This is a genomic window from Oceanospirillum multiglobuliferum (assembly GCF_900167095.1).
In the GTDB taxonomy this organism is placed as follows: Bacteria; Pseudomonadota; Gammaproteobacteria; order Pseudomonadales; family Halomonadaceae; genus Oceanospirillum; species Oceanospirillum multiglobuliferum.
Genome location: NZ_FUXG01000001.1, coordinates 115,343 through 230,685 on the forward strand (window position 1 = coordinate 115,343; position 115,343 = coordinate 230,685).

The following is a 115,343-nucleotide window of genomic DNA, read 5'->3' on the forward strand; positions in this document are numbered from 1 at the left end:
CAATTAATAAAATTTATGGGCGAAATGTTTCTCAGGTCGTCAATGAATACCGTATTGAGCGTGCCAAGACACTACTGGTTAACAGCAACAAAACAATCACTCAAATCTATCTGGAGTCTGGCTTTCAAACCAAATCTAACTTCAACAGAGAGTTTTCTCGTGTAACAGAGCAAACACCAAGTGCCTTTCGGCGCGCTCATTTAAAAAGCACTTAAAAGAGTGCTGGAAAGATCACTTGCTGAAGCGTTTGACGGGAAGTTCCCAGCAGTTGGGCACAGGCAAAGTAGAATGAGTAAAGGGTGTCGCGGGGATTAAGATCCCACTCCATAAAAACAGCAGAGGTTGCTGTGGGATTTTTAGGGGTGTCTGGAGCGAAGGACAAGAGCCTTCAAAAAACTTCGAATACATTAGGGTAAAACTACCTCGTTGTTGAAAGTACTTACAACAACGAGGGGAACCAAACACTGGCTTACGGCTAGCTTCAGGTCAATACTATCGACGAGCAGCCTGCTGCAAAGCTTCGATACGCTCTTCCAGTGGTGGATGAGAGGCAAACAAAGCCGCCAATCCTGACTTGCGCCCTGTTTTAATACCAAAAGCAGTCAACGTATCAGGCATCTGGCTCGGCATCTCCTGCTCTGCTTTTAGACGCTGTAAAGCACTGATCATCGCAGCAGAACTGGCTAAGCTAGCACCTGCCGCATCAGCACGGAATTCACGCCAGCGTGAAAATCTCATCACGATGATGGAAGCCAGAATGCCCAGTAAAATTTCCGCCACAATGCTCACCACATAATAGGCAATCCCTGGGCCTGAAGACTCCTCTTCATCATTCTTCAGGAACTGATCAACAGTATGACCAATGATACGTGCGAAGAACATCACAAAGGTATTCACCACACCCTGAATCAGGGACATGGTGACCATATCACCGTTGGCAACATGGCCTATTTCATGCGCTAAAACGGCACGCACTTCATCTGGGCTCATGCGCTGTAATAAGCCCGCACTCACCGCCACTAAAGCGTCATTCCGATTCCAGCCTGTTGCAAAAGCGTTGGACTCCATTGCAGGAAAAATACCCACAGTCGGCATTTTAATCCCCGCCTTCTGCGATAACTCTGCAACTGTTTCCATTAACCACGCTTCCGTTTGGTTACGCGGCTGTTCAATAATCTGAGTTCCCGTGCTCATCTTTGCCATTGTTTTAGACAATAACAACGACACAATCGAACCGGCCATACCAAAGACCGCACAGAAAATCAGTAAACTAGTTAGGTTGAGTGACGAGCCTTGTATAAAGCTGCCCACACCTAGCAGGCTTAAGGTAACACTGGCTACCAAAACCACCGCAAGGTTGGTTAAAAGAAAAAGGGCTATACGCATCATAATAGCGTTATCTCCATTGAAGATGTTGCTGGTTGATTTGCTACATTAGATTGGGGCAAGTACAACTGGTTCAAGTTTTACCGCCCCATATTTTCAAGATCAAAAACCAATCACGCTATTGCTTATACTTGCTTAAGAAGCGTGCGATACGGTTGATCGCCTCTTCTAACTGATCCATATAAGGTAAAGACACGATACGGAAATGATCCGGCTCAGGCCAATTGAAGGCCGTACCTTGTACGACTAAGAGTTTTTCCTGTTTAAGCAGGTCGTAGGCAAATTTCTCATCATCGTGGATATTAAACCGTTTCACATCCAGCTTAGGGAACAGATACAGCGCGCCCTTAGGTTTAACACAGCTGACTCCCGGAATATTATCCAGCATCTCCCAAGCCAGATCCCGCTGCTCTTTTAAACGACCGCCGGGCAGTATCAAATCGTTAATACTTTGATACCCTCCCAATGCGGTTTGCACCGCATGTTGTGCGGGCACGTTGGCACACAAGCGCATGGAGGAGAGCATGTTTAGCCCTTCAATGAAATCTGTCGCATAATGTTTATTACCACTGACAATCATCCAGCCAGAGCGGAAGCCTGCCACGCGATAAGATTTTGACAAGCCATTAAATGTCAAAAACAGCACATCATCCGCCAAGCTGGCAATTGAGGTGTGTTGAGCGTCGTCATATAAAATTTTGTCGTAAATCTCATCAGATAACAGCACCAAATTGTGCTCTCGAGCGATCTCAATCAACTCCAACAAGATGGACTCAGGATATAAAGCCCCTGTTGGGTTGTTTGGATTGATAATCACAAGACCTTTGGTTTTAGGTGTGATTTTGCTGCGAATATCCGCTAAGTCTGGATACCAATCAGACTGTTCATCACAGATATAATGCACCGCTTTACCACCCGCTAAACGAGAGGCTGCCGTCCAAAGAGGGTAGTCAGGTGCCGGAATAAGGATCTCATCACCATCGTTAAGCAGCCCTTGAACAGCCATCGCAATCAGCTCACTGACACCATTGCCTAAGTAAATATCTTCAATACCAACATTGGCAATTTTCTTGCGTTGACACTCTTGCATCACCGCTTTACGCGCCGAATACAAACCTTTCGATTCACAATAACCTTGGGCATTGGGCAGGTTATAAAGTACATCCTGTAGAATCTCTTCAGGTGCCTCAAAACCGAAAGGGGCTGGATTACCGATATTCAGCTTTAGGATACGGTGACCTTCCTCTTCCATGCGTTTGGCTTCTTCAAGCACAGGTCCACGGATGTCATAACACACGTTGTTTAGCTTTGTGGACTTCTTAATGGTTTGCATACAAATTCCGTTGATGGGCATAGTCTCTAGTTAATTTCAACTTTATACTAGAGAGCGTCAATAGGGCTGGAAAGATCTCTATCTTAATGAATTTCAAACAACTTGGTAAGGCGTCTAAATAAGCCAAACTTAATGACTCATTGGTTTTTTAGCGGTTCATGATATGCTCACGAAGACTGAAGCGCTCATTAAAATAAAAACCATAAAGGAGATCAAGCATGACAGGTGAAGCTCTAGTATTACGTCAAGATAGCGAAGGTATCGCACACTTAACTTTGAATCGTGCAAAAGCTTATAACGCATTGTCTTTAGACTGTATGCAAGCATTGATACAGCAGCTGCAAATACTGTCTGAAGACAAAACGATTAAAGTTGTGATTTTATCTGGCGCGGGCAATGGGTTTTGCGCAGGCCATGATCTGCGTGAAATGAATGCCAACCCTTCTGAAGATTTTTATCAAACCACATTCAGCACCTGCGCCGAATTGATGAGTCTGATTCAGCAGATTCCTCAACCTGTTATCGCTCAAGTGCACGGTATCGCCACCGCAGCAGGTTGCCAACTGGTTGCCACCTGTGACTTAGCTTATGCTGCTGATAATGCTCGGTTTTCAACACCTGGGGTCAATATCGGCCTATTTTGCTCAACACCGATGGTAGCATTAACACGAGCAGTACACCGTAAGCAGGCGATGGAAATGCTACTCACAGGAGAGATGATCAATGCCGAGCGCGCAGTCAACATTGGGCTAGTCAATGCTACAGTACCAGAGGAGCAGTTAGCGGATGAAGTACTACGCGTAGCACAGATTATTGCGGCAAAATCCTCTTATACCTTAAAGGTTGGCAAAGAGGCCTTTTATCAACAAGCCGAGATGAATCAACAGCAAGCCTACGCACATTGCAGCCGAGTAATGACAGAGAATATGCTGGCACAAGATGCCCAAGAGGGAATTGATGCATTTTTAACCAAACGCAGCCCCTGTTGGCAAGGTCGTTAGACGAGAGATGATTCAGGCACTTAACAAGCCTGAATCACTTTATTACGCCCCGTTTTTTTCGCTTCATACAGCGAGTTATCCACTCGCTGCAAAACCTCAGAAACATCCTCTCCCACTTTCAATTCACCAGCACCGATGCTGGTGGTAAAACGAACAGGTTCATTGTCTTTTGACGTGACCCAAGCTTGCTCACAACGCGCCCGAATACGTTCAGCAGCCTTCATCGCATTATCAATTGTTGTACCGGGTAAAATTGCAGCAAACTCTTCACCACCATAACGAGTCAAGATATCGCTGTTTCTCAACTCCTCCTTCATGATTTGACTGAAAGATTGCAGTACCTTGTCACCCGTTAAATGACCATGAGTGTCATTGATACGTTTAAAGCGATCTAAATCAAGCATTAACACACTGACGGGCGGTCTAGTGGAGTTACTCTCCCAATGCTCTGTCAACTCGCTTAATCGCTCCATCATCACACGACGATTTAGTAGTCCCGTCAAAGGATCACGAGTGGCTTGACGGTATAAGCGTAGCAACATATGCAACTGAGCCTGATTTGCCCACAGTGCAATAATTAGCAATGTACTGATCAACCAAAGGTCTTTAAAGCCTTCGAGCGAAAACAAAGTGCCTGCAAAAAAATCGTTATATAACAACGTAAGAATCAAACAGGCACCCAGTACCACACTCTCCAGAATGGTCAAAGGGAAAACACTTAAAATAGCAACCAACAAAAACGGTATAAAGCTGTAGCCGATTAATGATGTGTTGCTATGCACTAACTGAAATAAGCTTGCGGTGTAAAATATGGCAGGAAACGCAATCAATAACGTTAGGCAGAATAAACTGTGCTGCAAGTTACGCTTACGCACATTGTTGATAAACAGTAGCGTGATCATAGCGGCAAACAGAGAAAAGCGATAAAACGCAATCACACCTATATCTTCTGATTCCAGTAACAGATAGTCCATAGGAATCCAAAGCGGTGCAAATATCGCAAACACAACACTTAAGATGTTTACCCTAGTACGAATATACTCACTACGCGCCGCATTAAAGTCATCGGAGTGATAACGATTCGTTAAAGTGTCAAAGATGTTTAGCTCTGTTAGCTTACGATACAGGCTTCCAGCGGCCTCTTCCTGCATTAGAGTGGCAAACTGACGGCGCTCGGTGTTCTTTCCACCTTGTTTGGCAGAAGCACTATCAGAGGAGGTATTTGGTTGACTTATAGTTGTGGTATCTGACATTAAGGCCCCAGAGGAGAATGCCTAAAGAAAAACCGCGTTAGGGTAGCAAAATTCACAGCCAGATTATTGACTTAAGTCACAAAAGAAAGAGGAACATACTTTGTTATAAGGGCTGGAGCTTAAATATCGCTGAGCCAGCCGCTTATCAACTATTGGTTTTCACCATGATTTAGAGAGGGTAGACCTACTTCATTCAAGACTGACGAATCTGCCTGCACAGGCTGTACTGCTTGCTCAGTATTTTCATCTTCTAACACTGGCTCAGGAATATCATCAGGCTTTTCTAAGCTAATACGCCCCATGTGACCTGCCCGTAAGTCATTAAGAAGTACTTCCGCTGCTTTATGCCAGTCTACTTCACCACCAGACCTAATACCGCCACGCTTACTGGCAATCAATTGTAAAATGTCCTCTGCCGTTTCTGGCAGACTATTCATCTTATAGCGCTGTATCAAAGCTTTTGGATAGCGAATCGCTAACTCTGCTGCTGCAAACATCGCAATATCTAGGTAGTCAACAGCAGTATTACGAATAGCACCAGAGGTCGCCAAACGATACGCGCTGTTCTGATCCTCAATACGCGGCCACAGAACGCCTGGGGTATCAATAATTGCAATCCCCGTGTCTAAAATAATTTTCTGCTGGCGCTTAGTCACGGCTGGCTCATTGCCCACTTTAGCAACCTTCTTACCTGCCAGACTATTAATCAATGTTGACTTACCAACATTAGGAATACCCATAACCATAACTCGTACAGCACGGTCTTTGCGTACTTGTCCTGCCATCTCTTTACAAATTTTAGGAATTTGGCGCAGGGTTTTTGAGTCGGTAGTAGTAACAGGAATTGCCCGTGTATTTACCTCAGACTCAAAATGCCGCAGCCACAGCTTGGTGATAACAGGATCGGCCAAATCATCTCGACTTAGAATTTTCAAACAGGGCTTATTACCACGAATTTCAGCTAACATAGGGTTTTCGCTGGAATAAGGTAAACGGGCATCAAGCACTTCAATGATGACATCAATTTCAGGCAGCGCGTCTTTTATTTGACGGCGCGCTTTATTCATGTGACCGGGGTACCAGCCTAACATGGGCAACTCCAGAGCATTATCGAGGCAAAATAACAGCGCCCAAGCACAGGGCAGATAAACGACAGATTATAGCAGCCGTTCTTACTTAAACTATAACGATAATCTCATGGCATGCTCAGATGGACGATTACGCGTTGTCGACAGCGGCAGTGAAATCTAGAGATGCAGAGTTCACACAGTAGCGTAAACCTGTTGGGGCAGGGCCGTCTGAAAAAACGTGACCTAAATGAGACTCACAATTCTGACAACGAATTTCAATACGTACCATGCCATGACTGTAGTCATTGAGTTCCTGAATCACATCAGGGGTAATGGGCTGATAATAGCTCGGCCAACCACTACCTGAATCATATTTATGAGCGGAGCTGAATAGCGGTGTTTTACAGCAAGCACACAGATACTGGCCTACGTCATGATGATTGTAATATTTTCCAGTAAAGGCTGGTTCAGTTCCACCACAACGACAGATCGCATACTGTTCAGGTGTAAGATCCTGCTGCCATTGTTGATCGCTTTTTTGATCTTTAGACATATAGATTCCCCTCACTGAAACTGACTAGAATATAGCGATACATTTAACAATGTGCACACAAGCTTAGTCGTAAACTTGTTTTTTCTTCCATTCGTCTTCTTTTTCAACCATTTTTTCTAGTTCTTTACTCAACTGATCTGTCTTGCTGCCTTCTAAACGAGCTTTCTGCTCTTGACGAGTAGCCTCCTCCTCTAGCGCATCAATGCGTTTCTTGGTAGCTAAAATCTGGTCCGTAAAGCTACCATCTTGGTTATGCTTACCCATTTCGCTAATCACACGGCGATAATGAATAGCCGCAATTTTAGGCTTCATCTCTCGCTCAGATTTCTTACCCGCAGAGATATAAACTTCAATAATAGTTTGAGTAAAAGCTTTACGAAGTTGCTTAAGGAAGCTTTGCGCTATGCCGTGAGATATCTTCTTCTCTTGATACTGTATCGTGATATGTTTATGAAGCAGTTTCAAATTCCGACGTACATTATTGGCAGTTTGGATATCAGTTACTGGCACAACAGAGACATTTTTATTTTGAGTGGCAAACTCAACCATCTGTTTTGCATTTTCAAGGTGCTTGGCAACTTTATCATCAGGGTCTGCATCAAACTGTTGCTGCAACAACTCAGCAACATTACGCGCCAAATGCACTCGCATATTCTGATCAAGGTAATGCGCAGGGATCTCTTCCATCAAAAACATCAAATTTCTCGCGCGATCACCCAGCGAACGTAGATGTCTAATCTGTTCGATACGTTTTTTTTCAGCATTTTGCTTTGAATACACCACGACAATAACGCCAATGGCCAATAACAAAACAACGCCTACGAGTATCATCGATGTCATTCCCAGGTTCCCTTTTTCCTGTTTATCTCTAAAAGAGGCTCAACACTATGGCACAGTTAGCAACAAAGACAACATAGCCTGAACTTCAGTATATCGGCCAGAACTATAGAAATATTAAGGTTAACTGCACTAACAGATCATTCACAATGATGAATAATAAGAGAAAATGCGCTTAGGTGCGAATTTTACGCCAAAGTACCTCCCCATGATAATACCTATACGCTTGCTTAAATAGTGCGGAAAGCTTTTGATAAGAAAAGAAAAAAAAGTGTTGACAGGTTTTTAAAACGTCAATAAAATGCGCGCCATCCTTCGATGAGGGATTGATTGAAAGCCACGTCCCATTCGTCTAGTGGCCTAGGACACCGCCCTTTCACGGCGGTAACAGGGGTTCGAACCCCCTATGGGACGCCACTTATCAATTAGAGAGCATAATCGATCTAATTGAATAGAAACTAGATTTTATAGTTGATAAGCGGGAATAGCTCAGTGGTAGAGCACAACCTTGCCAAGGTTGGGGTCGCGAGTTCGAGCCTCGTTTCCCGCTCCATTACATTAAATTTAGTATACAGATTATATAGTCCCATTCGTCTAGTGGCCTAGGACACCGCCCTTTCACGGCGGTAACAGGGGTTCGAACCCCCTATGGGACGCCACCTTTAAGCTTTGATCTATCCGATCTACAGCTAAGAATATAAAGCGGGAATAGCTCAGTGGTAGAGCACAACCTTGCCAAGGTTGGGGTCGCGAGTTCGAGCCTCGTTTCCCGCTCCATTTTGATTAAAACCTCGTTTTAACTTCTTGAATTAAATCAACTAGCATCACCGCTATTAGATGAATCTATTTTGACTTGTAATCAGGGCTCCCTGACCTTATATCCTTCAATCAGCTTTGTACTTTCTCCTGCATTTTATCTACTGCAATTAATCAGGTAATTCAATATGACCCAAGCACTCTCGATTCGAGGTCTGAAAAAGGTCTATCACAATGGCTTTGAAGCACTTAAAGGCATTGACTTAGATGTAGAACAGGGTGATTTCTTCGCACTTCTTGGCCCTAACGGAGCAGGCAAGTCCACCACACTGGGTATTGTCAGTTCACTCGTCAACAAAAGCGCAGGTAGCGTAAAAATCTTAGGGGTCGATATTGATCAAGACTTCTCAAAAGCCAAGCGTGCATTAGGTGTAGTACCGCAAGAGTTTAACTTTAATCAGTTTGAAAAAGTGTATGACATTGTTGTTTGTCAAGCAGGTTACTACGGCATCCCTAGAGTTGAAGCCAAACAACGAGCAGAGCACTACCTAAAAGAACTAGGTCTATGGGATAAACGCCATAGTGCCGCCCGTATGCTATCAGGCGGTATGAAACGGCGACTGATGATTGCACGAGCATTGGTGCATGATCCAAAAATTCTTATTTTGGATGAGCCTACAGCAGGCGTTGATATTGAATTACGTCGTTCAATGTGGGAGTTCATGAAAAAAATTAATGCTCAAGGCACTACAATCATTCTAACGACGCACTATTTAGAAGAAGCTGAGAACCTCTGTCGCAATATTGCCATTATCGACAAAGGCGAGATTGTGCAGAACACCAATATGAAGTCTTTACTGCAACAGCTCAACACCGAAACGTTTATCTTAGATATACAGACTCCGTTGTCAAAAGCGCCTGAGCTAAATGGCTTTCAAACGCAGTGGCTAGACAGCAATAGCTTTGAACTACAAATGCAGCGGGGCCAACACCTCAACGACGCTTTTGCTTTACTAACTCACCAAGGCATTCAGATCAGTTCTATGCGAACTAAATCTAACCGCCTTGAAGAACTGTTTGTTGAGCTTGTTGAAAAAGATCGCCAGCAGGATAAAAATAAGGTAGCTGTGTAATGACCATGCAAGAATATTTCATTGCGTTTTCAACGATTATTCACAAAGAGATTAATCGCTTTACACGTATTTGGGCACAAACGCTACTGCCTCCCGCTATCACGATGACATTGTACTTTGTGATTTTTGGTAATCTGATCGGTAGTCGTATCGGTGAGATGGGTGGCTTTACCTATATGCAGTTTATTGTACCCGGCTTGATTATGATGTCAGTGATTACTAACTCATACTCAAATGTAGTGTCTTCCTTTTATGGTGCTAAATTTCAACGCAGCATAGAAGAGTTGCTGGTGTCGCCAACACCAAACTGGGTGATATTAAGCGGCTTTGTACTAGGTGGCGTTGCCCGTGGCTTAACTGTTGGCGCTATAGTGACCTGCTTATCACTATTTTTTACCGACCTGCACCTACATAATGTTTGGATCACCGTGCTTGTCGTCTTAATGACCTCAATTTTATTTGCGCTAGGTGGCTTTATTAACGCCATGTTTGCACGTAGTTTTGATGATATTTCAATAGTACCTACCTTTATTTTGACACCACTGACTTATCTAGGGGGCGTATTTTATTCAATATCACTACTACCAGAATTTTGGCAAAACGTATCTATGCTGAATCCCATTTTGTATATGGTGAATACCTTTCGATATGGTATTTTGGGTGTATCAGATATTGATGTAGTCTACGCCCTACTCACTGTGATGGGCTTTATTGTCGCAATGTTCAGTTTGGCACTGTGGTTATTAAATAATGGCAAAGGTATTCGGAGTTAGCATGACAGAACAGTCTAAACAAGCACAGGTAGAAGACTCTCTTCTGGGCAAGCAAACTGAGTACGTTGATCAATATGACCCGAGTTTGCTCTTCCCTATTCCTCGCCAGCCAAAGCGTGATGACATTCAACTTTCAGCGATTAGCCAAAGTGAAAAGTTGCCTTTTTTTGGGCAGGATATTTGGAATGCTTTTGAACTGTCATGGCTTAACCCTAAGGGGAAGCCAGAGGTTGCCGTTGCAACTTTCCGAGTACCTGCAAGCTCGCCTAATATTATTGAATCTAAGTCTTTCAAACTTTACTTAAACTCTTTTAATCAGACCCGTTTAACATCAACAAGTGAGTTACAAACACGCTTAGAGCAAGACCTATCGGCAGCAGCTGGTGATGCGGTTTTAGTTGAGCTTTACAGTATGAAAGAGGCTAAATATCTTCAAGTAGCACCTGCCTCAGGTCGTTGTATTGATGACTTAGACATTGAAGTTCAGCACTATCACCCAGAGCCTAAGCTACTGAAAACCCAGAGCGACCTAATTGTTGAGGAGCAACTACACAGCCATTTATTGCGCTCAAACTGTCCCGTTACAGGCCAACCTGACTGGGCCACCGTTTTAGTACGCTACAAAGGCAAAAAGATTGATAAGGCAGGCTTACTGGCCTACATCATCTCTTTTCGTTTACACAATGACTTTCATGAGCAATGTGTAGAGCGTATGTATGTGGATATTATGCAGCACTGTGAACCAGAAGAGCTAACAGTAGAGGCACGCTACACCCGACGTGGTGGATTAGATATTAACCCTTGGCGTTCATCTAACCTTCCTGATTTAGCCAACAATCGTTTATTACGCCAGTAAAATAGGCATCACTAGCGATGGTTCAAACAAATCTAAGCGGAAAAAACGACTATAAAAAAGATGCACTAGACTCTAAGTCTAGTGCTCTTGGGAGGACTCTGAGCTATTAGAAGCTGCTTTTTGGCTGAGCAGCTTTTTAGCTTTAATCAACTGCTCTTTATACTGCTTAATTTTATCCTCAACCGCTGCTGCTTCTCGACGGCTTAATTTGATGTATTCCTCTAAGTGCTTCAATGTACTTTTTTGCTGATCAGATACCGATGCCACCGAATCAGGATCATCGTCTAACGCTTCAATTAGCTTACGCATATTAGCGGTGAGCAATAGCTTTTCATCCAGCATTTTGCGTAGCTCAACAATATCGCCTGTGACATGAGTGTCCTGCAGCGCTTCCATTTGCGAAGTTAAAGCATCAGACAGCGCCATTGCACTTTTGCTGACCTTTGTTGGAGGCGCCTCCCCTTCCATATCAAAACTTGGCTCGGGTTCAGAAGTTAAATCTGATGGCCCTTGAGTAGCTACATCAAGCGAATCAGATGCATCACCACGAAGAACTCTAATTTGCTTCTTCAAAAAACGAGTATGTAAAAATAGAAAAAAAACACCACCTATCAACAAAACGATCAGCTGAATAAGGGCGATAACTGCCAATGTAGACAGAACCATGTCACAATTCCTACGTAAATAATGAACGGGGCAATAGTACCCTATTAGACTTACTATCGACTATGCATTGAGCGAGATTCCCTTCTATGAACGCCGAAACACTATTACTACAGCGTAACTCACACCCCCGTTTAGTAGCCCCAGCACCTACTGAAGAACAAATGACATTTATTTACAATTCAGCACTACGGGCGCCTGATCACGGTAACTTACGCCCTTGGCAAATCATTGAGTTCACTGGCGAAGGCCTCAACCGTCTAGGCACGCTTTATCAACAAGGCTTAATGACACGCCAACCTGATGCAGATGACGCCTTACTGAACAAAGTAAAATCAATGCCTCTGCGCGCACCTATGGTTTTAGCAGTGATAGCCAAGGTAACACCAGAGCATAAAGTCCCTGTGATTGAACAAATTATTTCTGCCGGAGCTTGCGCACAAAATATTATTCTAGCAGCACACGCCCAAGGTTTAGGTGCGATGTGGCGCACTGGTGATGTCGCTTTTGATCCAGTGGTCGCAAAGGGCTTAGGTCTAGAACCACAAGACCAAATCGTTGGCTTTATCTACCTTGGACAAATAGAAGGGCGCACGAAGCCAATTCCTGAGCACAATCTAAACGATTTTGTACAACGTTGGTCATAAATATAAGGAGATAATTGTGCAGCAAGCGCGTGTCGATCAATTTTTAGACCATATCAAAGCCAATATTCCATTGGTCAACCATATGGGTCTAAATAGCATTACTTTTAATGGAAATAGCGTTGCATTTCACATAAGCCTAACACCAAACCTGAACGACAAAGGTACTGGGTTTGGTGGATCCATTAGTGCATTTTGCACACTGGCAGGCTGGGCATTAACCACCTTAGCTCTAATAGATAAAGACTTAGAGCGCAGCGCTGTAGTCAAAACGGGTAACATCGAATTTTTCGCCCCTATCACAGAGGACTTCATCGTCAACTGCTATAGCTCAGAAGCCACTGGAATTGAACAGCTTATTGAGCAAGTAAAGTCAAAAGGCCGAGGACGCCTCCCTATTATTGCTGAAATTATTCAAAATGAGAAAATAGCAGTTCGCTATGAAGGTATTTATGTTGCATTTGAAGGCTAACTTATTGAGATTATTCGTAATTTATTGAATGTCCAGATATTTCTCTTGCTCTTGTCAAGCTAGCTCATTATAATTTGCGCCATCTGTTTTACGGCAAGTGGTAACACTGACTTAAAACAGTCCGGAGAGGTGGCCGAGTGGTCGAAGGCGCACGCCTGGAAAGTGTGTATATCGAAAGGTATCGAGGGTTCGAACCCCTCCTTCTCCGCCAAATTCTAAAAACCCGCTAGCGATAGCGGGTTTTTTTATGCCTATATAAAACCCAAATTACTTTGTATCCGTGATTTTGCTTTCACAAAGCGCTGTGATTGAATAATCTTCAACTCTAATGCTTGCATCGTCCCTTGTCTCCGCTGCTTTGGTAACACAATGAACTACTGGCCGCTACGCAACAAAATACTACTGATCACTTTGCTACCTGCAATGGTGACAGCTTTGGTTCTCAGTACTCATCTCTTTTTAAATTACTACACACTGCTAGAAAATAAGCTGACAGAGCAAGGGGAATCTTTAGCTCGTCAACTGAGCATCCCGCTATCTTATGCATTAGAGCGGCAGGATATGGAACAGATGCGTAAGATCGTTGATAAACTTTTGCAAGAGGGCAGTATTCGCGCGATTTCAATTCATAATCAGAATCGTAAGAATATCTTACATGGCGGCCCTAGTATGTATGCGGTAAGCAATGCCGAGCACCGTTTACAAATACAGCCTCTGATTCGTTACTCTGATAGTACATTACGTATTATTCAGCCTTTGCTATTACAGAGTAGTCCTACATTAAATTTTTCAAATAGCGATATCGACAATATTACAAATAACAAAATCCAGCCTCAATTTGTGCCTGTTGAAGTGAAAAGCAATATGCTCGTTGGTTGGTTAGAGATAGAAGTTCATCTCAGCGAAACACGCTTAGAGACCATTTACGATGTAATTTTAAATTGGATGGTCGTAATTACACTGCTGATCATCTCACTAATTGCGGGGCTACGTGTAAGCCGACAGTTTTTAGAACCGATTCAAGAACTTTCTAAGACCATTAAAAAAATCTCAGCGGGACAGTACCAAGCACAGGCTAAACCCCTAGGCTGCCAGGAGTTTCAAGACCTTACGACTGATCTCAATATAATGACTCGTAAAATTATTGAGAGCAGAAAAGAGCTTGAAGAAAGTATTTCCCAAACGACCTCTGAGCTAGAAGAAACAATGGAAGCGATGGAGATGCAAAGTATTGAACTTGATCTCTCTCGCAAAAAAGCAGAAGAAGCGAATCGAATTAAATCAGAATTTCTGGCAAATATGAGTCATGAAATTCGTACTCCACTCAATGGTATTGCAGGCTTCTGTAATTTACTGCGGCGTACGCCCCTTACACCAAGACAAAATGAGTTCTTAACCAATATTCGCAACGCCTCTGAAAGCTTATTAGCGATTATCACCGATATTTTAGACTTTTCTAAAATTGAGGCACAAAAACTAGAAATAGAGCAGATTCCTTTCAATCTGCGTGATGTAGTAGATGAGTCAATCACATTATTGGCACCAGAAGTACATCGTAAACAGCTAGAATTAGTTTCCATGGTATATGACGATGTACCATTACACCTTATCAGCGACCCGCTTCGGTTAAAGCAGGTGCTCACGAATCTAATCAGTAATGCGGTAAAGTTCACTGAGCACGGTGAAGTCGTAGTACGCGTGATGCTTGAAGAGGAATCCAGCCAAGACAAGCTGACAGTACGTTTTAGTGTCACTGATACAGGAATAGGCATTGATGAAGCGAAACAACTTCATCTGTTTACAGCCTTCACCCAAGCAGATCCGAGTCAAACTAGGCAGTTTGGCGGTACAGGTTTAGGATTGGTTATTTGCAAACGATTGGTTGAACTGATGGGTGGGGAAATTGGATTAAGTAGCGAAAAAGGTAAAGGCTCCACCTTTTGGTTTAGTATTCGTACACCTATCAGCTATGACAGCCAAGAAAGCGCCTATCACCCTAAATTAAAAGGGCTACAAACCTTACTTATTGAAAGCCACCCTCTAAGCCAAAGTGCTTTCAGCCATCAGCTTTCAAATTTAGGTCTACAAGTGACAAGCCATAACAGTTTATCAGGTGTTAATGTTCAACATCCTACGGCTCAGCTGGCCGTTATTGCCTTGAGCGCTAGTGAGGCCTCTGACAGAGCAACTCATGCATTAACTCATAAGCTTGCCCAAAATATTCCGGTATTACTTTTACTGGGTAGTAACGACAGTGATCTTATTGCCCGTTACCAAAGTGCTAATGTTCGTCAGGTATCCACTAAACCTATTAGTAGCGATAAGCTTTTGAATGCTCTAGAGCAAACATTAAGAATTATTGATCCACTTGAACCCCAGTATACTCATCGGCAACCTGCACCAGCTTCATACTTAGCTGATAAAGTAAAAAACACAGCCAACGTGTATCAACCTGCATTAAGCCGCTATGAGGACAATTACTTTAGTGACTACAATGAACATCTTGCAAAACCTCCTACCATCTTAGTTGTTGATGATAATTCGGCTAATCTACTACTCGCCAGTAGCTTACTGAACGAATATGGTTTGAGTGTGCTTCAAGCTAATAGTGGCAAAAAAGCTATTGAGTTGACCTTGAGCCATCGCCCAGATTTAATCTTAATGGACATTCAAATGCCTGAAATGGACGGCATGGAAACAACTCGCCGTATTCGTCGACTTAGCCCTTGGTGTGAAACTTTACCTATTATTGCGCTCACTGCACATGCACTACCTGAAGAGGGTAATAAATTTATTTCGGCTGGTTTAAATGATCTACTCACTAAGCCTTTTGATGAGCAGAAGCTTGCTAAGATTATTCGACACTGGACAGGATTTACTCCAAGTATTGTCAATACCCTAACCGAAACACCTAGCCAGAAGGTGCAAGTAACGCCACCAAAACATGATGATATTGATGATGTTGTGGATATGGAGCTTGGTATTCGTTTGGCTGGCGGGAAACCAGCAATGGCTAAAGAGATGTTAAAAATGCTGGTAGAGAGCATACCAGAAACACGTCGAGCTTTAGAAAAAGCCTTCAATAGTGGTGACCTAGAAGAGATGGTACACGCTGTACATCACCTACATGGCGCAACCCGTTACTGCGGCGTGCCACGATTAGCATTGACAACCGAAACCTTAGAAACACAGTTGAAAATGAACAAGCTCTTAGTCGCAGAGGATACCCTTGCGACTCTCTATCAAGAGCTGGATCGGCTAGAGGCATGGCAGATAGAGCAGGACAATCGACCAAAATCAGAACAGGTGTAGGCCTATTGACGAGCCTCTAGAACAACAAAGGCCTGCGCGAGTCCGCCTTCATCAGTAATCGACAGATGGCAAACAAGATCTCTGTATTGTTGGTAGCGAGCAGCCGCTCGCCCTAACAATACCAGCTGCGGGGCTCCGCTTTCAGCGCGTCGCACCTCAAGATCATGCCAGCCAATCGCACCAATACCTGTGCCTATTGCTTTAGCAGCGGCTTCTTTGGCGGCAAATCGTTTTGCCAAAAAAGCAGCAGGCTGTGGGTGCTGCGAAAATGCGGCCAGTTCAGCATCGGTTAAAATACGTTTTGCAAAGCGTTCACCGTGGCGGCTTAACGCAGTTTCAATACGCTCAATCACGGCTAAATCTGTACCAATACCTAAAATCACAGCCCCCCCTTCATCTGCCTGATTCAATGGATCTGTTGAACAAGTTAATTATTTGGGCTGTGCAGCCATCATAATGCGCTTCATCTCGGCAACAGCCTCTTTCAATCCCACAAATAATGCTCTAGCAATGATGGCATGGCCGATATTCAGCTCTGTCATACCTGGGATTGCCGCTATAGGTTCAACATTGTGATAGTGCAAACCATGACCAGCATTCACAATAAGCCCGTTGCGTAAACCCAATTTAGTGCCTAGTTTTATCTCTTCTAAATGGCGCGCGATCTCTTCTGGATTTGTGGCATCGGCATAATGCCCTGTGTGTAACTCAACCACAGGGGCAAGAGAGGCTGCGGCTTCAATCTGGGCTAGATCTGGGGCAATAAAAAGCGAGACTTCACAGCCTAGTGCAGACAGTTTGTCACAAGCTTTAGCCACACGATCATACTGGCCTAAGACATCTAAGCCCCCTTCAGTGGTCAGCTCCTCACGCTTTTCAGGTACTAAACATACATGCTCTGGACGCACTTTTTCAGCAAAAGCGATCATCTCATCCGTTACGGCCATCTCAAAGTTCATACGCGTTTGTAGCACTTCTTTAATCAGCAGAACGTCACGCTCTTGGATATGGCGGCGATCTTCACGCAGGTGTAAAGTGATACCATCAGCACCTGCTTCTTCAGCCAAAATTGCGGCTTGCACAGGATCTGGGTAGCGAGTGCCACGCGCTTGGCGCAAAGTGGCGATATGGTCGATGTTGACACCTAACAGTAGACGTTGAACGGACATATTGTTTCCTTATTTGCACCTAAGATTGATCAGTTGAAATCTATAAATCAGTTAACGCGTAGAACAGCTCAAATCTTCACAGGGCTGTTTATGCTGCGTAAATTCAGGTTGTGTGGAGTTTTGTTTTGAAGCTCGATGGACTTGAAATAGTTGACGGGCTAACAGCGGTTTATCTCCTAAAAGTGGCTTAAAGGCGATGCGTGAGAGCTGCTTGGCTATTTTCAAACACTCAGCATCTTGCCATTCTTTCTCTTGCAAACGCAAAAGGTGCTCTCCTAAGAAACCTTGCTTCGATAGAACAAAACCAGATTGCCAATCATACTGATAATATTGCTCGGCTTGTAGGTTGTGACCCTGGGCTGAGACAAAGTTAATGGGGTAGCCCAATGAAGTTAGGAGCTGCCATTCGAACTGGCGTAACAAAGGCTCTAGTTGATTGGGTTGGGTGATCTGTTCAAGCTGTAGAAGTAGTAAAGCGTACTCTCGAAACAATGATGGGCAAGGCGCTTGCGGGAGCAGCAATCGACTCAGTAGCTCATTGGCATAAAGGACACAGTTAAGATAGCGACCATTGAGCCGTGCAGGCACGCCACAAGACTCTATATCGGAAAGTGTTTTTAAACTGTTGTCGCCACGCCATGAAACATGCAGAGGTTGCATCGGCTGAAGCAATGCACGGCTACGGCTTTTGGCTTTTCGAACGCCAGCTACTACGCCATCAATGCGCCCATAGTCCAGTGTAATCAATGAAGCAATCACACTGGTTTCTTTATAAGGGCGAGTGTGCAGTACATAAGCGGGCTGACACTCAATACGTGAAGCCAAACCTGTCATCGGCTTAGGCCTAGATATCGCTATAACCCAAACTTTTCAGGGCACGCTCATCATCAGACCAGCCGTTTTTCACTTTTACCCATAAGTTCAGCATCACTTTCTCACCAAAGGCGCGCTCCATATCAATACGGGCTTCTTGTCCGATTTGTTTGATCCGAGAGCCTTGTTCTCCAATGATGATTTTCTTCTGGCCAATACGCTCAACCAAGATTAACGCACTGATATGCAAGACATTGCCTGCATCAGAGAATTCTTCAATCTCAACAGTCACCTGATAAGGAATCTCATCCCCTAACTGACGCATGATTTTTTCACGTACCAACTCAGAGGCCAGAAAGCGCTCACTGCGATCTGTAATTTGGTCTTCTGGGTAAAAGTGAAACGACTCAGGCATATGAGAGCGAACCAAAGTATCTAGCTGCTCAAGGTTGTGACCATGATGTGCAGAAATCGGCAAAATCGCATCAAAATGACGTTTCTTAGCTACTTGCTCTAAATAAGGTAACAGCTCCTGCTTATCTTCCAAGCGGTCAATTTTGTTGATCGCCAAAATTACAGGACAGCGTATGCCTTCAAGCTTACTCAGTACAACATCATCCTCTTCAGTCCAACGCATGCGGTCGACAATAAAGATCACCAAGTTGACATCTTTTAACGCACTACTGGCCGCTTGGTTCATATAACGGTTGATCGCTTTGTTGCGATCTTTTTCCATTTTATGCATGCCGGGAGTATCAACATATACTACCTGCACGTTGTCATCCGTTTTAATCCCTACAACCTGATGGCGTGTAGTTTGTGGACGACGAGAGGTAATACTCAACTTCTGCCCCAAGATATGGTTCATCAGCGTTGACTTACCCACATTTGGACGGCCAACAATGGCAACAAAACCACAATAAGTGGTGTGATCATTCATCTGGTTAATGCTCATTTTTTTACATTTAAGGCTTGCAAAGCTTTTTTAGCAGCTTGCTGTTCTGCGTTACGACGGCTACTACCAATACCAAGAGGGCGGCTGGTGAGCGATTCAATTTCACACTCAACAGTGAAGGTCTGATCATGGGCGTCACCTTCAACCGATATGACTTCATATTTGGGCAGTGCCTGCTGACGTGATTGCAAATACTCTTGCAATAAAGTCTTGGGATCTTTTTGCGTATCGCTTAAGTCTAGATTGCGTAAACGCTCGGCATACCAAATTAAAATGCGCTCACGGCAAATATCCATACCGCCATCAATATAAATGGCACCAATCACGGCTTCCATTGCGTCCGCAAGAATAGAGTCTCTACGAAAGCCTCCGCTTTTCAACTCACCAGAGCCTAACTGTAGGTAATCCCCTAATTCGAACTCTCGCGCCAGTTCAGCCAGTGTCACCCCTTTTACCAGGCGTGCGCGTAGACGACTCAGCTGTCCCTCTCGAGCCTCAGTGAACTGGTGATAGAGTGCCTCAGCAATAACAAAGTTAACAATAGAATCCCCTAAAAACTCTAGGCGCTCATTGTTGCTGCCACCAAAACTACGGTGGGTTAAAGCTAAATTAAGATGCTCAATATCGTTGAAACTGTAACCCAATTGGTTACATAGTTTTTGTAAATTTGTTTTCACTCGAAGCGTTCTTTTATTTCTGTCTGCAGAAAAGGCAAACCGGCCCAGAGGGCCGGCTAATGATTCGTTACTTAATCAGTCGGGTATCTGAGAATTGGGGCAAACTTGACCAGCCCTCCCAATGCATCCATACCGCAAAGGCTTTACCTACAATAAGATCTTCAGAAACAAAGCCCCAATAACGGCTATCATTACTGTGATCACGGTTATCGCCCATCATAAAATACTGACCTTCTGGCACCACAACTTCTCGCATATTTTGCCCAGTAGTCAGGCTATTATAAATCTGGTGCTCAACATCACCCAGTGACTCAAGCAGTAGTTTGTGTTCTGGATTACCCGCAGGTAATGCAGCGACAAACTGTTGAGGCGCAGGCTCACCATTAATATAAAGCACTTTATTCTCATAGCTTAGGCGATCGCCAGGTAAACCGACAACACGCTTAATGAAGTTTAGACGGGTATCCACTGGATAGCGAAAAACCATAACGTCGCCGCGTTGAGGCTCATCAATTTCAATAAAGCGTGTATTAATTACAGGTAAACGTAAACCATAGGCAAATTTATTCACCAGAATAAAATCGCCTATTTTCAGAGTTGGTAACATAGAACCACTTGGTATTTGAAATGGCTCAACCAAAAAAGAACGCAGCACCAAAACTAAAGTTAAGACTGGAAAAAAAGAGCGTGAGTATTCTGCCCACCATGGTTCTTTTTCCAACTTTTCTATCACGTCTGCATCTAAGGCTGAGCGCGGGCCTTTGCTTGTGTACTGGTTTACGGCCTTTTGGCGCTGTTTTTGAAAAAACAGTAGATCAGCAGCATAACCCAATCCACTCAAACCAACAGCAATGACCAGCAATAAAGCAAAATCCATTTCCATACCATTAATCCACTTTAAGTACAGCTAGGAAGGCATCTTGTGGAATTTCCACTCGACCTACCTGCTTCATACGTTTTTTACCCTCTTTCTGTTTCTGCAAGAGCTTTTTCTTACGGCTTACATCACCGCCGTAGCATTTTGCAGTCACATTTTTACGTAGGGCTTTTACGGTTTGGCGCGCCACCACTTGATTACCAATTGCCGCTTGAATGGCAACGTCAAACATCTGACGAGGAATAATTTCCTTCATCTTTTCAGTTAGCGCATTACCTTTAGTACGGATTTGATCTTTATGGATAATACAGGCCAAAGCGTCAACTCTATCGCCATTGATCAAGATATCCAAACGCGCCAAGTCCGCTGCTTGGAAACGGTCAAAGCTATAATCAAGAGAGGCAAAGCCACGGCTGACTGACTTCAAACGATCAAAGAAGTCCAACACCACTTCATTCATCGGAATATCGTAGCTTAGCTGTACTTGACGCCCCACAAACTGCATATCAATTTGCACACCACGTTTTTCAACGCAAAGCGTAATCACGTTACCCAGCATTTCGTGCGGTACTAGAATGTTAACCCGAGCAATTGGCTCGCGCATCTCTTCAATACTAGATGGGTCTGGCAGTTTAGCAGGGCTATCAACTTGAATAACGTCCTTATTTTTGAGTAATACTTCAAAAATAACGGTTGGTGCGGTGGTGATTAGATCAAGATCATACTCGCGCTCTAAGCGCTCTTGAATAATCTCCATGTGCAGCATGCCTAAGAAGCCACAACGGAAACCAAAACCTAGTGCATCACTGCTTTCTGGCTCATAAAATAAAGACGCATCATTCAACGTTAATTTGGCCAACGCATCACGGAAGTCTTCATAATCGTCAGAACTGACTGGGAACAAACCTGCATAAACCTGAGGCTTAACCCGCTTAAAACCTGACAGCATTGGTACTTCTGGAGTTTTAGACAAGGTGATAGTATCGCCGACTGGCGCACCTTGAATCTCTTTAATACCCGCAACAATAAAGCCTACTTCACCAGCTCTTAGTATGCCTGTTTCGGTACGTTTCGGTGTAAAAATACCGACACCATCAACACCCCAAGCTTTTCCGGTAGACTTGATTAGGATCTTGTCGCCTTTTTTAACAGTGCCTTCCATTACGCGCACTAAGGAAACAACACCTAAGTAGTTATCAAACCAAGAGTCGATAATTAGTGCTTGTAACGAGCCATCAGGATCACCGGTCGGTGCTGGAATTTTGGCAATAATTTCTTCCAACACTTCATCAATACCTAAGCCACTTTTGGCGCTACAGCGCACAGCGTCATGGGCATCAATACCAATAATTTCTTCAATTTCCTCTGCAACACGCTCTGGCTCTGCTTGCGGCAGATCCATTTTATTGAGAACAGGCACCACTTCAAGATTCTGCTCAATTGCGGTGTAGCAGTTTGCGACAGACTGCGCTTCAACCCCTTGAGCCGCATCCACAACCAGTAAAGCCCCCTCACAGGCAGCCAAAGATCGGGAAACTTCATAAGAAAAGTCAACGTGACCTGGGGTGTCAATGAAGTTCAGCTGATAGGTATTACCATCTTTGGCAGTGTAATTCAGAGTTACGCTCTGAGCCTTAATGGTAATGCCACGCTCACGTTCGATATCCATAGAGTCAAGCACTTGCGCAGCCATTTCACGCTCACTCAACCCCTCACAGGTTTGAATAAAGCGATCAGCCAACGTGGACTTGCCATGATCGATATGGGCGATAATTGAGAAATTACGGATATGACTTAAACGACTCACAGTAAATATTCACCAAAAATAGGTAATAGCCGCGAAAATGGCTCCAAAAAGCAGGTGCAAAGTCTACATGATTCCCTTGATCTACGCTATTACAGTATCACAGGTAATCAAGCATACAAAAAAGCCGATCTATCGCAGAATATCTTCCGGATAGATCAGCCTCCACTTAAAGTCTATTCAACTTTTAAAGGGATAAAGCTTGCACTACCTTGGCGGACAACTCGAATTGGCACGGAGTCTCCAGATTTTAGAGCCGCAACAACTTCTAAGTAACGCTTCACGCTATCAATTTGAACGCCATTTAACATAGTTAAAAGGTCTCCCGAGCGTAAGCCTGCACGCTCACCACTACCAGCCACAACATCTTGAATCAGAATGCCGTGATCTGCTTGTAAGCGCTGCTTCTGTTCAGAAGATAAATCCACCACACGCAAACCTAAACGGTCTGCTGGGGCAACTTTCGGTTCCTCTGGTGCTTTGGCCGCTGCAATTGATTGCTCTGGCAGCTCTTCAATCACAATGGTTAAGAAAATACGTTTACCACCACGGAGCACTTTAACTTTAGCACTGTCGCCTGGATGAATTTGCCCAACTACAGGTGGCAGTTCACCAGAGCGGTGAATTTCAACACCATTAAACTCAAGAATAATATCACCCTCTTGAATACCACCCTTACCTGCTGGATCATCTGAGGCGACCTGTACAACTAGAGCCCCCATTGGCTTTTTAAGACCAAAAGACTCTGCTAAATCACGGTTTACCTCTTGAATGATAACACCCAGCCACCCCCTTGCAACGCGCCCTTCTGTTTTTAGCTGTTCAGCAACATTCATGGCAACATCAATTGGGATAGCAAATGATAGCCCCATAAAACCACCCGATCGGGTATAAATTTGAGAATTAATACCCACTACCTCACCCTCTAAGTTAAATAAAGGGCCGCCAGAATTACCGGGATTGATGGCAACATCTGTTTGAATAAAAGGCACATAGTTTTCATTAGGTAATGAACGCCCTACTGCACTGACAATACCAGCGGTTACGGAGTGGTCGAAACCAAAAGGTGAACCAATAGCCAGCACCCACTCACCTGCTTTAAGCTTCGATGAATCACCCAACTCAACAACGGGCAGGTTTTGCGCGTCTATTTTCAGTAACGCAAGATCTGTGCGCTTATCTAGCCCTATAACCTTTGCTTCTAATTCTCGACGATCGGAAAGGCGAACAATGATCTGCTCAGCACCCTCAACAACGTGATTGTTCGTTAACAGATAACCATCTTCTGAGATAATAAAACCTGAACCCAATGACTGCTGAGGAGGCGTTTGTCCTCTCGGTGCATTAGGCGTAGGTATTTTACCACCAAAGAAATGCCTAAAGATTTCCGGCAAATCCTCTTCTTTTAAGCCAGATAATGGGTGCGCGCGCTTTGGATCTGGCGCTTTAGTCGTACTAATATTAACCACTGCAGGGGCAGCCTCTTCAACCAGTTCGGTAAAATCTGGCAGAGATGCTGCTTGTGTAAGCGTTGAAAAAAGTAATAGCGCAAACGCTAAACCCAAAAAAGCAAAACCTTGCTGAATTATTCTCATAACATGCTCCAATGACAGAGACTCGAAAAGAAGCCTTTTGAGCTTATAGTGTGGAAAGCGGTATTTTTTGCACAGATGCATTTGGCACTACTAACTTACGTAATACCACAGGTTGGTAATTAGGATCGAGCTGATGCTGTTTGCTATAGCTACGCACAAACAAAAAACCAATCAGTAAGCCTGAAGCAGCCAAGGCTAAACTTTGCCAAGAATCTGCTCCAAATAGTTGCTCACCTACAATAGCCATAATAATCATCGCAATTAAGGGTAATAAATATACCAGCGCAGAGCCTTTTAAAAATGCGCTTTCGCTTAGCCCTAGCATGACCTGATCACCCACCTCAAGATCAAGATGAGTTTTGACTAACATTCTTTGCGTTTGCCCTCGACTCATTTTGCCAAGCAGCGAGTGCCCACAACTACTTTTAGAAGCACAGCTTTGGCAGGCCGACTGACGACAGGTTTCCACCCAAACGCCTTGACTATCTTTATCGACCACAAGTGCTTGCTCTTCTAACATAGCATTCTCCTAACAGGGCACTGACCAGCAACTTAAATTAAAAAGCCGCTGCGACTTTTTGGGCTGTATGTAAGGGGATCTCTCCCACTACAGTGACAACACGACCTGCATTATCGGCATTGATAACACGCACTACAACTACAGTCGCACCATGCTGGTGAGTACCCTCTTTCAACGAGTCTTCACGTAGCGGCTCAACGAATATTGAGAAGGTACTCACACCATCTGATAAATTATACATATCCGCCCGATGGGTTTCTGATACTGGTAATGCTGTTTTTACCGCAGACAACTTAAAACCGTCTGGTAACCAAGGGAGTTTTACATCAGGCAATGCTTCATGCTGAGTATCGGGTTGCGCCAAGGGCACATCACGCTTACTAAACTTGAAAGAAGCAAACTGAAAGGTTTCCAGTTCTCTAGCCAAAGGGTCTAACGTCACTGATTTTAGCAGCAGCGCAGACTCTTCATCTAACCATAGGCGATAGCCTAAACGCTGATTATCTCTTGGTGTAACTTCAATAATCTGTACTTGCCGCCCTACAATACGCCCTGTGCCCTTTACCTGTAGCTGATAGTACTGCTTAATTTTTGGCAAACCACCCGAAAAACGTCCTAACAGATTTCCACCATGAATTTGATCACTGGCCACCTCTTGTCCAGAAATTTTTCGCGTAATTTGGTCATCCTGATGTAAGAACTCACGAGGTAAACCATCGAGATAGCTTAAGCGTGATTTCTCTCCTTTTTCACTCACATCATGGCTCAGTTCAACTGTATTGAGTTGCCCTTCTCTTGAGTAAACCAAAACACCGTGATAGTCATAACGATGCATGGCATCTGAGAAACGCTCCAGCCATTGATCGGCGGTTGCACCATAGCTCAAGGGTGATATTAACAAAGTAAAACCAGCACAGATGCTTAAAAAACAACGACCAAGGCTACCATGATGCCGTTTAACCTGTGCCAGCTCCCGTTTATCGTTAAGAGTATGTACTGCCGTAAATATATTACGCATAGTGAAAAACCATCACCCGTTTATCCAAATAATCAAAACTGATCTATTGCCCTACAGCTTGATACCCAGCAACGCGTACCATCGGCATCATTCCGTGCGTACCTGTTGCAGAGACATATTCAGAGTGCTGCATTAAATAGGCTCGAATCAGCTGTTCTTGGCGCTGTTTCTGGCTATCCACCAGATGGTAAGCATTAGCCTGCTCAGCACCAGCACTTACAAGTTGAACGCCAGAAGAAGGTGCTACTCGACTTTGGCGCGGCAACTCATTTTGGTAGACTGGCGCAGCAGATTGCTTCGCTAGCATTGGCTGATCAATACTGGGTTGCGGCATCAGCAGTACTACAGCAGCGGCAACAGATGCTGCTATTGCAGTTTTACCCAACCAACCATTGCCGGCCTCACGCCAAAAACTAAGTGTTTTTGTTTTATCACTGACAGTAGGTTGAACTACAGGTTGCTCTGGTGCTAAGACAATCTCATCTTCTAGGTCTATTGCAGCCGATATTCTATCCGATATATCAAATAGTTGCGGTTGCTCTAACTCTTTGTGTAGCACACTACGTATTAAATGATAGCGGTGCCAAGTTTGGGCAACTTCAGCTTGCTCTTGACTCGCTTTTAAGACACGGCGTAGTTCTAACTCGTCTGCCTCACTGTCCATCAAATTTGATAGAGATTGGTGAATGTCATCACTCATGGCTGACCTCGGTCACTTTTGTGCTTTGAAAAACTCAAAGCAGAGTTTATTGAGCAGACAGCTCAGGTTCAAATAGCCGCTTGATCTCTTTATCAACGGCTTCCCTCGCCCGAAAAATACGTGAACGCACAGTCCCTACAGGGCACTGCATCACCTGAGCAATATCTTCGTAACTCATGCCATCAATTTCCCGTAGGGTGATGGCAGTACGTAATTCATCAGGTAACGCATTGATAGCACTAAAGACAGTCTTCTCCAACTCATCACGCTCTAAAGCACGCTCTGGAGATTCATTGTCATTTAAGCGCCCATCATTGTTCAGTATTTCAGCGTCATCGTAATCAATATCAGTTCCTGGCGGCCTTCGCCCCCTTGAAACGATATAGTTTTTTGCTGTGTTGATCGCAATCCGATATAACCAAGTATAAAAAGCACTTTCTGATCGAAAATTTCCGATGGCACGGTAAGCTTTAATAAAGGCTTCCTGTGTCACATCCAGCACTTCGTGGGAGTCTTGGATATAACGGCTGACCAGCGCAGCAATTTTGTGCTGATATTTACGCACCAACAGGTCAAAGGCTCGCTTATCGCCAGCCTGAACCCGCGCTACTAACTGCTGATCCGTATCCGTTGTCATCTCTCAACCTCAAATGCACCTCAGATGAAGTACAAAGCAACCATTAGATAATGTTGCAACTTTAAAATAATTATTTCGTTTCAAGCATCTACTTTCTACCGCTATAAAAATAGCAAATTTACAGTAAGTTTGTCTGATGACTGATTTTTATCTACCATCTGCGCCTGACACGATTGCTTTTATGACTCAGCTTGAGCATAAAGGTTCATCATAATCTACGCACCGAACACTTTTTTTCTTTACTGCACTGTTTTTGGAAGCATGCCTGATGAGTCAAGTTTTTCAACATGATGTCTTAGTTATCGGCAGCGGCGCTGCGGGCCTATCATTGGCTTTAAAACTAGCCGATCACTGCTCGATTGCAGTATTGAGCAAAAGCACGATAGCAGATGGATCAACACGTTGGGCTCAAGGGGGAATTGCTGCCGTTTTAGACAATGAAGATAGCGTAGAGTCTCATGTACAAGACACATTAATTGCAGGCGGTGAGCTTTGCCATGAAGAGGCCGTGCGTTTCACAGTTGAAAATAGCAAAAGCAGCATCGACTGGCTTATCCAACAAGGTGTGCCCTTTACCCCTAGTGAAGAGGACAGCGAGCTACCCTACCACCTGACCCGAGAAGGAGGCCACAGCCATCGCCGAATTATTCATGCAGCAGATGCTACAGGTCTAGCCGTATCCTCGACGCTAACTGAGCAAGCACTGAACCATCCTAATATAGACATATTCACCTATAAGATGGCCATCGACCTGATTACAAGGCGAAAAATTGACAGCACAGGTCACGGCTGCATAGGTGCTTATGTTTTGGATTGTAAAACAGAACATGTTGATGTGTTTAAAGCTAAATTTGTTGTATTGGCAACAGGCGGGGCTAGCAAAGTTTATCTATACACCAGCAACCCTGACGGCTCATCGGGCGATGGCATTGCAATGGCTTGGCGCGCAGGCTGTCGCGTGGCCAACATGGAGTTCAACCAATTCCATCCCACTTGTTTATACCACCCTCAAGCTAAATCATTTTTAATTACCGAGGCTCTGCGTGGCGAAGGGGCAATTTTGCGCCTACCGGATGGCTCACGCTTTATGCCAAGGTTTGATGAGCGAGCAGAGCTAGCACCACGAGATGTCGTCGCACGCGCCATTGATCATGAAATGAAGCGCTTAGGTAGTGACTGCGTTTACTTAGATATCAGCCATAAACCTGCCGACTTTATTATTAGCCACTTTCCAACGGTCTATGAGCGCTGTTTAGAGTTTGGCATTGATATCACCAAAGACTCTATTCCTGTTGTACCTGCCGCACATTATACCTGTGGCGGTATTATCGTTAATACAAAAGGCCAAACAGACTTACCAAAACTTTATGCCATTGGTGAAGCAAGTTTTACAGGGTTGCACGGTGCCAATCGAATGGCCAGTAACTCACTGCTGGAATGTTTGGTATATGCGGATTCTGCAGCAGCAGATATTCTGGCTCAACTAAACAGCACACCAGTACCCCCCGACGCTCCAGAATGGGATGAAAGCCAAGTAACAGATTCAGATGAAGATGTAGTGATCTCTCATAACTGGGACGAGTTAAGACGCTTCATGTGGGACTACGTGGGTATTGTAAGAACAAACAAGCGCTTACAGCGTGCCAAACATCGCATAGATCTACTCAATAATGAAATTGGCGAGTACTACTCTAACTACAAGGTATCAGGTGACTTAATCGAGTTGCGTAATTTGTCATTAGTCGCTGATCTCATTATTCGTTCAGCTCTGATGCGTAAAGAAAGTCGCGGCTTGCACTATACCTTAGACTATCCTGAGATGAGCACAGATCCTAGAGATACCATCCTGACCCCTGATCAATGGTAGTTTTAGCTAGCTAAGCGCAGTAATACCCTCAATTGTCGGCGTGCCTCAGCAGAGGCACTGTCGGGCCAAATATGCAGTCGATAACTTTGTCCGCGAGCATCAATAAACCAGCACCAAATAAATAAATCGGCAAATAATACTTTGCGAAACAACAGCACCTGCCGTGTCGCACCTGATTTATCTTTTAGGTGCCACTGTCCGTCATTGTAAGCACAGTGTTGAATTGTCGCATCATCACGAACAAAGTAGCTAATAGCCAATAAACTTAATAAACCATAGCAGACTGCAAAGAACAGTAGCAAAGAAGCAGAAAGTGGTAGATACAATAACAAGAAAATGAAAGGTATCAGATGGCTGAGCAAACGCCAGCCATCTAAAATTTTAGAGGGATTTAAAGTGATCCAGATCGCTGTTTTCTGCATATTCAATGATTTTTTCAACGATAATACGATGCTCAGGATGCTCAGGAAGCTCTCGACGCATCAACCAAACAAACAGATCTTGATCTTCACAAGCCAATAGATCTTCGTAACGTTTGCGATCATCCTGATCTAACTCTGCATAGTGATTTTTGATAAACGGCACCAAAAGCAGATCAAGTTCCCACATTCCACGACGGCTCTGCCAGTGCAGGCGATTGATCTCTGTTTCTAAACTCATTTCTAACCACAACCTTAAAGTTAAAGCACGATTGTGCCAGTATAACGCGCTCCAGTTTGATTCCCCAACAGGGTTAGACTAATGATCAGAAACAAAAAAGTATTTTTTTCCATTGATTTTTCACTAACCTTTTGTTTAATACAGGAATATGCTTAATTTAGTAAAACAACTAAGCTGGAAAAAGAACAATAAATGCTGATTAGCAGTAGGTAGGAGCGAAACCATGACTAAGTCTGAGTTAATTGAACAAATAAGCTTAAAGCAACCCGATCTCTCAGCAAAGGAGGTTGAGGCAGCGGTTCGTATTATTCTTGAGCAAATTGCAGAAGCATTAGCAAATGGTGGACGAGTTGAAATTCGCGGATTTGGTAGTTTCTCCCTACATTACCGCGAACCTCGCTCAGGTCGTAATCCTAAAACGGGTGAGTCTGTCGATCTTACTGGCAAATACGTACCTCACTTCAAGCCAGGTAAAGAGCTACGTGAACAAGTTGACGAAGCAAGAGAACAGCGCGACTAATCAATGTGATATGATGGGGAGACTGTTACTTCCCCTTATCTAGCAACAGGACAGATGAGATTCCTGCTAATTACTGGCATAATTCTGGCCACTTCAACATGATGCAGGAGTAAGTATGCGCTTGATTAAAAATGGGTTAGTGCTCATTGTAGCCTTGGCTTTATTGGTCACGGGAATACTCTTCGCGTCAAAAAATACTGCAAACTACCCAATAGATCTTATTTTTGTGCAGCTGCCTGAAATCAGTATCGCTTTTTTGGTGCTCACAAGCCTACTCATTGGCTTAATCACTGGCTGGCTACTGTCTCTTAGTACTTTTATGCGTATAAAAACGGCTCAAATAAAAGCTGAACGTGCACTAAAACTAGCTAGAAAAGAGTTAGATGCCTTACGTATTTCGGGTCTAAAGGACTCAAAAGATGAATGAATGGATGTTACTGCTAGTACTCATAGCAGCAATTGCCATTGGCTGGGGATTAGGAAGGTTTAGCTTAAAAAAAAGACATCGTAGCTCAACAGTTAACAGCGATAGCAGTGCACTAAACAAAGATTATTTTGCAGGTTTAACTTTTCTTCTCAATGATGAGCAGGATAAAGCTGTCGAAACCTTTATGCGATTGCTGGAGATTAACCCTGAGACTGTCGACACCCATATTGCGATGGGCAATCTTTTTCGCAGCAAGGGGGAAACAGAAAAAGCGATTCGCTTGCATCAAAATCTATTTGCTCGTCCCACTCTCAGTAGAGCGCTGACACATAAAATTCAACTTGAATTAGCACGGGATTTTTTTGCCGCTGGTTTATTTGATCGAGCAGAACGCTTATTGATAGAGCTCAATCAAATTGCACAAGACGATCTTCGCCTACAAAGCCAACGCCTGCTCATTCGAATCTATGAACAAGAGAAAGAGTGGCACAAAGCAATAGAGGTCAGTGCGCATAAACTACTAAAAGAAATACCTGAACAAAAAGCCGCTCTCGCACACTACTATTGTGAACTAGCTGAACAACAACTGACTCAAAATGATTTTAGCCAAGCCAAAAAAACATTGAAGCAAGCGCTGTACAATGACAGTAAGTGTATGCGAGCTAACTGGATTTGCGCCGAACTAGAGCTAAAAAACCATGCCTATAAAAAGGCCATTCACCTATTGCAACGTATTCCAGAGCAAGATCCTCGCTTTTATTCTGTCGTACTTCCCAAAATAGCAGAACATTTATCAACTAAAGAGTTGCATAACTATTTAGATCTTATTCTTAGAACCGCACCAAGCCATACTGCCATCAGCTTAAAAGCAAGCCTAATTGAGCAAGAGAGAGGCGCAGATGAGGCTTTTGAGTTTATTGCACAGCAAACAGCAGAGTTGAAAGCCGTTCCAATTAAGTTAGCCGCAAACATGCTACAGCTAGTGACAGCACCAAGCTCAGAGGTTCAAAATAAATTACAAAGAGTAGTTCAACAGCTAATAACCAGCAGTAATAAAGCGCACTACTATTTACGCTGTCAAAAGTGTGGCTATAAAAGTCAGCAAGTTGTGCTGTGGCAATGCCCCAAGTGTCGTCACTGGGGCACATTAAGACCAGATGATTTACTGACAACCGTCAGCACACCCATAAAAAACATACTGTAGCGGTTTAACTTTGAGTTAGTTTAGCTACGAGCAGCTCTAATTTCGGCCTCAATTAAGGCCAGCGCCTGCATAGGATCTTCAGCTTTTGTGATTGGACGACCGATCACTAAATAATCACTCCCATCTTTTAAGGCTTGCGCAGGCGTTACAATGCGCATTTGATCGCCTTTTTCGGCAAAGCTTGGTCGAATACCGGGCGTAACCAGCTTGAAGTCTAAGGGTAATACCTCACGTAACATGAGAGCTTCTTGAGCAGAACAAACAACACCATCTAAACCTGATTGCTCAGTTAAGGACGCCAAATGTAGCACCTGTTCTCTCAATGAGTAGTTTACTCCTGTTTCTTTCAACTGCTGCTCATTCATACTGGTCAGCACAGTCACTGCAATCAACAACGTGTTATGACCATTATCTCGCAAACGTTTAACAGACTCCTCCATCATCGGGCGCCCACCAGAAGCATGTACGTTTACCATCCATGCACCACAATCCGCTGCAGCTAATACCGCCTGAGCCGTTGTGTTTGGAATGTCGTGGAATTTCAGATCTAAAAAAACGTTAAAACCTTTTTTCGTTAGAGTTTCAACAATGGCAGGCCCAGAGCGAGTGAACAGCTCTTTACCCACTTTTAGCTGACAGCGCCCTGGTTCTAATTGGTCGACAAATGCCAGTGCTTGCGCAGCGTCAGCATAATCAAGGGCAACAATAACAGGATTCTCTGGGTGCAACGACATATCAAGGTTCCTCTAGAAAGTTACGAGATATTATAAGCTGCTTTCCCCTGACAAACACCCGTCTAAAGCCTAGAGGTTTCTCTCACAAGCCCAACTCACAATCACCTACATCAAGCATGGTTAAAGTATTACGGCAGAAATTTAGCTTATAGCCTACTTTCAAAAAGCAATCACTGAGGATTGTAGAAACTAAAAAGGATTTACTTATGAAAAAACTGGTCATCGCCCTGCTTTCACTGGCTCTATCTTTCGCACTCCCCCCTATCAGTTTCGCTGAAACAAGTACCGATACCACAAATAACGCCACTGTCTCTGAAAACTCAACTCAGATTAATATCAACCAAGCAGATATTAATACCCTTCAGCAGCTCAAAGGTATTGGCAAGAAGAAGGCTCAACTGATTGTGGATTATCGAACTCAAAATGGTGCTTTTAAAAGCATTGAAGAGCTTACACAAATAAAAGGTATCAGCCTGAAAACACTTGAGATGAACAAAGGACGTTTGTCTATTTAACTTTCAGAGGCTGAAAAAAAGGGAAGGCATCATAACCTTCCCTTTTACGCTCAACGTTTCCAATAAAATTAGATACGTAGACCACCATCACACTCAATCACACGACCAGTGAAGTAATCATTTTCAATGATGTACTCAACTGAATGAGCAATTTCATCAGGCTTGCCTAAACGATTCATAGGAATTACTGAACATACTTTTTCCAACGCTTCTGGCTTCATACCAGCAGTCATGTCAGTTTCGATGAAACCAGGCGCAATCGCACCAACGCGAATACCATAACGAGACAATTCTTTAGCCCAAGTAACGGCCATATTTGCCACACCAGCTTTAGCCGCAGTGTAGTTTGTTTGTCCCATGTTGCCTGAACGAGAAATACTAGAGATGTTGATGATTACACCTGCAATATTCTTCTCAATCATCTTGCATGCAGCTTCACGTGCACACAGGAAAACACCTGTTAGGTTAACGTCGATCACTTGCTGCCAATGCTCTAGAGACATTTTCTGCAAAACTTCGCCGTTCTTAGCCTTGATAAACAAGCCGTCACGAGTGATACCAGCGTTGTTAACCAGCACATCTAAACGGTCAAAATCAGATGCGATTTGAGTAAATACAGTTTCAACGCTTTCTTCGTTGGCAACGTTAGCGACATAAGTTTTCGCTTCGCTACCCGCTTCTTTAACCAAGGCTGCTGTTTCATCTAGTTTTTCTTGGTTAAGATCAATCAGAGCCAATTTAGCGCCTTTAGCCGCTAAACGTAGTGCCATTGAACGGCCTAGTCCCTGACCACCACCTGTGATTACGACTACTTTATCTTGAAGATCCATGGTAAAACCCCCTCAGTTCGCTTATGCGTGTATAGTTGTTTTCGATTGAATTCACCTGCGTTGTGCATTGCAATATAACTTATTTTTTTGCACTTGCGAAGCCTGTTTAAAACAAAGCCTGCATATTGAAAAAAACAATCTGCACCCCATATCAATTGTCACATTCAAAAATTAGCCTTCTGAGACAAATAAGGTTCTAGATGAACAAACTATTACTGCTATTCATTGCAGTACCATTGGTCGAAATGGTGGTGCTGATTAAGGTTGGTGAGCAAATTGGCGCTCTTAGCACCATCGCACTGGTTATATTGACGGCAGCTATCGGCATACATCTGTTAAAAAAGCAGGGTGTCGCAATGCTAAATCAAGCCAATTGGAAAATTAATCAAGGCCAGATTCCAGCAAAAGAGATGGCGGAAGGTATTGTGTTAGCGATTGGTGGCGCATTATTGCTTACACCGGGCTTTGTGACTGATGCCATTGGATTTGCCTGTTTAATACCTATTAGTCGACATTTTCTTTTAGGTGCTGTCTTGAAAAATATTAATGTCTCCCCAATTTATACACACAACAGCAAAACATCGTTTCATCAACCACCTGAGCAATCAAAGAATATTGACCCTCAGGTGCTTGAAGGTGAATTTGAACGAAAAAAATAGAATCAAGCTCTTGAAATTTCAGACTAAGGCCGCATATAGCGACTTATAGTTTGAACCCGAAAGGGTTAATACAAGAACGGGTTAAAACCCATATAAAGATTGAGAAATAACGATCTTTTAGGAGTATTTTGAGAATGAAAATCCAACCTTTGCATGACCGCGTAGTAATTCGTCGCAAAGAAGAAGAAACCACCACTGCATCAGGTATTGTTCTGCCAGGTTCAGCAGCTGAAAAGCCTAATCAAGGTGAAGTTGTTGCCGTAGGTCAGGGCCGCTTGTTGAACAACGGCGATATTCACCCGATGTCTGTAAAAGTGGGTGATAAAGTTCTATTCGGCCAATATGCCAGCAATGTTGTTAAGCTGGATGGCGAAGAGCTGTTAATCATGAGCGAAAGCGAAATTTTTGCAGTACTGGAAGCTTAATTCACAACCTCTTCATCTCGGTTGTTCCAGTCGATTAACTAAAAGATTTTCATATTAGGATTTTTCAAAATGGCAAAAGAAGTATTGTTTGGTGTTGATGCACGTCAGCGCATGCTAGTGGGTGTTAATATTTTAGCCGATGCGGTTAAAGCGACTTTAGGCCCAAAAGGTCGTAACGTAATTTTAGAAAAATCTTTTGGCGCACCAACCGTCACTAAAGATGGTGTATCTGTAGCGAAAGAGATCGAGCTAAAAGACAAGTTCGAGAACATGGGCGCTCAGATGGTGAAAGAAGTTGCTTCTAAAGCCAACGATGTGGCAGGTGACGGTACTACAACCGCTACAGTTCTTGCTCAAGCGATTGTGACTGAAGGTCTAAAATCAGTTGCTGCTGGCATGAATCCAATGGATCTGAAGCGCGGCATTGACAAGGCTACAGCAGCAGTTGTTGCTGAGCTGCAAAAAATGGCAGTGCCATGTACTGATACCAAAGCGATTGCTCAAGTAGGTACTATTTCTGCTAACTCTGATAGCACTGTTGGTAACATCATCGCAGAAGCGATGGAAAAAGTGGGCAAAGAAGGCGTTATCACAGTTGATGAAGGTCGTGGCTTTGAAGACGAGCTTGAAGTTGTAGAAGGTATGCAGTTTGACCGTGGCTACCTGTCTCCATACTTCATCAACAACCAAGACAAAATGTCAGTAGAACTAGATGATCCTCTACTGCTATTGGTTGATAAGAAAATCTCTAATATCCGCGAATTGCTACCAGTTCTAGAAGCAACTGCTAAATCTGGCAAGCCACTGGTTATTGTTGCAGAAGATATCGAAGGCGAAGCGTTAGCAACTCTAGTTGTGAACACTATGCGTGGTATCGTTAAAGTTGCAGCAACTAAAGCTCCTGGTTTCGGTGATCGTCGCAAAGCAATGCTACAAGATATCGCAATCTTGACTGGCGGTACTGTGATCTCTGAAGAAGTAGGTCTAAGCCTAGAAACGACTACTTTAGAGCATCTGGGCACTGCTAAGCGCGTGACCATGAGCAAAGAAAACACAACAATCATCGATGGCGCTGGTAATGCAGCAGATATCGAAGCACGTGTTGCTCAGATTCGCGCTCAAATGGAAGAAACTACTTCTGATTACGACCGTGAAAAACTGCAAGAGCGCGTAGCTAAACTTGCTGGTGGTGTTGCGGTAATCAAAGTGGGTGCGGCCACTGAGATGGAAATGAAAGAGAAGAAAGCTCGTGTTGAAGATGCTTTGCACTCAACTCGCGCAGCGGTAGAAGAAGGTGTTGTACCTGGCGGTGGTGTTGCTCTGATTCGTGCTTTATCAACAGTTAAAGACATGAAGGGCGACAACCATGATCAGAATGTTGGTATCGAACTAGCATTCCGTGCAATGGAAGCACCTCTACGTCAGATCGTTTCTAACGCAGGTGAAGAAGGTTCTGTTGTTGTAGCTAACGTACGTGCTGGCTCAGGTAACTACGGTTACAACGCCGCTAACGGTGAATATGGCGACATGATCGAGATGGGTATTCTTGATCCAGCTAAAGTCACTCGCTCTGCACTACAAGCTGCCTCTTCTATCGCTGGTCTAATGATCACAACTGAAGCAATGGTTGCTGATGTACCAGCAGAAAAAGGCGCAGGCATGCCGGATATGGGCGGTATGGGCGGTATGGGTGGCATGGGCGGTATGATGTAATTCATCCCCCTTACGTCTCCTCAGATAGGCTCAGTCCTCTCGATTGAGCCTTGTCTGCAAAGCCTCGCAACTCGCGGGGCTTTTTTATTGACAGCCCTGACCCAAAGGGCAATTAAATGAAGTGCTTTATGTTAAAACGTATCCGTATTGTGCTGGTTAACACCTTTCATCCGGGCAATATTGGCTCCGCCGCCCGAGCGATGAAAGTAATGGGCTTAACCCATCTTTATTTGGTCGCCCCACAAAGCTTTCCTGATGCAGAAGCTTCTGCAATGGCCGCAGGCGCAGAAGATATTCTGACCCAAGCCATTGTGGTTAGTACACTAGAAGAAGCAATCGGCGACTGTCAGCATGTGGTGGCCACCAGCGCCCGACCTCGGTCACACCAAGCTCCAGCAATGACTCCTGCCGAATGTGCAACATTTGTTTCTAAGCAGTCAGAACAGGACGAAATCGCTATTGTTTTTGGCCGTGAGCGTAGCGGGTTAACCTCCGATGAATATGCTCTTTGTAACCGCCATGTGTTCATTCCAGCAAACCCTGACTATTCCATTTTAAATATGGCTGCGGCGGTACAGATTATCTGTTATGAGCTTTATCAAAGAAGCCTGACAGAGTTTTACCCAGTAACTCAGAGTGAGGCTTTACCTGATGCAAAAGAAATGAGTTATTTCTTCGACAATATGTCTGTTCAACTAGAACAATCAGGGTATTTTAACGGCAAGCCTAAAGCTGCAACTCTAGGTAAGTTACGCGCTTATTTTCAGCGTAATCCACCTAATATTTCAGAGTTAGGCCTATTACACGGCATTATGAGACGCTTAACACCACAATCTAAAAAAGTTGATAAGGTTTAAGCTAAAACACAAAAGAGGCACTTTAGCCTCTTTTGTGTAATATCAGATTTTAGGCAAACCCATATCTAACTAATCTTAAACCGTTTGATCATACCAATCATTTTTTGTGCCACATTTTGCAGTTCATTACTGGCTTGGGCCATCTGAGTGGATTCAGCCGCAACATTGGTAGTGAGATCTCTTAAACTCACAACATTGTGATTAATATTGGCAACCGTTGTACTTTGTTCTTCAGAGGCCGCTGCAATTTCTTGGTTCATACGTTGAATAGCACTGACTTCATCAGCAATACTCTCCAAAGCTGTCCCTGCAGATGCTGAGGTGCTAGCTGCGGCAACTGCTTTTTCTGCACCTTTACTCATTACGCTCACAGCTTGTTCAGCTGCACCTTGTAATTTTTCAACAATAGTTTGAATTTCAGTAGTCGACTCTTGCGTCCGTTGCGATAACGTGCGGACCTCATCCGCTACAACAGCAAAGCCACGCCCTGCCTCGCCTGCTCGTGCTGCTTCAATAGCAGCATTCAAGGCTAATAGGTTAGTTTGCTCAGCAATACCGCGAATCACTTCTAATACGGTATCAACATTGCGACTATCCTCCGCAAGCTTAGCAATCACCTCTCCTGCTTGACCAATATCTTCTGACAACATCTGCGCTTCAGATATATTGCGCTGAATGATTTTCTGACTGGCCTGTGCTTCACTCGTTGCTTGTGCGGTAGATTCTGTTGCCTGTACTGTACGAGAGGTGACTTCGTCAACGCTAGCCATCATCTGTAACATTGCGCTAGCCAGTTGTTCTGCTTCATCTTTTTGGCGACCCACACTGTCATCAACAGAGCTTGTTGAGGCTGCCATCTGAGTAGCAGAAGAGGCCAAACGTTCAGCTGAGTGACTAACCTCTTGCATAATACCTTGTATAGAACTCACAAAATGATTGAAATATTTAGCTAGAGCAACAAGCTCTTTGCTGCCTTCTTCTTTTAAACGCTGAGTTAAGTCGCCATCACCCTGCGACAGGTCTTTCATCGCCTGCACAGTTTTATTCAAAGGCGTGGTGATGCTGCGGATGAAAAAGGCCAAAATTAGGGACAGAATGACCAAAATTATGCTGCCATTGAGAATAGACTTCAGCTCAGACGTGGTGATATCTGCTTGTAAGGCGTCCATATTTAAACCACTGCCCACAGTCCACTGCCAAGGAGCAAAATAAGTGGCATAGCTGGTTTTAGGGTCTAATTGCTCTTTATTTTTAGCATTTGGCCATTTGTAATCGACAAATCCACCTCCTGCACGCGCTTTATCGTAAAGTGCTTGTACAAACATATTACCTGTAGGGTCTTTTAAGCCTGTGATTTTCTTACCGATCAGTTTCTTAACACCATTGGCAATAGCAATACCCTCTTTGTCACCGACAAACACGTAGTTACCATTATCAAAGCGCATTGCAGATACAGCCGCTAGAGCCTGCCTTTTGGCTTCATCTTCAGATAAAGCACCCTGTTGGCTCAGCTCATGGTAATGGGTCATTACACCTACAGCACTTTCAACAAGTAAAGTAACCCCTTTTTCATAGCTGCTACGCAAATGCTCTCGCATTTTCGCTGCATCCATTAAAGTATTCGCCAACAATCCAATCGCAAATAGCCCCAAAATCATCCACGCTCGTGTTGCGATAGATATTGATGATTGCCCCATTGCAAATTACTCCATTTGATTAGCCCTGAGGCCCAGTTAAACATTGCTTTGCCAATAACTGTTGATGCGCCTCTTGAAGTTGATTCAATTGATCAACAAGTCGGTCATCATCTACATCTCTTTGACATGACGTTGAGATAACATCCCTGAAGTGATTAAGGAGCCGATCTGACTCGCTTATAGAAGCTACCTTCATGACGGCTTCTTGAGAGGTTTTTTCAGCTATTTGAACAGGATGCTGTTTAACTTTTAGCCTTATTTTTGAAGCCTTATTAAAAACACTCATTACCTTTTACTCCGGTTCAAACTGATATAAATTAATTCGATTTAATGCACAGTCAGGTAGATAAATTTTGCCATTTTTGACATGCATGAGATAAGGCATCCACATTTGACCTAAATTTTGATCTGCCCCGAAGCCACTAAAACTATTAATAAACTGCCCATCTATGTTGAAAACTTTAATAGCCCTATTAACTAGATCAGATACAAATATATAGCCTCTGTCGTGCTCTATACTGGTTGGAAGTAAAAAGTTATCGCCTGCGGAACCATAACCAGCTTGCCCCCAACTTCGCAGGAACTGGCCATTGCCATCAAAGACTTGAATCCTATTATTAAACTGATCGCTTACATAGCAATGGCCTTGCATATCTACTGTAATATCAGAAGGGGTATGAAACTCTCCTTCTTGATCACCAAGCCTACCGAAAACATCTACCAGACCTACTATGCCAGCAGCATTCAAGCGCCAGCGTGAGATACGATTATTGCCTGAATCTGCAATTAAAATATCATTTGTAGTAGGGTCTACCGCTATGCCCTGAGGCTTGCTCAACTGCCAAGGTTCAGAGCCCAATGCACCAAAAACGGTATAGGGAATTAGCTCATCCAAAGGGGGATAATATTGATAAATTGTGACAATTCCGCTTAAAAAATTGCTAACGACCAATAAAGGGGAGTCATAATGGTATTGATTAGGCAAAGGCGTTGAAGGCTTTAGTGCAACAATACCCAATGAACCTGGTAATAAAGGCAAACTTGCTTTTCTAGCGCTATCAACATCAGCTTTGTCTGAGGCTTGAAGCTGGTAGTTACCTGCATCAACCATCCAAAGTACATCAGATGTACCGAGTTCTTTTTTAGGTATAAAAAGATTGATCCAGCTTCGCTGCCAACGCTGTAACCACTCTGTTTGCCAGCTTAAACTCATGCTGAGCCAAGCAGGCATCGCTTCAGGCTGCAAAGCTTTCAAGACCTGCTCTTGCAAACTTTGCTGTTGTTCAATTAGGCGCTCCAAGGGGCTTTCTAGCGTAGGTGTTGAGCTTGGTCTTAATGTAGATAACTCACCTGCCGTTGAAGTGACAAAATGCAACTGCCCGAACTGATCACGTTCATCACCTATAGATTTAAGCACCAATGTTGAACGCTGGTTGTCTTTCTGTAGCGCCCGCAGATTAATTTCATGAAGTTGTACTGAGGCTAAAATAGGCTCAGTGATAAGTAACCTATTACTCTCTGGAAATGCAGTGATTTGAATCGGTGCAAAAAAGCCTTGTAAAAGGCCTTGGCGACGACCATTTAATCCGTATACAGCAATAGAATTCGCTTCTGCGCCTGGGATTAAAATTCGACCTTGAATCACTGATACATCACGAGCCAGCTCTAAACCATCTATATAGGGTTTATTGGTTGCAGAAAAAGGCATTGATTGCCCTTTCCAGTCACACCGAATAACGGTATTAAAACCAGTGTTAGCGATATAAAGAAGGCCCTTCTCATCAATGCTTAAACCTTGCGGCCATAGCAAGTGTAAAGGCTCATCAAGGGTTGGGCCTGTAATTGCCTTAATCTCGTAAAGATATTGACCTAGCTCATCAAAAATAACTAAACGGCTTTCGCCATTTTCCCCTTCGTAGAATTCATCGGCTACACAAAGTTTGCCCTCATGATAGACGATACCATTTGGCCCCTTGAGCTCAACTGTTGCGCTATTACCAAAATGATTGATAGGTTCAATGGCTGACAGGTCATCATAATTTAAGATATGTACCCGTTTGTTACCAATATCTGTGACATAAATCCAGTTTTTATTAGGATGCGCTAACAATCGGAAAGGCATATTGAACTGCTGAGCACCGCTACCAACAGTGCCATAAATTTGTAGCACCTGTTCTAGCGTTTTATCCAGAATCACCAAACGATTATGTGCGGTGTCTGCAACCCAAACACGTCCTAGGCGGTCAATACAACTGCCCACGGGGGTGTTAAAAGAGAGATTGCCATTAGCGGGGGTTGGTAAAGTATCAGAGAAGTGATTACTACTTTGACCAATATAAGACCGATACGAAATTCCCATCTGCCATTCCTTGTGACTGTATTTGGCGCTTAATAAAACAGTCTATTTATTACAACTATATGTATTTATGCAATTTAGCAACAAAACGGGGGAATTCAAGCCTTCTAAGCCAAAAAGCTGTAGTGCATCAAATTTTAAATAAAAAAAAGCCACCGCAAATGCGGTGGCTTTTTAGAACGATCTAATCAATAACGATTAGTTTTGTTCCATTTGCTGCTTGATCAAGTCACCAATTGTGGTTGGACCTGCAGCTTCAACTTCTTGCGAACGTACTTTCGCTAGAGCCGCTTTCTCGTCTGCTGCATCTTTCGCTTTTACAGACAAGTTGATGATGCGGTTTTTGCGATCGATGCTAACGATCTTCGCTTCAACTTCATCACCTTCGTTCAGTGCGTTACGTGCATCTTCAACTTTGTCACGGCTGATTTCTGAAGCTTTCAGAACAGCAGTTACGTCAGCTGCTAGCTCAACGATGGCTTCTTTTGCATCAACAGATACAACTTTACCAGTCACTAGGATGCCTTTGTCATGCTCAGATACGTACTCAGCAAATGGATCGCTTTCCAGCTGCTTGATACCTAGAGAGATGCGCTCACGCTCTGGATCGATAGACAGGATGATTGTCTCGATCTCGTCGCCTTTCTTGTACTTGCGAACAGCTTCTTCGCCAGTTTCGTTCCAAGAAATGTCTGACAGGTGAACCAGACCATCGATGCCGCCATCTAGACCGATGAAGATACCGAAGTCAGTGATTGACTTGATAGAGCCAGACACTTTGTCGTTCTTGTTGAACTTGCCAGAGAACTCTTCCCATGGGTTAGCAGTGCACTGCTTGATACCCAGAGAAATACGACGACGCTCTTCGTCGATATCCAGAACCATAACACCCACGTCGTCACCAACGTTAACCACTTTAGATGGGTGAATGTTTTTGTTAGTCCAATCCATTTCAGAAACGTGAACCAGACCTTCAACACCTTCTTCCAGCTCAGCGAAGCAGCCGTAATCTGTCAGATTAGTAACACGTGCAGTTACTTTAGTGCCTTCTGGGTAACGAGCAATGATATTCACCCATGGGTCTTCGCCCAACTGCTTCAGACCTAGAGAAACACGGTTACGATCACGGTCGAACTTCAGTACTTTAACGTTGATTTCGTCACCAACGTTTACGATTTCGCTAGGATGCTTGATACGCTTCCAAGCCATATCAGTGATGTGCAGCAGGCCGTCAACACCGCCTAGATCTACGAACGCACCGTAGTCAGTCAGGTTCTTAACGATACCTTTAACTTCTTGACCTTCTTGCAGGTTCGCTAGCAGCTGCTCGCGCTCTGCAGAGTTTTCTGCTTCCAGAACTGAACGACGAGAAACAACAACGTTGTTACGCTTAGGATCCAGTTTGATTACACGGAAGTCTAACTCTTTACCTTCAAGGTGAGTTGTGTCGCGAACAGGACGCACATCAACCAAAGAACCTGGTAGGAACGCACGGATGTTGCAAACGTCAACTGTGAAGCCGCCTTTAACTTTACCGTTGATCACACCTTTAACGATTTCGTTCTTCTCGAATGCTTCTTCTAGACCTTTCCAAGACTCAGCACGTTTCGCTTTTTCACGAGACAGACGAGTTTCACCGAAGCCATCTTCAACAGCTTCAAGTGCTACTTGTACTTCGTCGCCAATTGCTAAAGTGAACTCTTCACCTTCGTTAACAAACTGAGAGCGTGGGATAACGCCTTCAGATTTTAGACCCGCGTGTACCGTTACCCAGTCGCCATCGATATCGATAACAACGGCAGTAACAATGGCACCCGGCTCCATGTTAACTTCTTGAAGGCTCTGTTCAAACATTTCAGCAAAGCTTAATTCGCTCATTATTTTTCCTACGTGATCAACAAGTTAAGGGATAGACAATCAAAGCGTTAAGCACCTCTTATCGATTGAAGATTAAGCGCCAAACGTTTATGTAGATTGCTTCTCCACAGTCTCCGTATCACCAGCGAATACGGGCTTCATGCAAAATGTGTTTGATAGTGTTAACGCTGGTTCAGACAGTGGCTGTTTATCAGAAAAGGAACAGCCACTCCCTATGACACTGCAATCAAACACGCGCCAGAAATAATTCAATACAAAAACGATCAAACCAAAGCTTTCGCCTTTGCCTGATCCAAGATGTAGGTCACCACTTCCGGAATGGTCATTTCAGTTGTATCTAACATGATAGCATCATCGGCGGGCTTTAGAGGGGCAACAGCACGATTCATATCACGACCATCGCGAGATTGTATCTCGCTTAAAATGGCTTGGAATTTAGCATCAATACCTGCCGCTTGCAACTGCTTTACGCGTCTAGTCGCACGTTCTTCTGCACTTGCCGTCAGATAGATCTTCAAGGGCGCATCAGTAAACACAACTGTACCCATATCACGACCATCTGCGACAACACCAGGCGCTTGATTAAAATCACGCTGACGCTGCAATAAAGCATCGCGTACCGCAGTTAAAGCCGCCACTTTAGAGGCGTTATTACCACAGGCTTCTGTGCGAATCGCTTGGGAAACCTCTTCACCCTCTAGCATCACCCTTACAGGTTCATTTTCTGCACCGGGTAAAAAAGCAACGTCAAGTTGGCGGGCGATATTGGCCAACTCAGCTTCATCGTCAAAAGCCACTTGATGACGTTCAGCCGCCAATGCAGTTAAACGATACAAGGCGCCGCTGTCTAATAAATGCCAACCCAAAGTTGCTGCAATAATTTGGCTAATAGTGCCTTTACCTGCACCACCGGGGCCATCTAAAGTGATAACAGATGCCATAAGCCTAGCCCTCTACCTTTTCAACTTTAAGATTCATGCCCGCGCCATTAGCTAACTCAACAAAGCCAGGGAACGAGGTCGCAACATTGGCACAATCTTCGATGAAAATCTCACCCTGTGAGCGCAAAGAAGCTACTGCAAATGACATGGCGATACGGTGATCATCACGGCTATGCACAGCACCACTTTGAAGAGTACCCCCTGTAATATCAATACCGTCGTCAACCACCGTGCACTCGATACCCAGTGCAAGCAGACCATCGGCCATCACTTGAATGCGGTCGCTTTCTTTAACTCGTAACTCTTCAGCGCCACGCAAACGGGTCACACCTTGTGCGCAAGCCGCTGCGATGAAAATAACAGGAAATTCATCAATGGCTAAAGGCACTTGATCTTCAGGAATATCAATACCTTTTAACTGAGCTGAGCGCACACGAATATCCGCAACAGGCTCTCCACCCACTTCGCGCTCGTTTTCTAGGCTAATATCAGCCCCCATCAAACGCAGAATATTAATCACACCTACGCGTGTTGGATTTAAGCCAACGTGCTCAATCGTGATGTCTGACCCTTCTGCAATAGAGGCTGCTACCATAAAGAAAGCCGCAGAAGAGATATCAGAAGGTACATCAATATCGGTTGCTGTCAATTTACCGCCACCGATAACTGTTGCAGATGCACCCTCACGCGCCACAGGATAACCAAAACCTGTCAACATACGCTCTGTATGATCACGGGTAGGCGCTGGCTCTACCGTTGTAGTTTCGCCTTGGGCATACAAGCCTGCCAATAAGACACAAGATTTCACCTGTGCACTGGCCATTGGCATATCATAATGAATACCTTTTAGCGCTTGTCCACCACGAATAATCATTGGTGGACGTCCACCCTCTGACGTTTCAACTACAGCACCCATTGCACGTAGCGGCGCTGCAACACGCTCCATTGGGCGCTTACTGAGAGAGGCATCACCCGTTAATTCAACATCAAAGTTCTGACCCGCCATTAAACCCGCCAACAGACGCATAGACGTGCCAGAGTTACCTAAATACAGCGCCCCTGCCGGTTTGGTTAAGCCCTTCAAGCCAACCCCGTGTACGGTCACTTCGCCCTGATGCGGACCCTCAATTACAACGCCCATATCGCGGAACGCTTGTAGCGTAGCCAAGCTGTCTTCACCTTCAAGGAAACCTGTAATATGGGTAACACCTTCCGCTAAAGAACCCAGCATGATGGAACGGTGGGAAATTGATTTATCGCCCGGAACACGTAGTCGACCTGACAACGCTTTACCAGGTGCTGCACGGTAATGAATCAATGTGTTTTGCATAGGAATATAAGCCGAATTATCCAAAATTCTTGAAAAATGATCCCGTGCTGATTTTGCACGGGTAAAAATACCTAACATCGCATCGCTGTCTGACTGCTCTACCGCAGCTCGCAGACGCGCAACACCCTCTTCAAAATGTCCAAGGGCCTGTAGTACCGCATCACGATTGGCGATAAAAATGTCCCGCCACATCACCGGATCACTGGCCGCAATACGGGTAAAGTCACGGAAGCCACCTGCGGCATAGCGGAAAATTTCTAAATTTTCATCTTGGCGCGCTAAAGTATCGACCAGTGAGAATGCCAAAAGGTGTGGCAAATGGCTCGTAGCCGCTAGCACTTCATCGTGGCGGGCGATCTCCATCGTCAACACTTCTGCACCACAGGCTTCCCAAAGCTGGGTCACAGTTTGTATCGCCAACGCTGAGTTACAAGGTGCTGGTGTGACAATCACTTTATGACGCTGATACAGATCGACCTTCGCAGCCATTACACCGCTCTTTTCAGAACCTGCAATAGGATGCCCCAAAACAAAGTTTACAGGCAGTTGTCCCCAAGTGCGCTCTGCTGCTGCCAAAACAGAACCTTTACTGCTTCCCACATCTGTAACAATACTGTCTGCTCGCAAATAAGGTGCAATCTGTTGCATCACCGTTTCCATTGCGATAACAGGCACCGACAAAATGATCAGATCGGCTTGTGCGACCCAATCGGTTGCCATCACAGAGCCTTGGTCGATCATGCCCAGTTTTAACGCTAGGTCAATTTCCGATTGATCTCGGTCACAGCCAATAAGCGTGCCACCTAGCTGAGCAGCCTTTAACGCTTTCGCTAAAGACCCCCCTATAAGCCCTAACCCTATGATAAGGGTTGTCTTGATTTGCTTCACCCCAGCACCTTCTCTAATGCTTCAATAAAGCGCTGATTTTCAGCCATAGTACCAATAGAGATACGCAGATGGTTTGGCATTTGATAAGCCCCAACAGGACGAACAATCACGCCTTCGTGCAACAAGGCTTGATCAACAGGGCCTGCAGGACGTCCCACATCAACACAGACAAAGTTACCCACAGAAGGAATATAACTTAATCCTAGGCGCTTAAACTCAGACTCCAGATAAGCCATGCCTTGTTGGTTTAACTCAACACCTTTTCGTAAGTAATCCGTATCCGCCAAAGCTGCAATCGCTGCTTCTTGTGCCATCATATTGACGTTAAAAGGCTGACGAATACGATTTAAAATATCTGCAACCTGTGGATTGCTGACACTGTAACCCACCCGCAAACCGGCTAAGCCATAAGCTTTTGAGAAAGTGCGTGTGACAACCAAATTCGGATAGTCGTTTAATAGCGTAATACCATTCGGGAACTCAGCTTCAGACACATACTCGGTATAGGCTTCATCTAAAACCACAATAATGCGCTCTGGCACTTGATCTAGAAATGCACGTACCTCAGTTTCTGTTAACCAAGTACCCGTCGGATTATTAGGGTTGGCAATAAAAATAACGCGGGTTTTCTCAGTGATCGCTGCGGCCATCGCCTCAAGATCATGCCCCCAGTTTTTAGCGGGCACTACAATATGCTGTGCGCCAATGGCTTGGGTCACAATCGGGTAAACCGCAAAGGCGTGTTGAGAATATAAAGACGCACTATGCCCAGTTAAATAAGCGCGAGCAATTAGCTCTAAAACATCATTAGAACCATTGCCTAATGTGACTTGATTGGCGGCAACACCTAATTGCTCTGCAATAGCACTGCGTAAACGAAAGCCTGCACCATCAGGATAACGGGTCAGCTCTGGTAAGACTTTTTCAATGGCGGCTAAGGCTTTTGGGCTTGGCCCAAGGGGGTTTTCATTACTGGCAAGTTTAACAATATTGCTAATACCCAGCTCGCGCTCTAACTCTTCAACCGGCTTACCCGGCTGATAAGGCTGTAAACCCTGCACACCTTTGTTGGCTAATTCGATAAAGTCACATGCCATGATGAAATCTGCCTTGTCAGTGATGGTACTGCGAAATGGTTAAAGTCGACGACTCACGCTGTTGTTAAAACGGGAGGACAAGCCTCCCGTTTGGTTACACCTATTAACAAACAATAGGGCAACGATTTAGATAGAGATTACCGCTAAAAGCAACTTTTTACAGTACACCCTTAGGGTATGAGCCTAAAATTTTCATATCTGATACACGCTGACCGATCTCTTTCAGTGCAGTTTGTACTTTCTCATCACCCGCATGACCGGCAAAGTCGATGAAAAACACATAGTTCCAAGCCCCTACTTTTGAAGGGCGAGTTTCTACACGCGTTAAATCAATACCTAAACGGTGGAATGGTTCTAATAAATCATGCAAAGCACCCGGCTGATTGCGGGTGGCCACCATTAAGGAGGTTTTATCATCACCGCTGGCCAGCACCTCCTGATTACCGATAATCAGGAAGCGAGTAGAGTTGTCAGGCTGATCTTCAATACGTTCCGCCAATTTTTCCAACCCATACAGCTGGGCAGCCATATCCCCAGCGATTGCGGCTGAATGCCATTCACTTTGCACCAAGCGTGCCGCTTCAGCGTTGCTACTTACCGCGATACGCTCAGCGGTTGGATAGTGCTGATCTAACCACTTACGGCACTGCGCCAACGAGGACGAATGGGAATAGATGCGTGAAATCTTATCACGACGGGTATTCGTACCTACCAGTAGATACTGGTGGATACGCAACACCACTTCACCCGATATTTTTAGTGATGAATCAATAAAGCTGTCTAAGGTATGGCTAATCACGCCTTCTGTTGAGTTCTCAACAGGCACCACACCATAGGCCACCGCACCCGCTTCTACTTCGCGGAATACATCATCAATCGAGGCCATTGGCGTAGTAACAGCCGAATGCCCAAAGTGCTTGAGGGAAGCCTCTTGAGTGAAAGTACCCTCTGGACCTAAGAACGCTACTTTTACAGGCTCTTCTAGTGCCAAACAAGCGGACATGATTTCACGAAACAAGCGCGCCATCTCTTCATCAGAAAGCGGGCCTTGATTGCGCTCCATCACACGGCGTAAAACCTGCGCTTCACGCTCTGGTCGATAAAACTGCACATCACCACCAGAAGCTTGTTTCACTTCGGCTACTTTTTGTGCGCACTGTGCACGCTGATTGATCAGCGTTTGAATCTGTTGATCAATTTGATCAATTTGGTCGCGTAATATTGCGAGCTGCTCTGCTTCTGTCATTATTTTGAATCCTTGCTTTAAGCTTTAATCTGCCTTACTAACCTTGACGCTGTTCAAAATCGGCCATAAAGGCGATCAATGCATCAACCGCAGCTTCTGGCACTGCGTTGTATAGACTTGCACGCATACCACCTACAGAACGGTGACCTGCGAGGTTAAGTAAGCCAGCAGCTTCCGCCTCTTTTAGGAACACCGACTCTAGCTTTGCATCAGCCAAAGTGAATGGCACGTTCATAATCGAGCGGTTGGGTATCGCAATAGGGTTACCATAGAAGGCACTGTTATCGATTGCAGTATAAAGTTTAGCGGCTTTACGCTGGTTAATTTCAGCCATTTTATCAATGCCGCCGACTTCGTTTTTCAGCCAGTCAAATACTAAACCTGATAAGTACAGTGCGTAAGTTGGAGGCGTGTTGTACATCGAATCATTATCAGCAGCGACTTTATAGCTGAACATAGTTGGGTTTTGTGCCAACTCACGTCCTAATAAGTCTTCGCGCACGATCACGATGGTTAAACCTGCTGGGCCGATATTTTTCTGCGCGCCGGCGTAGATCAAACCAAACTGACTGATATCAATAGGTGCAGATAAAATGTCAGATGACATATCGCAGACTAAAGGCACATCACCCACTTGTGGTACATAATCAAACTGCAAACCACCAATGGTTTCATTACTGGTGTAATGCAAGTAAGCCGCATCTTCAGAGAGTTGCAACTCTGATTGGCTTGGTGCAATAAAGAAGTTTCGGTCTTCGGTGCTTGCGGCAATGTTCACGTTGCCATAACGCTTGGCTTCTGCAATGGCTTTTTTCGACCAGACACCAGTGTTCACATAATTGGCTTGACCACCTTGCCCTAACAGGTTTAGAGGCACCATCGCAAACTGGCTGCTTGCGCCACCTTGCATAAACAACACTTTGTAATTATCTGGAACACCAAGCAAATCGCGAAAATCTTGCTCTGCTTTTTTGGCAATAGCGACAAACTCATCACTGCGATGACTCATTTCCATTACGGAAAGACCGCGGCCCTGCCAATCAAGAATCTCCGCTTGAGCTGTTTTAAGAACCGCTTCAGGAAGTGCTGCGGGACCTGCACAAAAGTTATATTTACGTGTCATTCTGGTGTTCTCATAGAAGAAGATAAACTTCTTTTAAACCTTCTGTTAGTTGAAACTAGGGGTAATCAAGCTTGCACTTTGCAACCCGCTATTTTCGCTCTGCAATCAACTTGCGTTATTTTCACTTGCTCTCTCCACTTGACTAGATCTATAGCAAGTGAAACAAAACAGGGGCCTAAGCCCCTGTTGTTTTATGCCTCGTCGGAGGCTGGTGTTTGGCTATCTGTCGGCTGTTCAGGCGCTTGTACTTCGGTTTCTACCGAAGCATCATTCTGCGCCTCATCAGACAAATCGTCTACACCTTCGGGTTCATTCACTTGCACTACAGTGACCAAGCGTTCTTCATCAGACAAACGAATCAAGGTAACACCTTGAGTGTTCCGGCCTGAAATCGAAACTTCGCTGACTCGAGTACGCACCAATGTACCTTGGTCGGTAATCAGCATCATTTCATCAGCGCTAGACACTTGAATTGCCGCAACAAGCTGACCGTTACGCTCGCTGGTTTGCATGGCGATTACGCCCTGACCACCACGTCCGTATACAGGGAAAGCTTCTAGGCGAGTACGTTTACCGTAGCCGTTTTCTGATGCCGTCAGAATATAGATCTCTTGATCTTCTAGCACCGCTGATTCGCCGTCAATAGCGTCAACGGCCTCTACAACTTGCTCCTCATCCTCTGAGGCAATCACGTTGGTTTGAGGAATAATCAAAGAGATCACCTGAGCGCCCTCAGGTAAACGCATACCGCGTACACCACGAGCGGTACGACCCATTGCGCGCACATCGTTTTCATCAAAGCGAATCATCTTTCCGGCGCTGCTTAATAGCATCACATGCTGAGTACCATTGGTAATCGCAGCACCAATCAAACGGTCACCCTCTTCAATATCCAGTGCAATCAAACCGCTGCTACGTGGACGAGAGAACTGACTTAAAGCGGTTTTCTTCACTGTGCCTTTGGCGGTTGCCATAAAGACATAGTGATCCTCTTGATATTCACGTACAGGTAAAATTGCACTGATCTGCTCGCCTTCATCTAACGGTAGCAAGTTCACCATTGGACGACCGCGAGAGCCACGACCCGCTTGCGGCAGCTCGTAAACTTTTAGCCAGTACACTTTACCTTTGTTGCTGAACAGCAGCACCGTGTCATGGGTTGAAGTCACCAATAAGTGTTCAACCACATCTTCATCTTTTACTGCGGTAGCAGATTTACCACGACCACCACGACGCTGAGCACGGTAATCACTGAGTGGCTGCGCTTTGGCATAACCAGTACGAGAAATGGTCACCACCATATCTTCTTCGGTGATCAGATCTTCCATCGTCAGATCAAGTTGGCTGCTGATGATCTCGGTGCGACGAGGCTCGCCATACTGATCTCGAATCGCCACCATCTCTTCACGAATCACCTGTAGCAACTTCTCAGAATCAGCCAGAATACTGCCCAACTCTGCAATTTTACCCAGAATTTCCTGATATTCGTTCAGTAGTTTTTCATGCTCAAGACCTGTTAGGCGATGCAGGCGTAACTCAAGAATGGCTTGTGCTTGGGCAGGGGATAGATAATAGCTGTCATCACGTAAGCCAAACTCGGCCTCTAACTCATCAGGACGGCAAGAATCTGCACCTGCGCGCTCCAACATCGCAATCACATTGCCCGGCGTCCAAGGATTCGCTAACAGCTTCTCTTTTGCTTCAGCAGCTGATGGAGAGGTACGAATCAACTCAATGACAGGGTCAATATTAGCCAACGCAATGGCCAAACCTTCTAACAGGTGACCACGCTCACGGGCTTTACGTAACTCATAAACAGTGCGACGAGTGACGACTTCGCGACGGTGACGCAGGAAAGCCTCAATCAGTTGCTTTAGGTTCATCACCTTCGGCTGACCATTTTCCAGTGCCACAATGTTGATACCGAAAACGTTTTGCAACTGAGTTTGTGCAAATAGGTTATTAACAACCACTTCACCAGACTCACCACGCTTCAGCTCAATCACAACCCGCAAGCCATCTTTATCTGACTCATCGCGTAGCTCTGAGATACCTTCGATCTTCTTCTCTTTTACCAACTCAGCGATACGCTCAATCACGCGCGCTTTGTTCAGTTGATAAGGGATCTCATGGATGATGATGGTTTCACGATTGGTTTTGTCATCACGTTCAATGGTATGACGAGCACGCACATAAATGCGACCACGACCTGTACGGTATGCCTGTAGAATACCTGCACGGCCATTGATAATCGCAGCCGTTGGAAAATCTGGCCCTGGAATAAATTCCATCAGATCATCAACACTGAGATCGGGATCATCCAAAAGCGCTAAGCAACCATTGATTACCTCCGCCAAATTGTGCGGCGGAATATTGGTTGCCATACCCACAGCAATACCCGAAGAACCGTTGACCAATAGATTAGGTACACGGGTCGGTAGTACTTCAGGAATGCGCTCGCTACCGTCGTAGTTGTCTACAAAATCGACGGTTTCTTTGTCTAGGTCAGCCAACATTTCATGAGAGATGCGAGCCATACGCACTTCGGTATAACGCATCGCCGCCGCATTATCGCCGTCAATCGAACCAAAGTTACCTTGACCATCGACCAACATATGACGCATCGAAAAAGGCTGTGCCATACGTACAATGGTGTCGTAAACCGCACTGTCACCATGAGGGTGATATTTACCGATTACGTCACCCACCACACGGGCAGATTTTTTATAGGCTTTATTCCAATCATTGCCTAATTCGTGCATCGCAAATAACACACGACGGTGTACCGGTTTAAGACCATCACGTACATCAGGCAACGCGCGCCCGACAATTACGCTCATGGCATAGTCTAAATACGACTGTTTTAACTCGTCTTCGATATTGACCGGCAGAATCTCTTTAGCAAATTCACCCATGAGTATCCGAATCCTTTATCGCCAACACTTTGGTCGCAGCGGCAGCTTATTAACAGCACTGCAACGCTTCGTTTGTAAAATTCGCTGGATTATACCCTTTTTTGTGCTCCATATCAGCTATTTAGCGTTCTGAGGCTTTCTGAGACGAAGACAACGTAATGGTAAAGATTCTAGGGTGGGTGGGAGTTTAACGCAGAGGGCGAATAGCGTTAATATTCACCCTTGTTTTGACAAAACAAGCAGTTCAATAGGTTATACGCCTATCTATTCTTTGATCATCATAGCAGTAGTTCTTTTTTATTACGCGACACACCCAGTGCGCTCGAAATCCACAATACTTTCTCGTGTACCTCAGTCTGAACTGACAGAATTACATCTTCTGCTTGACGGGCTTGCTGCTCCATTTCCTCCATTGAGCAGATAAAGACCTCAACTTGCGCCACTTGGCTACGTGCTACAGCTGCACCTTGATGGGCAAAGCTTGCAGCTTTATCAGAGTGCCCCTGTACGACCTGTGACATTTCCAACAAATAAGTTGCTGCTGTTTTTTGTTCTTCAGCAGCAACTGAAATTTCTGCCATATTGGTTTTTAAGCCTGTGGAGGCTCTTTTTAGCTGATCCAAAATCAAGCCAATTTTAGAAACTGAACTTTGAGTTTCCATTGAAAGGTTGCGTACTTCATCCGCAACAACGGCAAAGCCCCGTCCATGTTCTCCGGCTCGCGCTGACTCAATCGCAGCATTAAGAGCCAACAGGTTAGTTTGATCCGAGATACCACTGATCACATCTAAAATGCTGGTCACTTCATCTACGGCACTGACCAGTTGATCTAAAGAGTTACGCCCTTGGGCAAGCGTCTCAATTGTTTGCTGACTGGCAATCTCAACATTACGCGCACTCTTTTGACTATCTACCATAAAGCTTGCGGTTTCACGGGCAAAATTCTCTACCTGTGTTGAACTGGCATTAACATCTTTTGCCAGACGCGTCAGTTCATTAGTAAAACTGTGAGACTTGGAGACATAATTACGAGTTTCGTTGGCCGTCTTACTGATAGTGTCGATATCTGATAGTACCACTTCTAATGAATCAGTAATTTGGCCCAGCTGTTGAGTTTTTTCTTGCTGTTGGAGCTGCATTTTTTCAATCAGATGATTGAAATTAATAGCGATAGCACCCGTTTCACTTTCGGGGCTACGCACGGGAATTAACTTCATTTCACCACTGCTGACTAAGCGATTAATTGCAGCAGAAAGCTCATTTAAGCCTTTTAATACCACTCGACTTTGAAACAGATGCAAGACAAAGGCAACGGCGACAATTAATGCCACGTAGCAGATAAAGATAAAGCGAACCTGCTCGTCTAGCTCCGCACGGTGCTGAATAATGGCATCTTGCCCATCGGCGATGCGAATCTCTAACTGATCAATCAAACCATTCACGGCTTTACGACTGGTAACACCTAATTCAATATTGTTTAAGGTGCTTTCTAGCTCTGACGGATAGCGACGTACCAAGCTTTGCAAAGCAGAGATTAAATCATCCCCCTTATCAACTTTGGGCTGCCCTTCTGATTGTTCATCTCCCCAGCCCATCAAAGCCTGCATATCATCTTCTTCTTGCTCGACATAAATGCCAAGCCTTGGTAACAGTTGCAGACTCTTTACATTAGTACCCAGTTGATTCACACGCTCAAGTAAAGAGCTACGATAAGATGCATTACCTGTATCTGCAAACTGCTCGCGTAAGCTTTTCACCCTAACAAGACCAAGCGCCAGCTCATGCAGTTGTTGTTGATAACGCTGGGCTACAGCATTATTCACAACAGCACCTTCGATACTGTAGTCATAAAGGCTGTCGATACTGTCTGCGATCTCTTTTTCAGCTTGTATCAGTAAGCCTTTCTGATTGCCCGCAAGCTTGCCTGCACCACGAAACTGTCCTGTCAAACCTTGTTCTAGCGCTTTCAATGAGGGCTGTATTGAGGCCGAAACCTGTGAAGGTAATAGCGGCAAGCGCTGCTCAGCCAGTTGTTTTAATTGCTGCTCAGCCCGATTTAACTCGACGGCATCGCCTGTTGATAAATAGTTTTGTACTGTTTTACGCAGATCAATAGACACTTCTTCTTTTAGTACTGCATATTCTTGAGTGGCTGTAAACGCGCTATTTAACCGCTTCAACCCCCAAAGCAAGGTTGCGGCTAAAGAGATCGCAATAAGTACAAGAACTACTGAGGTTGCACGGGTTACCGTCGCAATTTTCATATAATGGTCAGCCTTTCCTATATGGAGAGATCACTGCTTTAACCTGTTAATAGGCACAAGCTAATCGCATCTAAATAAGGCAACCTTGCCAAACTAAAATGACACTTAGCTGACAGTTTTATGACAGTTGCATTTCAATACACTAACCTTACAGCTCAAAGCCTCACCAAATCTATGTGGAAGCTTGATCTCAACTTTGTTACAAACCGTAACCAGCGTGACATTTACGGCACTTCCTTAGATAATATCGCTCCAATTTATGACGGATAGACAATCAATGTGGTTCAAAAACCTACAACTGTTTCAGTTCAGCAAACCCATCACCATTGATATGGCTCAGCTAGAGGGGCAGCTACAGGCGTTTCAATTTGAACCATGCAAAAGCATTGAGACTTATCGTGCAGGCTGGAGTTTACCCACCCCTAATGCAATGACGCTTTACCACAGTAGTCATCACAATATTTTGCTCTGTATGCGTCGACAAGAAAAAGTAATTCCCGCTGCTGTAGTCAATGAAGCTCTAAAAGAACGCATCGCCGCAATTGAGTTAAAGGAACAGCGCAAGGTAGGTAGAAAAGAAAAGCTAACATTAAAGGAAGAGCTGCTATCTGAACTGACACCCCGTGCATTTGTGCGCTCTAGTTACACTTGGGGTTATATTGATTTAACTCAACAGCGTATTTTGATTGACGCTGTCAGCAGTAAAAAAGCAGAAGAATTTTTGGACCTGCTACGCCAAACTTTAGGCTCACTCCCTGTTATTCCTATTAACACTCAGCTAAGCCCCGCGCATGTGATGACACAATGGCTAGGCAACACACACAAAAGACCTATTGGTTTGCTTTTAGATGGTCAATGTGAACTGCGCAGTGATTTAGAGGAAGGTAGTGTAATTCGTTGTAAACAGCCTGATTTAGATGCAGATGAGGTTGTGGCGCATATTGAAACGGGCAAGCAGGTTGTAAAACTTGCGATCAATTGGCAAGAGCGTGTGCAGTGCATTTTACAGGAGGACCTGTGTATCAAACGCCTACGTTTCGGTGATGATATATTAGATGAGGCGCGGGATAGTTATGTAGATGAAGACCCCATAACGCAACTAGATGCAGACTTTGCTTTAATGAGTTTAGAACTACAGCGCTTCACTGACCATTTGATTGAGTGGTTAGGTGGCGTTGCAGAATTAGGTCAGTCCTAAGCACTGACAAGGGTAAACACTTACCTCCCCTTAATAATAAACACTCGCTTTCATAACGGACATTAGCACAACATGAATACATCGGCGCCCGACCCGTTTCAGGATATTCGCCCCTACCACGATCAAGAAGCACCAGAGGTGATTCAACGTATCATCACCCATCCTGAGCTGATTGATGCGATTTGCAAATTCCGTTTTCCTCAGATCCACAATCTGATGGGCTTTATTTTACGCCCCTTGATTCGCCGTAAACTCCATGCTCAGTTCTCAAATATCAAAACAGTCAATGAGTTCCAAAGCCAAATTTCGTTCTACATGGCACGCATGATCAAAACTTCAACGGATGGTTTTACTGTATCAGGACTCGAAAACTTAGACTTCAGCAAGCCCTATCTTTTTGTCGCCAACCACCGTGATATTGCGATGGACCCTGCGTTTGTTAACTACGCACTCTATCAAGCTGAGCAGGACACGGCCCGTATTGCCATTGGCGATAACTTGCTGCAAAAGCCTTATGTCAGTGACCTAATGCGTCTGAACAAAAGTTTTATTGTAAAGCGTTCCGCTAAAGGCGTGCGTGAGATGATGAAGGCTCTGACCGAACTGTCTGCCTATATCAATTACTCTCTGCTAGAAGAGCAACGCTCTATTTGGATTGCTCAGAAAGAAGGACGTGCTAAAGATGGTATCGATTATACAGATCCAGCCATTATTAAAATGTTCTTTATGAGTCGAAAAAAGAAAAGCGAAGGCCCTAGCTTTTCAGAAGTTATGAACGAGCTAAACATTGTCCCCGTTTCAATTTCTTATGAATATGATCCTTGTGATGAGCTAAAAGCTAAAGAATTTCACACCATTGCAACAGAAGGCAGTTATAAGAAGCCAGCCTTTGAAGATATTAAAAGCATCGTAAATGGCATCTCTGGTTATAAAGGCCGTGTTCACCTGCACTTTTCTGCTCCGTTATCCGGTCAACTAGAGAATGCAGATGAAGTAGCCCAGAAAATTGATCAAAACATCTTAGATAACTACTGCTTTTACCCATCAAACTGGCTGGCATTAGAGCGTCTAGGAGGCTATGACAATCTGAGTGGTAAGCCTGAAATAACAGCACAAGAGCGCAAAGTATTTGATGAACGTTTATCAGGCTACCCTGAGCATTATATCCCCTATATTTTAAGGATGTATGCAAACCCTATCCTGAACAGTCGAGGCTTGATTAATCGCTAGACGCTGATCAGCCGAAATGAGTACCGTATCCCGAACAGTTAGAGGCATGAAATGCATCAAGAGCAAGCAAGAGACGCGCATAAAGTTACTCTGATTGGTTCGTTACTGGATACCTTTCTAGGCATACTAAAAATCATCATTGGCTGGGCCAGCAACTCCCATGCATTGATCGCAGACGGCATTCACTCTCTGTCAGACCTATTAACTGATATTTTAGTGATTGGCGTTACTCACTATGGCAGACAAGCACCTGACAAAGAGCACCCCTACGGTCATGCCCGTTATGAAACTATGGGCACGCTTATTCTAGGGAGTTTATTGATGGCGGTGGCAGGCGCTATCGCCTACGACAGCATGGTTCGATTATTCAAGCAAAATGAACTTGCCACTCCCGGATTATGGGCAATTGCAATTACCGTATTATCCATTGCAGGTAAGGAATGGATTTTCCACTACACCATGCGTGTGGCGAAAAGAATAAAATCAGACCTACTGATTGCCAATGCGTGGCACAGTCGAAGCGATGCACTGTCTTCAATTGTCGTCTTAGTCGGTATTGTAGGCACCATGATGGGAGTTCACTGGCTTGATCAAGCAGCCGCTTTGATAGTGGGGTTGATGGTGGCGCATATCGGTTGGGGCTTGGTGGCCAATAGCATGAAAGAGCTGGTCGACACCGCGCTCCCCGTAGCAGAAACAGAGGCAATGCGTACACAAGCCTTAAGCGTGGAAGGGGTTCGTGATGTACACAGTTTACGTACCCGTAAAATGGGATCACAGATCTTTTTAGATATTCATCTACAGGTAAACCCAAAGATCAGTGTATCTGAAGGCCATCAAATCGGTGTCAAGGTCGCCAAGCTCTTACGAGAGCAGCATGAAGATGTGCAGGACATCACCTTCCATATTGATGCCGAAGACGATTCAGAACAGCACCTACCACCTTTAGAAGGACTACTACCTCTTCGCAAAGAGGTTGTACAACAACTAAAAGACTGCTGGCAAGATCAAAACTTTCAGTGGAGCGACAAGCAGTTAACGCTACACTATTTAAACAATCGTATTGATATTGACCTCTTTCTAACAGGGTCATTACCAGTAGAGATTGATGAGAACAGGCTAAAACAAATGTTGTCTAGCCAAGCATGGCTGGGGCAGCTGCGAATATGGCAGCAAAAATCTTAGCCGAACATTAAAACAGCTACTTAAAGCGTTGAGCAACTTATATAATTTGAACACAGAGTATTTCTTTATTCAGCCAAGCTCTGATACCTTAAACAGAGATATTCGAGCTTCAACTATTTGTAACCGACTGGGTTCTGACATAACAAAAAGAGACCGGTAGTGAATCCCAAAAGGAGTCTACATGAGCAGCGCAAACGAAATTAACAAAGGCCGTGTCATTAATGAGCTACGCCAATTTATTAAAAAGCTACTGCAAGATCCAAGCATTGTACCTACATCGTTAGAGGTTGCTCGCGCGCACAGCGGCCAGCCTAACTCAGCAGAAGTGATTGCACGTGAAATTAGCAGCCTAACCAGTGTAAAAATCCCTGACGATATCGCAGATTTTTCTGATGCAGATCGCTTGTACCTTGAAGTATTGAAAGAAGTCATTGATGAAGAGCAAGCGATGTACTAATCCATATCGCCTAAGACGCAAAAAGCCCGCATTGAAAGCGGGCTTTTTGCGTTACACATCAACAATAATATATTAGCGTCGAGAAGCTAGCACAAAGTAGTAATAGTCCATTTCTGGCACAGGTACACCATGTTCAACCAGCACGGCTGATATTTGACCGCGATGATGGGTGCCATGATTAAACACATGGATCAACAGGTCATCTAGATTAATCTCAGCTTTTTGTCCCGCGATATTTCGGTACTCAATCGCCTTACTTAAGCGGCGTTCAGTTACTGTGGCGCAGGTTTGAAACCAAGTGTTGCATTGTGCCAATAGCGCCGTTTCCAGCGCTTTGGCATTGCTTTCAATTTCGTGGCTTAAATCGGTTACGGGGTAAGGTATGCCTTCAATACGAGCATGCCATAACTGATCTACCAGCAACAGATGGTTTAGCGTACCGTGTACACTACCAAAAAATAGCCCTGCATCTTGGCGGTACTGCTCATCACTCAGTAGCGACACAGATTCAAATAGCTTTTCCGTTGCCCAGCGGTGATAGCGAGATAGCTTTGCCAAATGTTGTTGCATAATATCAGTCTCTAGTCACTACTTAAGCAGATGTTTCAGCCATAGCCCATTTAATGCCCGAAGCGTTCAACGTTGGCGTGTAAGTGCGGGTGTAAACCTTACCACCGATTGTAACGCTTTTAGCTGTAATCACACCTGTAGCAGACACTGCCAAAGTATCTAAGGTAGTATAGGTACCAGTTGTAATAGCAGCAGGCACACTATTTGAACCTGCACCACATGCAGTCAATCCACCTGTAGTTTGCGCACAAATTGAAACTGCCGTTTTATAACTATCTGCCACAGAATCAAGCTCAGTTAATTTGGCTTGAAGAGTGTAGTCTTGATACCTAGGCACTGCCACCGCAGCTAAAATACCGATAATTGCTACAACAATTAGCAGCTCAATAAGAGTAAAGCCCTTCTGCTTTCTATTCTTAAACATCATCTTTTCATCCTCTGAATGTAATATTGAACTCTAAATTATATTGCGACCGCAAATTTGCTTAGAGTCGACAAGATTGATCAATCAAGTTTAGAGTACAGATACGTATGCTTACAATAGATTAGACCAAGCAAGGATAAAAAATATTTATATTATTCAAGTTTTAATTGACCGAATGACTTTATAATCGAACCATAATTATCAGCAGACAAGGAGATGACTGTGTCACTTGGTGGAATTGCAAAACGGCTGGTTATTGAAGGGGTTATGAGCAAAGAGGCTGCTTTGGCTGCTTCTGAGCAGGCTCAAAAAGAAAACACCTCTTTCTTACAACATGTTGTAACTACCCACAAGGTTGACGCCAAAGCGGTAGCACTTGCCGCTGCACGCGAGTTTGGCGTGCCTTTTCTTGACTTATCTGCTTTTGACCCTGAACACTTTCCTAAAGATTTAGTGAATGAAAAACTTATTCGCCACCACATGGCTCTCCCCTTATATAGACGCGGCAGCAAACTTTTTCTAGCAATTGCCAACCCAACCAATTTAGCCGCAGTGGATGAGATTCAGTTCCAAACAGGATTGAATACCGAGGCAATTTTAGTACCTTATGATCAACTTGTTCGTGCTGTAGAGAACTATTTAGAGGGTGATGAAGAAGCTTTATCCAAACTAGAAGATGATGAGCTAGATAATCTTGATCTCGCCAGTAACGAGCCCAAAGAGATCGGTACAGATACATCAGGGACTGATGATGCTCCCATCGTAAAGTTTGTAAATAAAGTGCTACTTGATGCCATTAAGCTAGGTTCATCCGATATTCACTTTGAGCCTTACGAGCGTAGCTTTCGTATTCGCTACCGTACCGATGGCTTATTGCATGAGGCGATAAAACCACCCTTCAACCTACGACATCGTATTACTAGCCGCTTAAAGGTGATGGCAAAACTTGACATATCTGAACGTCGCGTCCCGCAAGATGGCAGCATCAAACTCAAGGTATCCAAAACCAGAACCATCGATTTTCGTGTAAACACCATGCCAACCCTATGGGGGGAGAAAGTGGTGTTAAGGGTATTAGACTCAAGTGCCGCCCGTATTGGCATGGATGAGCTAGGTTTTACCCCTGAGCAAAAAGTGATGTACGAAAAAACCTTAAGTCAACCGCAAGGTATGATACTGGTTACAGGTCCTACGGGCAGCGGTAAAACAGTAACTTTGTATACAGGGCTAAACATCCTGAATACACCTGAGCGCAATATATCAACTGCCGAAGACCCTGTGGAAATTAATCTTGAAGGGATCAATCAAGTTAATGTGAACTACAAAGTCGGCTTAGACTTTTCGGCTGCTCTGCGTGCATTTTTACGTCAAGATCCAGACATTGTTATGGTCGGTGAGATTCGAGATTTAGAGACGGCTGAAATTGCTATTAAAGCGGCACAAACAGGACACCTTGTTTTATCAACCCTGCATACCAATAGCGCAGCGGAAACACTGACGCGACTGCATAATATGGGAATCCCTGCGTTTAATATTGCAACATCTGTTAGCCTGATTATCGCCCAACGTTTGGCTCGCAAGCTTTGCTCAAACTGTAAGAAACCTTCTGATATACCTGAATCTGCATTATTAGAAGAGGGTTTTACTCTTGATCAGTTACGTAACGCCAAGCTATACCAGCCTGTAGGTTGCGAAAATTGCCATCAAGGCTATAAGGGGCGACTGGGTATCTATGAAGTTGTCCCTATTACCAGTGCGATTTCTAAACTGATTATGAATAATGCCAACTCATTAGAAATTGCAGAGCAAGCTCAAAAAGAAGGTTATGCTAACCTTCGGACCTCTGGCTTGAAAAAAGCATTAGCTGGACTCACCAGCTTAGCGGAAGTAAACCGTGTCACTGTCGATTAGCAAGCTGATTTTTTTACGCTACCAATTATTAATTAGGACTGACTGATAATGGCCACCAATCAGGACGATAAAAGCAAGCAACAATACCAAGTGTTTCGCTGGGATGGCATTGACAGCAAAGGTAATAAACAGAAAGGTGAAATCCAAGCTCTGAATCTTAGCCTAGCAAAAGCTCAGCTGAGAAAACAGGGCATTACAGCCAATAAAGTAGGGCGTAAAACTCAACTCCCATTCGGAATTGGTGTAAAAGAAATCACCTCCAAAGAAGTGACGCTGTTTACTAGGCAACTTGCCACAATGCTTAAAGCGGGCGTGCCTTTGGTGCAATCACTGAATATTGTGGCAGAAGGTTCTGAAAACTCCACTATGCAGAAGATGATAGTCTCCATACGCAATGAGGTATCTGACGGCAATATGCTAAGCATGGGGCTAAGAAAGCACCCTAAACATTTTGATAAGTTAATCTCTAATCTAGTAGAAGCAGGTGAGCGATCTGGAGCCTTAGATGTGATGCTAGAGCGTGTGGCTTTGTATAAAGAAAAAACCGAGCGCATCAAAGCCAAAATAAAAAAAGCACTCTACTATCCCGCATCAGTCATGACCATTGGCCTAGTGGTGATGCTCATTTTACTACTCAAAGTAGTACCTCAATTTGAAACCATGTTTAAAAGCTTTAATGCAGAATTACCATTGATTACACAATTAGTGATTGATGCTTCTGAGTTTGTGCAGACCTATTGGTGGCTTATCTTTGCCACCTTATTTTTTGCACCGTTATTTATTGTGAATGCAGTTAAAAAATCAGAAACCTTTGCCTATAGAGTCGATGCTATAGTGCTAAAGCTACCTGTCATTGGTGCCATTATCAAAAAATCATCTATCGCTCGCTTTAGCCGCACTCTAGCAACCTCTTTTGCCGCCGGCGTACCTTTGGTAGAGTCGCTGGCCTCCTCTGCGGGGGCTACAGGTAATCGAGTTTATACCCGAGCTATTTTTGCAGTCCGAGACAACATCAGCACAGGGCAACAGCTAAATTTTGCACTTAAAACAACCCATCTATTTCCCAGCATGGTGACCCAGATGGTAGCGATTGGAGAAGAGTCTGGATCGCTGGATACGATGCTAGATAAAGTTGCAGAGTTCTATGAAGAAGAAGTAGATGATGCTGTCGATTCAATGACCACACTGATGGAGCCCCTTGTGATCTCTATTTTAGGCGTCATGGTTGGTGGCTTAGTGGTTGCGATGTACTTGCCAATATTCCAAATGGGTAGTTTATTTTGATCGCACAACTCCTTGATAACCCTCTGCTGTTGAGTGGTATTATATTTTTTGCGGGTTTATTACTGGGTAGCTTTTTGAATGTTGTGATCTATCGCCTCCCTTTGATGCTGGAAAGACAGTGGCAACAAGAGTGTGCCAATTATCAGGCAGACTTAGCCATTGATCAGTCGAAACATAATATATTTAATCTGGCTTGGCCTGCATCACACTGTCCAAACTGCCACCACTCTGTAGCGGCTTATGACAATATTCCCTTGCTAAGCTATCTATTATTGAAAGGGCGCTGCCGCCACTGTCATCAGAATATTGCCCGACAGTATCCCGCCGTTGAGCTAGCCAGCGGTTTGTTAGCACTTGCTAGCTTGTATGTCATCGGCATTCAGCTACAAGCATTGTTGCTATACGTGGTTAGCTTAGTACTTCTTGCACTGTTAGTGATTGATTTGAAGACACAGTTACTACCAGATTTACTGACCCAGCCTTTGTTGTGGGCAGGCTTGTTAACACAGCAACTTTTTTATCCTGAGCAACTAGATAGCGCATTATGGGGAGCTGTTTTAGGCTATCTGGTTTTATGGTCTATCTACTGGCTTTTTAAATTAGCAACAGGCAAAGAGGGAATGGGCTATGGTGACTTTAAACTATTAGCAGCACTCGGCGCTTGGGGAGGCGCAGCTGCACTCCCTGCAATACTGTTAATCAGCGCATTAACAGGTTTATTAATAGCCTTGCTATTACGCACAACCGGACAGCTCGCGAGTGGACAAGCAATGCCTTTTGGCCCTGCCTTAGCACTGGCAGGATGGCTAGTGCTATATTTTCCAACACAAATTCAATCTTTGATGTGGACAATTTTTTAACCATGCCGAAACATAAATTAATTATTGGCCTAACAGGTGGTATCGGCTCGGGTAAAACTGCCGCTTCTGATTACTTCCAAAAAATAGGCATCAACATCATAGATGCCGATATTGTTGCTAGGGCAGTCGTTCAACCAGAAACAGCGGCATGGCATCAAATTAAAGATTATTTTGGTACCGAAGTGTTAGAGGCTAATGGCCAATTAAATCGGGCATGGCTGCGTAAACAAATTTTTGCCAACCCAGAGCAGCGACGTTGGCTAGAATCCATTACTCATCCTGCAATACGTACTGAAATCATTGATCAACTTGGAAAGGTACAATCTGACTATGGTATTTTAGTGTCGCCCTTATTGCTTGAAAGCGGGCAGAATGAGCTGGTGGATAGAGTGTTACTAATTGATGTACCAACCACTCTACAACGGCAGCGAACGCAAATCAGGGACAATAACAGCGCCGCTCAAGTAGATGCTATTATTGCGGCACAAATGCCAAGGCAAGCACGCATCAGTCGTGCTGACGACATTATTATCAATGATCAAAGCCTTGAGCATCTTCAACAAGCCTGCCAAGCTTTGCATCAGCAATATTTACAACTAAGCCAACTTAAGTAAATGCATATGACTGAGAAAGTAATGACTGTAAACTGTCCAACTTGCAAGAAAGCCGTAGAATGGAAGCCAGAGAGTGTACACCGACCATTTTGCAGCGATCGCTGCCGCCTAATTGATCTTGGCGAGTGGGCCAGCGAAAGTCATCGTATTGCAGGGGAACCTGCAATGGATGAGCTATCCAGCGACCTACTAGAGCAATTACCTAGAGGTTAGCCTCTCTGAAGGTCTATAAAAAAGGACTAAGCGTTCAAGCAGGAGTTACTCTATAAAAACTTTCATATTTTCCGGCTGTTAGCCGGAAAATACCGAAATACTCTTGTTCAGGAGCCAATAAATGCTCCTTTATTTGTAACAATTAAACTTGCTTACTTCCCACTACGGCTGACTTGCTGCCAAAATGCACCAATACCAGCAACACCCTGACCACCTAAACCTTTGGCTTTACGAATATCTTCACGCCCCATACCTCCAAGGGCATACACTGGCACAGGTACTTGTTCAATCAGCTCTTTGAAGCGTTGCCAACCCATCGGCTCAACACCAGGGTGGCTATCGGTAGCCTGTACGGGGCTAAGTGTAATCAAGTCAGCCTGTAAGGCAATCGCTTGCTCTAACTGTGCAAGGTTATGGCAAGCACAAGAGAGTAATTTGTCTCTAGGAATAGGGCGCTGACTATAATGAGATAATCGTTCACTGCTCAAGTGAATGCCGTCAGCATCAATTTGACCTAACAGATCTGCAGCGCTATTTAGAATGAGTTTAGCGCCTGATTCTGAGGTAAGCGCTAACGCCTTCTTAGCGCGAGATAAAAATTCGTTTTTATCTAAACTTGGTACTCGCATTTGCACTAGTTCAGCACCTGCATTTAATGCCCGAGTCAACTTTAACAACCACTCCTCTTCATTCTCAGCAGCACCCGTTATCACGTAATAGTCTGGTATTGAAATCGCCTTTAATATTGAGTGGTTCGCCTCAGGGAAACTATATTTTTTCAAGTCTTCAGGCTTTACCCAGCGCACTGCTTGGCCCTCTCGACCATAGGCTTCACCGTCAAAACTATGTACACGCCACACATCTAATAACACATTGTATTCTGGATATTGGTGGTTAATTGCAATGAGAGGAGAGGCGGAGGTCACCTGAATACCTATCTCTTCATTTAACTCTCGGGCTAAAGCTTGGCGTGCAGTTTCATAAGGTGCTAACTTCCCACCGGGAAACTCCCACAAACCACCTTGATCAACCGTTGCAGGACGACGGGCAATTAAGATATCGCCATTTTCATTACAGATCACCGCAGCTGCGACATGAATAAACTTTGGCATTCACCCACCTGATACAGACTAAAAACAAAACATAAAATACTTCAAAACAAAACGGGCTTGCTAACAAAGCCAACAAGCCCGCTTACAACCGCTCAATTAACTACGGTAATCCGCATTAATCGTCACATAATCATGGGACAAATCTGTTGTCCAAACAGTGTCTTCAACTTCGCCACGCGCCAGATCAATCTGGATACGAATAAAAGTTTCAGCCATTACGGCTGAACCAGCAGCCTCGGTGTAATCAGGGTTACGACCACCATTCAATACAATCTGTACGTCACCCAGCCAGATGTTAATTTTATCAACATCTAGTGCATCAACATTGGCACGACCCACTGCGGCCAAAATACGTCCCCAGTTAGCATCACTGGCAAACAGTGCTGTTTTCACTAGAGGGGAGTGCGCAACAGTGAAGCCTACTTCTATGGCTTCGTCTTGAGTAGCAGCATGAGAGACGGTGATTTCAACAAACTTAGTCGCGCCTTCTCCATCCTTCACAATGTCATGTGCCAAAGAGCGCATCACATCATCTAATGCAGTTTGAAAAGCGGTCATTGCAGCTTCATCTGCCTGATTAATCTCCGCAGATTGTCCACTGGCGATCAAAATGCAGGCATCATTAGTTGAAGTATCGCCATCTACAGTAATACGGTTAAAAGACCGATCTGTCGCGGTGCGTAACATCTGCTGTAAAAGCTCATGCTCAATTTTTGCATCTGTAGCCACAAAGCCCAGCATGGTTGCCATGTTCGGTTTAATCATACCCGAACCTTTGGCAATACCATTGATATGAACCAGCTGACCATTTACCTCAATAGCAGCTGTTGCACCTTTAGCACGAGTATCTGTAGTTAAAATTCCCTCGCCTGCTACAGCCCAGTTAGCTTCTGACAGGTCTTGCTTCGCAGCCGATAGGACTGCTTCAATTTTAGCCACTGGCAAAGGTTCGCCAATAACACCCGTTGAGAACGGAAGAATCTGTTCAGCGGTCACGCCCATCTGCGCTGCTAATAATTCGCAGCACTGTTGGGCAGCAACTAAGCCTTGCTTGCCTGTTCCTGCATTGGCATTACCTGTGTTAATCAACAAATAGCGTGGCGTAGCCTGCGCCAAATGCTGCTTTGCAATCTGAACAGGTGCTGCACAAAAAGCATTCTTAGTGAATACACCTACAACTGTTGCACCCTCTGGGCACTCAATCACCACAACATCCTTGCGGCCTGCTTTTTTAATACCAGCAGACGCAATGCCTAAACGTACACCATCAATTTGATGAAACACCGGTAACACAGACGGGCCAACAGCCATGACCAACTCCTAAAATAAGTTGTTTAACGATTAAAAATTCATTTGTGGTCTATTTTGATCATTTTAATAACAAGATCATAACAACACAGGGCGGTTGATTGCTCAACCACCCTGTTTCAGTGCCAACTTTAGATCACCACACTTAATCTACTGTAGTTTTCCATGACACTGTTTGTATTTTTTACCTGAGCCACATGGACAAGGTTCATTACGTCCGACTTTGCGCTCATCCCGAATAAAGGGTTGAGCCTGCTCCGACTGATTTTGTCCAGCCTCACCATGCATACCCTCTGCTTGAGAGTGCTGATATTGGTATTGCTGTTTGGCCTGAGCTTCGCGATGGCGACGCTCCATTTCTTCAACCTCTTCCTCTTTCTGCACTTGCACATGGCTTAATATACGAATCACATCATGCTTAATGTTTTTCAGCATATCCTGAAAGAGTTCAAAGGATTCTCGCTTGTATTCTTGTTTCGGGTTCTTCTGTGCATAGCCCCGCAGGTGAATACCTTGGCGCAGATGATCCATAGCGGCAAGGTGTTCTTTCCAACGGGTATCAAGTACTTGTAATAAGACCTGTTTCTCAAACTGGCGAATAGTAGTGACGCCAGCCTGAGCTTCCTTCGCACGATAAACCTCAATTAGCTCCGCGTGAATCTTTTCACGTAATGAGTCTTCATATAGCTGCTGATCTTCATCTAGCCACTGCTGAATAGGTAGGCGCAAAGCAAACTCAGCTTCTAAATGTTGCTCTAAACCAGGAATATCCCATTGCTCAGGCATGCTTTGTTCTGGAATGTAATTGCTGATGTTTTCTTGCAATACATCCGCACGAATACTATCAATCATCTCGGCTAGAGACTCGCTGCGCAAGACCTCATCCCGCTGTTGATAAACAACTGTGCGCTGGTCATTTGCCACATCATCATATTCAAGCAGCTGTTTACGAATATCGAAGTTACGACCTTCTACTTTGCGCTGCGCTTTTTCGATGGCACTTGTCACCATACGATGTTCAATAGCTTCGCCATTTTCTAAACCTAGTGCCTGCATAAAGCCACGCACACGATCAGAAGCAAACAAACGCATCAAGTCATCTTCCAAAGAAAGGAAGAAACGGGTAGAGCCTGGATCACCTTGACGACCAGATCGGCCTCGTAGCTGGTTATCAATACGACGTGATTCATGGCGCTCTGAACCGATCACATGCAAACCACCAGCCGCTAAAACATCCTCATGGCGTTGCTGCCACTCGGCTTTAGCTGCCGCAATTTGTGCCTCTGTCGGATTATTCAAACGAGCAACTTCAGACTCCCAGTTACCACCCAAAACAATATCCGTACCACGACCTGCCATATTAGTCGCGATAGTAACCGCGCCAGGACGACCTGCTTGAGCAATAATTTCAGCTTCGCTGGCGTGCTGTTTAGCATTCAAGACGTTATGAGGAATGCCAGCTTTCTTTAACAAAGCACTGACAAACTCAGAGGCTTCAATTGAGGCCGTACCCACTAAAATAGGACGTTTGGCTTCGATCTTAGCCTTAACATCCTCGATAATGGCATCGAACTTTTCCTGCATCGTTAGATAGATCAGGTCATTACTGTCGATACGTTTTACGGGTTTATTGGTTGGAATCACCACAACATCTAAACCGTAAATTTGACGAAACTCAAAAGCTTCAGTATCGGCAGTACCCGTCATACCTGCAAGTTTGTCATACTGACGGAAATAGTTCTGGAAGGTTGTTGATGCTAAAGTTTGGCTTTCATTCTGAATATGAACACCTTCTTTGGCTTCAACCGCTTGATGTAAACCCTCAGACCAACGACGCCCCGGCATCGTACGACCGGTGTGCTCATCAACAATTACAACTTCATTTTTCTGTACAATGTAATGTACATCTCGTTGAAATAATGCATGAGCCCGCAAAGCTGCATTAACATGATGTAGCAAACCAAGGTTGGCAGGGGCATATAGGCTTTCACCCTCTGGCAGCAAGCCATTCTCAGTTAGCAATTCTTCAATAAATTGATGCCCATGCTCTGATAGTTCAATAGAGCGCTGCTTTTCATCTTTAAAGAAATGGCCTTCGCCACCCTCTTCCTTACACTCGATAAGGCTAGGCACCAATGTATTAATTTTACGATACATCTCTGAGCTGTCTTCAACAGCACCAGAGATAATCAAAGGCGTACGTGCTTCATCGATTAAAATCGAGTCCACTTCATCCACTACGGCAAAATACATCTCACGCTGTACACGATCTTCCAAACTGAAAGCCATGTTGTCACGCAGATAGTCAAAACCAAACTCATTGTTGGTACCATAAGTGATGTCGCAGGCGTAAGCTGCACGCTTCTGCTCAGGTGTTAACCCCGGTACAGAAACCCCAACCGTTAAGCCTAAAAACTCATATAAGGGACGCATCCAGTCTGCATCACGACGCGCCAAGTAATCATTCACCGTTACCACATGCACGCCCTTTTGAGCCAATGCATTCAAGTAAACTGCCAATGTGGCAACTAAGGTTTTACCCTCACCGGTTCTCATCTCTGCAATTTTGCCGAAATGTAGCGCCATTCCCCCAATTAACTGGGTATCAAAGTGGCGCATCCCCATCACACGGGAACTGGCCTCGCGAGCAACTGCAAAGGCTTCAGGTAATAGTTTATCTAGGCTTTCCCCTTTAGCGATGCGTTCACGGAACTCAGGGGTTTTAGCTTGTAGTGCCTCATCTGACAACACCTTAACTTTCTCTTCTAAGGCATTAGTTTGACGCACAATTTTGCCAAGTCGTTTCAGCTCTCGGTCGTTTTTACTACCGATTAGTTTTCTTAATAACGATGCAACCATGATTTTTCTTCAGCAGTGAGGACGCCTTAATAACAGGCGTTAAGGCTTGAAAAATAAAAAAATTCTGCCTGCATAGTAACACGTACTTTTACAGGCAGAAATAATTCAGGAGGGCTTTTTAACGGCTCGCGCGGTGAATAAACTTGGCAGGGTCTACTGCACGGCCTTTATAACGAACTTCATAATGTACATGAGGGCCAGTGGAGCGGCCACTACTTCCCATAGCGGCAACAACTTGCCCCTTGCCTACCACGTCACCTACTTTCACTTTTGTAACTTTACTATGAGCATAACGCGTGGTGTAGCCAGCACCATGGTCAATTTCAACTAACAAACCATAACCGTAACGAGGCCCAGACCAAGTGACTACACCTGCTGCCACTGCGATAACATCGGAACCATCCTTACCCGCAAAATCAACACCTTCATGCCAAGCTAAGCGCCCAGTAAAAGGATCAGCACGCTTACCGTAATTTGAAGACAACCAACCTTTACGAATAGGTCGGCCTGCGATAAACACATCATCTTGAATTTTACGATTACCTAGCAAAGACTCGATCACTTGTAGCTGTTGCTCACGATCATCAATAGTGCGAGCTAGCTCGTCTATAGTAGAAATAAAATCATCAACTTCAACCGTTATACCCAGCTCGTTAGCCTCTGGACCACCCACTGGTGGAGCTCTATCGAAGTCAAATTCGCCTTCATCTAAATCAGCAATATGGGTTAAACGTTTCCCTAGTGCATCAAGCCGTACCAAGCGTGCCTGTAGCTCTGCAATTCGTACAGTTAGAGCATCAAGTTGTTCACGAGAGGCTTTTCTTAAGTCATCAATTTGCTTTTTTTGTTCTTGAAGATCATCCATCCACTGCTTCGCAGATGCATCCGTCATTAGGGGCTGCTCGCTATCTAGCGCCAAATACAGACCCACGCCCCCTACTGATAAAGGTGCTACAATAAATATCGTAACTAGCAAAAAAATAATCAGCTTAGAAAGGTGAATATTTTTAGATGTTAAATGTTTATCATCAAAAATTACGACATTCATTTATTCAACCTTATTTCTTGTATTTTAAATACTTTTTTCTTGACCTAACAATAGACAGAGTATATGCGATCATACCGCTCGACAAAACGCCTGAGTGAAATAATTCATACAGATTCCAGTCTTCTCGGTAAGCTTTTTCATAAAGCTGAAATCTTACAATCTATACAGAAGCAAATAGCATACCTACTACCTGAGCCTTTACAGCACAAGTTTCAACTTGCCAATATTAGCCGTAAAGAGATTGTTATTCACGTACACTCGGCAGCTCTGCTCTCAAGATTTCGGCTTTGTCAAAATCAGGTAATGCAGTTAATTAACAGCCAATACTCATGGGCTAAAATTGAGAAAGTTGTTTTAAAAGTTAGACCCCACCGAGATCAAAACACTTCTATAGCAAAACCTCATAGAATTAAAAGCACTGCTATTGCTGAAACCGTATTATCTTGCGCCCAAAGCTGTCACGATACCGAACTTAAAAATGCATTACTTTCCTTAGCTAAACATATCGCGCCAGAGCACTTATAATAAAGGCTAAAAAAAAACCTCAACTAGATGAGGCTTTTTTCAAATCAAAGAATATTAAACTGCAGCGGCAGCGGGTTTCATATAAGAGATTGGCGCTTCTTCTGCATCGTCAAAAGTAATAACCTCATAGCACTCTGGGTGCTCCAATAACTCTCTAAGCAGCTTATTATTTAGCCCGTGACCTGATTTATAGCCCGTAAACTGACCAATTAAGCTAAAGCCTAATAAGTACAAGTCACCAATTGCATCTAGAACTTTATGGCGTACGAACTCGTCCTCATAGCGCAGGCCGTCTTCATTAAGAATGCTGTACTCATCCACAACAATTGCATTATCCATACTGCCACCAAGCGCAAGATTTTTTGAGCGTAAGAACTCAATGTCTTGCATAAAACCAAAAGTACGCGCCCGACTTACTTCTTTAACAAAAGAAGTGCTAGAAAAATCAATCGCTATGTCTTGTTTTTGAGAGGCAAATACAGGATGGTCAAAATTAATAGCAAATGAAACTTTAAAACCATCATAAGGCAGAAAAGAAGCTTCTTTGTCTGCCTCTGTGACAGTTACTGGTTTCTTGATACGAATAAACTGTTTCGCTTTGTTTTGCTCTTCAATACCAGCAGACTGCAGTAAAAATACAAATGGCCCCGAACTACCATCCATAATGGGTACTTCGGGTGCACTTACATCAACATACAAATTATCAATGCCTAAACCAGCCAAAGCAGACAACAGATGCTCAACCGTACCAACTTTGGCAAGATCATTACCAATTGTAGTAGACAATGTTGTTTCGCACACATTCAGTGCAGTTGCTTTTATTTCAACAACTGGGTCTAAATCTGTTCTACGGAATATAACACCGGTATCAACCGCAGCAGGACGTAGAGTTAAGTAAACTTTCTGACCAGAGTGTAAGCCAACGCCTGTAGCTCGAATGGTATTTTTTAGTGTCCGCTGCTTAATCATTGTCACTTCTTTTCGGTTATGTGGAGAACTTTGAGAGATCATAACAAATCCCCCAGAGAAGCCACTATAGTTGTCTGTTTCGTTTTGTACTCAAGCAGAAAGAAACTCAGTCCGCTTGTTTACGTAAAAAAGCAGGAATATCCAGATAATCCATATCTGACTTACTTTCAGCCTGTTTTTTCACTGTAGACTCTGTTTTACGCGTGATAGCTGGCTGACGGTCAAGCTTTGTATAGTCTACAGGTGATGCCGCTTGAGGTTTAGGCTCAGATACTGGCTTTTTTACTGGAGCAGCCATCCGTACTTGATCAAGACCTGCTGCAACAACCGTAACTTTCACTTCATCGCCTTCATCCATATCAGGATCAATAGAAGTACCAATCACAACTGTTGAGTGTTCAGAGGAGAACTGATTAAGCAAATCACCCACTGCTGTAAACTCACCAATAGAAAAGTCTGAGCCAGCTGAGATATTCACCAAAATACCACGTGCATCACGTAGGTCGATATCTTCCAATAGAGGACTCTTAATTGCCTTCTCTGTGGCTTCAAGGGCTCTATTCTCACCGCTTGCCGTACCACTTCCCATCATTGCCATGCCTTTTTCAGACATAACGGTACGCACATCGGCAAAGTCGACATTGATCATGCCTGGACGAGTAATCAAGTCTGCAATACCTTGTACAGCGCCTAGCAATACATTATTAGCTTCACTAAAAGCTTGCAGTAAACTGGTATTTTTACCTAAAGCAGATAAGAGTTTCTCGTTAGGAATCGTAATTAACGAGTCCACTTGCTCTGACAACGCACGAATACCTTCTTCTGCAATTGCCATACGTTTACGCCCTTCAAAAGGGAACGGCTTGGTTACAACAGCAACAGTCAATATACCTAATTCACGCGCAACTTCAGCAATAACAGGTGCGCCACCAGTACCAGTACCACCACCCATACCCGCAGCGATAAACACCATATCTGAGCCTGCTAGTAGCTCTGCTATACGCTCACGATCTTCAAGCGCAGCCTGACGACCTACTTCAGGGTTTGCACCCGCGCCTAAGCCTTTGGTCAGCTCGCTACCCAGCTGTAGAATACTTTTAGCTTCAACTTTCTTCAGTGCTTGGGCATCAGTATTGGCAACAATAAAGTCAACGCCTTCAACATTATGGCGAAGCATATGTGTGACTGCATTACCGCCGCCGCCGCCAACACCGACAACTTTGATAACAGCATTGGCATTTGCTGCATTATCTAAAATCTCAAACATTTTCCAGTCTCCATAAATGCAAAAATGCAGCTCAATCAGAAGTTACCCTGAAACCAACCCCGAATTTTCCCGACTATTCCAACTTCATCAGTATCATTAACAGCGTGGTGGTCATCAGTGTGCGTTGTTCTTGACATGCTTGTTCGTACTGAAGAAGTGCGAGATGAAGCGACTTCTAAATGCTCTAGGCCATACATCAGAAGGCCAACACCTGTTGAGTATATCGGATTTCCGACTACATCAGATAATCCTTTGATATTACTAGGTGACGCGATGCGCACTTGCATGTGAAAAATTTCTTCTGCAAGTTGCACAACACCTTCCATCTTTGACGTACCACCTGTCAGCACAACACCAGCAGGTATTAAATCTTCAAAGCCACTGCGACGGATTTCATCTAAAACAAGTGTAAACAGCTCTTCATATCGCGGCTCAACAACCTCAGCAAGGCGCTGACGGGATAACTCTTGAGGAGGACGCTCACCAACGCTTGGGACTTGAAATACATGTTCTTCACTGGCGAGCTGAGTCAATGCACAAGCATATTTGATTTTAATTTCTTCAGCATTTTGCGTAGGGGTGCGTAACGCCATTGCTATGTCGTTTGTCACTTGATCACCTGCTATAGGGATCACTGCTGTATGCTTGATGGCGCCTTCAGTAAAGATAGCAATATCGGTAGTACCACCACCAATATCTACAATGCAAACCCCTAGCTCTTTTTCATCCTCATTCAAGACAGAGTAGCTAGAGGCCAACTGTTCAAGAATAACGCCATCAACTTCCAAACCACAGCGGCCAACGCAGCGCACAATGTTCTGAACAGCGTTCACTGCTGCTGTAACAAGATGAACTTTAGCTTCTAATCGCACACCCGACATGCCAAGAGGTTCTTTGATGCCTTCATGGTTATCGATAGCATATTCTTGAGGTAAAACATGGATAATTTTTTGGTCCGCAGGAATAGTTACCGCCTGCGCTGAGTCAATGACTCGATCAATATCTGATTGAGTGACTTCGCGATTAGTAGTCCCCACAATGCCATGGGAGTTCATACTACGAATATGACTACCTGCAATACCTACATATACCGAATGGATATTACAGCCTGCCATCAGTTCCGCTTCTTCAATCGCACGCTGGATAGATTGAACCGTTGACTCAATGTTGATCACAACACCTTTCTTTAAACCACGAGAAGGATGAGAACCAATACCAACAATCTCGATCTCATGATCAGGTGTTAGATGTCCAACAATAGCAACGACTTTTGATGTTCCAATATCTAGCCCGACAACCATATTGTTGTTTGTCATATTTGCAGCCATAAGCCGGGCATACCCCTCAACGCAAAACGTTAACCATTAACTCTAAAGAAAAACTCAATCATGCCGATAGATTACAAAGTCTATTGTAATCTCTCAACAGAAAAACCGTTCGGATAGCGCATATCAATCAGCCTTACAGTTTCCCATTGTTCTAGGTGCTGAATCAACTGCTCTAATCGACTTAAGCGCAAATCTGTTTGTTCTCTGCCTAACAACACCCAAGGACCATCCTTAAAGTGTAACGACCAAGCCCCATGCCCCGCCAAAGATACTACGTCCACGACCAAGGATGAACTTTGTAAGAAGCGCTGTTTACTTTGCTGATAAAATGCCCAAACCCTCTCCTCACTACCCGCAGGTCCCGCCAACTTGGGCAGATCGGGATAACTAAACTCAGAATCTGGGAAAAAGGCCGTTAGATTAGAGTCCAACAGCCCATTTTGCAACCAGTTCGCAACGGGTATTTTTTCTATTAGTTTAATTTCAATTTGTTCAGGCCAAACTCTACGTACCCGCACTTGGTCAACCCATGGTAAAAACTCTAACTGCTCTTTCACCAAATCCAAGTCTGAGAATAGAAAACCCTTACTCAAGCTCTCCGCAAGCACCCATTGTAAATCTGAGGCAGAAGTTTGACTCAACGCCCCTACAATTCGAACATCATCAACAGGCCACTTCAATAATGGCTGAATAAACTTATAAGACGCCGCCAGCACGATTAATGCTAGTGTTAATACTAGCGGGTTAACGAGCTCAAACTGTGATTTTTTACCCATCACTTTTTGTTAGCTACCCAAATTCAATGAATAACGCTTTTGTGCTGCATTAATCACAGCCACTATGAACTCTGCAAAGCTATAGCCTGCGGCGTTGGCTGCCATAGGCACCAAGCTATGGTCAGTCATACCCGGCAAGGTATTGACTTCTAGTAACTGTGGCTGACCATTTTGATCGACCATCAAATCCACCCGCCCCCAATCTTGGCACGAAAGGGCTTCAAAGGCCGATAATGATAGAGCTTGCAAGGCTTGTTCTTGAGCACTTTCCAAACCACAAGGCAGTAAATAACGAGTATCGTTGACTAGGTATTTAGCTTCATAATCATAGAACTGGTGATTGGTTTCTAAACCAATTACAGGCAGAGCCTGTCCATCTAAAATAGCAACCGTATATTCTTTTCCAGTGACCCATTGTTCGACAAATACCGAACTATCTAAAGCCGCGGCTTTATTAACAGCGTCTTTAAAGTGGTCAAAGCGCTCCACCTTAGACATACCAATACTCGATCCCTCATGCACTGGCTTAACCATTAATGGCCCAGACAGTGTCTCCCAGACCTCAGCAAGATCGGTACAACTCTCAACTACACGATATGCTGGCGTTGGAAGCCCTAATGTTTGCCAAATCTGTTTGGTTTTCAGCTTATCCATCGCAAGGGCCGAGCCTAAAACACCGCTACCTGTGTAAGGTATATTTAAGCAATCCAGCAATCCCTGAATAGTGCCATCCTCGCCACCACGGCCATGCAGTGCCAAAAAAGCGATATCAAAAGAAGCAGTTTGTAGCTGTTGCAACCAGTTGCTTTTCGTATCAATGTCTATACCAAAAACATCGATCGAAACACTTTCTAGGGCAGCTATAACAGCACGACCACTCTTTAATGACACTTCACGCTCGGCAGATGTACCGCCGTATAGCACCGCTACTCGCATAGTTTGATCACTCACACTTTATTGTTATAAGCCCTTTTGGCTTAATTCAACTGCCAACCCACTGATATCACCAGCCCCCTGCATCAAGAGAATATCGCCCTCTTGCAGCACTGAGCTGAGTACGTTCTTCAGATCATTTTTCTCTTGAATGAATATTGGTTCAACCTGACCACGCTCCCGAATACTACGGCTCAGCGCTCGACCTTCTGCTCCAGGAATAGGTGCCTCACCCGCGGCATAAACTTCCATCAGCAGTAACTTATCAACACCTGATAAAACCTGAACAAAGTCTTCATATAGATCGCGTGTACGAGAATAACGGTGCGGCTGATAAACCATTACCAAGCGACGATCAGGCCAGCCATTACGAACGGCTTTAATGGTTGCTTCAACCTCTCTTGGATGATGACCATAGTCATCAACTAGCATCACTTCACCTGTTGAGTGCTGTAACTGCCCCAAAATTTGGAAGCGACGCCCCACGCCGTCAAAGCCAGCCAGACCTTGGCAAATAGCTTGATCACTCACACCCTCATCACTTGCCACCACAATGGTCGCTAGCGCGTTGAGTGCATTATGTTCACCAGGCATATTCAATATGATCTCTAAATCGACCAAAGGCGCTGGGCGCTTTGCAGTAAACTTAATTTGAGATCCTTTTTGGGTAAAGTTCATCACTCTATAGTCTGCATCTTCACTAAAACCATAGGTCAATACTGGGCGACTGATTTTAGGCAGCAGCTCCCTTACCACGGGATCATCAATACAAACCACAGCCAACCCATAAAATGGCAAGTTATGTAAAAAATCAATAAAGGTTTGTTTTAACTTAGAGAAATCACCACCGTAGGTCGACATGTGGTCTGCATCAATATTGGTGACAATTGATACCATTGGTTGCAAATGTAAAAAAGATGCGTCACTTTCATCGGCTTCGGCAACCAAGTAACGGCTTTCACCCATCCGAGCATTAGTGCCTGCACTATTTAAACGGCCACCAATCACAAAGGTAGGGTCAAGATCAGCCTCAGCCAACACAGTTGCCATCAAGCTAGTGGTAGTGGTTTTACCATGAGTACCCGCAACTGCAATACCATGACGAAAGCGCATCAATTCAGCCAGCATCTCGGCACGCCGCACTATGGGGACGCGCTTTCTAACTGCATAAGCAATTTCTGGATTATCTGTATTAATCGCAGTGGAAACGACCACCACGTCACTACCTTGTACATTTGACTCTTCGTGACCAATAAAAACCTGAGCACCTAAAGAGATAAGGCGCTGTACAGCAGCAGACTCTTTCAAATCAGAGCCTGAAATACGATAGCCTTGGTTGAGCAATACTTCAGCAATGCCACACATCCCTACTCCACCGATACCAACAAAATGGATCTGTTTGATACGACGCATTTCTGGCACTTGATAACGCAGCTTCTCAATCAAAACTTTTCTCCAAAAACAGCCGCACAGCAATGATCAACTACAGTTTGTGTTGCCATGGGCTGTGCTGCTTTACGGGCATTCAGCCCCATCAATACGAGTTGTTCAGGTTCTGCAAACAACAATTGTAAACGCTCTGCAAGATGCTCTACCGACATCTCTTTCTGTGGTAATAAAACTGCCGCATCTTCATTTACCAAAAAACGTGCATTTGCCGTTTGATGGTCATCCACTGCAATAGGTAAAGGTACCAAAATCGAAGCTCGACCTGCTGCGGCCAACTCAGAAACTGTTAAAGCACCCGCTCGACAGAGTACTAAGTCTGCCCATGCAAATGCGCCAATCATATCATCAATAAACTCAACAACTTGTGCTTTAACATTATTCGCTTGATACAAAGCTTCTGTCGCTTGTAACTTATCTTTTCCAGATTGATGCCAAACCTCTGGGCGAGACTGTTCTGGTAACAGTGATAGTGCTTTAGGTAAAGCTTGATTTAAGGCTAAAGCACCTAAGCTTCCTCCGACGACCAAAAGGCGTAATGGCTGTGAAGTCTCTGCTTTAGTCGGTAGCGCAAATAGTGCCTGACGTACAGGGTTACCCGTTACTAGTGCAACAGACTCTGGAAAAGCGTTTGGAAATGCCGCAAAAGTTTGGCGCGCAATACGAGACAACCAGCGATTAGTCAGGCCAGCTACAGCATTTTGCTCATGCACAAAGACAGGTATACCGGATAACCAAGCTGCAATTCCACCGGGGCCACTGGCAAATCCCCCTAAGCCCAACACAAAATCGGGACGATATTGGCGTAACACCATTTTTGCTTGCCACACTGCACGCAGAATTAAAAATGGCGCCAATAGCTTCCGTATTAACCCCTTACCTCTAACCCCTACAACTTCGACGCGATTAAGCTTAATCCCCGCAGCAGGCACTAGTTTATTTTCAATACCCTGCGTACTGCCTAACCACTCAACCTGAAAGCCTTTATCTTGAAAACACTGCGCCAATGACAATGCAGGTATGACATGACCACCAGTGCCTCCCGCCATCAGCAGTACTTTTTTGCCTTTTGCTGGCAACTGATTACGATTGGGCATAAGTGCCTCGTCTTTGACTGTTTTGCTGACGCTTAACACGAGTTTCTAAATCAATTCTCAAGGCTATAGCCACCATCACACAGCTAATAAGCAAGCTACTACCACCATAACTCATAAATGGTAGGGTTAAGCCTTTTGTGGGCAGCAAACCTGTATTCACACCAATATTAATAAAAGTTTGTGCCGCAATTACTAGTGCCAAGCCAAAACCAACATAACAATGAAACAATAAACCTATATCGCCAGCCCGCCTAGCAATGGCCACCATACGATAAATCACTAAGCTATAAAGCAACAAAGTGAGTAATGCACCAATTAAACCTAGTTCCTCCGCCAAAATCGCAAATACAAAGTCGGTATGCGCTTCTGGCAAGTAAAATAGCTTTTGTACGCTATTACCCAAACCTAAACCACTCCAGCCACCTCGACCAAATGCGATTAAAGCTTGCGTCAATTGATAGCCCGAGTCGAACTGTGCTGCCCAAGGATCAAAGTAAGTGACCAAGCGCTTCATACGGTAGGGCTGTAAAATAGCAATTAAACCTGCCATAGAGATGGTTGCACTAAGCAAAAGCAAGAAGCGCTTCATGCCCACACCAGATAAAAACAGCATGCCCAGCATACTGCCTAAGATCACCATAGTGGCACCATAATCTGGTTCCATGATCAGTAACAGCCCCATGAAAACCATAACAGCCAGAGGCTTAATAAAACCAGACCAACGCTCACGTACCTCATCTAAACGCCGGACTAAATAACCTGCGAGATACACAACCATAAACAGTTTGGCAACCTCAGAGGCTTGTAGATTGACAATACCAAGGGCTATCCAACGAGAGCTACCATTCACCTCACGGCCAATACCGGGTACAAGCACGGCCATCAGCAATAAAAAAGCGATCATCAACAGCTCAAAACCGTGATCAAACCACCAATTCATAGGGACTAACAGTATCGCCAAGCCAAGCCCTAGCCCCATCAAAACATAAATGCCATGACGCAAGCTAAAATAGAACGGATTACCATAACGCCCACCAGCAACTTCCATAGAGGCAGAGGTCACCATTAACCAGCCCAATACAAGAAGAGTCAGTGCAGAAAAAAGTAACCAGCCATCAACTCGACGGGTCATTTCACGGTTGACATACTCAAGATTTAGCGCTGAGGTTACAGGCTGAAGAATAAACTTCAAACGCTGCTGAGTCTCTCCTAAACCTTCTAGTCGGTCTGCATGAGGTGCCATTCGATCTTGCCAACGCTGCTTACGCTGATCAAACCAATTGTTTACACGTTCAATCAGCACAAGCTTACTCCACGCCCTGAACTGCTGAACCAGCGGCAAGAGATTGCACCGCAGATGCAAAAGCTTGTCCACGTGCGACATAGTTAGCGAACATATCAAAACTGGCACACGCAGGTGAAAGTAAAACAATATCACCCGGCAAGGCTAACTCAGCTGCTTGTTGCACAGCATCGGTCATATCTTGTGCAAAGTTCAGCGCTAAGGACTTAGGTGCAACAGCGGCAATTTGTGGAACATCTCGTCCGATTAACACCAAAGCTCGGGCATATTGCTGCAAAGGCAATGTGAGTCCATCAAATTCAGCACCTTTACCATCGCCACCCGCGATCAGAACAATTCGACCTTGAATACCTGCCCCTAAACCATTCAGAGCGGCAACGGTCGCGCCAACATTAGTGCCTTTTGAATCATCAATAAAACACACTTGATTGAACTCTTTCACTAACTGGCAGCGGTGAGGCAAACCAACAAAATGACGTAAAGTCTCTAACATTGCTGACATAGGCAGGCCAACACTATGGCCTAAAGCAAGAGCCGCTAGTGCGTTGGCTTGCCCATGACGACCTGTTAACGTGATTTCTGTCGTTGGTATTAACAGCTCTTTGCCATATGCCAAAAATAATGCGCCCTCACTTTCTCTTAAGCCAAAATGGCCTAAATCAGGCTGATCCAAACCAAAGCTTATTTGCGTATTTTTAAAGCTATGAACAGGCAGCGTCGCCTCATCTTGTCGATTCACAATAGCGTATTCGCAACCGATATAAATCCGCTGCTTTGCTAGACCATACTCCAGCATACTGGGATAACGGTCTAAGTGATCCGCACTCAAATTCAAGATAGAGGCCGCTTTTGCTTTTAAACTATGTGTTGTTTCTAGCTGAAATGAGGAAAGCTCTAAGACAAATAACCGTGGTTGCTCTGCTTCTGGTTTATCTTTTAGATCCAGCAATAAATCCAATACAGGAATACCGATATTACCGCCCACAGCTACAGGCCAACCAGCCGTTTCAGCCATCTTGCCAACTAATGTAGTCACCGTACTTTTGGCATTAGAACCTGTAATAGCAACAATAGGCACTGATACCGCACGAGAAAATAGCTCAATATCACCCACAACAGATACACCAGAGGCAATAGCGCGAGCAATTGCAGGCTGACTGATAGCAACACCTGGGCTGACCACAAGCTCTTGCGCTTCGCAGAGCTGCGCTTCATCTAATGGCCCTAACCAAATTTCAGCATCGGGGAAAGCTTGCTCAAACTCATCTAAACCCGCAGGCTTAAAGCGCGTATCCGCAACTGCAAAGTCCACACCTTGAGCCGCCAAATAACGCGCGCAAGATAACCCTGTCTGGCCTAAACCAATAATCACTGTGTGTGGCAAAATCCTTTCCTCTTGCTAACTAAGCAAATTATCTTGATGCCTTAACAACAAAAGCTTAAACCTTAGATCCAACTAACGTAGTTTGATAGTCGCTAATCCAATCAGTACCAGCACAACGGTAATGATCCAAAAACGTACAATTACCCTTGGCTCTGGCCAGCCTTTCAATTCAAAGTGGTGGTGAATAGGTGCCATGCGGAAAATCCGACGCCCTGTCAGCTTAAATGATGCCACCTGCAAAATCACAGAGACCGTCTCCATTACAAAAACGCCCCCCATGATAAAGAGCACGATCTCTTGGCGCACAATAACGGCAACAACACCCAAAGCTGCACCTAAAGCCAAAGCGCCTACATCACCCATAAAAACTTGCGCAGGATAAGTGTTAAACCATAAAAAACCTAAACCAGCACCCGCAATAGTGGCGCAAAATACGATCAGCTCTCCAGAACCTGCGATGTAAGGAATATTTAAATAAGAGGCAAATTGTGTGTGTCCTGACAAATAAGCAAAAATGCCTAGTGCCGACGCTACCATCACCGTTGGCAGAATTGCCAGCCCATCTAACCCATCGGTTAGATTAACGGCGTTACTTGTGCCAACGATCACAAAATAGGTCAGTACAACAAAAAAGATTCCCATTTCCCAAGAAAAGCTCTTAATAAATGGAATGATCAACGAGGTCTCTGCAACGGAGGGCGCAGTTTGATATAAAAAAATAGCAGCACCTAGCCCTGCCACTGACTGCCAAAAATACTTCCACTTACCAGGTAAGCCGCGAGAGTTTTTCTCGATGACTTTTCGGTAATCATCCACCCAACCCACAGCACCAAATAACAGCGTCACTAGCAATACAACCCAAACATAGCGATTACTCAAATCCGCCCATAATAAAGTACTGACTGCAATTGAGCTGATAATCAATGCACCGCCCATAGTAGGCGTACCGCTTTTGCTTAAATGGCTTTGAGGACCGTCAGTTCGTACTGACTGCCCGATTTGCGCCTCAACTAGCTTGCGAATCATCAATGGGCCCAGTAACAGTGACAATGCTAAAGCAGTTAAAACACCTAAAATGGCACGTAGCGTTAAATAATCAAAAACTCGGAAAGGGCTGTAAAATTGCGCCAACCAATCGGCCAGAATCAAAAGCATTTCGGTGTTGTATCCTTTATTTTTCTATTAATTTTGAAGCTGAAGCGGTTCAACTATGGTTTCCATAGCAGCACTACGTGACCCCTTTACAAGCACCGTACAATTGGCGCTCAACTCTCTTTTTAACTGCTCAACTAAACTTACTTTATCAGGCAAGTGCTGTGCACCTGTACCAAAATGATCACTGGCATGTTGACTCAAAGTACCAACTGTATAGAGCTGATCAATGCCTTTATCCTTAGCATATCGGCCTAAGTCAGCGTGGGCAGATGATGCTGCATCACCTAGCTCACCAATATCACCCAATACCAGAATCTTTTTCCCTGAAATCGCTGACAAAGTGTCTATCGCTGCACGCACTGATCCGGGGTTAGCATTGTAAGTGTCATTAATCAGACAGGCACCATTTAAACCTGACAGCTGCTGCAAACGACCTTTAATACCAGAAAAAGCCGTCAATCCTGCCATAATTTCAGCAATTGTAACACCAACTGAAAGTGCGGCAGCTGCTGCCGCCAACGCGTTGGCAACGTTGTGCAAACCTAAAGCAGGCAATTGAATTTCTGCTGATAAGCTAGGCTCTATAGCACCTCGATCGTAAGATTGTAGCGTAAACTGGCACCCTGATGGTTGTGCTTGAATTTGCTGCGCGCTCAACACTTGCGACACTGATTCAGGCCAGTTTCGTGATTGCCAAAAATGGCTCATATTAGTTTCTAGCGTGAACAGCGACACTGAACGTGTACCTGCACAACTTAACCAATAGGCACAATGTGAGTCATCTGCATTAATAACGGCACAAGCCTTTTCAGGCAAGCCTGACAATAGCTCCGCTTTGGCTTGTGCGATGTTTTCAATTGAACCAAACTCACCTAAATGTGCGCCAGTGACATTCAATAACACACCCACATCAGGCTGGGCCAATGCCGTAGTGTAGGCAATCTCACCTAAATGATTCGCACCTAACTCAATTGCCGCAGCTTGATGCTGCGGATCTAAGCGTAACAATGTCAAAGGTACGCCAATATCATTATTGAAATTACCTTGTGTTATCAGTGTATTACGCTGCTGGGACAATATACTGCCCAGCATCTCTTTTACGGTAGTTTTACCGCTATTGCCAGTGATAGCAATCAATGGAGCTGTAAATAAAGTGCGGTTTAGCTGGGCTATTTGCCCCAATGCAATGCGTGTATTTTCAACTAGCCACTGTGGCACAGTTGTTTTTTGAGGCTGACTGACGACTAAAAAGCCAGCACCCTGCTCTATTACTTGCGCCAAAAACTCATGTGCGTCAAAACGCTCACCTTTTAATGCAACAAAAAGATCACCTTGTTGCACTTGACGCGAGTCTATTTGAAGACACTTGATCTCAAGTTCAGACTCTGTCTCTGAGCAGATTAACTCTCCGCCAAAGTGATGTTGAAGCTGCTTTAAATTAAGTGGGTACATGGTGCGCTCCAATCTTTTGGCTCTGGCTCAGTGCAATCTTTTCAGCAGTAGCTTGTTGCGCTACCCGAGCACACACCACATCATCGAAATAATGACGCACAGATTGAATCTCTTGATAGTTTTCATGACCTTTCCCAGCAATCAAGACCACATCCTCAACCGCCGCACCTGTAATCGCCTGTTGAATAGCGAGAGCACGATCGACCTCAATGTGCACCAATAAAGCGCTGTTAGGTGAAAAACCCGACAGGATCTCTTGCACAATCTGCTCTGGACTTTCGGTCCTTGGGTTATCACTGGTTACCCAAATTTGATTTGCGTGCTGCTCTGCAGCTTGTGCCATAAGAGGCCGCTTGCCACGATCTCTATCACCACCACACCCAAAAACACAAATTAGACGGCCTTTCAAATGTGCTTTAACGGCTTGCAAGGCATTATTCAAGGCATCTGGCGTATGAGCATAATCAATCACTACTTTTGCCACATCAGGCTGGCTTAAGAGCTGCATACGGCCTGCAACAGGCTTTAATTGAGCCGCAATGGGTAAAAGCTGTTCCAAACTAAAGCCTGAGCCTAAAAGTGCTGCTAATGCCGCCAGTACATTGGCAATATTGAACTCACCAAACAAAGGTAGTCTTAATGCATGCTCTCCCCAGCGACCAGCTAGCTGCAATAAAAAACCCTCTGGCAAAGCTTGCACTGACTCACAGTACAAGTCAGCTTCGGTGTTATATAAACTATAAGTTACACAGTTTTTGGCCTGCTGATGCTCAAGAATAGTTGCGGTAAAGGCATCATCTAAATTAAGCACCGACAGAGCAAGATCCGTACATTGAAACAGCTTTAATTTAGCCGCCCCATAACTGTCCATATCACCATGATAATCTAGATGATCTCGACTTAAATTAGTGAAAATAGCAATCGAAAAAGGCACGCCAGCTATACGCTGTTGATCTAATGCATGGGAAGAGACTTCCATCGCCTGATAAACAAAACCATCTTGCTGCAATTTAGCCAGTACAGCATGCAAGCTTATAAGATCAGGCGTTGTATGTGAGGCGGTTTGCAACTGATGAATAGCACCAATACCAACAGTTCCGATTACCGCGCAAGGTTTTTGCACCGCATCTAATAGCTGCGCCAAGTAATGTGTAACAGACGTTTTACCATTGGTGCCCGTCACCCCTATCAAGCAGCTGCCATGAGTTGCACCAAGTCCTGTAGATGCTGCTAACCAAGCCCCTAAACGACTACGTAAAGTCTTCAACTCAATAACGGGGATCTGTTGCTCAGCAAAAGTTTGTAATTCAAAATGGTCTTGATCAGCTTCAACCAGCACAATTGAAGCCCCTTTTGTTATGGCCGCAGAAATAAAGTTTCGACCATCTTGCTGACTACCCCTAAGCGCAATAAAGAGATCGCCCGCCTGCACTAGTCTAGAGTCCAGCTGCAAACTGAAGGTTTTGTTGTCTAAAGCTCCTGCAAGCGCCAAAGGCAACTCAGGAAAACATTGGCTTAACTGCTCAAGCACTTTACGCGCCATCACATTAATATGATGCGTTTGCATTATTTTGCCCCTGCAACCTGTTTAACCGTGTCAATATTATCGGGTGCGACATTCAAATAACGCAGGGCATTACCCACTACGCGGGAAAAAATCGGAGCAGCCACTTCACCACCGTAATACTCTTGCCCTGATGGGCTATCAATCCAGATTACAGCGACCACTTTTGGATCTGACGCAGGTGCCATACCTGCAAAAATAGCCATATATTCGCTGCCATAACCTGTGCTGCCAACTTTGTGAACAGTGCCTGTTTTACCCGCAACATGGTAGCCATGAATCGCTGCTCGAGTACCAGTACCCCCTGTTTGAGTCACTGTTTCCATCATTTTCACGACCGCTTTAGCCAAGTGTGCGGGCAAAATAACTTCATCAGCAGGCATATCAATGCCCTTCATTAAGCGCACGTACTTTTTCACACCCTGATTGGCCAATACCTGATATGCTTGTGCCAATTGCAACGCATTGACAGCGATACCATAGCCATAGGCCATGGTGGCAATTTTAGCTTTTTGCCCTGATAAAGGTGCAACCAAAGAGCCTACGCCCTCCCCCGGAAACCCTGTACCCGTACTCTGGCCAAGCCCTACACGCTGTAGAAAAGATGACACCGTATCCTCAGGCATCGACAGCGCCATTTTTGCAACGCCCACGTTACTAGACTTAGTAATAATATGTGTTAAGTCCAGCACCCCATAATTACGGTGATCCCGAATACTCTGCCCACCTAAACGTAAGTAACCCGGCGTAGTGTCAATCTCATCAGTAACCTTATAGTTGCCGCTAGCCAGCCCTGCCGCAACTGTTAGGGGTTTAATCGTTGACCCCGGTTCAAACAAATCAATTAAGGCACGGTTACGTAATGCGGCTACATCCAACTTAGAGCGATCATTTGGATTAAAAGAAGGTTGGCTCACCATTGCCAATACATCACCTGACTTGGCGTCTAATAAAACAACGGCTCCTGATGCCGCACCATGCTGTTCAACCGCTGCCTTCAGCTCACGGTAAGCCATAAACTGTAAAGTTAAGTCTATAGTTAGAGTCAAATTTCTGCCGGGCTGTGCAGGCTCTACAATATTGAGGTCACGAAATACATGACCGCGACGATCCTTCAGCACTGTTTTACTACCAGACGTACCCGTTAAAGCCTCGTCAAAGGCCAGCTCAAAGCCCTCTTGTCCCTTATCATCAATATTGGTAAACCCCACTAAATGGGCAGCCATTTCATGAACAGGATAGTAACGCTTATATTCTGGCTTAGCGTACACACCGGGAATATCTAGCGCTAAAATCTGATCCGCTTCCAAAGGAATCATGTGGCGCTTTAAGTATACAAAACCTTTACCTTCTGACTGCTTCAGCTTTTTCTGCAAACTCGGCAGAGATATTTGTAGATACTTAGCCAATGCTTTCAGCTGAACCTCTGTAGCCTGAAAGTGCTTAGGATTCATCCAGATTGTAGTAACGGGAGTACTAACAGCTAGAGGCTCACCTTTTCGATCAGTGATCATGCCTCTGTAACCTGGGATACTGTCCTCTCGCACGCTACGTGCATCACCTTGTTCTTGCAGGAAGTTACGATCAGCAATATGTAACTGAACCATTCGTCCAGCCAAAAGAAGTCCTGCCAATAGTAATACGGTGAGTGCGATAGGATAGCGAAACCCGATGATTGCAAGTGTCGGCTTGGATCTCATTTCATGACCTGCACTTGATTGGGAGAGATCAGCTGCATCTGCAATGAGTCCCGCGCTATTTGCTCAATACGACTGGGTGAGGCGAGTGTGCTGCGTTCTAAGATTAACTGTCCCCATTCAACCTCATATTGCAACTGCCGACGCTCCAAAGCCTGTAGCTGTGTATAAGCTTGACGGTTCTCATAAGCGGCATACACCACCAAAAGCGATGACACAAGCGTCAACAAAGTGAAGCCTATAAATAAAATAGCGGAATAAGGAACACGGGAAGGTAACAACGCCAGAAGCTCAGCCTGTATTCTGAGCATGAAAGACGGGGACTCATTATGTCGAGGCGTAGCGCCAATAATTTTAGTCATGCCATACTCTCATAAATGATGGCGATTCAATCGAAGTGACTTACAGCTTGCTCAAGCAGTTGCATACAAGCAAGCTCAAGCACTCCGACCATTTAATGTATTAAGCTACTTTTTCCGCTATACGCATCACTGCACTACGAGAACGTGCATTAATGCGAACCTCTTCAGCAGACGGCTTAATTGCTTTACCAACATGCTTCAGACGAATATTCAGCTGATCTTGTGTAAAAGGAATGTGCGGCGGCAAGTGCGTATCCCCCTTTACCATGTCTCGCATAAAACGCTTTACGATTCGATCTTCTAATGAGTGGAAGCTGATTACAACCAAGCGTCCACCCACTTTCAATAGATCTAAAGATTGCTCTAGGCATAGTTCCAAATCAGCCAACTCTCGGTTGACATGAATACGAATCCCTTGGAAAGCACGCGTGGCAGGGTTCTTACCCTTTTCCCAAGCGGGATTCGCTTCTTTAATGATTTGAGCCAAGCGCCCTGTCCGTGTTATAGGTTCGATCTGGCGTTCAGCCAGAATCGCACGCGCCATACGGCGAGCAAAGCGCTCTTCACCATAGTCTTTTAACACGCGGATAATTTCATTTTCTGAAGCGTAATTCACAAAGTCAGCGGCAGATTCTCCCGCATCGGGATTCATACGCATATCCAAAGGGCCATCGTTCATAAAACTGAAGCCACGTTCCGGATCATCAATCTGTGGAGAAGAGACCCCAAGATCCAGCAGAATGCCATCTAACTGGCCTACTACCTGCTCAGATTCCGCATAGCTTTGCATCTCTGCAAAAGAGCCTTGAAATATTTTAAAACGGCTATCTTGTTGTTCAAGGTTACGAGCTTCCGCCAACGCTAAAGGATCTTTATCAACACCGATTAAACGCCCTTCGGCATCCAGCTGATTAAGAATGGCGCGGGAATGCCCACCTCGACCAAAAGTGCCATCAACATAAGTGCCAGATGGTGACTGAACTAAAGCCTCTACGGCTTCATTCAACAAAACGGTCAGGTGTTGAAAAGCTTGTGTCATGATGTGTTCTGAATTTGATTTGCGTTAGCCAGATCAACAACCGCTTAGAAAACAAGTTTACTAAGCGGCCGAAGCAAATGATGTTGGAGCCAGCCGATAAGCCGGGTTTTGTCGTGGACAGTCATTCATCTAGTATCTATGTCACCATAGATCTCAAGCAACCTACCCGAACCCAGTGCGGGTCACACCGTTGGGTTCCTATTTGGTCTTGCTCCGAGTGGGGTTTACCGTGCCACAAACTGTTACCAGTTGCGCGGTGCGCTCTTACCGCACCCTTTCACCCTTACCTGATCCTTTTATTGCTAAAAGGCCATCGGCGGTCTGCTCTCTGCTGCACTTTCCGTAGGCTTACGCCCCCCAGGCATTACCTGGCACTCTACCCTGCGGAGCCCGGACTTTCCTCCCCTCTCAACGGTAAACCGTATCAAGCAGCGACTGTCTGGCCGACTCCAAGCGAGCAAGGATATAAGGAAGCCCCACATCAAACAACTAGTTTTTTTAATTGTCGCTTTGTAATGCCAAGGCCTGCTGATAAAGTGCATTTTTCTTTTGACCTGTAATTTTAGCTGTCAGTGCCGCAGCCTGCTTGACAGGCAACTCTTCTAATAAGAGTTTTAACACCTGCTCTGCTGCTATTTGCAGTGATTCAGACTCCTCTTGCTCTGGAGCTCCTGCAAGCACAAGCACAAACTCACCTCTCTGCTGATTCGGATCAGCCTGTACCCAAGTTATGATCTGTTCAATTGAGCCAGATAGAATCGTCTCAAACGTTTTAGTCAACTCACGTGCCAACGTTAACAAGCGATCAGGGCCAAACACCGCTTGTAAATCATTCAGACATTCAACAATACGGTGCGGCGATTCATAAAACACCATAGTTCTAGGTTCATTCAACAGCGTTTGCAGCTGTTTTTTGCGACCGCTGCTCTTAGCGGGTAAGAAGCCCTCGAAGCAAAAACGGTTAGTTGCCAAACCTGCCGCAGACAGCGCCGCAACCATAGCGCAAGGGCCAGGCACTGGCACCACCTTAAAACCAGCCTGCCGCACCGCCTGAACCAAAACAAAGCCAGGATCAGATATTAAAGGCGTTCCTGCATCTGAGACTAGCGCAATTGAAAGCCCTGATGCTAAATCAGCCAACACCTTTTCAACTCGCTGATGCTCATTATGGTCATGTACAGAAAACAGTGGCTTGTTGATAGTAAAATACATCAACAGCTGTCGAGTATGCCTAGTATCTTCTGCTGCAATCAAATCCACTGAGCGCAATACTGTTAAAGCACGTTCTGAAATATCTGCAAGATTACCAATTGGAGTGGCAACCACGTACAATATGGACTCTGACATCTTTGAAACCTTTACTGATTAATGGTTACCTGCGTAAATCGCTATTAAAAACTGACCGATAACCGTTATATTGATGCTTTAAGCCGATCACTCGGCTACGAATTTATTCTGACCTTACTGAGCACAAAAACACTCTCTTAACACTGAGTCACTCAAGAGTTAATTTATGTTTGTTTCAAACTATAACGCCACTAACTGCCATCGTTACATCAAGCCTTTATTGGTGATCACCCTGACTGCACTTGTCGCAGCCTGTGGCACACCAACACAAAAGCCAGTTGCACCAACATCAACACCCGCAGTAGAAAAAACTGTAGTGGCTCGTGCATTAACTGCTGATGAGTTATTAGCTTTGGCTCAACAAGCAAACTTTGACCAAGCGCAAATATACCGCTTACGTGCCGCGCAGATTCTAGCACAAGAGCAAAAAAACGATTCAGCTTTACGCTTGCTTGCTAAAATTCACGCTTATCGCCTGCCTTTTGAACAGCAGAAACAGTTTGTCTTTTTGAGTGCTGAACTCAGTTTAAACAGTGGCGAAGGCTGGCAGGCACTCATTGCACTCAATAATACTGGCACACTGATCTATGACCGCATGAGTATCAAAGAACAGCTGCAGTTCACCTTATATCGCGCTAAGGCATACAGCGCGCTAGGCTACCACGAGGCCAGCGCTCGGGAATACCTGATGCTGGGCCAGCAACAAAGCGGCAATGAGCAAATGCAATCTTATGAGCAGCTTTGGAGCAATATTCTAAATATCACCCTAGAAGACATTCGGTTATTACTAGCCGAAGAGCAGCACCCTGAGATGCTAGGTTGGTTAGACCTTGCAAGAGTACGCAAAGAAGCGGCGACTAATCTAGATCAATTTACAGCAGAATTGAGTCGTTGGCTCAGACAATGGCATGATCACCCTGCTGCATTAAACCTACCTCGGGATATGGCCTTCCTAGTCGATATTAGCCGCAGCCCCATTCAACATATTGCCGTCTTTTTACCCCAAACAGGCAACCTAGCGGCAGCAGGCAATGCGATTCGGGACGGTATGCTCTCAGCAATATTAGAAGCTCAATCTCAGGGAGCAAGTACGCCAAAGCTGAGCTTTTTTGACAGCAATAGCTTCAATACTGGAGAACTGTATCGTTCGGCATTAAGCGTAGGTGCTGAAGTTGCCATCGGCCCCTTAGAAAAAAGCAGAGTAACCGAACTGCAAACTAGAAACAGCCTACCGCTGCCTACACTTGCTTTAAACTATGGTACAGCCCCGTCAACAGATAATTCTCAGCTATTTCAATATGCCATCTCTGCGGAAGATGAGGCCGCACAGGCGGCACAAGCGGCATGGCAAGATGGTAAAAAGCGCGCACTAACATTAACCCCATCCAGTGATTGGGGTGGGCGAGCACTGACCGCATTCGAAGCCGATTGGCAGAAACAAGGTGGTACTATTGCTGAAAACAGCCAATACTCATCTAAAACCAATTTAGGTTTAAGCATCAAAAAAATGCTTGAGATTGATCGTAGCGAACGACGCTGGAGACGGATAAGCCAACTACTTGATCAAAAAGTAGAGTTTGAGCCTCGCCGCAGACAAGATGCCGATATGCTGTTTTTAGTCGCCACGCCCACCACAGCCCGACAAGTAAAACCTGCATTGGCCTTTTATTACGCCAGTCAGATCCCTGTTTACGCAACTTCTCATCTTTATAACGGTAAGCCTGACACACAGCGCGACCAAGATTTAAATGGTATTCATTTTTGCGATATTCCTTGGTTCTTTGAAGAAGGTTCTGCCTTAAAGGAAAATATTCAGAAAGCTTGGCCAAAAGAGAGCAGTCGCTATGGGCGACTGTTTGCGATGGGTACAGATGCACTACAGCTTGCAGGTCGTTTGCGTATGCTAGAAGCATTGCCCGGCAGCAAAGTTTATGGCGCAACAGGCGCATTATCACTACAGGAAAATCAAATTGTCACACGTCATCTTGAGTGGGCAACTTTTATTAACGGCCAACCTGTAATGCGCCAACGGGTCGAATCACCTTCTAGCTGATAAGTCATAACGTACTAAGTAGCTGTATAAAATGCTTTTCATGCTCTTAATAGTGTAAATATTAAGAGCAGTTCACCGAACACAAGTTTCTAAGGATAAGAAACATGGACAAAGTACAGTCTTATCAAATGGGAATGGAAGCTGAAAATTATGCACTCGCATATTTAGAACAACAAGGTCTGGGCTTTAGCGCCCGAAACGTGCGCTTTAAAGGCGGAGAACTAGACCTTGTAATGCAACATCATGACGTTCGTGTCTTTGTTGAAGTACGCTTTCGTAAGAGTAATCGTTATGGTAACGCAGCAGAAAGTATCACCTCTACAAAACAGCAGCGTTTAATCCGAGCAGCACTGTTGTACAATCAGCGCTTTCCGACCTCGCAGCCTTGGCGCATTGACGTTGTTACGTTAACTCCTACAACAAAAACAGGAGTACTTAACGTACAGTGGCTTGAGTCTGCAATTACAGCTTAAATGGCCAGACTTATGGATTTGCAAGACCGCATTATAGCTAGCTTTCATAGCAGCATTGACAATCAGGCAACCGCCAGCGAAGTACTACCTCCACTATTAGAGCATGCCAGTATAGTAATGGTGAATTGCTTAATTAACGACGGTAAAATATTGTGCTGTGGTAATGGCGGCTCTGCGGCATTGTCACAACACTTTGCCTCAGAAATGCTAAATCGTTACTACAAAGACCGCCCCAGCTTACCCGCAATGGCACTGTCCACTGACAGCTCAACGCTGACCGCTATAGCCAATACCGCCAGTTTCAACGAGGTTTTTTCCAAGCAAGTACGTGCACTAGGCCAACCAGGAGACCTTTTATTGGTCATTACCTCTAGTTGCAAATCAAACAATGTCGTACAAGCCGTACAAGCCGCCCATGAACGTAATATGACAGTTATCGCTCTAACGGGCGGGGATGGTGGCGACGTGGCCTCGCTACTCAGTAGCGACGATATAGAGATCCGAGCTCCAGCCGAACATCCATCAAGAATTCAAGAGATACACCTACTAGCCATGCATTGCCTGTGTGAGCAAATTGACTATCAACTGTTTGGCGCAATGGAAGAAGACTAAGCCTAACCAGGATTAGCAAAAGAAGTACAGACAAAATAAAAAAGGCATAGTGGCTTGGCCGCTATGCCTTTTTTATGATTCACTTATCGTTGACCAAAGCCTAAAAACTACATTGATCAATGCGACCTACTTTACGACACGCAAAGCTGGACGCTTACTTGCACTCTCTTTCGCAGGTGCTTTATTAGCGCCTTCGCCAATAGAGTCGGCGCTAAAGTCATCATCTTCAGGATCAGGTAGATCTGGTTCTTGACCAAAAACCATACCTTGTCCATTTTCTTTCGCGTATATAGCCATTACAGCCAAAATAGGGATGTAAACTTGCTGCGGCACCCCTCCAAAACGCGCTGAAAATGATACAGCATCATTAGAAATCAAAAGATCATGCACTGCACTCATTGAGATATTGAGTACAATTTGCCCATCATGGACATGTTGAGAAGGCACCATCACATCTTGCAGCGTGGCATCTACCGCAATATAGGGCGTCATCGAGTGGTCAACTAACCACTCATATAAGCCTCGAACCAAATAAGGACGACTTGTCGACATAGGATTCACGCTGATTACAAACGCATTTCACGCTCAGCTTCAGACAAACTTGCCTGAAATGCTTCACGCTTAAATAAACGATCATTCATGTACCTCAAAAGCGGCTGAACTTGCTTCTCTGGCAATTCAATACCTAAAGCAGGCAGACGCCATAAAATCGGTGCTATACAGCAATCGACCAAAGTGAACTCTTCATTCATGAAGTAAGGCATTTCGTCAAAAATTGGCGCGATACCGATAATGCTTTCACGCAGTTCTTTACGCGCTAGCTCCACTTCTTTTTCATTTTTAGCTGCAGTAATAGTGTCCACTTTCACGCACCACTCGCGATGAATGCGATGCATCCACAAACGGCTTTGTGCACGTGCGACTGGATAAACAGGTAGTAATGGCGGATGCGGGAAACGCTCATCCAGATATTCCATCATTACATTTGCTTCATATAAAACCAGCTCACGGTCAACCAAAGTAGGCAGACTGTTATACGGATTGATATCAGCCAATTCAGCAGGCTTGTTGGATTCTAAACAATCCAAAATATCAACCGCGACTCCCTTCTCCGCCAGCACTATACGGACACGATGGCTGTAGTGATCTTCGCCGTTAGAATAAAAAGTCATCGAAGAACGCTTGGCTGCTACACCCATTGTCTAACCCCTATCAAAAATTTTAAGGCTACTATAAAAGCATATCTTTGCTCTAAGAGCAAAAAGAGCGCACAACTTTAAAAGCTGCACGCTCTCTTTTTTACCAGCTAACGATTAATGAATATCGCGCCAGTATTCTTTCTTCAGCAGGTATGAGAAGAAGAACAGAATTACGATGAAGCCCAACACCCAAGGTGCCATGCTGTTACTCTGTAGCTTAGAAGGCTCACCTACATAAGCTAAAAAGTTGGTCAGGTCGTAAACTGCTTTATCAAACTCAGCTTTGCTCATCGCACCTTCTTTAGTGGTTTTCAAGCAGCTTTCGCCCACTTGCTTACCAGAAAGAGGATCCACTTCTGCGTTATGCGTATTAGGGTCACACACTTTCTCCTGAATACCTTGCAGAGAAGCCAATACGTTTGGCATACCTACGTCAGGGAAAACCGTGTTATTCACACCCCAAGGACGCTTATCATCAGCGTAGAAACTACGCAGATAAGTGTACACCCAGTCAGTGCCACGCAGACGTGTTTCTAAACTTAGATCAGGTGGTGCAGCACCAAACCAAACCGCAGCATCATGCTTTTGCATAGAGATGCGCATTTGGTCATTGTACTTAACAGTGCTGTTGAAAATCAGGTTTTCTTCAATCACATCTTGAGGAATACCTAAATCTTCTGCAGTACGGGCAAAACGCTGAAACTGTGCAGAGTGACAACCCATGCAATAGTTTACAAACAGCTTAGCACCATTCTGTAATGAAGCTTTATCATATAGATCAGGCTCCATTTTATCTAGGTGGACATTACCACCACCTGCTGCAAGCGCCGTGAAAGGAATCAGCGCTAAAATCAGTGCAATCAGTTGCTTTTTCATTAGCCTGTCACTCTCTCTGGCACTGGTTTAGTGGACTCCATTCTGGTGTACCAAGGCATCAGAATGAAATATGCGAAGTAGATAGCGGTACAGATCTGCGCCAGCAATGTACGACCCGGAGTCGATGGGATAGCACCCAACACACCCAGAATCACAAAGCTAATAGCAAAGGCAACCAAGAACAGCTTGCTGATCATGCCTTTGTAACGCATTGAGCGCACAGGACTCTTATCCAACCAAGGCAGTACGAATAGAATCGCAATTGCCGCACCCATCACAACCACACCCCAGAATTTAGCGTCTAGACCAAACATTGGGAACGTGATCGCACGCAGCATCGCGTAGAATGGTGTGAAGTACCAAACTGGTGCAATGTGAGCAGGTGTTTTCAACGGGTTAGCGGGTTCAAAGTTAGGCGCTTCTAGGAAGTAGCCGCCCATCGCTGGTGCGTAGAAAATAATCGCACAGAACACAAACAAGAACACCGCTACGCCCACGATATCTTTCAGGGTGTAGTATGGGTGGAAAGGAATGCCGTCAAGCGGAATACCGTTCTCGTCTTTGTGTTTCTTGATGTCGTTACCGTCTGGGTTGTTAGAACCTACTTCGTGCAATGCAATGATGTGCAGAACCACCAAGGCCAACAGAACGATTGGCAGGGCAATCACGTGTAGCGCGAAGAAACGGTTCAGTGTAATACCAGAGATCAGGTAGTCACCACGCACCCACTGTGCTAAGTCTGCACCGACCACTGGAATTGCAGTGAACAGAGAGATAATAACCTGAGCACCCCAGTAAGACATTTGACCCCAAGGTAGCAGGTAACCCATAAAGGCTTCTGCCATCAGTGCCAAGTAGATCGCCATACCGAAGATCCAGATCAGCTCACGAGGCGCTTTGTACGAACCGTACATCATGCCGCGGAACATGTGCAGGTAAACAACCACGAAGAACGCAGAAGCACCTGTAGAGTGCATATAACGCAATAACCAACCGTATTCCACATCACGCATGATGTATTCAACAGAAGCAAATGCGCCTTCAGCACTTGGGTTAAAGCTCATCGTTAGCCAAACACCTGTTAGGATTTGGTTAACCAGTACCAATAACGCCAAAGAGCCAAAGAAATACCAGAAGTTGAAGTTCTTTGGTGCGTAGTATTTGCTCAGGTGATCTTCCCACATTGCCGTAGCTGGGAAACGATCATCAATCCAGCCCATTAGACCTGGATTACCTTTATTACGATGACCAGCCATACTATGCGCCCTCCTGATCTACACCGATAACAAGAACTGCATCAGTCTCGTATTTGTATGGTGGCACTTCCAAGTTTACAGGTGCTGGAACGCTCTTATAAACTCGGCCTGCTAGGTCAAAACGAGAACCGTGACAAGGACAGAAGAAGCCACCCAACCAATCTGAACCTAGATCAGCTGGTCCTACTTCTGGACGGTACGTTGGAGAACAACCCAAATGCGTACAGATACCGATCATTACTGCATACTCTGGTTTAATAGAGCGCAGAACACCGGTCACATATGCAGGTTGCTGAGGCACTTGAGACTGTGGGTCGGCGACTTGATCGTTTAACTTCTCAATATTCGCAACCATCTCAGGTGTACGGTAGACAACCCATACAGGTTTACCACGCCACTCAATTGTCATTTGTTGACCCGGTTGTAGCTTAGAAATATCAGCTTTCACCGGAGCACCTGCCGCCCGTGCCTTAGCACTAGGATTCCAGGATGCAACAAAGGGAACCGCTACCCCCACAACGCCCACTGCACCAACTGCAGATGTCGCGCCGAGAAGGAAACGGCGCCGCCCCTTGTTTACGCCGTCATTACTCATCGTAAGTACTCTCCCATCAACCAACCCGTTAAATTTCAAAGGGTTATGCATCTCATTATTAAGAAGCCTAACCCGTTGTCATTTTTCACGGAAAATAAATGGCACAAATAGTAAAAAAATCAGCCTTGTAACACAAGGAAATATAACCCTATAAAAATGATGCATTAGTTGCATAGACTAGAGGATTGATCCCTTTATCCATCACATTTATAGGCAAAAAAAACGCCCAGACACCAAAACTGCCTGAGCGCTTTTGAAGACAAACCCAATAAGGTCTGTAAGCGAATTAACGCTTGGAGAACTGTGGACGCTTACGTGCTTTACGCAGACCCACTTTCTTACGTTCAACCTTACGAGCATCACGAGTCACATAGCCAGCCTCACGCAGAGACTTACGCAGTGTTTCGTCGTATTGCATCAGAGCACGAGTAATACCGTGACGGATTGCACCCGCTTGACCGAAGTTACCACCACCTGCAACAGTGATGATTGCATCGAACTTATCAGTCATTTCAGTCAACTCTAATGGCTGACGAACAACTAGGCGCGCAGTTACACGACCAAAGTATTCATCTAGCGGCTTGCCGTTTACAACAATGCTGCCAGAACCAGCACGCAAAAATACGCGAGCTGTAGAAGTCTTACGACGACCGGTACCGTAATACTGAGTTACAGACATGATTACCTTCCTATTAGATGTTCAGTTCTTGCGGCTGTTGTGCAGCATGTGGGTGGTTAGCGCCCGCATACACTTTCAGCTTCGCCTGCATTGCACGACCCAGTGGGCCTTTCGGAAGCATGCCTTTAACTGCCAGCTGGATAACACGCTCTGGAGCGTGATCGATCATCTTCTCAAAAGACATAGACTTGATACCACCGATAAAACCAGTGTGGCGGTAATACATTTTGTCTTTTGCTTTGTTGCCAGTCACTTTCACTTTCTCTGCGTTGATTACAACAATGTAATCACCAGTATCAACGTGAGGCGTGTACTCGGCTTTATGTTTGCCACGTAGACGACGCGCCAACTCAGTAGACAGACGACCTAAAGTCAGATCTGTAGCGTCTACAACATACCAGTCGCGCTTGACTGTCTGCGGTTTTGCACTAAAAGTTTTCATTTTACCAATAGCCTATAACGGTCATACGATCGGAGCTTCTTTCTCACCTCGATAGACCAGTTGCCTATTTTTATTGGTTGCACTCCGTTGCAACGTTCTTCACCTTGATTTCAAGGAGCGCGAATTATAGCGATTTGACTTGGGAAAGTTAAGTGCTAATTACAATAACTTTCTTATCAAGCCTGACCAAGGTCAACACTTTGCCGACTGAGCCCCATTAAGGTCGGTGCTCACGCCCTAAATACTCATGAGATTGCATCTCAAGCAAACGAGAAACGGTTCGATCAAACTCAAAACTGAGGTTACCACCAAGATAGAGATCATGAATCGCCGCTTCTGCCGAAATAATTAATTTCACATTACGGTCGTAAAACTCATCAACCAAGTTGATAAAGCGGCGAGCCTGATCATCTGTATCACGCTTCATCTGTGGCACATCACTCAAAAAGACAGTATGAAACTCTTTCGCAAGCTCAATATAATCATTTTGGCTACGAGGTCCATCGCATAACTCATAAAAATCGAACCAGACAACATCATCATGTAAACGTACGGCTTTAAGCTGACGATGATTAATCTCAATTGAAGTTGCATCGCCACCTTCGCCTAACGCAATACTCTTAAAGCTTTTTAATAAGCCTTCATTTGCACTAGCATCTAATGGGTAGTGATAGATCTCAGCCTGCTCCAAAGCTCGCAAGCGATAATCAACACCACTGTCAACATTTACCACTTCCGTATACTGCTTAAGCAGATCAATGGCTGGAATAAAGCGCGCACGCTGCAAACCGTTCTCATACAAACCATCTGGCACGATATTAGAGGTCGTTACCAATGCCACACCGTTTTTGAACAGCTCACCTAACAAACCAGCCAAAATCATCGCATCAGTAATGTCTTTGACAAAGAACTCATCCAAGCAAAGCACACGAATTTCTTGAGCAAGATTAGCCGCAACCAGAGTAAGAGGGTTTTTCTCGCCATCAAATTTACGCAAGTCATCGTGTACTCGCTGCATAAAACGGTGAAAGTGAACCCGCATTTTTTCGTCAAAAGGCAAACTTTCAAAGAAAGTGTCCACCAAATAGGTTTTACCGCGACCTACTCCACCCCAAAAATACAAACCTTTTGCAGGCTCTTTTACAACAGGCTTACCCAACAGACTTTGTAAGAACGATTTTTTAGGCGGCTGATAAGCCACCAAATCATCATATAAGCGCTGCAAGTGTTTGACCGCCATCTCCTGTGCAGGGTCATAGCTAAAATCATCACGTTCTAAATCTTTTTTATAGCGCTCAAGTGGTGTCATGGGTCTAAGGTTCCAGCGTGTACAAAAATGAAGGCGGGTATTATACGGCTTCTTGCGCCAACCCCCAAACATGACCTTAGTCAGAAACAACTCAATATTCGTCTTAATGATCTTTTACGCTGTATTGACAACAATTTATATCAACTTGGGTAGGTTACAATACTGAGTGAAACTGTATAATCGATCATAAGTTACAAAACCTAAAGTGCAGAAAAAACCAGTGCCTTCAGGTATTTTAGATCTACGTATTTGATTGTTTTAAGGAGTCACTTGTGGACACTAATATTGACTGGGTGTTAATGATACTGACATTCACCCTTGGCTGTGGTGCTGGCGCACTGCTTTACCACTTAATAAAAGCAAATACCGGACAAAGTGCCGATCTCAAACAGCGCATGAATCAGAAAGAAATGGAGCTAGCGCGCCTAACAGAAAGTGTTGGCGAGCACTTTGCCCGCACAGACGAGCTGGCTTCTGTTTTAGAGAAAAACTACCAAAGCTTACTCAGCCATCTGCAAAAAGGCGCGGACTCATTTTGTGATGACGCCACTTTATATAAGCAGATCGGACATAAAAAAGGCCGCAATAAGGCGACCTTTACCGAAAGCGCAGAAGAAGAGAACTACGCATCTGAACCACCTAGAGATTATGCACCAAAATCATCAGGTACATTATCTGAGAAATTTGGCTTAGATCCAGAAGTAACACCGCAGCCACCTAAAGGCTTGTAAAAAGGCATATTGAAGCGGCTAGCTTTGTGTTAGCCGCTCTATCTCTTGTAATATTTTTTCCGTCTGATTATTAATATTTAAACAGGGTTATTCTCATCCAGTGCCAGATGCTGCACCCCGAACTTTTTACTTAGCCACTCACCTAATGCAACAACTCCGTAACGCTCTGTGGCATGATGCCCAGCAGAAATATAAGCAATACCTAACTCCCTTGCAGCATGCACAGTATTCTCAGAGATTTCTCCACTAACAAAAAGATCACACCCTCTCATCGCAGCCTGCTCTAGCATTCCTTGAGCTGCACCTGAGCACCAAGCAATATGTTTAATCGCTTTGTTAAGATCACCTATAACCAAAGGCTCTCTATCAAGAACATTATGAATAGTCGACGATACTTGCCCCAATGTTTGCACCTCTGGCAGCATACCAACTAAACCAATACTGCGGGGGTTACCAGCCTCAAGCCCAGCCGTAATTTGCCAATTTAGTTTCTGAGCCAACTGTGCATTATTACCCAAAACAGGGTGTGCATCTAAAGGCAGATGATAAGCCAACAAGCTGATATCATTTTTGATCAAACTTGATAAGCGGCGATATTTCATACCAACAATCTCTGGCGCCTCATTGCGCCAAAAATAACCATGATGCACCAACAAAAGATCTGCATTCGCAGCGATCGCTTGATCAATAATATTTTGGCTTGCGGTAACTGCCGTAGCAATCAAACCAACCTGCTCTGTCCCCTGGACTTGTAGGCCATTTGGGCAATAGTCTTTAAAAGCATCAATCTCTAACTCAGCATTAACAGCTGAAATTAACTCTGACAACGACACTTGCCTGTGCTGAGTATTCATTTAAACCTCTTCACTACTACTTGTTGTGCTTATACAGATATTTACGGGTTAATTTATCTAGATAAACTTGATTTGCAGACTTTTACCACCATAATCGATGCATTATATCTTTTTCGACAGCAAGTGTTTTTTATGCAACAGATCCTTCGATATTTATCATGGCCTGTCACCGCAGGTGTCTTGCTCGGCATCTATATTCATTATCAAAACACTAATACTGTTGAAACGACCTTAAAGCCGACCACCGCGCTTTTCCAAACTGCACAGGCAGCAACTCAAACACCAAAACTGAGCGGGCCATACAGCTACTCTGATGCAGTAAAACAAGCCGCTCCTGCTGTTGTGAATATCTATACCAGTAAAATTATTGAAGAGCGCAGCCACCCCCTATTACAAGACCCAGCCTTTCGTCAGTTCTTTGGCTATAACAACATGCCTCGCCAACAGCGTATGCAATCTAGTTTAGGCTCAGGGGTTATTGCCAGTGCTGATGGTTATATTTTAACAAACAATCATGTAATTGCAGGCGCCGATGAAATTAAAGTAGCGCTTAAAGATGGTCGAGAAACAATTGCACAATTGGTCGGTGCAGACCCTGAAACAGACCTTGCAGTGCTACGTATAAACCTACCAAATTTACCAGTTATTACCATCGCGCCCTCTGATCAAATTGACGTAGGAGATGTTGTTTTGGCCATTGGCAATCCCTTTGGTGTAGGGCAGACGGTTACCATGGGAATCGTGAGTGCTACAGGCCGAGATCAGCTGGGCATTAATACCTTTGAGGATTTTATTCAAACAGATGCTGCAATCAATCCAGGTAACTCAGGTGGTGCGCTCATCAATCCAAGAGGTGAACTACTAGGTATTAACACCGCTATTTTCAGCAAATCAGGCGGTTCCCAAGGTATAGGCTTTGCAATTCCCTCTAATTTAGCCCGCGACATCATGATTGATCTGATTCGAGAAGGCAGCGTGGTTAGAGGCTGGCTAGGCGTTGAAGTTCAAGAGCTTACACCATCATTAGCCCGATCTTTTGGCTTCAATAACAGCGGCATATTGATCGCAGGCTTACTACGTAATGGCCCCGCACATTTAGCAGGCTTACAGCCTGGGGATATTATTACCGCAGTTGAGGGACAGGCTGTGGAAAACGGCCGCTTAACCATGAATGCCATTGCCAAGAAACGCCCAGGCACCAAAATTAAGCTTACTATTTTCCGTAATGGTCGATCACTCAATATCAATGCAGAAGTGGGCCGCCGCCCTGTTCTAGTCAACAACTAACCATCTTTCGGCTGGACTCGATCATATGGCGTATGACAAAGGCTTAGCGGAGCGTATTCGTGAGCAACTCAAGGGCAATATCTATATCACCGAAAAGAAAATGTTCGGTGGGCTGTGTTTTTTGCATGACGGCAATATGCTCTGCGGCATCGTCAAAGATGAATTGATGCTGCGCACAGGGCCTGATCTTTATGCAACACTGCTGACCAAACCCCATGCCCGTGAGATGGACTTTACAGGTCGCCCTATGAAAGGCATGTTAATCGTCGAAACGCAGGGTTTCTCAGAAGATACTGATCTGAAATGGTGGCTAGATCAGGTACTGGTGTTTGTAAGCGGGTTGCCGCCGAAATAAATGCCTGAATGACTTAGTTCAAGAATATAATCAGTCTTTCGAGAGAGCTTATAAAAATACGAATGTCAGAGAAAGAGATATATCAACAGGTATCGAAAAAATGATACCAACAACTGAAAAATACCCAACATTTTCAGAACGACTTGAAAAGGGCGGTCTAGAGCTTTTTGCTATACTTAAGTTCTCCCATGAAAGCCCCTCTGACCTATCAAATATCTATTCACTTATAGACCTTAATGCTTAGCTGTGAGGGTCCGAATGATCGCACACCCATTTCGCATACAAAATAACACCTTACCTTCAATTTAATTCTTGCCTATAAAATATAACACTGCGATTAATTTTAAACCCTACACCGCAAATAAAACCGAATAAAATACGATATTGCCTATTAATGCTATTCAAATTTTAGCCGATATAACTATAGATTAAAGCCATCTTATGGAGAAAATATATGGATATTCGTAATACATCTTCTTTCCTTTCAACCCTCACAGCTGGCAGTGCTTCAGCAACGACTAAGAACAGGTTGAAATACACGCCTCCTGCCGATGAGGGCATAAACCTGAAAGAAGCTATTGAAGGGGGTAAAGCATATCAAGAAATGCAAGATCAGCGTCACGCCGAGTATAGGAAAATCTGGGGCGATAATTTTCAAAATGTATTTAAGCTAGCTCGATCTGCAGAAGATCATTTATCAACAGGGTTTCAAGGCTTTGAAAGCTTCAAAGAAAAGCAAGCCATAGAGCATCCCAATATAGATATAGATAGCCTGGATGTTGCCTTGGAAGATGGTCAACTCAAGCTCAGTGCACTCGATGTGAATGGTCAACCTATATCAGATAAACAACTCGCATCAATTGAAGACGAGTTTTTTAAAGAGGAAGAGCTAGTTGAGTCACTAACACTTGGCCTATCGGAGCTAACAGAATCAATTGCTCACTCCACATCAGATTTTTTCAGAGATTATGACCTTGAGTTCAGCCGCGAGGGTATCGTAAAGGATGGTCGGTTTAGCCTGAATGATTTAGTTCAGGAATATAATCAATCTTTCGAGAAACGCTATAAGGATTCGAATGAAAGAGAAAGAGAAAGAGAAAGAGATATATCAAAAGGTATTGATAAAATGATACCAACAACTGAAAAATACTCAACATTTTCAGAACGACTTGAAAGGGGCGGTCTAGAGGTTTTTGCTACACTTAATTTCGCTCATGAAAGACCCACTGATCCAGCAAATATCTATTCACTCATAGAGCTTAATGCTTAACTGTGAGACCCCGAATGATCGCATAGAAATATAATTATTTTCACTATGCGATCACTCTTAATCTAAAACGTTAATATGTAATTACAAACATGTCCACTTTGAACCACCCGTGTTGTAATCTCTCTCGTAGTAAAACATTTTCGCTAACTTTTCTTGGCAGATATGGATGAAATAATTGTTATCTATTGTAGTACCATCAGACATCTTAAATTTAATTCTTGCCTATAAAATAGAACACTGCGATTAATTTTAAACCCTACACTACAAGTAAAACCGAATAAAATACGATATTGCCTATTAATGCTATTCAAATTTTAGCCGATATAACTATAGATTAAAGCCATCTTATGGAGAAAATATATGGATATTCGTAATACATCTTCTTTCCTTTCAACCCTCACTGCTGGCAGTGCTTCAGCAACGACTAAGAACCGGTTGGAATACACGCCTCCTGCCGATGAGGGTATAAACCTGAAAGAGGCTATTGAGGGGGGTAAAGCATATCAAGAAATGCAAGATAAGCGTCTCGCTGAGTCTTCGAAAATCTGGAGCGATAATTTTCAAAATGTATTTAAGCTAGCTCGATCTGCAGAAGATCATTTATTAGCAGGGTTTCAAGGCTTTGAAAGCTTCAAAGAAAAGCAAGCCATAGAACACCCCAATATAGATATAGATAGCCTGGATGTTGCCTTGGAAGATGGTCAACTCAAGCTCAGTGCACTCGATGTGAATGGTCAACCTATATCAGATAAGCAACTCGCATCAATTGAAGACGAGTTTTTTAAAGAGGAAGAGCTAGTTGAGTCACTAACACTGGGCCTATCGGAGCTAACAGAATCCATTGCACACTCCACATCAGAGTTTTTCAGAGATTATGACCTTGAGTTCAGCCGCGAGGGTATCGTAAAGGATGGTCGGTTTAGCCTGAATGATTTAGTTCAAGAATATAATCAATCTTTCGAGAAAGCTTATAAAAATACGAATGTTAGAGAAAGAGATATATCAACAGGCATCGAAAAAATGATACCAGCAACTGAAAAATATCCAACATTTTCAGAACGACTTGAAAAGAATGGTCTAGAAATTTTTGCTACACTTAATTTCGCTCATGAAAGACCCTCTCCCTCTGAACGATCAAATATCTATTCACTTATAGACCTCAATGCTTAGCTGTGAGGGTCCGAATGATCGCATAGAAATATAATTATTTTTACTATGCGATCATTCTGAATCTAAAACGTTAATATGTGATCATAAGCATGTCCACTTTGAACCACCCGTGTTGTAATCTCTCTCGTAGTAACACATTTTTGCTAACTTTTCTTGGCAGATATGAACAAAATAATTGTCATCTACTATAGTATTATTAGGTAAAGAAACCTCATAGAAACCTACGCCCCAAGCAATATCCCACCATTCAGAAGGATTAGTTGGTGTTCCACTATGCACCCTATTATGGACATCAGGTTCCTCCCTGACTACACCGCACTTATCTCCTTTCAATGAAACCGATCCATTAAAATAACCGTTCTCATCTGCTAATAGAGTTTGAGACTCCAGCAATCCTGATCCGCCAGTTTGAATACGAACTCTCACAGATGTGAGCGGAACAGGGTTATTGTTACTATCTTTAACTGTGCCAGAGAAGCTTATACGATCATGGGCTTCAATAGATGCCGTTTTTAGCACCTCTACATCATCCAATCTACCCGATTGCACTAAGAGCTTCGTCAGGTTTTCATTATTCCAGGCTTTAAAGCCTGTGACACTCTCAGCTGAGCCTGGATTATGAACACCCAGAGAGTATTGGGCCGATGCCGGAGGTGGATTACCTGCCGCAGACCGAACCAGGAGGTTAATCGTGGGCCAGGAGTAACATTGTAGGTATTTAACTGGTTCTTCACTAACTGAACCCAGGCAGCACCATTCCAGATTTCAAATGAAAACTGTTCACTCGCACTAAAACGAAGGCTTAAAAGGCTTTGATCTGGCCCGACAGTATAAGAGAAAAAGTCCAGATCATTAGCATTATCCAGATTACCCTGAATCACCGCATTAGTTTGAAGGCTGGTGCTCTGGCCGAATTTATCATTGGCTTCATACTGGTCAAAGTTATTATAACCGAGCCAGCCTAAAGTGACGGGGTCACCAGAAGAACCCTGAGTCGCCTGAGCAAATAGCACATAAGCACCTGCTGCAGCCTTAGCAACAGTCTGTTCACTCGTTGAGTTTGGGCTAACAGACGAATCAATAAGCGTGAACTGCCCATCATCTTCATATTTAAAGAAGAAAAGATCATAGTTAACGGCTGACGGTATATTCAGCATTAACCCTTCAATTTTTGTCTCGGCATCCACGACAGTACTGACACAATAAGACGATCCTTCCGTATTAAAAGCAACCAGCGTACCGCTGCCAATCGCTAAATTAGGACAGCCTGTTTCCATTTCGACCTGACTTGCTGTTTTCGATAGCATTTGAAGCTGAGAGGCCATTCTATTACGTTTTGACTTATATTTTGGCTCAATAGCCAGAGAATACTCTCGCTTTAAGTCTTCATGTTCTCTTGTTTCTTCTCCAACAATATCTACGTAGTCCGCATTATAAATAGATGGTGGTTGAGTGAAATCAAGAGGCGCATCTTTAATATCGGCATGGGTTACAAATGATGCCAGCAATAGCGTGGCAGAAGATAATATCTTAAGCATAAAACATCCTTTTTATGCAGTTTTTATTAAAAATCAATCGATCAATTTGTTTATTCAGTGTATTGGATAATACTGAGCCAGTAATATATCGGATAAAACTCAAGTCAATATGAAAAACTAATCTCATGATCAATACAAAGACACTTGCTGTCTTGAATCTCAATTTTAAAAATACCGCAGATATCTATTATACGTTTATGCTCAACCCATTTTTCATGCTTAAATACTGCCTCTTCCTGAATCCTGAGTTATTATAATCCTTTTATAATATCAACTGCATTCTGCATAAAGAATAAATGTGGTAGCTATAGGACGTTGATGTGCGCCTTTAGACTATAACCACCAAAGAATATATTTATTATTAAATTGAAAAATAATAAGAAATTATTCAACAACATCTGGCAATAAATAATAAAGACCTTTAGAGGTCACTCTATGTTGCTCACCCTCTTTACCACTATAGAATTTTGCAAGTATAAGTAGCAAATAACCCTCTCTCTCAGGAATAAAGAATGGAACTATAGGATTGAAACCTTCTCCTGTTGCACTCCCTATTCTCGAAGGAAGCGATGTAAAGTCACCTGGGAGTTTAGACCAGTTTTTCCCACCATTTTTTGTATAAAACAAATTATTAACAACATCAGTCATTGCAATACGCAAACTATCTTCTGGATGAACAGAGTAATTTGCAATATTTACAATCTCTGGACTGATAGTAACAAAATTATCAGAATCTACTTCTTTCCTTTTCAACTTACCATCAGCATACATAAACATATCACCAGAGACTGGGTGCACTCTCACTCGGCCTGTTATCCTAGAATTATCCGGATATTCTTTTATATCACCATTTGATAGGTTTAGCTCTTTAACAGCTCCTGATTTAAAAAATACTGTTCCGGAAGTACAACTTTCGTGAATATAATCAATCGAAGGTGAGCCATAATAGGGATGCAAATTACCGTGATATGCAATCTGCCAAGCATCGCTGGTAAGGTCATCAGAATAGGCTAGAACATCATAAACTTTTGGCGTACCATCATCTCCCTTCTCTTCCAAGTCTGGTAGAGTAAAGCTTAGCCATAAGCGCTGATCATTGCACTGTGATTTTGAAAAACTAACGCTTCTCATCTTCATCTCTAAATAATAGCCTTTTAACTTAGCACTAATATAAGACCTATCAACAATCCCTGCATTAACCAAGGAATCTAAAACATAGGGCTCTAAATTAAACCAAGTCTCGCCTATATTTAAAGTCTTAATGAGCGCACTACCAACATCAGCATATGCCCCGCCAGCAATTATGCTGTTAGTAGGGTTATCCATATGAGCAAAGTTATAAAATGCTCCCGATGGTACAGATAACTTTTGCCATGATTTCCCACCATCTAGAGAGTAATGGTGAGTAGGACGATAATTATAGCAATTACATCGCATATCCAACTTGCTACTAACTATTTTCATAGATTTAGAAGAATAAAGATAGCCAAAGCCATCAGTAATATCAAAGGCATTAATGTCAGATTTTGTAAAGTTACTACCTCCATCCTGACTTATTGATATAGACATCGTATCAGGGGCTGATTCCTTATCTATTATTATTCCATAATAAAGATCACCTTCCTCGTCAACCCCAGAGAGGTCAAATACAGACTGTATATTGGGAGATAGATCCATATAAAATGAGTTAGCATCTCTAGGAGGCTGATCTATATTGGGTATACTCTCTTTATTTGAAGATGAATCACCGCAGCCACTTAAAATCATTATAAAAATGTAAACGGTTGCAATCTTTCTATTAAAAATATATTTTCTAATCGCAGAATAGCATTCCATAGCAAAAAATCCCTGTAAAAAAATGATACAAAACCATCAAACTCTAAGCAATTTCAATAGAAAAACCCTCCTAAACGCCATTTTTAAAAAAATGATCTGAAAGTGCTTTATTAAAGATAGCATTAGTGACATCAACAGGTAAAGGGGCTATTAACTGTGATTCCGAATTTGTATGCGGAAAGGATAAATTTTTAAGCGTGTGGTGAGAAAGATACTATTTAATGTATCGATTGGAGGCTACTCAGAGCTTAAACCTGAATAGCCGTCTAATTACACTTTTTGGCTTTTACAACCGGATCGATTAAGCAGTGATAAATTACTCTGGTTTGATACGATATTCTGCTGAGCGAGCATGAGCCGTTAAGCTTTCACCTCGTGCTAGCACAGAGGCAATTTTTCCCATCTCAGATGCCCCTTCAGCAGAGCACATTATAAGAGATGAGCGCTTCTGGAAATCATAAACACCCAATGGTGATGAAAAACGCGCAGTACCTGATGTTGGCAAAACATGGTTTGGCCCAGCGCAGTAATCACCTAAAGCCTCTGCCGTATAACGCCCCATAAAAATCGCACCCGCGTGACGTATTTGGCTGGAGACTTCTAAAGGATTCTCGACTGAAAGCTCTAAGTGTTCAGGTGCAATACGGTTGGTTACTACAATGGCTTCTGCTAGATCTTGCACTTGAATCAAGGCTGCACGTTCGGCCATTGAGACACGAATGATGGCTTCACGCTCCATTGTTGGTAGCAGTTTTTGAATACTTTGTTCAACTTGCTCTAAGAATGCGGCATCCCAGCTCACTAATATCGGCTGGGCATCTTCATCGTGTTCAGCCTGAGAGAATAGATCCATTGCAATCCAGTCAGGGTCAGTTTTGCCATCACACACTACTAAAATTTCTGAGGGGCCAGCAATCATATCAATGCCAACCGCACCAAAGACCATGCGCTTGGCAGTTGCGACATAGATGTTGCCAGGGCCAACAATTTTATCGACTTTAGGCACAGATTCTGTGCCATAAGCCAAAGCGGCTACAGCTTGAGCTCCACCAATGGTGAAGACGCGATCAACACCCGCTAAACAAGCAGCGGCTAGCACTAGTTCATTCACTTCGCCATTAGGTGTAGGCACCACCATGATAATTTCTACAACACCTGCCACTTTGGCTGGAATAGCGTTCATCAAGACAGAGGATGGATAAGAGGCTTTACCACCTGGTACATAAATACCAACGCGATCCATAGGTGTGACTTGCTGACCTAAGAGCGTGCCATCGGCTTCAGTGTAATGCCAAGAGTCTTGCACTTGCTTTTCGTGATAACGACGTACACGTTCACAAGCTTGCTCCAAGGCTGTGCGCTGAGCCTCCGGCAAACCATCCAGAGCCTGTTGTAATCGCACTCTAGACATTTCAAGTTCAGAAAAGTCGGCTACCGTTTGACGATCAAACTTTGCTGTAAATTCCAACAAGGCATCATCACCACGGGTTTTCACTTGATGCAAAATGTCGGCAACCGTCTGATTAACAGCAGTATCGGAAACTGCTTCCCAAGCCAGTAAATGATCTAACTGTTGGGCAAAGTCAGTTTGGGTTGAATCAAGCCGATTAATTTTGACAGGTGCACTCATGGTGATTTAACTCTCGCAACAAGCAGTGTAAATAGGGTTAGTTATTATTGACGGCAGCAGCTAAACGCTCAATTAAAGGCTGAATCATTTGATGCTTCATTTTCATAGCCCCTTGGCTAACCACAAGACGTGTACTGATTTGGGCAATATCTTCACGAGCCTCTAAGCCATTGGCTTTCAAAGTATTACCCGTATCAACGATATCAACGATTTCATCCGCTAGGTGCATGATGGGCGCAAGCTCCATACCACCATAAAGCTTGATAATATCAGCTTGTACGCCTTGTTCTGCATAATAGCGTTTGGCCACATTGACAAACTTAGTTGCCACACGGATACGGCCTTGCGGACGCTCTTGCCCCTTCATACCCGCTGTCATTAAGCGGCAACGGGCGATATTTAGGTCTAGTGGTTCATAGACACCTTTGGCGTCATGCTCCATCAGCACATCTTTACCTGCAACACCAATATCCGCAGCGCCTAATTCGACATAAGTTGGCACATCTGTGGCGCGAATAATGATCAATTTTACTTGTTCAATATTAGTGTCAAAAATCAGTTTTCGACTTTTACGCACATCTTCTAAAGGGTAAATCCCTGCCTTCTCAAACAAAGGCAGAGTCTCATCCAAAATACGTCCTTTAGACAGTGCGATAATCAGTTGTTGAGACATATCAGTATCAAACCTGTTTAGCGAGGAACTCGGCGAATCTTAGCACCCAAAAGTTGCATCTTTTCTTCAATACACTCATAGCCACGATCAATGTGGTAGATACGATCAACCAAGGTATCACCATCAGCCACCAAACCTGCAATCACCAAGCTGGCAGAAGCACGCAAGTCTGTCGCCATCACAGGCGCACCTTTTAGTCGTTCAACACCTTTGATAATTGCGGTATTGCCTTGTACCTCAATTTTTGCCCCCATACGCAGCATCTCTTGTACATGCATATAGCGGTTTTCAAAAATTGTTTCGGTCACACTTGAAGTACCTTCAGAGACTGCATTCATCGCAACAAACTGTGCTTGCATATCCGTCGGGAACGCGGGGTAAGGTGCTGTTCGAATATTGACCGCTTTTGGCTGGTTGCCATACATATCTAGCGCAATCCAATCGTCGCCAGTGGTAATATGAGCACCTGCTTGTTCAAGTTTTAACAATACTGCGTCCAAAATATCAGGGCGAGTATCTTTAACTTTGATTCGGCCACGGCTTGCAGCAGCGGCAACTAAATAAGTGCCTGTTTCTATTCGGTCTGCCACCACATTATGTTCGCAACCATGCAAACTAGGTACACCATCAACAATGATGGTATCTGTTCCATGGCCTGAGATTTGAGCGCCCATGGCAATTAAGCACTCAGCAAGGTCGACAATTTCTGGTTCGCGGGCAGCATTTTCAATAACAGAGCGACCTTCTGCCAGGCAAGCTGCCATTAGAATGTTCTCTGTGCCTGTCACTGTCACCATATCAAACAGAATGTTAGCGCCTTTTAAGCGGCCATCTACTTTGGCTTTAATATAACCATCTTCAACGACAATATGTGCACCCATGGCTTCTAAGCCTCGGATATGCAAATCTACTGGACGACTACCAATAGCACAGCCACCTGGCAAGGAGACTTGTGCCTCACCAAAGTGAGCTAATAATGGGCCTAGCACCAAGATGGAGGCTCGCATGGTACGAACCAGTTCATAAGGCGCATGGCAGTTACGGATCGTGCGCGCATCAACCTCTATACGCATTTTTTCATCAATGACAGGTTCTATACCCATGCCAGCCAGTAGCTCGATCATGGTGGTAATGTCATGAAGATGAGGTAGGTTGCCAATAATAACAGGGCCGTCAGCTAGTAGTGTGGCCGCTAAAATCGGCAACGCAGAGTTCTTTGCGCCTGAAATACGGATTTCGCCTGCTAAAGGCAAACCTCCGGTAATAATTAATTTATCCATCTGCGATCCGTAATAAGTATTAAACGATTAACCGACACGAAGCTTTTCGGCATCTTTCCACTGTTCTGGTGTGTAGGTTCGGATCTGTACAGCATGAACTGCACCTGAGGAGATCAGTTCATTTAGGCCGGAGTACACGTGTTGCTGCTTTTTCACTGGAGACAATGTTGCAAATACTTCACCAATAGCGATAACTTCAAAGTGACGACCATCATCACCATTAACTATAACTTGGCAATCAGTAAGTTTGCTTTCTAAAACCTGTTGTAATTCGTTGGCTTGCATTTCTGCCTCCGCTCCAAAAAAATAAGCTAAGCTGACAATATTATTAGAAAAGGCCGCAAAAGGCGATTTATCACTGCGACTGATTTGCAAATCAGCATTGATCTATAAATAAATTTTCTGTTAACCCAGATACCGTAATTATTTTTTTGAGCAGTTCTGGTAGTTGTGTAAAACGGATCTGCCTTTTCTCTTGGCAAGCAGTACGTAGCCAACACATCATCAAAGAAACTGCAGCACTCCCTGCTCTTTCAACACCAGAAAAGTCAATCACAACCTCTTCTGGAGCTTGGCGAATCAGTGCTTCTCCAGAAGATCTCACTAGTAGTACACCTGAAAAATCAAGATCACCTGACACCAGTAAGTGGTTGGGCTGTAATGCTATGATTTGTGTCATTACTCTTTAGTCTCTGCTTTGGGCTCATTCACGATAGAAGCAGATTCACTTTTTAGCCAGTTATCAATGACGTAGTTAAAATCACGATCATGGGCTTGCATTGCGCTATCAAATTGGTTGCGAAAGGTCAGTCCTAAATTAATTCCATTTACGGTGACATTATTGATACGCCAGTGTCCATCTTTGCTTTTACGCATAGAGTAATTGATTGGGTAAACGGTGCCATCTACTGCGATAACTTCCATATCGACTGAATCTCGATCAGGGTCTCGTGATGGTGCTTTAGGCTCTAAAACGCGAATTTCCTCGTTGGAAAATGCTAATAAACCTTTAGCATAGGTGCGAATTAAGCTGTCTTGAAACACTAGTAAGAACCTTGCTCGCTGGTCATCTGATGCTGTTCGATAATATTTTGCCATTACACCAGCAGAAAAGCGGCGCATATCTACAGCTGGCTCTAAGATCGCTTCAACTTGCTTGTAAAAACGCTCAGGATCTTGATCGTAATAAGTGCGAGCCTCTTCGATGGTGCCGAGTAGATCATTGGCGGTACGTGTAATCACTTGCTGTGGAGTCTCTTCACTAGCCGCTACAGCATGAGTAGATATTAAACCGGTCAGCATGATCAAAGTGAAAAGACAACCTATAGACGCTCTTTTGATCAAAACCATGATGCTATCTCCTTAATTTTTACCCATGCTAGAAAGGAACTTACCGATTAAATCCTCCAATACTAACGCCGGTTGAGTATCTCGGATTTCGCCATTTTCACCTATAGTCTCTTCTTCTGCGCCAACGACCAAACCGATGTAATTTTCACCCAATAGGCCAGAAGTTAAAATTGCAGCAGAAGTATCAGTGCTAAGCTTGTTTCTCATCTGATTGTCGATCAATAGTGTCACTTTGGCATCATACCACTTAGGGTCAATTTCGATGCTAGCCACACGACCAACGGTTACACCTGCCATCGTTACTTTTGCCCTTGGTTTAAGTCCACCCACATTGCTGAAGTGTGCATAAACTTTATAAGATTGTTCGCTACTTGAACTGTAGTCTAGACCGCTAACTTTGAATGCCAGTACGAGTAAAGCTAAGCCTGCTGCGATGACAAAAGCGCCAACACTGATTTCTATCCAACGGGTGCTCATTATTAAAAATCCCCAAACATCAATGCAGTCAATACAAAATCCAAACCTAATATCGCTAAAGAGCCATAAACAACCGTTTTAGTGGTCGCGCGACTAATACCTTCAGAAGTGGGTTCAAGATCATAGCCTTGAAAAACTGCGATCCAAGTCACAACAATGGCGAATACTATACTTTTAATGACGCCGTTCATGACATCGTGAAAGAAGCTAACTGAAGCTTGCATATTGCCCCAATAGGAGCCGTCAAATACCCCAAGCCATTCAACCCCAACTAACATACCACCCCAAACGCCAACTACGCTGAACAAAATGCAAAGTAGCGGTAACGAGATGATTCCAGCATACAAACGTGGGGCGATGATTCGCTTAACCGGATCAACGCCAATCATCTCCATACTGCTGAGCTGTTCTGTTGCTTTCATCAAGCCAATCTCTGCTGTCAATGCAGAACCTGCACGCCCAGCAAATAGTAGAGCTGCCACTACAGGGCTTAGTTCGCGTAGAAGTGTTAAGGCAACCATTTGTCCT

The 115,343-nt window shown here is 44.3% G+C and carries 111 protein-coding genes, 5 tRNA genes and 1 other RNA gene (2 of these 117 running past the window's edge); 40 read left to right on the forward strand and 77 right to left on the reverse strand.

Annotated features, from left to right (window positions below; genetic code table 11):
• Positions 1-215, forward strand: partial view of a helix-turn-helix domain-containing protein gene (locus B5D26_RS00480; protein ID WP_078743726.1) — the end only. It extends 838 nt beyond the left edge of the window; only the last 215 of its 1,053 coding nucleotides appear in the window; the start codon falls outside the window, past its left edge; its stop codon occupies positions 213-215.
• Between the two features lie 277 nt (positions 216-492).
• On the opposite strand, the gene htpX is transcribed toward B5D26_RS00480, so the two are convergent.
• Together htpX and B5D26_RS00490 are read right to left on the reverse strand one after the other, a co-directional pair.
• On the reverse strand, positions 493-1,389 hold the full coding sequence (htpX, locus tag B5D26_RS00485; protein WP_078743727.1) for a protease HtpX: 897 nt from the start codon (positions 1,387-1,389) through the stop codon (positions 493-495).
• 115 nt (positions 1,390-1,504) lie between these two features.
• Positions 1,505-2,719 (reverse strand): pyridoxal phosphate-dependent aminotransferase, encoded by a 1,215-nt coding sequence (locus B5D26_RS00490; protein WP_078743728.1) that lies wholly within the window; start codon positions 2,717-2,719, stop codon positions 1,505-1,507.
• Positions 2,720-2,937: 218 nt separating this feature from the next.
• On the opposite strand from B5D26_RS00490, the gene B5D26_RS00495 reads away from it, so the two are divergent.
• Positions 2,938-3,720, forward strand: a complete 783-nt coding sequence (locus tag B5D26_RS00495; protein WP_078743729.1) for an enoyl-CoA hydratase — start codon at positions 2,938-2,940, stop codon at positions 3,718-3,720.
• Between the two features lie 20 nt (positions 3,721-3,740).
• On the opposite strand, the gene B5D26_RS00500 is transcribed toward B5D26_RS00495, so the two are convergent.
• The 4 genes from B5D26_RS00500 to B5D26_RS00515 all read right to left on the reverse strand — a co-directional run bounded on the left by B5D26_RS00500 (position 3,741) and on the right by B5D26_RS00515 (position 7,436).
• Entirely contained in the window at positions 3,741-4,973 is a 1,233-nt protein-coding gene (locus B5D26_RS00500; RefSeq protein WP_078743730.1) for a GGDEF domain-containing protein, read from the reverse strand.
• A 149-nt stretch (positions 4,974-5,122) separates the two neighbouring features.
• On the reverse strand, positions 5,123-6,064 hold the full coding sequence (gene ylqF / locus B5D26_RS00505) for a ribosome biogenesis GTPase YlqF (protein ID WP_078743731.1): 942 nt from the start codon (positions 6,062-6,064) through the stop codon (positions 5,123-5,125).
• Between the two features lie 127 nt (positions 6,065-6,191).
• Positions 6,192-6,596, reverse strand: coding sequence for a peptide-methionine (R)-S-oxide reductase MsrB (gene msrB, locus B5D26_RS00510; RefSeq protein ID WP_078743732.1), 405 nt, complete (start codon positions 6,594-6,596; stop codon positions 6,192-6,194).
• Between the two features lie 63 nt (positions 6,597-6,659).
• Positions 6,660-7,436: a hypothetical protein gene (locus tag B5D26_RS00515; RefSeq protein WP_078743733.1), complete on the reverse strand. Its 777-nt coding sequence runs from the start codon at positions 7,434-7,436 to the stop codon at positions 6,660-6,662.
• Positions 7,437-7,774: 338 nt separating this feature from the next.
• Between B5D26_RS00515 and B5D26_RS00520 the strand changes: the two genes are divergently transcribed.
• From B5D26_RS00520 to queF, 7 genes are all read left to right on the forward strand, one after another.
• Positions 7,775-7,850: transfer RNA gene (locus B5D26_RS00520), tRNA-Glu, on the forward strand.
• Positions 7,851-7,911: 61 nt separating this feature from the next.
• Positions 7,912-7,986, forward strand: a tRNA-Gly gene (locus tag B5D26_RS00525).
• Positions 7,987-8,016: 30 nt separating this feature from the next.
• Positions 8,017-8,092, forward strand: a tRNA-Glu gene (locus tag B5D26_RS00530).
• Between the two features lie 43 nt (positions 8,093-8,135).
• Positions 8,136-8,210, forward strand: a tRNA-Gly gene (locus B5D26_RS00535).
• Between the two features lie 167 nt (positions 8,211-8,377).
• Positions 8,378-9,322, forward strand: coding sequence for an ABC transporter ATP-binding protein (locus B5D26_RS00540; RefSeq protein ID WP_078743734.1), 945 nt, complete (start codon positions 8,378-8,380; stop codon positions 9,320-9,322).
• Positions 9,322-10,095 carry an ABC transporter permease gene (locus B5D26_RS00545; RefSeq protein WP_078743735.1) on the forward strand — a complete coding sequence of 258 codons (774 nt, stop codon included), beginning with the start codon at positions 9,322-9,324 and terminating at the stop codon, positions 10,093-10,095. The genes B5D26_RS00540 and B5D26_RS00545 overlap by 1 nt, the downstream gene beginning before the upstream one ends.
• A 1-nt stretch (position 10,096) precedes the next feature.
• Positions 10,097-10,951 carry an NADPH-dependent 7-cyano-7-deazaguanine reductase QueF gene (gene queF, locus B5D26_RS00550; RefSeq protein WP_078743736.1) on the forward strand — a complete coding sequence of 285 codons (855 nt, stop codon included), beginning with the start codon at positions 10,097-10,099 and terminating at the stop codon, positions 10,949-10,951.
• Positions 10,952-11,029: 78 nt separating this feature from the next.
• Here the strand turns inward: queF and B5D26_RS00555 are convergent, their stop codons facing one another.
• Entirely contained in the window at positions 11,030-11,617 is a 588-nt protein-coding gene (locus tag B5D26_RS00555) for a hypothetical protein (RefSeq protein ID WP_078743737.1), read from the reverse strand.
• An 86-nt stretch (positions 11,618-11,703) separates the two neighbouring features.
• Here B5D26_RS00555 and B5D26_RS00560 point away from each other — a divergent pair, with 86 nt between their 5' ends.
• The 4 genes from B5D26_RS00560 (at position 11,704) to B5D26_RS00575 (ending at position 16,042) form a co-directional block, all read left to right on the forward strand.
• Positions 11,704-12,261, forward strand: a complete 558-nt coding sequence (locus B5D26_RS00560) for a nitroreductase family protein (RefSeq protein ID WP_078743738.1) — start codon at positions 11,704-11,706, stop codon at positions 12,259-12,261.
• A gap of 16 nt (positions 12,262-12,277) precedes the next feature.
• Positions 12,278-12,730: a YiiD C-terminal domain-containing protein gene (locus tag B5D26_RS00565; RefSeq protein ID WP_078743739.1), complete on the forward strand. Its 453-nt coding sequence runs from the start codon at positions 12,278-12,280 to the stop codon at positions 12,728-12,730.
• A gap of 123 nt (positions 12,731-12,853) precedes the next feature.
• A tRNA-Ser gene (locus B5D26_RS00570) sits at positions 12,854-12,941 on the forward strand.
• A gap of 158 nt (positions 12,942-13,099) precedes the next feature.
• Positions 13,100-16,042: a response regulator gene (locus tag B5D26_RS00575; RefSeq protein ID WP_078743740.1), complete on the forward strand. Its 2,943-nt coding sequence runs from the start codon at positions 13,100-13,102 to the stop codon at positions 16,040-16,042.
• A gap of 2 nt (positions 16,043-16,044) precedes the next feature.
• Here B5D26_RS00575 and acpS read toward each other — a convergent pair whose 3' ends face one another.
• From acpS to rpoE, 12 genes are all read right to left on the reverse strand, one after another.
• Complete coding sequence (gene acpS / locus B5D26_RS00580; RefSeq protein ID WP_078743884.1) at positions 16,045-16,425, reverse strand: holo-ACP synthase; 381 nt, start codon at positions 16,423-16,425, stop codon at positions 16,045-16,047.
• 48 nt (positions 16,426-16,473) lie between these two features.
• Complete coding sequence (gene pdxJ, locus B5D26_RS00585) at positions 16,474-17,211, reverse strand: pyridoxine 5'-phosphate synthase (protein WP_078743741.1); 738 nt, start codon at positions 17,209-17,211, stop codon at positions 16,474-16,476.
• A 51-nt stretch (positions 17,212-17,262) separates the two neighbouring features.
• The gene (gene recO, locus B5D26_RS00590; protein ID WP_078743742.1) at positions 17,263-18,045 is read right to left on the reverse strand and encodes a DNA repair protein RecO; all 783 of its coding nucleotides are present in this window, start codon (positions 18,043-18,045) and stop codon (positions 17,263-17,265) included.
• 10 nt (positions 18,046-18,055) lie between these two features.
• Positions 18,056-18,979, reverse strand: coding sequence for a GTPase Era (era, locus tag B5D26_RS00595; RefSeq protein ID WP_234985131.1), 924 nt, complete (start codon positions 18,977-18,979; stop codon positions 18,056-18,058).
• Entirely contained in the window at positions 18,976-19,623 is a 648-nt protein-coding gene (gene rnc, locus B5D26_RS00600; RefSeq protein WP_407668505.1) for a ribonuclease III, read from the reverse strand. The genes era and rnc overlap by 4 nt, the downstream gene beginning before the upstream one ends.
• A gap of 100 nt (positions 19,624-19,723) precedes the next feature.
• Entirely contained in the window at positions 19,724-20,533 is an 810-nt protein-coding gene (gene lepB, locus B5D26_RS00605; protein ID WP_078743885.1) for a signal peptidase I, read from the reverse strand.
• Positions 20,534-20,543: 10 nt separating this feature from the next.
• Positions 20,544-22,340, reverse strand: coding sequence for a translation elongation factor 4 (lepA, locus tag B5D26_RS00610; RefSeq protein ID WP_078743745.1), 1,797 nt, complete (start codon positions 22,338-22,340; stop codon positions 20,544-20,546).
• Positions 22,341-22,513: 173 nt separating this feature from the next.
• Positions 22,514-23,932, reverse strand: coding sequence for a DegQ family serine endoprotease (locus tag B5D26_RS00615; protein WP_078743746.1), 1,419 nt, complete (start codon positions 23,930-23,932; stop codon positions 22,514-22,516).
• Between the two features lie 43 nt (positions 23,933-23,975).
• A complete protein-coding gene (locus tag B5D26_RS00620) occupies positions 23,976-24,452 on the reverse strand; it encodes a SoxR reducing system RseC family protein (RefSeq protein WP_078743747.1) in 477 nt (158 codons plus the stop codon).
• 37 nt (positions 24,453-24,489) lie between these two features.
• Entirely contained in the window at positions 24,490-25,470 is a 981-nt protein-coding gene (locus tag B5D26_RS00625) for a MucB/RseB C-terminal domain-containing protein (protein ID WP_078743748.1), read from the reverse strand.
• 43 nt (positions 25,471-25,513) lie between these two features.
• Positions 25,514-26,170 carry a sigma-E factor negative regulatory protein gene (locus B5D26_RS00630; RefSeq protein ID WP_078743749.1) on the reverse strand — a complete coding sequence of 219 codons (657 nt, stop codon included), beginning with the start codon at positions 26,168-26,170 and terminating at the stop codon, positions 25,514-25,516.
• A gap of 46 nt (positions 26,171-26,216) precedes the next feature.
• A complete protein-coding gene (gene rpoE / locus B5D26_RS00635) occupies positions 26,217-26,807 on the reverse strand; it encodes an RNA polymerase sigma factor RpoE (RefSeq protein WP_078743750.1) in 591 nt (196 codons plus the stop codon).
• A gap of 268 nt (positions 26,808-27,075) precedes the next feature.
• Between rpoE and nadB the strand changes: the two genes are divergently transcribed.
• Complete coding sequence (gene nadB / locus B5D26_RS00640) at positions 27,076-28,674, forward strand: L-aspartate oxidase (protein ID WP_078743751.1); 1,599 nt, start codon at positions 27,076-27,078, stop codon at positions 28,672-28,674.
• 2 nt (positions 28,675-28,676) lie between these two features.
• On the opposite strand, the gene B5D26_RS00645 is transcribed toward nadB, so the two are convergent.
• Together B5D26_RS00645 and B5D26_RS00650 are read right to left on the reverse strand one after the other, a co-directional pair.
• On the reverse strand, positions 28,677-29,096 hold the full coding sequence (locus tag B5D26_RS00645; protein ID WP_078743752.1) for a protein YgfX: 420 nt from the start codon (positions 29,094-29,096) through the stop codon (positions 28,677-28,679).
• Complete coding sequence (locus B5D26_RS00650; protein WP_078743753.1) at positions 29,056-29,334, reverse strand: FAD assembly factor SdhE; 279 nt, start codon at positions 29,332-29,334, stop codon at positions 29,056-29,058. Before B5D26_RS00650 ends, B5D26_RS00645 begins: the two co-directional genes overlap by 41 nt.
• A 223-nt stretch (positions 29,335-29,557) precedes the next feature.
• On the opposite strand from B5D26_RS00650, the gene ihfB reads away from it, so the two are divergent.
• The 3 genes from ihfB to lapB all read left to right on the forward strand — a co-directional run bounded on the left by ihfB (position 29,558) and on the right by lapB (position 31,485).
• A complete protein-coding gene (ihfB, locus tag B5D26_RS00655) occupies positions 29,558-29,854 on the forward strand; it encodes an integration host factor subunit beta (RefSeq protein ID WP_078743754.1) in 297 nt (98 codons plus the stop codon).
• A gap of 115 nt (positions 29,855-29,969) precedes the next feature.
• Positions 29,970-30,281, forward strand: coding sequence for a LapA family protein (locus B5D26_RS00660; protein WP_078743755.1), 312 nt, complete (start codon positions 29,970-29,972; stop codon positions 30,279-30,281).
• Positions 30,274-31,485 carry a lipopolysaccharide assembly protein LapB gene (gene lapB, locus B5D26_RS00665; RefSeq protein WP_078743756.1) on the forward strand — a complete coding sequence of 404 codons (1,212 nt, stop codon included), beginning with the start codon at positions 30,274-30,276 and terminating at the stop codon, positions 31,483-31,485. The genes B5D26_RS00660 and lapB overlap by 8 nt, the downstream gene beginning before the upstream one ends.
• 20 nt (positions 31,486-31,505) lie before the next feature.
• Here lapB and pyrF read toward each other — a convergent pair whose 3' ends face one another.
• Entirely contained in the window at positions 31,506-32,219 is a 714-nt protein-coding gene (pyrF, locus tag B5D26_RS00670; RefSeq protein ID WP_078743757.1) for an orotidine-5'-phosphate decarboxylase, read from the reverse strand.
• Between the two features lie 206 nt (positions 32,220-32,425).
• Between pyrF and B5D26_RS16510 the strand changes: the two genes are divergently transcribed.
• Positions 32,426-32,734: a ComEA family DNA-binding protein gene (locus B5D26_RS16510; RefSeq protein ID WP_078743758.1), complete on the forward strand. Its 309-nt coding sequence runs from the start codon at positions 32,426-32,428 to the stop codon at positions 32,732-32,734.
• Between the two features lie 68 nt (positions 32,735-32,802).
• Here B5D26_RS16510 and B5D26_RS00680 read toward each other — a convergent pair whose 3' ends face one another.
• Positions 32,803-33,564, reverse strand: coding sequence for an SDR family oxidoreductase (locus B5D26_RS00680; RefSeq protein ID WP_078743759.1), 762 nt, complete (start codon positions 33,562-33,564; stop codon positions 32,803-32,805).
• Between the two features lie 200 nt (positions 33,565-33,764).
• Here B5D26_RS00680 and B5D26_RS00685 point away from each other — a divergent pair, with 200 nt between their 5' ends.
• From B5D26_RS00685 to B5D26_RS00700, 4 genes are all read left to right on the forward strand, one after another.
• Positions 33,765-34,223 (forward strand): FxsA family protein, encoded by a 459-nt coding sequence (locus tag B5D26_RS00685; RefSeq protein WP_078743760.1) that lies wholly within the window; start codon positions 33,765-33,767, stop codon positions 34,221-34,223.
• Between the two features lie 134 nt (positions 34,224-34,357).
• Entirely contained in the window at positions 34,358-34,648 is a 291-nt protein-coding gene (locus B5D26_RS00690) for a co-chaperone GroES (protein WP_078743761.1), read from the forward strand.
• Between the two features lie 69 nt (positions 34,649-34,717).
• A complete protein-coding gene (groL, locus tag B5D26_RS00695) occupies positions 34,718-36,361 on the forward strand; it encodes a chaperonin GroEL (protein WP_078743762.1) in 1,644 nt (547 codons plus the stop codon).
• A 128-nt stretch (positions 36,362-36,489) separates the two neighbouring features.
• Positions 36,490-37,218, forward strand: a complete 729-nt coding sequence (locus B5D26_RS00700) for an RNA methyltransferase (protein WP_159445554.1) — start codon at positions 36,490-36,492, stop codon at positions 37,216-37,218.
• A 65-nt stretch (positions 37,219-37,283) separates the two neighbouring features.
• On the opposite strand, the gene B5D26_RS00705 is transcribed toward B5D26_RS00700, so the two are convergent.
• The 11 genes from B5D26_RS00705 to B5D26_RS00755 all read right to left on the reverse strand — a co-directional run bounded on the left by B5D26_RS00705 (position 37,284) and on the right by B5D26_RS00755 (position 54,953).
• The gene (locus B5D26_RS00705) at positions 37,284-38,915 is read right to left on the reverse strand and encodes a methyl-accepting chemotaxis protein (protein WP_078743764.1); all 1,632 of its coding nucleotides are present in this window, start codon (positions 38,913-38,915) and stop codon (positions 37,284-37,286) included.
• Between the two features lie 19 nt (positions 38,916-38,934).
• Positions 38,935-39,201 (reverse strand): hypothetical protein, encoded by a 267-nt coding sequence (locus tag B5D26_RS00710; protein ID WP_078743765.1) that lies wholly within the window; start codon positions 39,199-39,201, stop codon positions 38,935-38,937.
• Positions 39,202-39,207: 6 nt separating this feature from the next.
• Positions 39,208-41,274 (reverse strand): NHL repeat-containing protein, encoded by a 2,067-nt coding sequence (locus B5D26_RS00715; RefSeq protein ID WP_078743766.1) that lies wholly within the window; start codon positions 41,272-41,274, stop codon positions 39,208-39,210.
• Positions 41,275-41,469: 195 nt separating this feature from the next.
• The gene (gene rpsA / locus B5D26_RS00720; protein WP_078743767.1) at positions 41,470-43,149 is read right to left on the reverse strand and encodes a 30S ribosomal protein S1; all 1,680 of its coding nucleotides are present in this window, start codon (positions 43,147-43,149) and stop codon (positions 41,470-41,472) included.
• Positions 43,150-43,412: 263 nt separating this feature from the next.
• Complete coding sequence (gene cmk / locus B5D26_RS00725; protein WP_078743768.1) at positions 43,413-44,090, reverse strand: (d)CMP kinase; 678 nt, start codon at positions 44,088-44,090, stop codon at positions 43,413-43,415.
• 4 nt (positions 44,091-44,094) lie between these two features.
• Positions 44,095-46,308 carry a bifunctional prephenate dehydrogenase/3-phosphoshikimate 1-carboxyvinyltransferase gene (locus B5D26_RS00730; protein ID WP_078743769.1) on the reverse strand — a complete coding sequence of 738 codons (2,214 nt, stop codon included), beginning with the start codon at positions 46,306-46,308 and terminating at the stop codon, positions 44,095-44,097.
• Positions 46,305-47,405, reverse strand: coding sequence for a histidinol-phosphate transaminase (gene hisC / locus B5D26_RS00735; RefSeq protein ID WP_078743770.1), 1,101 nt, complete (start codon positions 47,403-47,405; stop codon positions 46,305-46,307). Before hisC ends, B5D26_RS00730 begins: the two co-directional genes overlap by 4 nt.
• A 157-nt stretch (positions 47,406-47,562) precedes the next feature.
• A complete protein-coding gene (gene pheA / locus B5D26_RS00740; RefSeq protein WP_078743771.1) occupies positions 47,563-48,651 on the reverse strand; it encodes a prephenate dehydratase in 1,089 nt (362 codons plus the stop codon).
• Between the two features lie 37 nt (positions 48,652-48,688).
• On the reverse strand, positions 48,689-49,774 hold the full coding sequence (gene serC / locus B5D26_RS00745; protein WP_078743772.1) for a 3-phosphoserine/phosphohydroxythreonine transaminase: 1,086 nt from the start codon (positions 49,772-49,774) through the stop codon (positions 48,689-48,691).
• Positions 49,775-49,965: 191 nt separating this feature from the next.
• Positions 49,966-52,689: a DNA gyrase subunit A gene (gene gyrA / locus B5D26_RS00750; RefSeq protein WP_078743773.1), complete on the reverse strand. Its 2,724-nt coding sequence runs from the start codon at positions 52,687-52,689 to the stop codon at positions 49,966-49,968.
• Positions 52,690-52,967: 278 nt separating this feature from the next.
• On the reverse strand, positions 52,968-54,953 hold the full coding sequence (locus B5D26_RS00755) for a methyl-accepting chemotaxis protein (RefSeq protein WP_078743774.1): 1,986 nt from the start codon (positions 54,951-54,953) through the stop codon (positions 52,968-52,970).
• Positions 54,954-55,230: 277 nt separating this feature from the next.
• Between B5D26_RS00755 and rdgC the strand changes: the two genes are divergently transcribed.
• The 4 genes from rdgC to B5D26_RS00775 all read left to right on the forward strand — a co-directional run bounded on the left by rdgC (position 55,231) and on the right by B5D26_RS00775 (position 59,023).
• Positions 55,231-56,151: a recombination-associated protein RdgC gene (gene rdgC, locus B5D26_RS00760; RefSeq protein WP_159445555.1), complete on the forward strand. Its 921-nt coding sequence runs from the start codon at positions 55,231-55,233 to the stop codon at positions 56,149-56,151.
• A gap of 72 nt (positions 56,152-56,223) precedes the next feature.
• Positions 56,224-57,381: a 1-acyl-sn-glycerol-3-phosphate acyltransferase gene (locus B5D26_RS00765; RefSeq protein ID WP_078743776.1), complete on the forward strand. Its 1,158-nt coding sequence runs from the start codon at positions 56,224-56,226 to the stop codon at positions 57,379-57,381.
• Positions 57,382-57,432: 51 nt separating this feature from the next.
• Complete coding sequence (locus B5D26_RS00770) at positions 57,433-58,566, forward strand: cation diffusion facilitator family transporter (RefSeq protein WP_078743777.1); 1,134 nt, start codon at positions 57,433-57,435, stop codon at positions 58,564-58,566.
• A gap of 181 nt (positions 58,567-58,747) precedes the next feature.
• A complete protein-coding gene (locus B5D26_RS00775; protein WP_078743778.1) occupies positions 58,748-59,023 on the forward strand; it encodes a hypothetical protein in 276 nt (91 codons plus the stop codon).
• Positions 59,024-59,095: 72 nt separating this feature from the next.
• On the opposite strand, the gene B5D26_RS00780 is transcribed toward B5D26_RS00775, so the two are convergent.
• A complete protein-coding gene (locus tag B5D26_RS00780; protein ID WP_078743779.1) occupies positions 59,096-59,593 on the reverse strand; it encodes a DinB family protein in 498 nt (165 codons plus the stop codon).
• A gap of 22 nt (positions 59,594-59,615) precedes the next feature.
• The gene (locus B5D26_RS16585) at positions 59,616-60,020 is read right to left on the reverse strand and encodes a pilin (RefSeq protein ID WP_078743780.1); all 405 of its coding nucleotides are present in this window, start codon (positions 60,018-60,020) and stop codon (positions 59,616-59,618) included.
• A 213-nt stretch (positions 60,021-60,233) separates the two neighbouring features.
• Between B5D26_RS16585 and pilB the strand changes: the two genes are divergently transcribed.
• From pilB to yacG, 5 genes are read left to right on the forward strand one after another with little or no spacing between them, the layout of a single operon-like run.
• Positions 60,234-61,928 (forward strand): type IV-A pilus assembly ATPase PilB, encoded by a 1,695-nt coding sequence (pilB, locus tag B5D26_RS00790; protein WP_078743781.1) that lies wholly within the window; start codon positions 60,234-60,236, stop codon positions 61,926-61,928.
• 48 nt (positions 61,929-61,976) lie between these two features.
• Entirely contained in the window at positions 61,977-63,212 is a 1,236-nt protein-coding gene (locus B5D26_RS00795; RefSeq protein WP_078743782.1) for a type II secretion system F family protein, read from the forward strand.
• Positions 63,209-64,072, forward strand: coding sequence for a prepilin peptidase (locus B5D26_RS00800; RefSeq protein ID WP_234985132.1), 864 nt, complete (start codon positions 63,209-63,211; stop codon positions 64,070-64,072). Before B5D26_RS00795 ends, B5D26_RS00800 begins: the two co-directional genes overlap by 4 nt.
• 2 nt (positions 64,073-64,074) lie before the next feature.
• Positions 64,075-64,686 carry a dephospho-CoA kinase gene (gene coaE, locus B5D26_RS00805; protein WP_078743783.1) on the forward strand — a complete coding sequence of 204 codons (612 nt, stop codon included), beginning with the start codon at positions 64,075-64,077 and terminating at the stop codon, positions 64,684-64,686.
• Positions 64,687-64,692: 6 nt separating this feature from the next.
• Complete coding sequence (yacG, locus tag B5D26_RS00810; protein WP_078743887.1) at positions 64,693-64,899, forward strand: DNA gyrase inhibitor YacG; 207 nt, start codon at positions 64,693-64,695, stop codon at positions 64,897-64,899.
• A 152-nt stretch (positions 64,900-65,051) separates the two neighbouring features.
• Here yacG and B5D26_RS00815 read toward each other — a convergent pair whose 3' ends face one another.
• The 4 genes from B5D26_RS00815 to B5D26_RS00830 all read right to left on the reverse strand — a co-directional run bounded on the left by B5D26_RS00815 (position 65,052) and on the right by B5D26_RS00830 (position 71,226).
• A complete protein-coding gene (locus tag B5D26_RS00815; protein WP_078743784.1) occupies positions 65,052-66,011 on the reverse strand; it encodes a Nudix family hydrolase in 960 nt (319 codons plus the stop codon).
• 96 nt (positions 66,012-66,107) lie between these two features.
• Positions 66,108-67,322 carry a bifunctional glutamate N-acetyltransferase/amino-acid acetyltransferase ArgJ gene (argJ, locus tag B5D26_RS00820; protein ID WP_078743785.1) on the reverse strand — a complete coding sequence of 405 codons (1,215 nt, stop codon included), beginning with the start codon at positions 67,320-67,322 and terminating at the stop codon, positions 66,108-66,110.
• Between the two features lie 147 nt (positions 67,323-67,469).
• The gene (gene secA, locus B5D26_RS00825; RefSeq protein ID WP_078743786.1) at positions 67,470-70,178 is read right to left on the reverse strand and encodes a preprotein translocase subunit SecA; all 2,709 of its coding nucleotides are present in this window, start codon (positions 70,176-70,178) and stop codon (positions 67,470-67,472) included.
• A gap of 118 nt (positions 70,179-70,296) precedes the next feature.
• Positions 70,297-71,226 (reverse strand): M23 family metallopeptidase, encoded by a 930-nt coding sequence (locus B5D26_RS00830; protein ID WP_078743787.1) that lies wholly within the window; start codon positions 71,224-71,226, stop codon positions 70,297-70,299.
• Between the two features lie 63 nt (positions 71,227-71,289).
• Here B5D26_RS00830 and B5D26_RS16645 point away from each other — a divergent pair, with 63 nt between their 5' ends.
• Positions 71,290-71,751: a DciA family protein gene (locus B5D26_RS16645; protein ID WP_078743788.1), complete on the forward strand. Its 462-nt coding sequence runs from the start codon at positions 71,290-71,292 to the stop codon at positions 71,749-71,751.
• Positions 71,752-71,805: 54 nt separating this feature from the next.
• On the opposite strand, the gene lpxC is transcribed toward B5D26_RS16645, so the two are convergent.
• The 17 genes from lpxC to rsmI all read right to left on the reverse strand — a co-directional run bounded on the left by lpxC (position 71,806) and on the right by rsmI (position 90,870).
• Complete coding sequence (lpxC, locus tag B5D26_RS00840; protein WP_078743888.1) at positions 71,806-72,720, reverse strand: UDP-3-O-acyl-N-acetylglucosamine deacetylase; 915 nt, start codon at positions 72,718-72,720, stop codon at positions 71,806-71,808.
• Between the two features lie 106 nt (positions 72,721-72,826).
• Positions 72,827-73,987 (reverse strand): cell division protein FtsZ, encoded by a 1,161-nt coding sequence (gene ftsZ, locus B5D26_RS00845; RefSeq protein ID WP_078743789.1) that lies wholly within the window; start codon positions 73,985-73,987, stop codon positions 72,827-72,829.
• A gap of 35 nt (positions 73,988-74,022) precedes the next feature.
• On the reverse strand, positions 74,023-75,303 hold the full coding sequence (gene ftsA, locus B5D26_RS00850; RefSeq protein WP_428838709.1) for a cell division protein FtsA: 1,281 nt from the start codon (positions 75,301-75,303) through the stop codon (positions 74,023-74,025).
• Between the two features lie 92 nt (positions 75,304-75,395).
• The gene (locus B5D26_RS00855; RefSeq protein WP_078743791.1) at positions 75,396-76,091 is read right to left on the reverse strand and encodes a cell division protein FtsQ/DivIB; all 696 of its coding nucleotides are present in this window, start codon (positions 76,089-76,091) and stop codon (positions 75,396-75,398) included.
• 9 nt (positions 76,092-76,100) lie between these two features.
• A complete protein-coding gene (locus B5D26_RS00860) occupies positions 76,101-77,042 on the reverse strand; it encodes a D-alanine--D-alanine ligase (protein WP_407668504.1) in 942 nt (313 codons plus the stop codon).
• Between the two features lie 9 nt (positions 77,043-77,051).
• Positions 77,052-78,437 (reverse strand): UDP-N-acetylmuramate--L-alanine ligase, encoded by a 1,386-nt coding sequence (gene murC / locus B5D26_RS00865; RefSeq protein WP_078743889.1) that lies wholly within the window; start codon positions 78,435-78,437, stop codon positions 77,052-77,054.
• Between the two features lie 29 nt (positions 78,438-78,466).
• Positions 78,467-79,567 carry an undecaprenyldiphospho-muramoylpentapeptide beta-N-acetylglucosaminyltransferase gene (gene murG, locus B5D26_RS00870; RefSeq protein WP_078743792.1) on the reverse strand — a complete coding sequence of 367 codons (1,101 nt, stop codon included), beginning with the start codon at positions 79,565-79,567 and terminating at the stop codon, positions 78,467-78,469.
• On the reverse strand, positions 79,554-80,870 hold the full coding sequence (gene ftsW / locus B5D26_RS00875) for a putative lipid II flippase FtsW (RefSeq protein WP_234985133.1): 1,317 nt from the start codon (positions 80,868-80,870) through the stop codon (positions 79,554-79,556). Before ftsW ends, murG begins: the two co-directional genes overlap by 14 nt.
• Before the next feature lie 4 nt (positions 80,871-80,874).
• Entirely contained in the window at positions 80,875-82,254 is a 1,380-nt protein-coding gene (murD, locus tag B5D26_RS00880; RefSeq protein ID WP_234985135.1) for a UDP-N-acetylmuramoyl-L-alanine--D-glutamate ligase, read from the reverse strand.
• 72 nt (positions 82,255-82,326) lie between these two features.
• Positions 82,327-83,409: a phospho-N-acetylmuramoyl-pentapeptide-transferase gene (gene mraY, locus B5D26_RS00885; protein WP_078743793.1), complete on the reverse strand. Its 1,083-nt coding sequence runs from the start codon at positions 83,407-83,409 to the stop codon at positions 82,327-82,329.
• A 27-nt stretch (positions 83,410-83,436) separates the two neighbouring features.
• Positions 83,437-84,861 (reverse strand): UDP-N-acetylmuramoyl-tripeptide--D-alanyl-D-alanine ligase, encoded by a 1,425-nt coding sequence (locus B5D26_RS00890; protein ID WP_078743794.1) that lies wholly within the window; start codon positions 84,859-84,861, stop codon positions 83,437-83,439.
• The gene (locus tag B5D26_RS00895) at positions 84,848-86,428 is read right to left on the reverse strand and encodes a UDP-N-acetylmuramoyl-L-alanyl-D-glutamate--2,6-diaminopimelate ligase (RefSeq protein ID WP_078743795.1); all 1,581 of its coding nucleotides are present in this window, start codon (positions 86,426-86,428) and stop codon (positions 84,848-84,850) included. The genes B5D26_RS00890 and B5D26_RS00895 overlap by 14 nt, the downstream gene beginning before the upstream one ends.
• Positions 86,428-88,125 carry a peptidoglycan D,D-transpeptidase FtsI family protein gene (locus B5D26_RS00900; protein WP_078743796.1) on the reverse strand — a complete coding sequence of 566 codons (1,698 nt, stop codon included), beginning with the start codon at positions 88,123-88,125 and terminating at the stop codon, positions 86,428-86,430. The genes B5D26_RS00895 and B5D26_RS00900 overlap by 1 nt, the downstream gene beginning before the upstream one ends.
• Positions 88,122-88,484, reverse strand: a complete 363-nt coding sequence (ftsL, locus tag B5D26_RS00905; protein WP_078743797.1) for a cell division protein FtsL — start codon at positions 88,482-88,484, stop codon at positions 88,122-88,124. Before ftsL ends, B5D26_RS00900 begins: the two co-directional genes overlap by 4 nt.
• 100 nt (positions 88,485-88,584) lie before the next feature.
• The gene (rsmH, locus tag B5D26_RS00910; protein ID WP_078743798.1) at positions 88,585-89,523 is read right to left on the reverse strand and encodes a 16S rRNA (cytosine(1402)-N(4))-methyltransferase RsmH; all 939 of its coding nucleotides are present in this window, start codon (positions 89,521-89,523) and stop codon (positions 88,585-88,587) included.
• 81 nt (positions 89,524-89,604) lie between these two features.
• Positions 89,605-89,974: RNase P RNA component class A (gene rnpB / locus B5D26_RS00915), an RNA gene on the reverse strand.
• A 47-nt stretch (positions 89,975-90,021) separates the two neighbouring features.
• Positions 90,022-90,870: a 16S rRNA (cytidine(1402)-2'-O)-methyltransferase gene (gene rsmI / locus B5D26_RS00920; RefSeq protein WP_078743799.1), complete on the reverse strand. Its 849-nt coding sequence runs from the start codon at positions 90,868-90,870 to the stop codon at positions 90,022-90,024.
• Between the two features lie 166 nt (positions 90,871-91,036).
• Here rsmI and B5D26_RS00925 point away from each other — a divergent pair, with 166 nt between their 5' ends.
• From B5D26_RS00925 to B5D26_RS00935, 3 genes are all read left to right on the forward strand, one after another.
• Positions 91,037-92,923: a penicillin-binding protein activator gene (locus B5D26_RS00925; RefSeq protein ID WP_078743800.1), complete on the forward strand. Its 1,887-nt coding sequence runs from the start codon at positions 91,037-91,039 to the stop codon at positions 92,921-92,923.
• A 104-nt stretch (positions 92,924-93,027) separates the two neighbouring features.
• Positions 93,028-93,396 (forward strand): YraN family protein, encoded by a 369-nt coding sequence (locus B5D26_RS00930; RefSeq protein WP_078743801.1) that lies wholly within the window; start codon positions 93,028-93,030, stop codon positions 93,394-93,396.
• Positions 93,397-93,408: 12 nt separating this feature from the next.
• A complete protein-coding gene (locus B5D26_RS00935; protein ID WP_078743892.1) occupies positions 93,409-94,008 on the forward strand; it encodes a phosphoheptose isomerase in 600 nt (199 codons plus the stop codon).
• Between the two features lie 126 nt (positions 94,009-94,134).
• On the opposite strand, the gene B5D26_RS00940 is transcribed toward B5D26_RS00935, so the two are convergent.
• From B5D26_RS00940 to zapE, 8 genes are all read right to left on the reverse strand, one after another.
• Positions 94,135-94,560 carry a ClpXP protease specificity-enhancing factor gene (locus tag B5D26_RS00940; RefSeq protein ID WP_078743802.1) on the reverse strand — a complete coding sequence of 142 codons (426 nt, stop codon included), beginning with the start codon at positions 94,558-94,560 and terminating at the stop codon, positions 94,135-94,137.
• Positions 94,561-94,574: 14 nt separating this feature from the next.
• Entirely contained in the window at positions 94,575-95,207 is a 633-nt protein-coding gene (locus B5D26_RS00945; protein WP_078743803.1) for a glutathione S-transferase N-terminal domain-containing protein, read from the reverse strand.
• A 114-nt stretch (positions 95,208-95,321) separates the two neighbouring features.
• Positions 95,322-96,083, reverse strand: coding sequence for a cytochrome c1 (locus B5D26_RS00950; protein WP_078743804.1), 762 nt, complete (start codon positions 96,081-96,083; stop codon positions 95,322-95,324).
• The gene (locus B5D26_RS00955; RefSeq protein ID WP_078743805.1) at positions 96,083-97,339 is read right to left on the reverse strand and encodes a cytochrome b; all 1,257 of its coding nucleotides are present in this window, start codon (positions 97,337-97,339) and stop codon (positions 96,083-96,085) included. The genes B5D26_RS00950 and B5D26_RS00955 overlap by 1 nt, the downstream gene beginning before the upstream one ends.
• Before the next feature lies 1 nt (position 97,340).
• The gene (gene petA, locus B5D26_RS00960; protein WP_078743806.1) at positions 97,341-97,934 is read right to left on the reverse strand and encodes a ubiquinol-cytochrome c reductase iron-sulfur subunit; all 594 of its coding nucleotides are present in this window, start codon (positions 97,932-97,934) and stop codon (positions 97,341-97,343) included.
• A gap of 286 nt (positions 97,935-98,220) precedes the next feature.
• On the reverse strand, positions 98,221-98,613 hold the full coding sequence (gene rpsI, locus B5D26_RS00965) for a 30S ribosomal protein S9 (protein ID WP_078743807.1): 393 nt from the start codon (positions 98,611-98,613) through the stop codon (positions 98,221-98,223).
• A gap of 13 nt (positions 98,614-98,626) precedes the next feature.
• Positions 98,627-99,055, reverse strand: coding sequence for a 50S ribosomal protein L13 (rplM, locus tag B5D26_RS00970; RefSeq protein ID WP_078743808.1), 429 nt, complete (start codon positions 99,053-99,055; stop codon positions 98,627-98,629).
• A 217-nt stretch (positions 99,056-99,272) separates the two neighbouring features.
• Positions 99,273-100,364, reverse strand: a complete 1,092-nt coding sequence (gene zapE, locus B5D26_RS00975) for a cell division protein ZapE (protein WP_078743809.1) — start codon at positions 100,362-100,364, stop codon at positions 99,273-99,275.
• 272 nt (positions 100,365-100,636) lie between these two features.
• Here zapE and B5D26_RS00980 point away from each other — a divergent pair, with 272 nt between their 5' ends.
• The gene (locus B5D26_RS00980; RefSeq protein ID WP_078743810.1) at positions 100,637-101,095 is read left to right on the forward strand and encodes a Z-ring associated ZapG family protein; all 459 of its coding nucleotides are present in this window, start codon (positions 100,637-100,639) and stop codon (positions 101,093-101,095) included.
• A 77-nt stretch (positions 101,096-101,172) separates the two neighbouring features.
• Here the strand turns inward: B5D26_RS00980 and B5D26_RS00985 are convergent, their stop codons facing one another.
• Positions 101,173-101,949, reverse strand: coding sequence for a Nif3-like dinuclear metal center hexameric protein (locus B5D26_RS00985; protein ID WP_078743811.1), 777 nt, complete (start codon positions 101,947-101,949; stop codon positions 101,173-101,175).
• A gap of 132 nt (positions 101,950-102,081) precedes the next feature.
• Between B5D26_RS00985 and B5D26_RS00990 the strand changes: the two genes are divergently transcribed.
• The 4 genes from B5D26_RS00990 (at position 102,082) to B5D26_RS01005 (ending at position 106,031) form a co-directional block, all read left to right on the forward strand.
• Positions 102,082-103,236: a Do family serine endopeptidase gene (locus tag B5D26_RS00990; protein WP_078743812.1), complete on the forward strand. Its 1,155-nt coding sequence runs from the start codon at positions 102,082-102,084 to the stop codon at positions 103,234-103,236.
• Positions 103,237-103,261: 25 nt separating this feature from the next.
• A complete protein-coding gene (locus B5D26_RS00995; protein WP_078743813.1) occupies positions 103,262-103,591 on the forward strand; it encodes a TfoX/Sxy family protein in 330 nt (109 codons plus the stop codon).
• Between the two features lie 454 nt (positions 103,592-104,045).
• Complete coding sequence (locus B5D26_RS01000; RefSeq protein ID WP_078743814.1) at positions 104,046-104,861, forward strand: hypothetical protein; 816 nt, start codon at positions 104,046-104,048, stop codon at positions 104,859-104,861.
• Positions 104,862-105,221: 360 nt separating this feature from the next.
• Positions 105,222-106,031, forward strand: a complete 810-nt coding sequence (locus tag B5D26_RS01005; RefSeq protein ID WP_078743815.1) for a hypothetical protein — start codon at positions 105,222-105,224, stop codon at positions 106,029-106,031.
• Between the two features lie 81 nt (positions 106,032-106,112).
• Here the strand turns inward: B5D26_RS01005 and B5D26_RS01010 are convergent, their stop codons facing one another.
• The 11 genes from B5D26_RS01010 to mlaE all read right to left on the reverse strand — a co-directional run.
• Positions 106,113-106,550, reverse strand: a complete 438-nt coding sequence (locus B5D26_RS01010; protein ID WP_159445556.1) for an Ig-like domain-containing protein — start codon at positions 106,548-106,550, stop codon at positions 106,113-106,115.
• Positions 106,551-106,591: 41 nt separating this feature from the next.
• A complete protein-coding gene (locus B5D26_RS01015; RefSeq protein ID WP_078743817.1) occupies positions 106,592-107,569 on the reverse strand; it encodes a hypothetical protein in 978 nt (325 codons plus the stop codon).
• 384 nt (positions 107,570-107,953) lie between these two features.
• The gene (locus B5D26_RS01020; protein WP_078743818.1) at positions 107,954-109,405 is read right to left on the reverse strand and encodes a hypothetical protein; all 1,452 of its coding nucleotides are present in this window, start codon (positions 109,403-109,405) and stop codon (positions 107,954-107,956) included.
• 316 nt (positions 109,406-109,721) lie between these two features.
• Positions 109,722-111,035 carry a histidinol dehydrogenase gene (hisD, locus tag B5D26_RS01025; protein ID WP_078743819.1) on the reverse strand — a complete coding sequence of 438 codons (1,314 nt, stop codon included), beginning with the start codon at positions 111,033-111,035 and terminating at the stop codon, positions 109,722-109,724.
• 37 nt (positions 111,036-111,072) lie between these two features.
• Positions 111,073-111,708 (reverse strand): ATP phosphoribosyltransferase, encoded by a 636-nt coding sequence (gene hisG, locus B5D26_RS01030; protein ID WP_078743820.1) that lies wholly within the window; start codon positions 111,706-111,708, stop codon positions 111,073-111,075.
• A gap of 17 nt (positions 111,709-111,725) precedes the next feature.
• Positions 111,726-112,988, reverse strand: a complete 1,263-nt coding sequence (gene murA / locus B5D26_RS01035) for a UDP-N-acetylglucosamine 1-carboxyvinyltransferase (RefSeq protein ID WP_078743821.1) — start codon at positions 112,986-112,988, stop codon at positions 111,726-111,728.
• 27 nt (positions 112,989-113,015) lie between these two features.
• The gene (locus B5D26_RS01040; RefSeq protein WP_078743893.1) at positions 113,016-113,273 is read right to left on the reverse strand and encodes a BolA family protein; all 258 of its coding nucleotides are present in this window, start codon (positions 113,271-113,273) and stop codon (positions 113,016-113,018) included.
• A gap of 91 nt (positions 113,274-113,364) precedes the next feature.
• On the reverse strand, positions 113,365-113,667 hold the full coding sequence (locus tag B5D26_RS01045) for an STAS domain-containing protein (RefSeq protein WP_078743822.1): 303 nt from the start codon (positions 113,665-113,667) through the stop codon (positions 113,365-113,367).
• Entirely contained in the window at positions 113,667-114,338 is a 672-nt protein-coding gene (locus B5D26_RS01050) for an MlaC/ttg2D family ABC transporter substrate-binding protein (RefSeq protein WP_078743823.1), read from the reverse strand. Before B5D26_RS01050 ends, B5D26_RS01045 begins: the two co-directional genes overlap by 1 nt.
• Before the next feature lie 12 nt (positions 114,339-114,350).
• On the reverse strand, positions 114,351-114,815 hold the full coding sequence (mlaD, locus tag B5D26_RS01055) for an outer membrane lipid asymmetry maintenance protein MlaD (protein WP_078743824.1): 465 nt from the start codon (positions 114,813-114,815) through the stop codon (positions 114,351-114,353).
• Between the two features lie 2 nt (positions 114,816-114,817).
• Positions 114,818-115,343, reverse strand: the 3' portion of a protein-coding gene (gene mlaE, locus B5D26_RS01060; RefSeq protein WP_078743825.1) for a lipid asymmetry maintenance ABC transporter permease subunit MlaE. 257 nt of this gene lie beyond the right edge of the window; the window shows 526 of its 783 coding nt (coding positions 258-783); its start codon lies off the right edge, out of view — the gene reads right to left on this strand; it ends in the stop codon at positions 114,818-114,820.

Excerpts from the sequence above, each read along its gene's own strand:
- B5D26_RS00815 (WP_078743784.1), bottom strand. The coding sequence starts at position 66,011 with ATGCCAAAGTTTATTCATGTCGCAGCTGCGGTGATCTGTAATGAAAAT.
- hisC (WP_078743770.1), bottom strand. The coding sequence starts at position 47,405 with ATGGCATGTGACTTTATCGAATTAGCCAACAAAGGTGTGCAGGGTTTA.
- B5D26_RS01050 (WP_078743823.1), bottom strand. The coding sequence starts at position 114,338 with ATGGTTTTGATCAAAAGAGCGTCTATAGGTTGTCTTTTCACTTTGATC.
- B5D26_RS00855 (WP_078743791.1), bottom strand. The coding sequence starts at position 76,091 with ATGGGTAAAAAATCACAGTTTGAGCTCGTTAACCCGCTAGTATTAACA.
- B5D26_RS00775 (WP_078743778.1), top strand. The coding sequence starts at position 58,748 with ATGAGCAGCGCAAACGAAATTAACAAAGGCCGTGTCATTAATGAGCTA.
- lapB (WP_078743756.1), top strand. The coding sequence starts at position 30,274 with ATGAATGAATGGATGTTACTGCTAGTACTCATAGCAGCAATTGCCATT.
- B5D26_RS00650 (WP_078743753.1), bottom strand. The coding sequence starts at position 29,334 with ATGAGTTTAGAAACAGAGATCAATCGCCTGCACTGGCAGAGCCGTCGT.
- rpsI (WP_078743807.1), bottom strand. The coding sequence starts at position 98,613 with ATGTCTGTAACTCAGTATTACGGTACCGGTCGTCGTAAGACTTCTACA.
- B5D26_RS00710 (WP_078743765.1), bottom strand. The coding sequence starts at position 39,201 with ATGAGTGTTTTTAATAAGGCTTCAAAAATAAGGCTAAAAGTTAAACAG.
- yacG (WP_078743887.1), top strand. The coding sequence starts at position 64,693 with ATGACTGAGAAAGTAATGACTGTAAACTGTCCAACTTGCAAGAAAGCC.
- ftsL (WP_078743797.1), bottom strand. The coding sequence starts at position 88,484 with ATGACTAAAATTATTGGCGCTACGCCTCGACATAATGAGTCCCCGTCT.
- B5D26_RS00900 (WP_078743796.1), bottom strand. The coding sequence starts at position 88,125 with ATGAGATCCAAGCCGACACTTGCAATCATCGGGTTTCGCTATCCTATC.
- hisD (WP_078743819.1), bottom strand. The coding sequence starts at position 111,035 with ATGAGTGCACCTGTCAAAATTAATCGGCTTGATTCAACCCAAACTGAC.
- B5D26_RS00895 (WP_078743795.1), bottom strand. The coding sequence starts at position 86,428 with ATGCAAACGCATCATATTAATGTGATGGCGCGTAAAGTGCTTGAGCAG.
- B5D26_RS01040 (WP_078743893.1), bottom strand. The coding sequence starts at position 113,273 with ATGCAAGCCAACGAATTACAACAGGTTTTAGAAAGCAAACTTACTGAT.
- B5D26_RS00955 (WP_078743805.1), bottom strand. The coding sequence starts at position 97,339 with ATGGCTGGTCATCGTAATAAAGGTAATCCAGGTCTAATGGGCTGGATT.
- argJ (WP_078743785.1), bottom strand. The coding sequence starts at position 67,322 with ATGGCTGTTGGCCCGTCTGTGTTACCGGTGTTTCATCAAATTGATGGT.
- B5D26_RS00560 (WP_078743738.1), top strand. The coding sequence starts at position 11,704 with ATGAACGCCGAAACACTATTACTACAGCGTAACTCACACCCCCGTTTA.
- B5D26_RS00495 (WP_078743729.1), top strand. The coding sequence starts at position 2,938 with ATGACAGGTGAAGCTCTAGTATTACGTCAAGATAGCGAAGGTATCGCA.
- mlaD (WP_078743824.1), bottom strand. The coding sequence starts at position 114,815 with ATGAGCACCCGTTGGATAGAAATCAGTGTTGGCGCTTTTGTCATCGCA.
- B5D26_RS00795 (WP_078743782.1), top strand. The coding sequence starts at position 61,977 with ATGGCCACCAATCAGGACGATAAAAGCAAGCAACAATACCAAGTGTTT.
- cmk (WP_078743768.1), bottom strand. The coding sequence starts at position 44,090 with ATGGCATCTGTTATCACTTTAGATGGCCCCGGTGGTGCAGGTAAAGGC.
- rdgC (WP_159445555.1), top strand. The coding sequence starts at position 55,231 with ATGTGGTTCAAAAACCTACAACTGTTTCAGTTCAGCAAACCCATCACC.
- B5D26_RS00780 (WP_078743779.1), bottom strand. The coding sequence starts at position 59,593 with ATGCAACAACATTTGGCAAAGCTATCTCGCTATCACCGCTGGGCAACG.
- B5D26_RS00925 (WP_078743800.1), top strand. The coding sequence starts at position 91,037 with ATGTTTGTTTCAAACTATAACGCCACTAACTGCCATCGTTACATCAAG.
- B5D26_RS00515 (WP_078743733.1), bottom strand. The coding sequence starts at position 7,436 with ATGACATCGATGATACTCGTAGGCGTTGTTTTGTTATTGGCCATTGGC.
- B5D26_RS00575 (WP_078743740.1), top strand. The coding sequence starts at position 13,100 with ATGAACTACTGGCCGCTACGCAACAAAATACTACTGATCACTTTGCTA.
- petA (WP_078743806.1), bottom strand. The coding sequence starts at position 97,934 with ATGAGTAATGACGGCGTAAACAAGGGGCGGCGCCGTTTCCTTCTCGGC.
- ylqF (WP_078743731.1), bottom strand. The coding sequence starts at position 6,064 with ATGTTAGGCTGGTACCCCGGTCACATGAATAAAGCGCGCCGTCAAATA.
- B5D26_RS00545 (WP_078743735.1), top strand. The coding sequence starts at position 9,322 with ATGACCATGCAAGAATATTTCATTGCGTTTTCAACGATTATTCACAAA.
- B5D26_RS01015 (WP_078743817.1), bottom strand. The coding sequence starts at position 107,569 with ATGCTTAAGATATTATCTTCTGCCACGCTATTGCTGGCATCATTTGTA.
- lepB (WP_078743885.1), bottom strand. The coding sequence starts at position 20,533 with ATGGATTTTGCTTTATTGCTGGTCATTGCTGTTGGTTTGAGTGGATTG.
- mraY (WP_078743793.1), bottom strand. The coding sequence starts at position 83,409 with ATGCTTTTGATTCTGGCCGATTGGTTGGCGCAATTTTACAGCCCTTTC.
- B5D26_RS00830 (WP_078743787.1), bottom strand. The coding sequence starts at position 71,226 with ATGAATGTCGTAATTTTTGATGATAAACATTTAACATCTAAAAATATT.
- B5D26_RS16585 (WP_078743780.1), bottom strand. The coding sequence starts at position 60,020 with ATGATGTTTAAGAATAGAAAGCAGAAGGGCTTTACTCTTATTGAGCTG.
- rsmI (WP_078743799.1), bottom strand. The coding sequence starts at position 90,870 with ATGTCAGAGTCCATATTGTACGTGGTTGCCACTCCAATTGGTAATCTT.
- B5D26_RS00945 (WP_078743803.1), bottom strand. The coding sequence starts at position 95,207 with ATGGGTGTAGCAGCCAAGCGTTCTTCGATGACTTTTTATTCTAACGGC.
- B5D26_RS00890 (WP_078743794.1), bottom strand. The coding sequence starts at position 84,861 with ATGTACCCACTTAATTTAAAGCAGCTTCAACATCACTTTGGCGGAGAG.
- recO (WP_078743742.1), bottom strand. The coding sequence starts at position 18,045 with ATGACAGGTTTGGCTTCACGTATTGAGTGTCAGCCCGCTTATGTACTG.
- ftsA (WP_428838709.1), bottom strand. The coding sequence starts at position 75,303 with ATGACAAACAACAATATGGTTGTCGGGCTAGATATTGGAACATCAAAA.
- B5D26_RS00620 (WP_078743747.1), bottom strand. The coding sequence starts at position 24,452 with ATGTTAGAAGAGCAAGCACTTGTGGTCGATAAAGATAGTCAAGGCGTT.
- ftsZ (WP_078743789.1), bottom strand. The coding sequence starts at position 73,987 with ATGTTTGAGATTTTAGATAATGCAGCAAATGCCAATGCTGTTATCAAA.
- murA (WP_078743821.1), bottom strand. The coding sequence starts at position 112,988 with ATGGATAAATTAATTATTACCGGAGGTTTGCCTTTAGCAGGCGAAATC.
- B5D26_RS01000 (WP_078743814.1), top strand. The coding sequence starts at position 104,046 with ATGGATATTCGTAATACATCTTCTTTCCTTTCAACCCTCACAGCTGGC.
- murC (WP_078743889.1), bottom strand. The coding sequence starts at position 78,437 with ATGCGTCGTATCAAACAGATCCATTTTGTTGGTATCGGTGGAGTAGGG.
- serC (WP_078743772.1), bottom strand. The coding sequence starts at position 49,774 with ATGACACGTAAATATAACTTTTGTGCAGGTCCCGCAGCACTTCCTGAA.
- lpxC (WP_078743888.1), bottom strand. The coding sequence starts at position 72,720 with ATGATTAAGCAGCGGACACTAAAAAATACCATTCGAGCTACAGGCGTT.
- B5D26_RS00540 (WP_078743734.1), top strand. The coding sequence starts at position 8,378 with ATGACCCAAGCACTCTCGATTCGAGGTCTGAAAAAGGTCTATCACAAT.
- groL (WP_078743762.1), top strand. The coding sequence starts at position 34,718 with ATGGCAAAAGAAGTATTGTTTGGTGTTGATGCACGTCAGCGCATGCTA.
- B5D26_RS00990 (WP_078743812.1), top strand. The coding sequence starts at position 102,082 with ATGCAACAGATCCTTCGATATTTATCATGGCCTGTCACCGCAGGTGTC.
- pheA (WP_078743771.1), bottom strand. The coding sequence starts at position 48,651 with ATGACAGAAGCAGAGCAGCTCGCAATATTACGCGACCAAATTGATCAA.
- queF (WP_078743736.1), top strand. The coding sequence starts at position 10,097 with ATGACAGAACAGTCTAAACAAGCACAGGTAGAAGACTCTCTTCTGGGC.
- B5D26_RS16645 (WP_078743788.1), top strand. The coding sequence starts at position 71,290 with ATGCGATCATACCGCTCGACAAAACGCCTGAGTGAAATAATTCATACA.
- rpsA (WP_078743767.1), bottom strand. The coding sequence starts at position 43,149 with ATGAGCGAATTAAGCTTTGCTGAAATGTTTGAACAGAGCCTTCAAGAA.
- B5D26_RS00940 (WP_078743802.1), bottom strand. The coding sequence starts at position 94,560 with ATGTCGACAAGTCGTCCTTATTTGGTTCGAGGCTTATATGAGTGGTTA.
- pilB (WP_078743781.1), top strand. The coding sequence starts at position 60,234 with ATGACTGTGTCACTTGGTGGAATTGCAAAACGGCTGGTTATTGAAGGG.
- ihfB (WP_078743754.1), top strand. The coding sequence starts at position 29,558 with ATGACTAAGTCTGAGTTAATTGAACAAATAAGCTTAAAGCAACCCGAT.
- era (WP_234985131.1), bottom strand. The coding sequence starts at position 18,979 with ATGAGCATTAACCAGATGAATGATCACACCACTTATTGTGGTTTTGTT.
- B5D26_RS00685 (WP_078743760.1), top strand. The coding sequence starts at position 33,765 with ATGAACAAACTATTACTGCTATTCATTGCAGTACCATTGGTCGAAATG.
- rplM (WP_078743808.1), bottom strand. The coding sequence starts at position 99,055 with ATGAAAACTTTTAGTGCAAAACCGCAGACAGTCAAGCGCGACTGGTAT.
- gyrA (WP_078743773.1), bottom strand. The coding sequence starts at position 52,689 with ATGGGTGAATTTGCTAAAGAGATTCTGCCGGTCAATATCGAAGACGAG.
- B5D26_RS00660 (WP_078743755.1), top strand. The coding sequence starts at position 29,970 with ATGCGCTTGATTAAAAATGGGTTAGTGCTCATTGTAGCCTTGGCTTTA.
- coaE (WP_078743783.1), top strand. The coding sequence starts at position 64,075 with ATGCCGAAACATAAATTAATTATTGGCCTAACAGGTGGTATCGGCTCG.
- B5D26_RS00615 (WP_078743746.1), bottom strand. The coding sequence starts at position 23,932 with ATGAGAATAATTCAGCAAGGTTTTGCTTTTTTGGGTTTAGCGTTTGCG.
- B5D26_RS01005 (WP_078743815.1), top strand. The coding sequence starts at position 105,222 with ATGGATATTCGTAATACATCTTCTTTCCTTTCAACCCTCACTGCTGGC.
- B5D26_RS00715 (WP_078743766.1), bottom strand. The coding sequence starts at position 41,274 with ATGGGAATTTCGTATCGGTCTTATATTGGTCAAAGTAGTAATCACTTC.
- B5D26_RS00500 (WP_078743730.1), bottom strand. The coding sequence starts at position 4,973 with ATGTCAGATACCACAACTATAAGTCAACCAAATACCTCCTCTGATAGT.
- pdxJ (WP_078743741.1), bottom strand. The coding sequence starts at position 17,211 with ATGTCCGTTCAACGTCTACTGTTAGGTGTCAACATCGACCATATCGCC.
- rpoE (WP_078743750.1), bottom strand. The coding sequence starts at position 26,807 with ATGACAACGGATACGGATCAGCAGTTAGTAGCGCGGGTTCAGGCTGGC.
- zapE (WP_078743809.1), bottom strand. The coding sequence starts at position 100,364 with ATGACACCACTTGAGCGCTATAAAAAAGATTTAGAACGTGATGATTTT.
- secA (WP_078743786.1), bottom strand. The coding sequence starts at position 70,178 with ATGGTTGCATCGTTATTAAGAAAACTAATCGGTAGTAAAAACGACCGA.
- B5D26_RS00630 (WP_078743749.1), bottom strand. The coding sequence starts at position 26,170 with ATGAGTGATGACATTCACCAATCTCTATCAAATTTGATGGACAGTGAG.
- B5D26_RS00690 (WP_078743761.1), top strand. The coding sequence starts at position 34,358 with ATGAAAATCCAACCTTTGCATGACCGCGTAGTAATTCGTCGCAAAGAA.
- B5D26_RS00680 (WP_078743759.1), bottom strand. The coding sequence starts at position 33,564 with ATGGATCTTCAAGATAAAGTAGTCGTAATCACAGGTGGTGGTCAGGGA.
- B5D26_RS00930 (WP_078743801.1), top strand. The coding sequence starts at position 93,028 with ATGGACAAAGTACAGTCTTATCAAATGGGAATGGAAGCTGAAAATTAT.
- B5D26_RS16510 (WP_078743758.1), top strand. The coding sequence starts at position 32,426 with ATGAAAAAACTGGTCATCGCCCTGCTTTCACTGGCTCTATCTTTCGCA.
- htpX (WP_078743727.1), bottom strand. The coding sequence starts at position 1,389 with ATGATGCGTATAGCCCTTTTTCTTTTAACCAACCTTGCGGTGGTTTTG.
- B5D26_RS00770 (WP_078743777.1), top strand. The coding sequence starts at position 57,433 with ATGCATCAAGAGCAAGCAAGAGACGCGCATAAAGTTACTCTGATTGGT.
- B5D26_RS00995 (WP_078743813.1), top strand. The coding sequence starts at position 103,262 with ATGGCGTATGACAAAGGCTTAGCGGAGCGTATTCGTGAGCAACTCAAG.
- rsmH (WP_078743798.1), bottom strand. The coding sequence starts at position 89,523 with ATGACACAAGCTTTTCAACACCTGACCGTTTTGTTGAATGAAGCCGTA.
- murG (WP_078743792.1), bottom strand. The coding sequence starts at position 79,567 with ATGCCCAATCGTAATCAGTTGCCAGCAAAAGGCAAAAAAGTACTGCTG.
- B5D26_RS01045 (WP_078743822.1), bottom strand. The coding sequence starts at position 113,667 with ATGACACAAATCATAGCATTACAGCCCAACCACTTACTGGTGTCAGGT.
- B5D26_RS00490 (WP_078743728.1), bottom strand. The coding sequence starts at position 2,719 with ATGCAAACCATTAAGAAGTCCACAAAGCTAAACAACGTGTGTTATGAC.
- B5D26_RS00705 (WP_078743764.1), bottom strand. The coding sequence starts at position 38,915 with ATGGGGCAATCATCAATATCTATCGCAACACGAGCGTGGATGATTTTG.
- B5D26_RS00555 (WP_078743737.1), bottom strand. The coding sequence starts at position 11,617 with ATGGTTCTGTCTACATTGGCAGTTATCGCCCTTATTCAGCTGATCGTT.
- pyrF (WP_078743757.1), bottom strand. The coding sequence starts at position 32,219 with ATGTCGTTGCACCCAGAGAATCCTGTTATTGTTGCCCTTGATTATGCT.
- B5D26_RS01020 (WP_078743818.1), bottom strand. The coding sequence starts at position 109,405 with ATGGAATGCTATTCTGCGATTAGAAAATATATTTTTAATAGAAAGATT.
- B5D26_RS00765 (WP_078743776.1), top strand. The coding sequence starts at position 56,224 with ATGAATACATCGGCGCCCGACCCGTTTCAGGATATTCGCCCCTACCAC.
- hisG (WP_078743820.1), bottom strand. The coding sequence starts at position 111,708 with ATGTCTCAACAACTGATTATCGCACTGTCTAAAGGACGTATTTTGGAT.
- B5D26_RS00935 (WP_078743892.1), top strand. The coding sequence starts at position 93,409 with ATGGATTTGCAAGACCGCATTATAGCTAGCTTTCATAGCAGCATTGAC.
- msrB (WP_078743732.1), bottom strand. The coding sequence starts at position 6,596 with ATGTCTAAAGATCAAAAAAGCGATCAACAATGGCAGCAGGATCTTACA.
- B5D26_RS00645 (WP_078743752.1), bottom strand. The coding sequence starts at position 29,096 with ATGCAGAAAACAGCGATCTGGATCACTTTAAATCCCTCTAAAATTTTA.
- B5D26_RS00985 (WP_078743811.1), bottom strand. The coding sequence starts at position 101,949 with ATGAATACTCAGCACAGGCAAGTGTCGTTGTCAGAGTTAATTTCAGCT.
- B5D26_RS00950 (WP_078743804.1), bottom strand. The coding sequence starts at position 96,083 with ATGAAAAAGCAACTGATTGCACTGATTTTAGCGCTGATTCCTTTCACG.
- B5D26_RS00700 (WP_159445554.1), top strand. The coding sequence starts at position 36,490 with ATGTTAAAACGTATCCGTATTGTGCTGGTTAACACCTTTCATCCGGGC.
- B5D26_RS00625 (WP_078743748.1), bottom strand. The coding sequence starts at position 25,470 with ATGCGTAATATATTTACGGCAGTACATACTCTTAACGATAAACGGGAG.
- nadB (WP_078743751.1), top strand. The coding sequence starts at position 27,076 with ATGAGTCAAGTTTTTCAACATGATGTCTTAGTTATCGGCAGCGGCGCT.
- B5D26_RS00755 (WP_078743774.1), bottom strand. The coding sequence starts at position 54,953 with ATGAAAATTGCGACGGTAACCCGTGCAACCTCAGTAGTTCTTGTACTT.